A 111,509-nucleotide genomic window follows, 5' to 3' on the forward strand; every position below is an offset into this window, starting at 1 on the left:
CGTGCTCCTCGGCGAAGGCGACGACCTCCTCCGCCCCGGAGACCGGGTCGGGGGTGCCGGCGACCAGAGGCGCACCGGCCCGCTGGGCGATGTGCCTCGCTGCGACCTTGTCGCCGAGGTCGCGGATGGCCTGCGGGGGCGGGCCGATCCAGGTCAGACCGGCATCGAGGACGGCCTGGGCGAACTCGGCGTTCTCGGAGAGGAAGCCGTAGCCGGGGTGGACCGCGTCCGCTCCGGACTCGGCCGCCGCGGCGAGGACCTTGGCCATGTCCAGATAGCTGGTGGCGGGGGTCTCACCACCCAGCGCGTACGCCTCGTCGGCCGCCCGGACATGCAACGCGTCACGATCCGGATCGGCATAGACCGCCACACTGGCGATCCCCGCGTCCCGGCACGCACGAGCGACACGGACAGCGATTTCGCCACGATTGGCGATAAGCACCTTGCGCACGATGGCTCCCTCCTTGAAACAAGGTGAGTTTAGGTACTGGCGACACTCTGTGCCGACCCGACTTCCGGGGTGACCTTGCCCACACGGAGCGTGAAGGGGGAGCCGTTCCCGGGCCGAAGTCCCCAGGTCCTCCACGGTACGCCGGGGATTCCCGCGCACCGGTCGCCTGATGTTGTGGTCAAGGTCTCGGCGCGCACCCGGGAGCGGCGGCGCCGATTCTTTGTGGAGTCCCTACGAACGGGTGACACAAAGTTTGCGTGCCGTCCCGGGCGGTGAGCCCCCGTTCCCACAGATTTACCCGCCGGTAGGGCGGCTGATGTCGAAGGCCCGCTGGAACTTCGCGGCCTCCGCGGCCACCTGGCGGAGCGCCTCGGTCACCTGTCGCCCCCGGCGGTGGAAGTCGGCGAGCGGCAGTGCCGCCGACACCGCCGTGGGTGGCCCCGGTGAGGGAACGGGCACCGCCACACAGGCGACTCCGGGCGCACACTCCTCTATCTCCACCGCCGCACCTTCCTTTCGGACCCGCCGCAGTTGAACATCCAGCCGTTCCGGCGAGGTGATCGTGTGCGGGGTGAGGGCGGGCATGCCGGTCGTCGCCAGCTGCCGCATCCGGGCCGCCCGGGGCAGGGCCGCCAGCAGCACCTTGCCGTGGGCGGTGGCGTGCGGCGTGGTGTCCTGGCCGACGGTGAAGCCGCCGGTGGCGGGGTGGCCGGCGGCGGCGCCCGCGAGCACCGCGACGCCGCCGTCGCGGTAGGTGCTGAAGTACGTGTCCACGCCCGCCGCGCGGCGCGCTTCGGCCAGGAGTTCCTGCACCTCGTCGGCCAGGCGCATCTGCCGCTGGAAGGCACGGTGCAGCGACGGCAGCCGGTAGCCGAGGACGTAGCCGGAGGACGTACGGACCAGGTGGCCGCGCGCGGTGAGGGTGCCCAGCAGTTCGTACACCGTGGACAGCCCGCAGCCCAGCCGGCGGGCGAGCGCCTTGGCGGGCACGGGCCCGTCGGAGGCGGCGACGGCGTCCAGGAGGTCCAGGGCGCGGTCCAGGGACTGCGGCATGGCGGGGCGGGCTCCTTCGGCTGTGTGGGCGGTGCGAGCAGTACGAGTGGTACGAGTGGCGTGAGAGGGGCGGGCGGCGCACGGGCGTACCGTTCGCGAACTATGCCTGCCGGGCCGGAAATTCCCCCGGGCGGCTCAGCGCGTCGTGACCGAAATACCCTGACATCGTTGATGAAGTCATGATCAAGCGCATCGCTGCCGCTGCCGCCCTGGCCGGCGCCGCTCTGTCCGTGTCCTCCGCGGCCCCCGCCGTCGCCGCGCCGACGCCGGTCTCGCCGCCCCCGTCCTCGAACGCGGGCCCCGTCCACGTCACCGCGCCGGCGAAGGGGGCGCCGGCCAAGGCGAACCCGGGGAAGCCCGGCAAGCGGGGCCCGGCCAGGCCCCAGACGCCGGCGGGCGTCCCGGAGGCGCCGGACGCCATGCCTTCGCAGGACCAGAGCCTGCACCCCGGGCTCATCAAGGGGCTCGGCAAGCTCGGCCAGCTGAGGCAGGTCGGCGCGGCCACGAAGGCGCTGCCGCTCTGAGCGGAGCGACGGCGTGGGGCCTGGATAGGGGCCTGGGTGGGGACTAGGCCCAGAGGTCGGTGATGCCAGTCCCGAGCTCGGCGAGCAGCTCGCGGAGCAGGGGGAGCGACAGGCCGATGACGTTGCCGGGATCGCCGTCGATGCCCCGGACGAACGGCGCGGACCGGCCGTCGAGGGTGAAGGCGCCCGCGACGTGCAGCGGTTCGCCGGAGGCCACGTAGGCGGCGATCTCGGCGTCGGTCGGCTCGCCGAAGCGGACCGTCGTGGAGGCGGTCGCCGAGGCCCGGCGGCCGGTGGCGGTGTCGATGACGCAGTGTCCGGTGCGCAGGACGCCGGAGCGGCCGCGCATGGACTTCCAGCGCGCCGTGGCCTCCTCGGCGTCGGCGGGCTTGCCGAGCGCCTGGCCGTCCAGCTCCAGCACCGAGTCGCAGCCCACGACCAGCGCCCCGGCCGCCGCCTCCTGGCCGGCCACGGCCGCGGCCTTCGCCTCGGCCAGCACCAGCGCGAGGGCGGCGGGGGTCGGGGCGTCGATGGCGTCCTCGTCCACGCCGCTGACGATCACTTCGGGTGCCAGCCCGGCCTGGCGCAGCAGGCCGAGGCGGGCGGGGGACTGGGAGGCCAGGACGAGGCGGCGGCGGGTGCTGTCGGTCATGCGGGCCAGCCTACGGGCGCCGCGGGCGCTCACCTGCCGAGGACCGCCCGCATCACCTTCTGGGCGATGGGGCCGGCCAGCTTGCCGCCGGAGATCTCGTCGTCCGGCACGCTGTCGTCGGGCTCGACCATGACCGCGACGGCGACGGGGGAGCCGTCGGAGGCCTTGGCGTAGGAGATGAACCAGGCCAGGTTCTTCTGGCCCTCGCCGCGTTCGGCGGTGCCGGTCTTGCCGCCGACGGTGACGCCGTCGATGAGGGCGGCCTTGCCGGTGCCCTTGGTGGCGGTGTCCTCCATCATCCGCTGGATCTTCCGCGCGACCTCGGGCGAGACCGCCTGGGACATCTGCTCCGGCTTGTGCTTCTCGATCGTCGACAGGTCCGGGCCGCGCAGCTCCTCGACCATGTAGGGCTTCATCAGCTTGCCGTCGTTGGCGATGGCGGCGGTCATCATGGCGACCTGCAGCGGGGTGGCGGTCAGGCTGCCCTGGCCGATGCCGGCCATGGCGGTCTGGGACTTGTTGATGTCCTTGGGGAACGTGCTCTTGCTGGCCCGGACGGGGACGAAGTACTCCTGGTCGAACCCGAACTTCTCGGCCGTCGCGCGCAGCTTGTCCTTGCCGAGGTCGGAGGCGGCCTTGCCGTAGACGGTGTTGCAGGAGTTCTGCATGGCGACGTTGAGCGAGGCGTTCTTGCAGGGGGCGTTGGGGTTCTGGTTGGGCAGTCGCGTCACGGTGCCCGGCATGACCCACGGGTCGGGTGAGTCGGTGGCGGCGTCGACGTCGGTGTAGAGGCCGTTCTCCAGGGCCGCGGCAGCCGTCACGATCTTGAACGTGGAGCCGGGCGGGTAGGTCTCCCGCAGCGCCCGGTTGTTCATGGGCTTGTCCGGGTCCTTCTGCAGCGCGTCCCAGGCGGCCTGGTCCTTCTTGCCGCTCCCCGAGAAGACGGACGGGTCGTACGAGGGGGTGGAGGCGAGGGCGAGGATCCTGCCGGTGCGCGGGTCGAGGGCGACGACCGCGCCCTTCCGGTCGCCGAGCCCCTCGTACGCGGCCTTCTGCGCCTTGGGGTCGATGGTCGTCACCACGTCGCCGCCGCGCCGCTGCTTGCCCGTGATCATGTCGGTGGTGCGCTGCAGGAAGAGGCGGTCGTCGGTGCCGCTGAGCAGCTTGTTGTTGACGCCCTCGAGGTAGGAGCTGCCGTAGCTCTGCGAGGAGTAGCCGGTGACGGGGGCGTACATCTTGCCGTCGGTGAAGGTGCGCCGGTACTTCAGGTCGCCGTCGGTCGCCGCCGAGCCGGTGACGGGCTTGCCGCCGACGATGATGTCGCCGCGCGGCTGGGAGAAGCTCGCGATGGCGACGCGGCGGTTCTTCTCGTGGTTCGAGAGCTCGTCGGCGCGGACGAACTGCACCCAGGTCGCCCGGACCAGTAGTGAGAGCACGAGCGCGCCGGTGAGGACCGCTATGTGGCGTACGGGCTTGTTCATGGTGTGACTGACTCCCCGGTTCGCGGCATATCACTGGGCATGACGCGAATCGGGCGAATGCGGTTGCGGTCGGGGCAAACCTATGTGACTGCTGTGACCTCAGCGCGTTCCCAGCAGGAAGAACAGCACCACGACCCCCACGGCCAGCACGACGCCCGCCCTGCGGAGCATGGCCTGCGCCTCGCGCAGTTCCTCGGGCGGTTCATCGGACGGGTCTGACCAGAGCATGACCTCCATGCTCCGGCCGGAAAGGCCGTGGCGCCTGAGTACGCGTACTCAGGCGCCACGGGTGCGGTACGGGGAGGGGCTCAGGCGGGCCAGTAGGTGGTGCGCCAGGCGCGCGGGCCCGGGTGCGGCGCGCGGTGCGCCGCCGCGAGCCGGGCCGGACTCGACCACTCCGAGCGTGCGGGGGCAGCGGGCGCGACGGCGGCACCGGCCGCCGCGCGCGCCTGAACCACCGCCAGTGCGGCGGCCAGCTCCTCCGGGGTCGGATTGCCCCGTACGACCTTGATCACGTCAGCGTCCCTTCGTCGGTGACCGTTGCCTCGGGCTCGGGGCCGGGCGGGTCCCCGCCGGCCCCGTGGATTCCAGCGTCCTACAGCGGGATGTTGCCGTGCTTCTTGGGCGGCAGCACCTCGCGCTTCTCGCGCAGGGCGCGCAGCCCCCGCACGATCTGGCGGCGGGTCTCCGACGGCATGATCACCGCGTCGACGTAGCCGCGCTCGGCCGCGGCGTACGGGTTGAGCAGCGCGTCCTCGTAGTCGGCGATCAGCTTCGCCCGCAGCTCCTCCTGCTCCTGCGGCGTCTCCGCCGCCGCGAGCGAACGGCGGTGCAGGATGTTGACCGCGCCCTGGGCGCCCATGACCGCGATCTGGGCGGTCGGCCAGGCGAGGTTGAGGTCGGCGCCCAGGTGCTTGGAGCCCATGACGTCGTACGCGCCGCCGAACGCCTTGCGGGTGATCACCGTGATCAGCGGGACCGTGGCCTCCGCGTAGGCGTAGATCAGCTTGGCGCCGCGCCGGATGATGCCGTTGTACTCCTGGTCGGTGCCCGGCAGGAAGCCGGGCACGTCGACGAAGGTGAGCACGGGGACGTTGAAGGCGTCGCAGGTGCGCACGAAGCGGGCGGCCTTCTCGCTGGCGTTGATGTCCAGGCAGCCGGCGAACTGCATCGGCTGGTTGGCGACGATGCCCACCGGGTGGCCCTCGACGCGGCCGAAGCCCGTGATGATGTTCGGCGCGAACAGCGCCTGCGTCTCCAGGAACTCGCCCTCGTCCAGCACGTGCTCGATCGCCGTGTGCATGTCGTAGGGCTGGTTCGCCGAGTCCGGGATGAGCGTGTCCAGCTCGCGGTCGGTGTCCGAGACCTCCAGGTCGGCCTCCTCGGGGAAGGCCGGCGGCTCGGAGAGGTTGTTGGACGGCAGGTAGGACAGCAGCGCCTTGACGTAGTCGATGGCGTCCTTCTCGTCGCCCGCCATGTGGTGCGCCACGCCCGAGGTGGTGTTGTGCGTCCGGGCGCCGCCCAGCTCCTCGAAGCCGACGTCCTCGCCGGTGACCGTCTTGATGACGTCCGGGCCGGTGATGAACATGTGCGAGGTCTGGTCGACCATCACCGTGAAGTCGGTGATCGCCGGGGAGTAGACCGCACCGCCCGCGCAGGGGCCCACGATCAGGGAGATCTGGGGGATGACGCCGGAGCCGTGGACGTTTCGGCGGAAGATCTCGGCAAACAGGCCGAGGGCCACCACACCCTCCTGGATGCGGGCGCCGCCACCGTCGTTGATGCCGACGACCGGACAACCGGTCTTCAGGGCGAAGTCCATCACCTTGACGATCTTCTCGCCGTAGACCTCACCGAGCGAACCGCCGAAGATCGTGAAGTCCTGCGAGTAGACGCACACCGTGCGGCCGTCGACCGTGCCGTAACCGGTCACCACACCGTCCCCGTACGGACGGTTGGCGTCGATGCCGAAGTTGGTCGAGCGGTGCCGGGCGAACTCGTCGAGCTCGACGAACGAGCCCTCGTCCAGCAGCAGGTCGATCCGCTCGCGCGCCGTCAACTTGCCCTTGGCGTGCTGCTTCTCCACCGCCCGAGCGGAACCGGCGTGCGTCGCCTCCTCGATCCGGCGCTGCAGATCCGCGAGCTTGCCCGCGGTGGTGTGGATGTCGAATCCGTTGGCTTCTGGCTCGGACACGGGATGCGGCTCCTGCTCGTCCAGAGGGGTGGGACAGGCTGTGCTACCGGTTCGTAGGGTAGTCGCGCGGATGCGGTGCGGCAGTGCGTCGTTGGCCACATCGCGACCGTCCGGTTTCCACCCTCCCGGGCTCCTATGGTGGGCCTTATGACGCCCTCCGACGCCTCTGGCAACCGCTGGTCCGACCTCGACCGGCCCCCGCTGAACGCCGCCGCCCTGCGGCGCGGGCTCGTCCGCCCCGGCGGCCTGTGGACCTCCGTCGACGTGGTCCAGCGCACCGGGTCCACCAACACCGATCTCGTCGCCGCCGGCGGCGACGAGGGAGCGGTGCTCGTCGCCGAGGAACAGTCCGCGGGCCGCGGCCGGCTGGACCGCACCTGGAGCGCGCCCGCGCGCTCCGGGCTCTTCTTCTCCGTCCGCCTCACCCCCGGCCCCGGCGTGCCCGTCGAGCGCTGGGGCTGGCTGCCGCTGCTCGCCGGTGTCGCCACCGCCACCGCCCTCTCCCGGGCCGCCGACGTCGACACCGCCCTGAAGTGGCCCAACGACCTGCTGGTGACGGTCGAGGGCACCGAGCGCAAGACCGGCGGCATCCTCGCCGAGCGGGCCGGCGACAGCGTCGTCGTGGGCATCGGGCTGAACGTCTCGCTGCGCGCCGACGAGCTGCCGGTGCCCGCCGCCGGGTCGCTCGCGCTGGCCGGGGCCAAGGTGCTCGACCGGGATCCGCTGCTGCGGGCCGTGCTGCGCTCGCTGGAGCAGTGGTACGAGGGGTGGCGCGCGGCGGGCGGCGACCCGGTCGGCTGCCGCCTGCAGGAGGCGTACACCGCCGGCTGCGCCACCCTCGGCCGGTCCGTACGGGCCGAACTGCCCGGCGGCCGGGAGCTCGTCGGCGAGGCCGTGGCCGTCGACGGCGACGGGCGGCTGGTGCTGGCGACGGAGGACGGGGTGCAGGAGCCGGTGGGCGCGGGCGACATCGTTCATCTGCGGCCGGCCGGGGCGTAGACCAGGAGGTAGCCGGGAGGGGTGCGATCCGGACTGGTTCGGGGCATTTTGTGTGCCGGTCCGGACGTAAAGAGACGTAAAGGAGTGCCGTAGAGGTCGTAAAGAGTGAGCGCCGTGCCGTCGGGAGAGTGAGCTACGGCACACCTGACGTATCGTTGTGCGCGGAACCTAGGCGAGCAGCGATCGGCAGGGCAGTGCGCACGGATCGGACAGGGGGCGGGCGGTGACCGCCGACGAAGGGGGTACCTCCCGTGCCGGCAAGGCCATGGGAGAGGAGAGTGCCGCGCGCGAGGCCGCCGAGGAGGACTACGGCGACGACGGCGGCGAGGAGGCCGGCGACCCCCTCGCGCTCCGGCTGGAGTCGCTGATCCTGGGCGCCGAGCGGCGCTACACCCCCTTCCAGGCCGCCCGCGCGGCCGGCGTCTCCATGGACCTGGCCGCCCGCTTCTGGCGCGCCATGGGCTTCGCCGACATCGGCCAGGCCAGGGCGCTGACCGAGGCGGACGTCCTGGCGCTGCGGCGGCTGGCGGGCCTGGTGGAGGCGGGGCTGCTGAGCGAGCCCATGGCCGTGCAGGTCGCCCGGTCCACCGGGCAGACCACCGCCCGGCTCGCCGACTGGCAGATCGACTCCTTCCTGGAGGGCCTGACCGAGCCTCAGGAGGGCATGAGCCGCACCGAGATCACCTACCCGCTGGTCGAGCTGCTGCTGCCCGAGCTGGAGGAGTTCCTCATCTACGTCTGGCGGCGGCAGCTCGCCGCCGCCACCGGCCGCGTCGTCCAGGCGGCCGACGACGTCGAGATGGTCGACCGGCGGCTCGCCGTCGGCTTCGCGGACCTCGTCGGCTTCACCCGGCTCACGCGGCGCCTGGAGGAGGAGGAGCTCGGCGAACTGGTCGAGGCCTTCGAGACCACGGCCGCCGACCTGGTGGCCGCGCACGGCGGACGGCTGATCAAGACGCTGGGCGACGAGGTGCTGTTCGCCGCCGACGACGCCGGCACGGCCGCCGAGATCGGGCTGCGGCTGATCGAGACCCTCACGCACGACGAGACCATGCCGGAGCTGCGGGTCGGGATCGCCTTCGGCACGGTCACGACGCGGATGGGCGACGTCTTCGGCACCACCGTCAATCTCGCGAGCCGGCTGACGTCGATAGCGCCGAAGGACGCCGTGCTCGTCGACGGCGCCCTCGCGGAGGAGCTCGCGCGCAGCGGCGACGCCCCCAAGTCGGAGGCGGAGGTCGCGGCGGCCGAACAGGCCGGCGAGGAGCACGGTACGTACCGCTTCGCCCTGCAGCCGATGTGGCAGCGGCCGGTGCGCGGGCTGGGCGTCGTGGAGCCGTGGCTGCTGACGCGGCGGAGCGGCTGACGCGGAGCGGCTGGTGCCGAAGGCCTGCTGAGACCTTCCGGGCGGGGCGTGCGGCTGCGATGATCGCCTGCGGCAGTTCACGATCGTTCACTTTTCGCCGGAGGTCGTCGTATGAGCACGGGTGAGCAGCGGTTCGGGGAGTGGGTCGCCGTTCGTCGCCACGAGGACGGTCACGTGGCCGAGCTCGTGCTGGACCGGCCCAAGGCCATGAACGCCGTGTCCACCGAGATGGGCCGGTGCATCGCGGACGCCACCTCCGCGCTGGCGGCGGATCGCGAGGTGCGGGCCGTCGTCCTCACCTCCACCCACGAGCGCGCCTTCTGCGTGGGGGCCGATCTGAAGGAGCGCAACTCCTTCACCGACGCCGACCTCGGGCGGCAGCGCCCGTACACGCGCGCCGCCTACACCGGCGTCCTCGAACTGCCCGTGCCGGCCATCGCCGCCGTGCACGGCTTCGCCCTGGGCGGCGGATTCGAGCTGGCCCTGTCCTGTGATGTGATCGTCGCGGACGCGACGGCCGTGGTCGGACTGCCCGAGGTGTCGGTCGGTGTGATCCCCGGCGGCGGCGGCACCCAGCTGTTGCCGCGCCGGGTGGGCGCCGCGCGGGCGGCCGAGCTGATCTTCAGCGCGCGGCGGGTGGAGGCCGCCGAGGCCGGGGAGTTGGGGCTGGTTGACCTGGTCGTCGAGGCCGGGCGCGACCGCGAGGAAGCCCTAGCCCTCGCCGCGCGGATCGCCGCCAACTCGCCCGTCGGGCTGCGGGCGGCCAAGCGGGCGCTGCGGCTCGGGCACGGGCTGGACCTGCGGGCCGGGCTCGAGGTCGAGGACGCCGCCTGGCGGACCGTGGCCTTCTCCGGCGACCGGGCGGAGGGCGTGGCCGCCTTCAACGAGAAGCGGAAGCCGAACTGGCCCGGGGAGTGACGCGGGGGCCGGGCCCAGCCCGGCCCGGCCCCGGGTTCGGGCGCTGACAAAGCGGAATGAGCCCAACGTTCTTACGCTGGAGTGCAGGATCTGCGCACGGTGGCTGAATGTGAGGCTCGGGTGGTGGGTGACGGGGAGCGCGACGACCGCGACGCCCGCCTGCGGGCCGTGGTGGAGCTGGCGCAGGCCATGGCGTCGACGGTGGAGCTGACGGAGGCCGTGGAGGTCGCCGCGGAGTGCGCGCGGCATGCGCTGGGCGGGGCGTTCGCGGCGGTGTCGGTCTGGGAGCGCGAGCGGGGCCGCCTGCGCGTGCTGGTCAACGCCGGGGACCGGGTCGAGGGGGAGGAGCGCTTCCCCGCCGACGAGTCCTATCCGGTCAACGACTACCCCGAGATCACCGAGTTCCTGCACGGCATGGGGGCACCTCCCAGCGGTAGCTGGGGGAGGGTGTGCGGACAGCCCCAGGCCTGGGTGGAGACCGCCGACGGGGGTGGCGGGGAGGGGCCGGACGGGGCTGCCGGGGCCGCCGCCGGGGCCTTCGCCGGGAGTGCCGCCGGGACCTTTGCCGGGGCCGCCTACCGCCATCAGCGCGTCTCCGATCTGCGGCGGCGCGGGCGGGGGTGCTGCGTGGTCGCGCCGATCGTCCTGCACGGGCGCGCCTGGGGCGAGCTGTACGTGGCGCGCCGGGTCGGGGCGCCCGTGTTCGGGCGTACGGACGCGGACTTCGCGACCGTACTGGCGGCGGTGACGGCCTCCGGGATCGCGCAGACCGAGCGGCTGGAGGAGGTGCGCCGGCTCGCCTTCACCGACCCCCTGACCGGGCTGGCCAACCGCCGCGCCGTCGATGCCCGGCTGGACGAGGCCGTGGAGTCGCACCTGGCGGACGGCGTCGTCGTGAGCCTGGTCGTCTGCGACCTCAACGGGCTCAAGACCGTCAACGACACGCTGGGGCACGCCGTGGGCGACCGGCTGCTGGAACGTTTCGGGTCGGTGCTCTCGGTGTGCGGGGCGCAGCTACCGGGCGCCTTGGCGGCGCGGCTGGGCGGGGACGAGTTCTGCCTGCTGACGGTGGGTCCGGCGGCGGACGAGGTGGTGCGGGTGGCCGACGAACTGTGTCGCCGGGCGGGCGAGTTGGAGCTCGGCGAGGGGGTGGCGTGCGGGGTGGCCTCCACGGGGGATCCGATCGGCGACGTGCGGTCGGCGCGGCGGCTGTTCCGGCTGGCGGACGCCGCGCAGTACCGGGCGAAGGCGGCGCGGTCGGCGAAGCCGGTGGTGGCGGGGCGGGACGGGGGACTGGAGGACCCGGTGGTGCGGATGGCGGACCGGCCGCCGACGCCGGTTCCCGGGGGCGGGGTGGAGCGGCGGCGGTTCCGGGGGCGGCGGGGGTAGGGGGCCCGCGTGTGTCTGTCCGTGCGTCCGTCTGGCCTGGGTGCGGGGCCGGGGCGGGACGGACCGGGCCCTTCTGGGGCTGGATTATTTACGGCCCCCCTCTTGCGTCGCGGGAGCCCGGAACGTCGCCGCAAACAACCCTTACGCCCCTGCCAGGGCCCGGCCCGTCCCACCCCGGCCCCTCCTGTCCGGCTTGCGGGTGATGGCCGGCGGTGCGCTCTTGTTTCTCCGGGTAGGGCTTCGTGGCTCGTCGGCGTTGTGTTTGAAAGAGGGGTAGTGACAGTTCGCGATTCAGTCCCTAGGGTGCCTGAATATGGATATGCACACTGTGGTGGTGGGGACGCACGGAACGACCGCTGAGGACGTGATCTCCGTAGCGCGCGGAGCCGCGCGCGTGGTCGTCTCCGAGGAAGCGCTGGCCGCCGTCGCCGCCTCGCGGCAGGTGATCGACGACCTGGCCGCCAAGCCCGACCCGGTCTACGGCGTGTCGACGGGATTCGGCGCCCTCGCCGTCCGTCACATCAGCCCTGACCTGCGCGCTCAGCTGCAGCGCAACATCGTCCGCTCGCACGCCGCCGGCATGGGCCCGCGCGTCGAGCGCGAGGTGGTGCGGGCGCTGATGTTCCTGCGGCTGAAGACGCTGGCCTCCGGGCACACCGGCGTACGGCCGCTGGTCGTCGAGACCATGGCCGCCATCCTCAACGCGGGCATCACCCCCGTGGTGCACGAGTACGGGTCGCTGGGGTGTTCGGGCGACCTCGCACCGCTGTCGCACTGTGCGCTGACCCTCATGGGCGAGGGCGACGCCGAGGGCCCCGACGGTGTCGTGCGGCCCGCGGCCCAGCTGCTCGCCGAGCACCGCATCGAGCCCGTGGAGCTGCGGGAGAAGGAGGGGCTCGCCCTCCTCAACGGCACCGACGGCATGCTCGGCATGCTGGCCATGGCCTGCGCCGACCTGGCGCGCCTGATCACGTCCGCCGACATCACCGCCGCGCTCTCGCTCGAGGCGCTGCTGGGTTCCGAGAAGGTCCTCGCGCCGGAGCTGCACGCCATCCGCCCGCACCCCGGCCAGGGCGCCAGCGCCGCCAACATGCTCGCGGTCCTGAAGGGTTCGGGACTCACCGGACACCACCAGGACGACGCGCCGCGCGTGCAGGACGCGTACTCGATCCGCTGCGCACCGCAGGTCGCGGGCGCCGGGCGGGACACGCTCGCCCATGCCCGGCTGGTGGCGGACCGGGAGCTGGCCGCCGCGGTGGACAACCCCGTCGTGCTGCCCGACGGTCGCGTGGAGTCCAACGGCAACTTCCACGGCGCCCCGGTCGCCTACGTCCTCGACTTCCTGGCGATCGCCGCCGCCGACCTGGCGTCCATCGCCGAGCGGCGCACCGACCGGCTGCTCGACAAGAACCGTTCGCACGGCCTGCCGCCGTTCCTTGCCGGGGACGCGGGCGTGGACTCCGGGCTGATGATCGCCCAGTACACGCAGGCCGCGCTCGTCAGCGAGATGAAGCGGCTCGCCGTGCCCGCCTCGGTCGACTCGATCCCCTCCTCCGCCATGCAGGAGGACCACGTCTCCATGGGCTGGTCGGCGGCGCGCAAGCTGCGCACGGCCGTCCAGGCGCTGGGCAGCGTCGTCGCGGTGGAGCTCGTCGCGGCCACGCGGGCGATCGAGCTGCGGGAGGGCCTGGAGCCGGGTCCGGCGGCGAAGGCCGTCATCGCCGCCGTGCGTGCGGCCGGCGTGGAGGGCCCGGGCGGGGACCGCTTCCTCGCCCCGGACCTGGCGGCCGCCGAGGTCTTCGTCCGGGCCGGCGGCCTCGTCGAGGCCGCCGAGACCGTGACCGGGCCCCTGGCCTGAACCCCCGGCGGCTAACGGGCCCGGCGGCGTGTCCAACGGGCCCGTTGGCATGTCCAATGGGCCTGGTCGCCGTGTCCAACGGGCCTGGTGGGCGCGTCCAGCCGGTCCTTGGCCCGGCCTTTACGGGCCCCTGACCCCAGGTCGTGTCTAGCGAGCCGCTGTGCGTGATCTGCGCACAGCGGCCGTGACCATTGCGCCGCCGGCCGCGACGAACGCGATGCCACCGAAGAGGTACGGCGTGGTGTCCACGCTGCCGCTGTCCGCGAGGGCCAGCCCTGCCGTGTGCGGGGCGGCGCTCGCGGGCTGTCGCTGCGCCTGGCGGTGCTCGGGCGTCGCGTTGGCGCTCGGTACGAACCACATCGCGCTCAGCAGCGTGCCGGCGGCGATCGCGGTGAGCAGCGGGCGGCGGGTGGTCACGGGATGAATCCCCCTTGCGGCGATGGAGATTGGGGGTCGTGGAGCTTCGGTGAGTCCCGACTGACACGATGTTAGTGATACCGGCGGCCCAGGGGGAAGTCGCGGTGCGGGACGGTGCCCTGAGCGCACGTACGGCCTTTGTCAAGACCCCGGTTGCCGCTGTTGCTCCTGGAGGGGATTTACTGGGGTGGTCTTCCCCACAATCCCTCGCGGCGTGGAACGGACCGGGGGGCGCAGGCGTTCCCTAAGTAGTAGCCGGGATACGTGTAGCCCTACGAGCCCCACGGTCGGCTCGGGGGATTCCGGGGTCCAGGAGCAATGGAGAAGCGTGTGATGACGTACGGCAAGCGCCGCAAGGGCCTCGTGGCCGCGGCCGCTGTGCTCGGTGGTGTACTGACTCTGGCCGCCTGCGGTGGGGACGACGACGCCAAGAGCGGCGGCGGCAGCGACGGCAAGGGCAAGTCGCAGGGTCAGGTCGACGCCGCGGCCGCCAAGGATGCCTCCAAGGCGCACATCAAGATCACGCCCAAGGGTGGCACCACCAACGCCGGCATCACGTCGGACGCCGTCAACGTCACCGTCAGTGACGGTGAGCTCATCAGTGTCAAGATGACGACGGACAAGGGCACCCCCGTCGAGGGTTCAATATCTTCGGACAAGAAGACCTGGAAGCCGAACAAGCAGCTCGAGCGTTCGACGAAGTACAAGGTCGTCGCCGAGGCCAAGGACGACAAGGGCCGCAAGGCCGCGGAGAACTCCGCCTTCTCCACCGTCTCGCCCACCAACAGCTTCATCGGCTCCTTCACCCCGGAGGACGGCTCGACCGTCGGCGCCGGCATGCCGGTCTCGATCAACTTCGACAAGGCGATCAAGGACCGCAAGGCCGTCCAGTCGCACCTGGAGGTCACCTCCAGCAGCGGCCAGAAGGTCGTCGGTCACTGGTTCAACGACCAGCGCCTGGACTTCCGTCCGCAGGACTACTGGAAGTCCGGTTCCCAGGTCACGCTGAAGATGGACCTCGACGGCGTCGAGGGCGCCCCGGGCATCAAGGGCGTCCAGAAGAAGACCATCAACTTCAAGATCGGTCACTCCCAGGTCTCCACGGTCGACGCCAAGACCCACCAGATGACGGTGGTGCGGGACGGCAAGGTCATCAAGACCATCCCGATCTCGGCCGGCAGCCCGTCGAGCCCGACGTACAACGGCAAGATGGTGATCTCCGAGAAGTTCGTGGAGACCCGGATGGACGGCGCCACCGTCGGCTTCTCCAAGGCCGACGGCAAGGGCGAGTACGACATCAAGGACGTGCCGCACGCCATGCGCCTGTCCACGTCCGGCACGTTCATCCACGGCAACTACTGGGGCAGCGGCGTCTTCGGCGTCGCCAACACCAGCCACGGCTGCGTGGGCCTGGAGGACAAGCAGGGCGCCAACGACCCGAACACCTCGGGTGCCTGGTTCTACACCAACTCGCTCATCGGTGACGTGGTCGAGGTCAAGAACTCCGACGACAAGACCATCGCCCCGGACAACGGCCTCAACGGCTGGAACATGGACTGGGCGAAGTGGGTCGCCGGGAGCGCCACCGGTTCCTGACCCCCGCTGAGCGTCTCGTGCGTTCCTGAAGGGCCCGTCCCGCGGAATCCTCCGCGGGACGGGCCCTTCCTTTCCGGCGATCGCCGGCCCGGACACTCCAGGCCATCGCTTGCCCACGGGCGGTGGGGGTGTCTACGGTCGGGGTCCGGGCGCGACACGCCCACCGGAAGAACCCGGAGGGGCACGGCGGCATGAACGACACGGCAGTCGGCGGGGGAGGCGGTCAGCTCGGCCCCCCTGCGCCGCTTCGCCGGGCAGTGGGCGGTCTACGTCGCCATCGAACGGCACCCCGACCGGGCCGCCCGCCTGCGCGAGCTCGAGGCGAAGGCCGCCGGATCCCGCGACCTCGAGGACGTCCGGAGGTTCACCGCCGAGATCGGGCGCATCTACGACGCCGCGTGCCGGGAAGCGGGCATCGAGCGGCAGGACGACGACGTCCTGTGAGCGACGAGGACGTGTGGCGGTGGGAGTACGACCCTGACGCGGAGCACGTCGTCCGGGGACTGGCCCCGCACGTCGTGGCGGAAGTCGAGCGGCTGGCGGGCGAGCTCGTGACCCTTGCCGACGTCGGAGAGGGCGCGCGCCGGGGCGTGCCCGGCGGGGTGCGCCGCATCCCGCTGCTGGCCGACGGCTGGTTCTACGCCCTGCCGCTTCCCCGCGCCCGGCTGGTGGCCGTCCTGCGGGTCGTACCCCCTTTCGCGGAGATGTGACCTCGCCGCACCGTGATGGCGAGGCCCCCCTCCGGCAGGAGGAGGGCTCCGGGGCGTGCCGGAAGGCGTGCGGGAAAATGGAGTCTCCCGCTCCCCCGAAGGAAGAGAGCCCGCCGCCGTGCAGAGCAATGAGCCGCCCCTGGAGACCGTCTCCGCCGCCCTGCGCGGCCTGCGGGCGGTGCGCGGGGACGCGCTCGAGGACGCGGTGTACGCCGCCGCCTCCGTCGTCGCCGCCGCGCCGGCCGGGTGGGAGGCCGTCAGCGGGGCCGTGCTGCGGGTGGGCTCGGGGATCCTGCGGCGGTGCTGGGAGTACGGATGGCAGCCGGCCGACGTCGTCCGGCTCGTACGCCGCGAACTGGACGGCCACGGGACGCGGTTCGCCGTCGACGTCATCGCCGCCGAGGCGCGCCGCTACGCGCCGGAGACGCTCGGCGCGCGGTGGGCCGCCCAGCTGCGGGACCTCGAGGCGCGCGAGTGGTGGCAGGGGGACGACGCGTTCCTCGAGGGGTTCGCGCGGCGCGAGCGGCTGAGCCGGTTCGAGACGGCGGCGTGCGCGCTCGGCACGCTGCGGCTGATCGACGCCCTGCCGAGGATCGGCGCGGTGGGCTCGCTGCCGGGCACCGCGCACATACGCCCCGGGACGGCGGCCGCCGCGCCCCGGATGCTCGGGCGCATCCGCGCGCTGCTGGCCAAGGCGGAGTCGACGCAGTTCCCCGAGGAGGCGGAGGCCCTCTCCGCCAAGGCGCAGGAGCTCATGGCGCGGCACTCGATCGACGAGGCGCTGCTGGCCGTCGAGGGCGGCGCCCCCGCCGAGGGGCCCGGGGCCTGCCGGATCGGGATCGAGGGGCCGTACGAGTCCGCCAAGGCGCTGCTGCTGGACGCCGTGGCGGCCGCCAACCACTGCCAGGCCGTGTGGTCGTCCGAGTACGGCTTCTCCACGGTCGTCGGCTTCGACGCGGACCTGGAGCTGGTGGAGCTGCTCTACACCTCGCTGCTGGTCCAGGCCACCACGGCCATGCGGCGCGCCGCCGACGACCACCACGCCCGCGGCCGCTCCCGCCGCACGCGCGACTTCCGCGAGTCCTTCCTGATCGCCTACGCGGGCCGCGTGGGCGACCGGCTCTCGGCGGCCGTGCGGGAGGTCGCCGCCGAGGAGGCGCGCCCCCAGGTGCTGCCCGTGCTGGCCGCGCGGGACGTGGCGGTGGGGGAGACGGCCGGGCGGCTGTTCCCCGAGACCACCTCGCACCGGCTCAAGGGCCGGGACGCGGAGGGCTGGGAGCAGGGCCGCCGGGCCGCGGACGAGGCACGGATCTCACGCCGCAAGGGCGCCTGACGCCGTCCCGGCGGCTCGCCGGGGAGGCCCGGCCGGGGGCCTCCCCGGGGGCCTCAGAGGCCGAGCACGTCCATGTCGGCCGCAAGGGCCCGGAAGTGCTCGGCCGGGTCGCTCACCAGCCGGCGCGTCTGCAGGTCCAGCAGCCCGCCCACGCTGGTGACGTCGGCGGCCGGCGTCCCGTCGGCCTTCGTCAGCCGCTGCTCCACCCGGAACGTCTTCCCGCCCTCCCAGGAGAACGCGCAGCTCACCCGCACCTCGTCGCCCGCCCGCAGCTCCCGGTGGAACCGCATGTTCGTCTCCAGGTTCACCGGCCCCACCCCCTTCTCCAGCAGCGTGCTCTGCCGGACCCCGGCCGCTTCCAGGAACGCCCAGCGGGCGTGTTCGGCGTACTGCATGTAGACGCTGGTGTTCAGGTGGCCCTGGGAGTCGGTCTCGTAGCCACGGACGGTGACGCTGACGCTGAAGGGATCGCTCATGGCCCCTCCAACCACGGCGGGAGGGTGGCGCATTCCCGCTGGTGGGACGGGGTGCGTTCCCGTGTGGGTCAGGAGCGGCCGCCTTCGGCCGCCTCCAGGCGGGTGGCCGTCTCGTGGGGGCCGCCGGGCCATCCGCCCGGGTACTTGGGGTTGTCGCGGCCGAAGCGGGTGTCGCGGAAGGACGCGAGCACGTCGGCGGCGTCGTGCGGGGTGTGTTCCGCGCGGCCGAGGAGTTCGCGTACGGCCACGAGCGCCTCCACGACGGGCACGCTCCGGCAGGCGAACCACTCCTCCACGGCCTTCATGCCGCCCGCCTCGTGTTCGTCGCGCAGCGTCCGCGTCAGGTCCGCGAAGGCGGCGGCCAGCTGTGCGTACGGCCTGTGTTCGGCGGGGGCGAAGGTGGGGGCGATGGCGATGGCCAGGCGGGTCAGGTAGCCGGTGGCGGTGTCGTCGAGCGGGGGGCGGTCCTTGCGGTACTCGTCCCAGTCGGCCTCGGTGGCCTGGGAGAGGATCCAGCCGAGGTCGCAGGGCTCGCCCTCGGCCAGGAGCACCCGGTTCAGCAGCTCGTACGACAGCCGCGTGCCCGGGTCCTCGGCGAGGAGCACCGCGTCGTAGAGGTCCTTGGCCTCGGGGTGATGGTCCGTCACCAGCCAGAGGACCTTCCACGCGAGCGACAGCTCGGGGCTCGCCGTCATCAGGGCCGTGCCCTCGCCCGGCACGGCGGGGGCGGGCAGGGTCTCGTTGAAGACGAAGTCCAGCTGGACCGTGCCCGCCGGTATGCCCTCGGCCTCCGCCGACCAGGGCAGCACGAGGCGGCGGCCCGGCACCCGGTCGTACGTCCAGATCTCGTCGCTCACCGCGCCGGCCGCGTCGATGCGCACCGGCCCGCCCGCGGTCGCCGCCTCGGCGGCGCGGGCGATGTCGTCGAGCATCGCGTCGGTGCGCTCGTCGTCGAGCTCCCAGGAGTCGGGCACGACCACGAAGTCCAGGTCGCCGGGCTCGCGGGCCGCGTCCCCGTACCAGGCCCTGAGCAGCATGCTGCCGCGCAGCACCAGGTGCCCGGCCCACCCGGACCCGGCCACCGCCGCCAGCACGTGGTCCAGGGCCCGGCGCCGGGCCGCGTACCAGGCCTCGCCCCTGCCCTCGTCCGCGAACTGCGGCTCGCTCAGCCGCATGCCCATCCTGCGGTGGTTGACCGCCGGGTCGTACGCCGCGCGCTGCAGCACGCCGTCGCCGGCCACCGGGCGCAGCGTCCGCGGCAGGTCCCGCCTCGCGCGCGTCTCCTCGTCCGGCGGCGTCTGCGGCACGACCGCGTCGTCGTCCCACGGCCCGTAGTCGAACCGCTCCCACGGTGTCGCCGTCATCTCCCCGTACCCTCCTCGTCGATCCACCCCGCGTCGAGCGACTCGTCGCTGTCGTGCACGACGAACTCCCGCTCGACGGACACGATCTCATCGCCGCGCGCTTGCAGCGCCGCCACCAGCCCCTCCAGCCGCGCCCGCGCCGTACGGTCGCCGACCAGCCGGCACCGCTGGGTGACGAACCGTTCGGCACGGCCGTCCGCGCGGACGCGGCGGGCGTTGCGCGAGAGGTGCGCGGCGTGGCGGGAGACGACGTCCGCGAGCGCGACGGTGTCCGCGCCGGGCGCGAGGAGCAGCTTGAGGTGGTGCTCGAAGTAGTAGCGCCCCCCGAGCACCACGGCCTCCTCGTCGGTGCCCGGCACCCCCTCGGCCCACGGGGTCGACTCGATCTTCGTCCGTACGACGCCGAACCCGGCCTCCCGCAGGCCGTGAGCGGCCTCCTCGACCGTCCCCCGCATCCCGTCCAGCCCCCCGCGCCCGCGCAGGGTCAGCATCGGCTGGCTCGGCGTCCGCCCCCGCTCGAGCACGATGTGCGTGAACTTCACGCCGCGCGCCGCCGCGTACGCCTCGAGGGCGGCCACGCCGGCGGGGTCGTCGGCACGGACGGTCAGGTGCGCCTCGAAGTCGCCACTGAAAGAGGTGGGGGAGGTGGAGGAGGGGATGGTCGGTATCACCGGCAGATGATCTCAGGCCGCCGGCACGCCTCCGTCGGCACGTCTCCGCCGGCCGGCGCCGGGGCGCGGGCGAGTGCGTCAGGCGCCGCTGCCACGCGCCTGTGGGGGCGCTGCCGGCCGGTGGCACCATCGGAAGGGCGGCCTCACGGAAGGGCAGCCTCTCGGAAGGGGATGACGACGGATGGTGCTCCTCGACCTGCAGGCCATGAAGCCTGAGGAGAACGACGACGCCCGGCAGGCCTTCGGCCACAGCGTGGACAACAGCGGCGTCAGCATCCTGCTCTGCCACGACGACGACTGACGACGCCATGGGGGCACCCGTGCGGTGCCCCGCTGCGCCCCTCACCGCATCGCGTCGGGCTCCAGCAACGCCTTGAGACCCTGCGCTATCTCCTCCACGTCACGCATCCGCCCTGTCGTCACGGCGAGGACCAAGCGTTCCGCGGCGTCGATCTCCGGGCGCAGCTGGACCCCGTGCATCGCGAGAAACGTGACGCACGACAGCCAGGCCGTGCGCTTGTTGCCGTCGATCAGCGGGTGGTTGATCGACAGGGCCTGGAGCAGCGCGGCTCCCTTGCCGGTCAGGTCCGGGTACACCTCGTGCCCGTACATCTCGGCAGCCGGCCGGTGCACAGCGGACTCCAGCTGTCCCGTGTCGCGGAGCACGACAGGCGTGTCATCGGCGCAGGCATACCCGGCGACAGTCAGGGCGTCCTCGGGGGTCAGGTAGGCGGGCATCACTTGAGCCGGTCCATGAGCTCGCGCCACTTCTCCGCCTGCTCCTGCGCCGTCTGACGCACCATCGCCCGGTGGGCCGCGCCGAGGTACTCGTCGACAGCGAGCAGCACGACGTCGTGCACCTCGAGCCCCTCCCGCTTCGCACAACGCCGGAGCGCGTCCACCTGATCGCCCCGAAGGCTCACATTCATGCTCATGCCGGAACCTTACGGAGCGAAGCGCTGCTCCAGTACTGCTTATTCCGCGAGCACCTGGCAGGGCGCATCGTTCGGCCCCGCTTACGCAGGTGCCGCCCACTCGTAGACGTAGCGGTTGGCGGGGCGGTCGAAGGTGACCGGGACCGCGTGGGGCGGCAGGTCGAATTCCTGTTCCGTCCATTGGAGAAGGGCCGCTGCCAGGCCCTCCGGTTGGTAGTCCGTCTCCGGGAGCTGGACGCGGTGGATCGTGATGAGGGTGTGCGGGCCCGGTGAGGCGGCGGTGAGGGCTGGGGTGGCCAGGGTCAGGCCGTGGTGGAGCCAGGTCGCTTCGGCGGGGGTCAGGCGCTTGCCTTCGCGGTCCGTGGGGGGATGGGTCAGGACGGGGCCGGCGTCGAGCCAGACCCCGTCCGTGACCTGCTCACCGCGAGCCGGCGGCCCGGGCGTCGCCGTCGCCGAGGCCGTCAGCTCGATCCAGATGCCCCACGGGCCCCGAAGCAGCCGGTAGCGGGTCGTACGCGGCCCCTCAGGCATCCGGAGACGGCGCCTGGGCCACGCCGATCGGGCAGCTCACGCCCGTTCCGCCGATGCCGCAGTAGCCGGCGGGGTTCTTCGCCAAGTACTGCTGGTGGTACGGCTCGGCATGGAAAAGGGGGCCCGCCGGGAGGATTTCCGTGGTGATGGGGCCGTAGCCGTTGGCGTCCAGGACCGGCTGGTAGGCGTCGCGGGAGGATTCGGCGGTCTTCTGCTGGGCGGGGGAGTGGGTGTAGACCGCCGAGCGGTACTGGGTGCCGTGGTCGTTGCCCTGGCGGTGGCCCTGGGTGGGGTCGTGGGACTCCCAGAAGAGCTTGAGCAGGGACGCGTAGGAGATCACCGAGGGGTCGAAGACGACGCGGACGACCTCCGTGTGGCCGGTGCGGCCGCTGCAGACCTCTTCGTAGGAGGGGTGGGGGGTGTGGCCGCCCTGGTAGCCGACGAGGGTGGTCCAGACGCCCTCGGCCTGCCAGAAGATCCGCTCGGCGCCCCAGAAGCAGCCCAGGCCGAAGTCCGCGACGTCCAGGCCCTCGGGGTAGGGGGCTGCCAGCGGCGTGCCCAGGACGGTGTGGCGGTCCTGGAGCGGGAACTGCGGGGCCGGGCGGCCCGGCAGGGCTTCGTCGGGGGTGGGGAGGCGGGTCTCGCGGCGGCCGAACAGCATGGTGGTCTCCAACGTCGGTCCAACGGGGCGGGCGGCGGGCGTCACCGGCTACAACGGCGCCCGCTCACGCGGAATTCCGGCCGGACTCCCAGCCGGCGACGGCCACCGCGCGGTACGAGGCGTACGCCGCGACGGGATCCGGCTCGTACGTCCACGGGATCGCGCCGATGTGGCCGTCGATCTTGCGGAACTGCTCGAGGGCCTCGCCGTAGCGTTCGGCGCGCACCAGGAACCAGGCCAGCAGGTGGCGGACGTGCGGCAGCACCGGGTGGTCGTCGGGGGCGTGCGTGACGGCGTACTGCGCGGCCTCGATGGCGTCGCGGATCACCGCGCTCCGGAACAGGCTCCGCACCAGCTGCACGTCGGGCAGGTGGTCGTGGACGGCGAACAGCGGCAGCGCGGGCAGCAGGCTGCCCTGCGGCGCGCTCGCCGCGGCCCGCCGGGCGAAGGCCTCGGCCTTCTCCTGGGAGCCGTGCCACTTGGAGCTCCAGTAGCGCAGGGCCGCCAGGTGCGCCCCCATGTGCTGCGGGGCGCGGGCCGCGACGGCCTCCCAGGCGGACTGGAACTCCGCCTCGCTCGCGCCGAGCCCGCGTGCCACGCCCAGGCCGATGATCGCGGGCACCACGTCGCCGGGCGCCAGCCGCTCCGCCTCGGCGCAGACCGTACGGGCCTCCTCGAGGATCATCCGGAAGTCCTGGGAGGAGGGGTCGCGCAGCGCCTGCTGGACCAGGAACTCGGCCTGCACCATCGCGCCGCCCGCGTCCTCGGGCGCCACCACGCGCCAGTGGCGCAGCCACATCCCGCCCGTGCCGGGGGTCGCGGCAAGCTCGTGGACCGCCGCCCCGGCCAGGGTCTGCACCCGCTGCCAGCGCAGCTCGGCCGCGGTCGTGGCGTCGGTGCGGCGCAGGAGGTCGGCGGCGGGCTTCCAGTCCTGGGTGCGGCGGGCCTCGTCCACGGCGGCCAGCAGGTCCGGGTCGGGGCCGGGCAGGCGCAGGTCCAGCTGCCCGGGCGGTACGAAGCCGTGCGCGCCGAGCGGGTCCACGGCCGGCCCGGCGCCCGCCGCGGCCGCCTGTCCGGCGCGCCGGCGGCGCAGCGCGGGCATCACCACGAGGCCGCACAGCAGCGTGACGGCGAGCAGGATGAAGAGGAACTCCATGATTGTCCTGAATGCTGGGAACGAAGGCCGACGAGGGTACAACGCGACAAACCGGCGGATCGTTCATCCGCACGTTACAAGTGAACAGGAGCGTTCTGGGCTACGGGCACTACTCTCGGATGGATGAGCGACCAGCACAGCTTCGAGACCCTCGCCATTCACGCCGGGCAGGAGGCGGACCCGCTGACCGGGGCCGTCGTGCCGCCCATCTACCAAGTCTCCACCTACAAGCAGGACGGTGTCGGCGGGCTGCGCGGCGGCTACGAGTACAGCCGCAGTGGCAATCCCACGCGCACCGCCCTGGAAGAGAACCTGGCGGCCCTCGAGGGCGGCGTCCGGGGCCTGGCCTTCGCGTCGGGTCTGGCGGCCGAGGACTGCCTGCTGCGCACGCTGCTCGCGCCCGGTGACCACGTGGTGATCCCGAACGACGCCTACGGCGGTACGTTCCGTCTCTTCGCCAAGGTCGTCGGCCGCTGGGGCGTGGAGTGGTCGGTGGCCGACACCTCCGACCCGGCCGCCGTGCGCGCCGCGATCCGTCCGCAGACCAAGGCGGTCTGGGTCGAGACCCCGTCGAACCCGCTGCTCGGCATCACCGACATCGCCGCCGTCGCGGGCGTGGCCCACGAGGCCGGCGCCAAGCTGGTCGTGGACAACACCTTCGCCAGCCCCTACCTCCAGCAGCCGCTGGCGCTGGGCGCGGACGTCGTCGTGCACTCCACCACCAAGTACATGGGCGGTCACTCGGACGTCGTCGGCGGCGCGCTGATCACCTCCGACGCCGGCCTCGGCGAGGAACTGGCCTACCACCAGAACGCGATGGGTGCCGTCGCCGGCCCCTTCGACTCCTGGCTGACGCTGCGCGGCATCAAGACCCTGGCCGTGCGCATGGACCGGCACACCGCCAACGCCGAGCGCGTGGTGGAGCTGCTGGTCGCGCACCCGAAGGTGACGCAGGTGTACTACCCGGGCCTGCCCGAGCACCCGCTGCACGAGGTGGCCGCCAAGCAGATGCGCGCCTTCGGCGGCATGGTGTCCTTCCGCGTCGCGGGCGGCGAGGAGGCGGCGGTCGAGGTCTGCAACCGCGCCAAGCTGTTCACGCTGGGTGAGTCCCTGGGCGGCGTCGAGTCGCTCATCGAGCACCCGGGCCGCATGACGCACGCCTCGGTGGCCGGCTCCCAGCTGGAGGTCCCGGCGGACCTGGTGCGCGCCTCGGTGGGCATCGAGTCGGCGGACGACCTGCTGGCCGACCTCACGCAGGCGCTGGGCTAGCCGTAACGCGCACGGGGAGCCCGGCTCCCCGGCGCCGCTGCGGGAGTCCTCATCCGTCCCGCGGCGGCGGGGCCTGCCACGCCGGCCGGGCCGACCACGGCTCGGCGGTCGCGGCCCAGACGCCGAAGGCCACCGCCGCCGCCAGGAGCAGCGCCCACCCCGCCGCCCGCAGCGCCCTGCGGCGCCGCAGCAGCCGCCGCCCGCGTTCGGCGGCCCGTACGGCGAGGTCCGTGGGGACCTGTGCGCGCGGGCCGTCCAGCAGGTGGCGGAGCCGGGTCTCCCGGCGGTCCTGGCCGCTCATGGCGGCGCGGCGCCGGTCGTGGCGGCGGGGCCGGGGCGCACCACGCGGTCGCGGCCGGTCATGGCAGCGCGGCCGCGGCCCGGGCGCAGACGGCTCGTACGCGCCGTACGGACAGTCCCAGCCGGGCCGCGATCTGTTCTTCGGGCACGTCCTCGTACAGCCGCAGTACGAGCACGAGGCGTTCGCGGGGCGGGAAGGCGCCGAGCGGTCCGCCGGGGGCGGGGCGGCGGCGCCAGGCCGTGCGGGCGTAGCGGTGCGCGAGCTCCTGGCGGGCGCGGTCGTACGGGTCCTCGCCGCGGAGGGTGTCCCAGGCGGCGTACGTACGGGCCAGGGCGGCGGTCAGGAGGTGCTCGGCGGCCGCCCGCTCGCCGGTCAGCAGCCGCGCGGCGTGCAGCAGCCTGCCGCCCGCACCCGCGACGAACGCCTCGAACTCCCGGGCCCGGCGGCGTTCCCGGGCGGACTGCCGCTCACGCACCCCTCCAGGACAGGGCAGGCCGTGCGGCCGGGTCAAGAGGCCGGCGGCACCTGGGGGGCCTGGGTGAAGTGGATCTCGGAGAGCGCGGCGTTGAAGCGGGTCAGCAGGTTGCAGAAGATCTCGCGCTCGTCCTCCGCCCAGCCCTCCGTCACCAGCGCCATCAGCTCGCGCCGCGAGGCGCGCACCTCCTCCAGGCGGGCCTTGCCGCGCGGCGAGAGCTGCAGGACGACGGCGCGGCCGTCCTCGGGGTGCGAGGTGCGCTTGACCAGGCCGGTGTCCACCAGCGGCGCGACCTGGCGGGTGACGGTCGAGGAGTCGATCCCCATGCCGGCCGCGAGCGCCTTGACGCCCATCGGGCCTTCCTGGTCGAGCCGGTTGAGCAGCAGGTAGGCGGCGCGGTCCATGGAGTTGTGGACCCGGCCGACGCCGCCGAGCCGGGTCTGCTCGGCACGGCGGGCGAAGACGGCAACCTGGTGCTGGAGGGCGTCGAGGACGCCGGGGGCGAGGTCGGTCGTCATGTCCTGAGGGGTGGGCATGGCTGGGACTCACTTCGTACGACGGCAGGGAATGGGCGGGGAACTGCTGAGAATGGGGGACAGAGTACGCGGCCCGGCGCCCGTTCGTACCAGTGCTCGGCAAACCGGTCGGTATGCCGGTATCCGGCGCCGGCGGTCCGCCGTACCCGTGCGACGCCCCGTGCGACGCCGCCGAGGTGTCGCCGCGGTGCCGTCGCGTGGCCCACGCGGGCTCGCGGGCGCGGCGGGATACTGACGTCATGGCCGCACGAGCGGTGTCCCTGGACGACGTCCGGCGGGCGCAGCGGACGCTGGCGGGGGTGGCCCAGCGCACCGCGCTGGAGCCCAGCCGCCACCTGTCCCGGCTGGTGGGCGCGCCGGTCCGGCTCAAGTGCGAGAACCTGCAGCGCACCGGCTCGTTCAAGGTGCGCGGCGCCTACGTGCGGATCGCCGGCCTGAGTGCCGGGGAACGGGCGGCCGGGGTCGTCGCCGCGAGCGCCGGCAACCACGGGCAGGGGGTGGCGCTGGCCGCCTCCCTGCTGGACGTGCGGGCCACGGTGTTCATGCCGGAGGGCGCCCAGCTGCCCAAGCTGGCCGCCACCCGCGACTACGGCGCCCGGGTGCGGGTGTGCGGGCAGGACCTGGCCGAGGCGCTGGCCGCCGCGCGGGAGTACGCGCGGGCGACGGGCGCGGTCTTCATCCACCCCTTCGACCACCCCGACGTCATCGCGGGCCAGGGCACGGTGGGGCTGGAGATCCTCGAGCAGTGCCCGCGGGCGGGCACGGTCGTGGTGGGCGTCGGCGGGGGCGGGCTGGTGGCCGGCATCGCGGTGGCGGTCAAGGCGCTGTCGCCGGACGCGCGGATCGTGGGGGTGCAGGCGGCGGGCGCGGCCGCGTACCCGCCGTCGCTGGCCGCCGGGCACCCGGTGACGCTGGAGGCGCCGGTGACGATGGCCGACGGGATCCGGGTGGGGCGCCCGGGAGACCTGCCGTTCCGGATCGTGAAGGAACTGGTCGACGAGGTGCGCACGGTGTCCGAGGACGAGCTGGCGAGCGCGCTGCTGCTGTGCCTGGAGCGGGCGAAGCTGGTGGTGGAGCCGGCCGGCGCGAGCCCGGTGGCGGCGCTGCTGTCCGACCCGGCGGCGTTCCGGGCCTCGGAAGGAGGCGCCGGGGAGGGGGCGGAGGAGGAGGGACGGCCGGTGGTGGCCGTTCTGTCGGGCGGGAACGTCGACGCGCTGGTGCTGCAGCGGGTGTTGCGGCACGGCATGGCGGCGGCCGGACGGTACCTGTCGCTGCGGCTGCTGCTGACGGACCGGCCGGGCGCGCTGGCCGCGCTGCTGGAGGTGCTGTCGGCGGCCGACGCCAACGTCGTGGACGTCTCCCACGTACGGACCGACCCGCGGCTGGGGATCGCCGAGGCGGAGGTCGAGGTGCACCTGGAGACGACGGGGCCCGGGCACTGCGCGGAGGTACGGGCCGCGCTGCGGGCGGCCGGCTATCCGGTGATGTCCTGATATCGCGCCCGTGGCGGACGACCGGAATGACATGCGGACAGCGGTCACGGATTTCCGGTGAACATCCGGTGGGAATCATTCACGGGGCGGGACGGAGCCCGCGAACGTAAAATCGTGTATTACGTCACCTCAACGGGGAGAACCTCCATGCCAGGCGCTATATACGCCGAAGGCCTGGTCAAGACCTTCGGCGACGTCACGGCTCTGGACGGCGTCGATCTCGACGTTCCGGAAGGAACCGTTCTAGGACTGCTCGGCCCCAATGGCGCCGGCAAGACCACCGCAGTGCGGGTGCTCACCACCCTCATCAGGCCCGATCGCGGCAAGGCCGTCGTGGCGGGCATCGACGTACTGAAGAAGCCCAACGAAGTCCGCCACGCCATCGGCCTGTCCGGGCAGTTCGCCGCCGTCGACGAATATCTGACGGGGCGTGAGAACCTCAGCATGGTCGGCCGGTTGTACCAGATGAGCTCGCGCGACGCGAAGTCGCGGGCGGGCGAGCTGCTGGAGCGCTTCAACCTCGCCGACGCCGCCGACCGCCCCGCCAAGACGTACTCCGGCGGCATGCGCCGCCGCCTCGACCTCGCCGCCGCCCTGGTCGTCAGCCCGCCCGTGATGTTCATGGACGAGCCCACCACGGGCCTGGACCCGCGCAACCGGCAGGCGCTGTGGGAGGTCATCCAGGAACTGGTCGCCGGCGGCACGACCCTGCTGCTCACCACGCAGTACCTGGAGGAGGCCGACCACCTCGCGCACGACATCTGCGTGATCGACCACGGCAAGGTCATCGCCCGCGGCACCTCCGACCAGCTCAAGGCGCGCACCGGCGGCGAGCGCGTCGAGCTCGTCGTCCACGAACGCGAGCACATACCGCTCGCCGTCGAGGTCATGCGGCCCTTCGGCAAGGGCGGATTCACCGTCGAGGAGCACACCCGCAAGGTCATCGTTCCGGTCTCCGGCGGCGCCAGGCTGCTCGCCGAGGTCATCCGGGAGCTGGACACCCGGGGCATCGAGATCGACGACATCGGGCTGCGCCGCCCCACCCTCGACGACGTCTTCATCTCGCTCACCGGGCACGTCGCCGAGGCCGGCGAGGAGACCCGCGAACAGGAAGGGGCCGCCACATGACCGCGGCCGGTGACACCCTCTCCCGGCGGCCGGTGCCCAGGGCACGCGGCGGCGCCGTCCAGTCCGTACGCGACTCCCTCGTCGTCGCCCAGCGCAATCTGATCCGCATGATGCGCATCCCCGAAGTGGTCATCTTCGGGCTGATCCAGCCGATCATGTTCGTGGTGCTGTTCAGCTACGTCTTCGGCGGCTCCATCGCCGTGGGCGGCAGCACGGACCCCGACACCTACCGCCAGTTCCTGATGGCGGGCATCTTCGCGCAGACCGTCACCTTCGCCACGGCCGGCGCGGGGGCCGGCATCGCGGACGACATGCACAAGGGCCTCATCGACCGCTTCCGCTCGCTGCCCATGGCGCGCGGGGCCGTGCTCACCGGCCGTACGCTCGCGGACCTGGTGCAGACCGCCCTCACGCTCGTGGTGCTGGCGATCGTCGCCGTGATCGTCGGCTGGCGGATCCACGAGGGGCTGCTCAAGGCCCTGGCCGGCTTCGCCCTGCTGCTCCTGCTCGGCTACGCCTTCTCCTGGATCGGCGCGCTCATCGGATTGTCCGTGCGCACCCCGGAGGCCGCCACGTCGGGCGGGCTGATCTGGCTCTTCCCGCTGACCTTCATCTCCAACGCGTTCGTCCCCGCCGACAACATGCCCACCGTCCTGCGCACGATCGCGGAGTGGAACCCCTTCAGCGCCACCGTCCAGGCGGCGCGCGAGCTCTTCGGCAACCTGCCGCCCGGCTATCCGGTGCCGTCGGCGTGGCCGATGCAGCACCCGGTGTGGGCGTCGCTGATCTGGTCCGTGGTGATCATCACCGTCTTCCGGGCCCTGTCGGTGCGCAAATACCGCTCGGCGACGGCGTAGGAGGCGGCGTAGGGGACGGCCGGGCACGCGGAAGGCCCCGGCCCCCGGAGATCCGGGGGCCGGGGCCTTCTCGTCCGGCGTCCGCGAGGGCGTCAGCCCGAGTAGGGCTTGGCCTCGAGGATGCGGACCATGGCCTTCTTGCCGTTGGGGAGCTCGTACTGAGCGTCCTCGCCGATCTTCTTGCCGAGGACGCCCGAGCCCAGCGGGGACTGGGGGGAGTACGTCTCGATGTCCGAGCTGGCGTACTCGCGCGAGGCCAGCAGGAAGTCGAGGGTGTCGTCCGGGTCGCCGTCGAAGGCGATGGTGACGACCATGCCGGGGGCCACCACGCCGTCGGCGGCCGGGGCCTCGCCGACCTTCGCGGACTCGAGCAGCTGGGTCAGCTGACGGACGCGGAGCTCCTGCTTGCCCTGCTCCTCCTTGGCCGCGTGGTAACCGCCGTTCTCTCGCAGGTCACCTTCCTCGCGGGCCGCCGCGATCTTCGCCGCGATCTCGGTGCGAGCGGGACCAGACAGGTACTCCAGCTCGGCCTTGAGCTGGTCGTACGCCTCCTGAGTCAGCCAGGTGACGTTGTCGCTGGTCTGGGTCACAGGTGCTCCTCGTCGGTACTGGGGAATGCTGGGGGATGCATCTCGATACAAATGAACGCCCTACTCAGAAGGGTGCACCTTCAAAGGTGGGCGAAACCACGAGCCTAACAATTACGTCCGGAAAGGGGGAAGAAGTAACGGGGAGAAACTGCGCAAGAATCGCGTCAACGCAGGTCAGGGGCCTGACGCCGGCCTGATGCCGACCTGGGCCCCCGGCCTGTCAGCCCCGCTTCTCCATCCGGCAGCCCTCGAGCTCGGTGGCCGCGGCGTGGGCCGTCGTACGCAGCGTGACCAGCTCGGTGAAGTGCGTCTCGGCCCGGTCGAAGCGGAAGTCCTTGCGGGCCACCTCGCCACCCTCCGCGCCGAGGGAGCGCAGGGTGCACACGGCGACGGCGTCCCGGTCCTTGCGGATCTCCAGGACCGCCTGCACGGTGTCGTCGCTGACCGTCTTGGAACGGATCAGCTGGGTGCCGCCGTCCGACTTCGTGATGTAGTGCACAGCCGCCCAGCCGATGAAGGCGAGCAGCACGGCGCCCAGCACGGCCCCGACGATCTTCAGCTTGCGGTCGGCGCGCTCGTCCGCCGAGCGGCCGTAGCGGCCCTCGGGCGGGGCTCCGCGGTCCGCAGCCATGATCGTTCCTCCTGGTAGGGCCGGTTCCGGGCGCATCCCTCACCGGCGGGGGCCTTTGTCCCGCGAACTCGGAATGAAAACACGCCCGCTTCGGTCACTATAGGAGGCGGCCCCGGACACCGATGGAGGGGCCCAAGACCTGTGACTGAGGATCGAGCCTTGACTGAGCAGTTGCGAATGATGGCCGTTCACGCCCACCCCGACGACGAGTCGAGCAAGGGCGCGGCCACGATGGCCAAGTACGTGTCCGAGGGGGTGGACGTGCTGGTCGCCACCTGCACGGGTGGGGAGCGTGGCTCCATTCTCAACCCCAAGCTCCAGGGCGACCCCTACATCGAAGAGCACATCCACGAGGTCCGGGCCAAGGAGATGGACGAGGCCCGCGACATCCTGGGCGTCAAGCAGGAGTGGCTGGGATTCGTCGACTCCGGCCTGCCCGAGGGCGACCCGCTGCCCCCGCTGCCGGACGGCTGCTTCGCCCTCCAGGACGTCGACGAGGCCGCCGGCGCGCTGGTGAAGCTGATCCGCGAGTTCCGTCCGCACGTGGTCACCACGTACGACGAGAACGGCGGCTACCCCCACCCCGACCACATCATGACCCACAAGATCACGATGGTGGCCTTCGACGCGGCGGGCGACCCCGAGCGCTACCCCGAGGCCGGCGAGCCCTGGCAGCCGCTGAAGCTCTACTACAACCAGGGCTTCAACCGCCCGCGCACCCAGGCGCTGCACGACGCCCTGATCGAGCGCGGCCTGGACTCCCCCTACGGCGAGTGGCTCAAGCGCTGGGACGACATGGGCCGCGAGCGCACGCTGACCACCTTCGTGCCGTGCGCGGACTTCTTCGAGATCCGCGACAAGGCCCTGATCGCCCACGCCACCCAGATCGACCCCGACGGCGGCTGGTTCAAGGTCCCCATGGACATCCAGCGCGAGGTGTGGCCGACCGAGGAGTACGAGCTCGCGAGGTCCCTCGTCGACACTTCCCTCCCCGAGGACGACCTCTTCGCGGGCATCCGCAACAATTGACCCCATGATGAGCGCGACTGCAACCCTCGCCGCCACCCACCTCGTGCCCTTCGCCGCCGAGGAACTGGACAAGAACAAGGTCACGCCCGGTGTGCTCGGCTTCCTCGTCTTCGCCGTCATCGGCGGAGCCGTGTGGATGCTGATGAAGAGCATGAACAAGCACATGAAGCGGGTCGACTTCGAGGAGGCTCCCGAGCCCTCCGGCGAGGGCGGCAAGGTCGAGCGGACGGCCTGAGGGCCCGGCGGACGGCCTGAGGGCCGAACGTCCTGAGGACTGCGCGGACGGCCTGAGGACCCGGCGGACGGCCCGGGGCGGGCCGCCGCGGCCGGGTCCGGCGCACCGGTACGGCTCGTGGGTGCCGTAGCGCCGCCCCGGCCTGCCCGGATCACCCCCACCGCGGAATCCGACTGGATTTCGCCTCGGCAATGCCGCCAGCCATGCGTTCCGCAGCGTCCTCGAGGTCGCATGCGTCCACCGGCGCACACTCGCCACCCGCACCGAGGCCCGGTCGGCGATCGCGACTGGATCACCAGCTTCCGCGAAATCCAACGGCTGCCCCACACCAGAGCCCGGTCAACTACGAATGAGGTCGCGGGGCCGACCCCGCTGGGGAATTCGCCATTCCGCCGGCCCTCGCTTCATGACGGGGTGTCGGCGGCTTTGGGTAAACGTCGATTTTTGGCAAAGAGTGCTGGTCAACCGATTGCGCCACCGTGTAGCCTGAAGTTAGTTTCAGCATGCGTCAAGGGGGGCTCCTGCGCCTGGCCATGAAGCGCTGCTTCGTGGTCGCGCACCGATTCTTCACGGTGTTGCCATTTTCGCCCGCGAATATTTTGGTGCGCTAGCACGGGGGAGGCTGCACTGACGTCCTACTTATGCGTACTTTCCATGGATTCGCTGGGCTCCTGTATTCACGGTGATGCTCCCCATCCGGGAGCCATTGGTCCAGCAGTGAAAGTCGATCCACCCGGCGGGTTACGGCTTGGTCAATGCCAGGGCATGGCTTGACCGGGGGAGGCCGGAAGAGAGGCCGCCACCTTGGCCGATGCCCCCCGTGGCGAGTGGCGAAAAATCGTCGTGGACGCCACCCTCCAGGACTTCCGCCTCCTTGCCCGGTTCCAAGGCAGCCTCCGCCTCTCCCCGCCCCTTCTGACGCCCTGCCGGCCTGGACGGCAGGGACCGGGCGAGACGTTGGGCCGCCTGCCGTGACCGCCGCCTGTCGGGTGATCTGCCGGCGCTCACCGCTCAGCGCCGGGGGTGCCGCGTGACTGAAGCCCTTGGGTGTTTTTCTCATGCTCTTTGAGAGGGAAAGAGGAGACAGGACATGGAAGAAGCGCTGGCCGAAAAACTCACCTACCGGGAGTTAGATGTGCTCGGCCTGCTGGCCGGGGGGTTGAGCAACCGGCTCATCGCTCGGAGGCTGGACATCTCGGAGAAGACCGTGAAAAACCACCTCAGCAGCATTTACTTGAAGATCGGTGCCACCGACCGCACTCAGGCCGCGCTCTACGCCCAACACGTCGGCCTGACCGACCCCGGCAAAGCGGCTCCGTCCGCCCCGGCGTCTGCTCCGGCCTCCGATCCCGTCCCCAGGGAGGGTTCGCCACCGACGGGCCACGCCCTCACCGCGCGCGAGCGGGGCGTACTCCATCTACTGGCCCGGGGGCTGAGTAATCGGGTCATCGCTCGGAGGCTGGGCATCTCGGAGAAGACCGTGAAAAACCACCTCAGCAGCATTTACTTGAAGATCGGAGCCGCCCACCGCACTCAGGCCGCGCTCTACGCCCAATACGTCGACCTCGCTTCCTGAGCGGCCCGCGGCCGGACCTCTTCTCCGAGGGGATCTCCGCTGTCGCTCGGTGCGCTCGCTCTCCCGCGGTCGCGTTCCGTCGCCCGCGAGCATCCCTCCTCGACGAGGAACCTCCGCACCAGCTTGCCCGCCTCGTCCCGGCACTCCTCGAAGTAGGCGTGCCGGGCGCCCGGGAAGAGGTGTGCGCGGGCACCGGGGATGCGGGAGGCGAGCAGCCGGAGGTTGTCCGGCGGGGTGAGCCGGTCCTGGTCGCCGTGGAGGATCAGGGTGGGGGCCGCAATGCCCGGCAGTTCGCTCCATGCGTCGTGCTCGTTGCTGGCGATGAGGTGGCCGCGGCGCGCATGGGCCGGCATCCGCGGGTCGCCGAGGGTGCGGTAGGGGCCAGGGTGCGCGGCCCGCCAGGCGGGGGAGTACATCAGGTCGGCCAGCACTCGGCGTACGGCCTCCGGATCCGGCTGTGCGAGGGACCGTCGTACCGACGCGTCGCGTTCCACGGCGTGCGGACCGCCAGGGGAGGTGCAGCCCAGGACCAGCCGGCGGACCCGCTCCGGGTGGCGGATCGCGAGCCACTGCGCGACCCGGCCGCCCATCGAGGTGCCGTACACGTCGGCGCGCTCGATACCGATCGCGTCCAGGACCGCGACGACGTCGTCCGCGAACTGAGCGACGGAGTACGGCCCTTCGGGCTTGTCGCTGTCGCCCGTGCCGCGCAGGTCCAGGGTCACGGTGGAGCGCACGGTGTGGAAGTCCTCGCGCACGCCGTCCCACCAGTGGTGGTCGTTCGCCTGCCCGGCGAGCAGCACCAGCGGCGGCCCCTCCCCGCGGTGCTGATACGCCAAGGCCGTGCCGTCCTGGGCGCGAGCGAAGGTCGGGGCCGGCCGGTCGTGTTCGGTCATCGACGTCCTTCGAACGGGCACACGGGGCATGTGGGCGGCGCGCGGTGTCATGAGGCTTCCTCATGCTAGCCCGAACAGGCGCACGGAATGGGCACTATTGATGTTCTGCCGAGCGAGGGCTGCCGCGCGGGATCCGCGGCGGGGGCCTCACATCCGCCAGTCGCCCGCGATCTTCAGCAGGCGGTCGTTCTGCTCGGGAGTGCCGATGGTGATCCGCACCCCCTCGTCGCCGAAGGGGCGCACCATGACTCCCGCCGCCTCGCACGCGTCGGCGAACGCCTGCGTGCGCGAACCGAGGCGCAGCCAGACGAAGTTGGCCTGACTTTCGGGAACGCTCCAGCCCGCGGCCCGCAGGGCATCGGTGACCCGAGCGCGCTCGGCCACCAGGGTCCGCACCCGCTCCAGCAGTTCGGGTTCCGCTTTCAGCGAGGCCCGCGCGGCGGCCTGGGCGAGTCCGCTGACGCCGAACGGCAGGCTGCAGGCGCGCAGCGCGGCCGCGACCGGCGGATGCGCGACCGCGTAGCCGACGCGCAGTCGTGCCAGCCCGTACGCCTTGGAGAAGGTGCGCAGAACGGCGACGTTGGGACGGTCGCGGTAGAGCTCGATGCCGTCGGGTACGTCGGTGTCGTCGACGAACTCGCGGTAGGCCTCGTCGAGCACCACCAGCACGTCGTCCGGCACCCGGTCGAGGAAGCGCTCGAGCTCACCGCGGTGCACGGCCGTGCTGGTCGGGTTGTTGGGGTTGCACACGATGACCATGCGAGTGCGGTCCGTCACCGCATCGGCCATGGCCTCCAGGTCATGCCGCTCGTCACGCAGCGGAATCTGCACGGGGGTGGCCCCAGTGGCCCAGACGAGCATCGGGTACGCCTCGAACGAGCGCCAGGCGAAGAGCACTTCGTCCCCTTCGCCGACCGCGGCGCACAACAAGTCCTTGATGACGCCGAGCGATCCGGTGCCGGGCACGAGGTGCTCCGGGGGCACCGCGAGGGAGGCGGACAGCTCCGCGATCAGCTCACTGCTCTTCGAATCGGGGTAGCGGTTGACGCGTCCCAGTTCCTCGCGCATCGAGGCGACGACCGACGGCAGCGGGGGGTAGGGGTTCTCGTTCGACGACAGCTTGTCCACCAGGTCGCTGGGCGCGGCCCGGCCCGGGACGTAGCGAGGCAACCCGGAGACGTCGGCGCGCAGCCGGGGGGCAGGTGCAGAGGGCATTGGGGGAACTTCCTGAACGGGGGAAGCGGACGGTCGTGCGGGTGCGTCGCTCGCCTGCCGGGCCCGGCGGTACGCGCTGCTGAGGCAGGGCGGACCGCCGGGATTGCCGCGGACAGGGTCAGGCGACGGCCCCGGCGGGCGCGTCCTCCTCCTCGACAGCGGTGGTCCGCGCCCCTGCCTTGGTGAACTCCTCCATGAAGCTGGGGAAGGACAGCTTGACGTCCTCGAAGCCCGAGAACTTGTTGGCGGACTGCATCCGCAGGCCGGCCACGAACAGCGACATGAAGATGCGGTGGTCACCCCAGCTGGACAGCGTCACTCCGCCGGGGTACGTCTTCGCGCCGCGGACCAGGAAGCCGTCGCAGACCCCGTCGGCGTACAGGACCTCGATGTCCACGCCCGCGCGGGTCAGTTCGGCGGCCATGGCCTCGATGCGTGACGCCTTGTGGAACCGGGTGAGGCGTCCGCCGGTCACCTTCAGGCTGCCCTGCACGTACGCCCCGAGGGCGGCGAGCGTGGGCACGATGTTGGGGCAGTCCATCACGTCCACCTCGAAGTCGCCGCACAGGCTGCCCTCCGGGTTGTCGACGATCATCGACAGGGTTTCCTCGTCGAAGGTGACGCTCACCCCGAGCTTTTCCAGGATCGGGACGATCGCGAACTCACCCTGCAGGCTGTCGCCGTACACGTTGGTCAGGACGGTCCGGCCCGGGAAGAGCGCGGCGGCGGCCAGCAGGTACGAGGCAGAGGTGTAGTCCTCGTGGATGGTGACGTCCTGGGTCTGGTAGTGGGAGGGCTCCACGTGGAAGTGGCGCATGTCCTCCGACGCAGCCAGCTTGATGCCCGCGTCGGTCAGGCTCGCCAGCGTCTGCCGGATGTACGACTGGGAGTAGACCTCGCCCGTCACCTCGATCTCCACCGGGCCCTCGGCCAGCGGCGCGGCGAACAGGATGGCGGTGATGAACTGCGAGCTGATGTCGCCCGGCAGCCGGCAGGTGCCGCCCTTCAGGCCGCCTCCCCAGTTGACGACCGGGGCCTTGCCCTCGTCGGCGATCGATTCGATGTCCGCGCCGAGTTCGCGCAGCGCGTCCAGCAGGGGTGCCATCACGCGCCTGCGCAGGGTCGCGTCGCCCGTCACCACGGTCGGCGACGGCAGGGCGGAGGCCAGCGCCGTCACGATGCGGAACACCAGACCCGAGCCGCGGGACTGGACGACGCGCCGGATGTCCGGGAGGGTCCCTCCGATGCCCTTGATCTCCAGGAAACCCTCGTGCTCGGTTATCTCGGCGCCCAGGGCACGGCAGGCGGCCTTCATCGTCTCCGTCTCGTCGCAACGGAGGTCGTTGTAGACGCGTGACGTTCCCTCGGCCAGCGTGCCTACCAGAATGGCCCGTTGCGTCTCCGGCTTCGAGGAAGGGACGCGGAAAGTTCCGGAGAAGGAATCGATCGGATCAACCTTCAGCAGCATCCTGATGTCTCCCGTTTCGCATCGTTCGCCGCCTGATGTCTTGCAGGCGATGTCGCTTTGAGGTCTGGGCCGGCGATATTCGCGGAGCGGGAACATGTCGTCCCGCCGCTTGGCGCTTCGATGTCGGGGCGGGAGTTCGGAAAACTCTCCTGGCGCGCATGGCAACCCTCCGCCGGCCTGGAGGGCGCGATGGGAATTCTGCGTCCCGTGGGGCGGGAGCGGCAATAGGTCCATCTGCCCATGGCGTTTCCGGCGCAAGGTGGTCCGGAGCCTCCTTTGCCGAGGTGTGGCGCTGTCGTCGGCGCTCAGCGGCATCACCGGGGCCGGGAGGGGGGGACCTAGGTCCTATTCTGGCCGGCCCGGTCCCGTGCGAGGCTGTGGCAGCGCGATCAACGCATTGAGGGCTGTCCCCGGGGTTCGGGTTCATCCTTCGGTTCCGAAAGGCCTGCCTTTCACCGCCGTCAACGGTCCCCGCGGCCGGGCACATCCATGTTTCCTGTGAACCGTGAGGCGACATCCATGTCCAGCGCAATCCTGTTCTTGAACCGCTGGTCCTTGTACGAGGACGAGCGGCGCTGGGAGAACCGCCTCGCCGCCCCCGAGCTGGTCTTCGACCCGGAGACCGACCGCGTCACGTACCTCTGCGACGAGGGCGGCCGCAGCGGAGTGCCCTCCGATGCCGAACGGGTCCACGTCGTACCGGACTTCGGTGACGTGGACGGTGTGCTGGAGCTCGTCGACGCCATCGTCCGCGACGAGGGCCCGTTCGACCACGTCATCGGCTTCTCCGAGATGTTGCTCGACCTCGCGGCGACCCTGCGCGAGCGGTACGGCATCCCGGGCCCCGGTGTCGAGGAGACCTCCCGGTTCCGCGACAAGAGCGTCATGAAGGAGCGGGTGTCGCGGGCCGGCCTCCGAGTGCCGCGCTGGGCGACCTGCCACACCGAGGAGCAGACCCTCGCGGCCGCCGAGGAGTTCGGCTACCCCGTGATCGTCAAGCCGGTGCGAGGGGCGTCCAGCCAGGGGGTGCGCGAGATCGCCTCGGCCGAGGAGCTGCGGGCCCTGTGCGCCGAACGGAGCCTGGACGACCTCGAGATCGAGGAGTTCGTGCAGGGCGATATCCTGCACGTCGACGGCGTCCTGGACGCCGAGGGCAAACCGCTGTTCCTGTGCACCTCGCGCTACATCTCCACCTGTCTGGACTACGAGGCCCTGGGCACGCCGCTCGGCTCGGTCTTCCAGACGGACCCCGAGGTGCGCGACCGCTGCGAGGACTTCGCCGTGCGCTGCCTGACCGCGCTCGGTCTGCGCGGCTCCGCCTTCCATCTCGAACTCTTCGACACCGGCGACGAGTTGGTGTTCCTGGAGGTCGGGGCCCGGGTGCCGGGCGCGGACGTGTCCTATGTCATCAACGACGTCCACGGCGTGAACCTTTGGCGGCTGTGGGTCGACGTGCTGCTCGGCCGCTCGGTGTACCTTCCGGTCCCCGATCCGTCGCTGAGCGGCGGCTGGCTGATCATCCAAGGTCCCAAGCCGCTGCCCCGGAAGGTCACCGCCGCGACCCCGCTCCTGGGTCACATTCCGTATGTGTACCGCGAGCTGGTGCCGAGGCCGGGTGAGGTCCTGGAATCCAGGCCCGGCTCGTACGCCACGCTCCAGGGCGGCCGCTTCCTGTTCCGGGGCGGCACCCAGAAGCAGATCGAGGAGGCCGTGAGCCAGGCGAGTGCGCAGTACCGCCTGACGACCGAGCCCCTCCCGTAGACCGCCCGAACCATTGCGTGCCATAGGCCAGAGAACCATCGAGTCCGTGGAGGAAGACGTGGCCCAGTTGAGCCATGCGGAGCTGGTTGAGAAGAAGTTCGTGCTGTTCGCCGATGAATGCTTCGGACTCTTCACGAGCAAGATTGCCGCCTCACTGGTCCGCTACAACGGGGACCGCTGCGTCGCCGTGATCGACAGCCTTCAGGCCGGCCGGACCGTCCAGGACGTCCTCGGCTACGGCGGCCCGATCCCGATCGTCAGCCGCGTCGAGGACGCTCTGCACCTGTCCCCCGAGGTCCTGATCATCGGCAAGGGGCTGCACTCCGCCGACCTGCCCGAGTCCTGGAAGCCGCACATCCTCTCCGCCGTCCAGAACGGCCTGCACCTGATCAACTCGATCCACTACCGCCTCGCCGGCGACCCGGACATCGCCCGTGCCATCCGGGACAAGGGCGTCACCGTCTGGGAGACCAAGGACACCCCGCCGGTGCAGCTCAACAAGGCCCGTGTCCTGGACCTGGACACCTGGGTCATCCACACCTGCGGCAGCGACTCCAACATCGGCAAGAAGACGGCCGCTCTGCAGATCTGGCAAGAGGCCAACCGCATCGGCATCAGCACCGGCTTCGCCGCCACCGGCCAGAGCGGCATGCTGATCTCCGGCCATGGCATCGCGGTCGACGGCGTGCCCGGCGACTTCATGGCCGGCGCCGTCGAGCAGGTCGTCATGGATGCCGCGGCCGGCAAGGAATGGGTCGTCGTCGAGGGCCAGGGTTCGCTCAACCACATCGGGTTCAGCAGCGTCGCCCTCGCCATCCTCCACGGTGCCCTGCCGCACGCCCTGGTCTTCTGCCACCGCCTCGGTGCCGAGCGCACCAAGGTCTGGGAGACGCCCATCATCCCCATCCCCGAGCTCATCCGCCTGAACGAGGAGCTCTCCGTCTTCGAGCGGCCCGCCAAGGTCGCCGCCATCAGCGTCAACAGCTTCGGCTACTCCGAGGAGGACTACCGCCGCGAGGCCGAGAAGCTGGAGGTCGACACCGGACTGCCCGTCGTCGACCCGGTCCGTGAGGGCGGCGCCCGGCTCGTGGAGATCCTGCGCGCCCACCAGCGCGAGACCCTCGACCGGCTGTCCGACCTCCGGCGCTGAGGGCGACCCGGGAACTTCGAGGAGATGCACCGATGAAGCGAGCGATCCTGCTCCTCATGCACCAGGGCAAGTCGTACACCGAGGAGATCGCCGCGGCCGCCGCCGGGCTCGATCTGGCCCTGGTCGCCCTCAGCTCCCGGCCGGAGACGCCGGGGGTGCTGGAGGCGAGCCGCCGGCACCTGGCGGACTGCGTGGTCACCGAGGAACCCGAACTGGGCTCCGGCGACCTCGACAAGGCCGTTCTCGAACTCGCCGACCGGGGCTACCGGGTCGAGGCCGCCCTCGCCACCTTCGAGGGCTACCGGCTGCTGATGGCGGAGCTCAACGACCGGCTCGGCGTGGACGACTCCGCAGAGGCCGTGCTGCGCCTCTGCCTCGACAAGTACGAACTGCGCCGCCACCTCTTCGCCGAGGGGCTGAGCGAGGTCCGGCTCCACCGGCTCACCCCCGGTGTGACCCCCGAACTCGATCCCTCCGCGCAGTGGTTCGTCAAGCCGGTACGCGGTGCCTCGTCCTTCGCGACCTTCGTCCTGAACGACGTCGACGACCTGGCCGACCTGCCCGCGCTTCAGGAGCAGATGCGCGCCGACCAGCGCATGAAGGCAATCTTCATGGACCGGTACGACTTCCTCGTCGAGGAGTACGTCGAGGGCCCGGAGTTCAGCTTCGAGACCTTCGTCCTCGACGGCCGGGTCCACCACCTGTGCGTCCACGAGAAGGCCCGCGTGGAACGCCTGGAGCGGACCGTCCTGGAGGGGATGTCGGTCAGCCCGCCCGTGAGCCTCGACCGTGAACTCGTCCTGGAAGGAGCCGACCACGTCACCCGCTGCCTCGCCGCGCTGGCGGAGCACGGGATGGTCGCCGGCGTCTTCCACATCGAGGTCAAGTACTGGGAGTCGAAGAAGCGCTGGGAGATCATCGAGATCAACCCCCGGATGGGCGGCAGCCTGATCGACGCCAGTGTCCAGACCGTCACCGGGCACTCCCTCCTGGACCTGTGGACCGAGTCCCTGCTGCTGCCCGATGGCGAGCGGGACGCCTTCCACGACCGGCTCACCGGCGCCTCCCAGCTGGAGGCCCTGCGCACCGGCGCACCCACCCGGGCGACCGTGTTCCTCAGCAAGTACGGAGAGAAGGGGCGGACCGTCGACGCGATCCGCTTCGAGCCGCCCACCCGCCCGCCCCGGATCCTGCGAGTCCACGTGGCGGAGGGAACCGAACTCGACGCGTCCGACCGGGGCATCTGCCTGATGGACGCCCTGTGGGACGCGGCGGCCGACGACCTCGAGGCCGAGACCGACTTCCTCGACCGACACGCGACGGAGCATTTCCACGTCAGCTACCGCTGACCACGGCACCACACTCCGCCCCTTTATTGAACATCCCTTGCGAACCCTCTTGTGAAGGAGAACGCGATGAACCGCGTGCAGAACTCCGGGATCACCCACCCGAAGCCGTTCTACAACGAGGAGCAGAGCCGTCTGAAGAAGGCCGAGCTCGACCGCTACATGGACAAGAAGATGGCGGAGTGGAAGGCCACCGTCCCCTTCGCGTCCCACCTGACCGACCCCGAGCTCCACCAGGCTTACTACCGCCGCACCCTCATCGAGCACGTGTGGCGCATCCGCCTCTCCCGGGTCAGCCAGTCCAAGGCCATCTACAAGATCGCCCAGGTCGCGCCCAGGGCCGCCCGCGACTACGCGCAGTACCAGGCCGATGAGATGCTCCACGACAAGCTGTACATCGCCGACGCCGCGGCCGCCGGCATCACCGAGGAAGAGATCCTCGCCACCGAGCCCTACCTCTCCACCCGTCTTCTGGAGGGCTTCTTCTACTACACCCTGGAGCACGAGTCGGCCCTCGCCCCGGTCGTCTCGAACTACCTGGTGGAATACACCCAGATGAAGCTCCAGCCGGCCATCGTCGAGAACCTCCAGGAGCGCCTCGGCAAGGAGAACGTCAAGGGGCAGGCCGCCCACCTTCACGTCGACACCACCGAAGACCACTCCCAGGAGATGTGGGACATCCTCCACCAGCTGCTCTTCAGCGAGGAGGACTTCCAGAAGGTGCTCAAGTACATCGACGACGTCCAGGAGATCCTCGCGCTGTTCTTCCGGGAGATCTACGAGGACACCGTCGCCAAGCACGCGCAGACCGCCGAGTGATCCGTACGTCCCGGACCCCGCGCCGACGACAGAACCGGCACGCGGGGACGTCGGGCGCCTGAGGGGTGAACCGGTCGAGGGATTCACGGGGACCTTCCGTGTCCCCGTTTCGGACCGGAGACACAACGGGCGGCCGCGAGCGCCCCGGCCGAGGGACGCTCGCGGCCGCCCTCCCCGACCCGTACGAGCCCCGTCCCACCCTCACCGCGCCCCCGCAACGCAGCAGAGAGGAACCCCGCCATGTCCGCAGCCGACACAGCCACGTTCGCCAAGGAGTACCGCGAGAACGGCTTCGCGGTCGTCGAACGTCTCTTTGATTCGAGCGAGGTCGCCGAGCTCAACACCGCCATCACGGAGATCCTCGACGTCTCCGACGTCAGCTCCGTCGCCGAAGTGGAGCCGGGCGACAAGGGCATGGCGCGCCGGATCTGGTCGCCCACCAAGCAGCACTCCGCGTTCGAGCGGGCCGCCGCCCACCCCGGACTGCTCGACCACGTCGAGGCGCTCATCGGCCCCGACATCCTGTTCCACTACAGCAAGCTCCACCTCAAGGCCCCGCAGGTGGGCAGTGTCGTGGACTGGCACCAGGACTTCGCCTACTACCCCCACACCAACACCGACCTGGTGACGGCCCTCGTCTACCTCGACGACACCACCACCGAGAACTCCGCCCTCCAGGCCGTCCCCGGCTCCCACCTCCGCGGCCTCGCCGACCACTACGTCGACGGCCACTTCCGCGGCAAGGTGGTGGGCGCCGACGCTCCCGACCCGGAGCTCGCCGTGGCCATCGAGGCGCCCGCGGGCAGCGTGGTCTTCATCCACCCCCTGCTCCTGCACTACTCCTCCCCGAACCGCTCCGACCGGTACCGTCGCGCCTTCCTGCCGGCCTACCGGGCGGCCGACGCCTACCCGATCCACTTCGGCCCGCACGCCGGTCACAACGAGGCCGGAGTGAGGCTGCTGCGCGGCCAGGTGTCGGACACGGCACGTGTGGAGGCCGGGGCGTGGCGTCTCCCGCTCGCGGAGCGCCCCTTCGGCTCGCTCTTCCAGCTCCAGGAGGGCGCCAACCAGACCGCGGACGCGGCGACCACCGGGTACGCCACGGTGGACAAGGCGAAGTGACAACCCCATGAGCACGCCGAACGTGACGGTCGTCCGCGCCTGCCTGCGGGGCGGCGAGGGCGGCAGCCCCACAGCCGTCGTCCTGGAGGACGACGCGGACGGCGCGCCGCTGGGCGACGACGAGCGGCGCCGGATCCCGGTCGCACACGGTGTCTCGCACGCCGTGTACGTACGTCACGTCGGCGACACGACCGAGCTGCGCTTCTTCACCGCGGAGGAGGAACTGCCCGCCTGCGGGCACGGCACGGTCGCCGCCCTCGCCCTCCTCTCGGCACGGCACGGCGGAGGCGGGCCCTACCGGCCCACCCTCCGTGCCGGGGGGCGCGTCTTCGCCGGGCGGGCCGAGCGCGTCGGCGAGCTGATCACCGCTGCCTTCGACCCCGGCCCCGTCGATCAGCGCGAACCGACCGCGGAGGAACGCGCCCTCGTTCTTCCGGCCCTCGGTCTCGCGCCGCACGAGGCCGGGCCGGACGTCCGGATCGCCGGCGTGGGCCGCGAACGCATTCTGGTGCCGGTCACCACCCGGGCCGCGCTCGCCGCGCTGCGTCCGGACCTCGACCGCCTCAGGGCGGTCTGCGACCGGTTCGGCCTGCTCGGCGCGTACGTCCACTCGGAACCTTCGCCCGAGGGCGCGCTCGCGGCACGGATGTTCGCCCCTTCGATCGGCGTTCCGGAGGACCTCGCCAACGCCAACAGCACGGCCTGTCTCGCCGCACACCTGGCCGGCCGGGGCACCCACCGGATCGCCGTCGACATGGGCGATTCCCTCGGCAGCCCGGCCACCGTCACCGCCACGGCGGGACCGGACTTGAGAGTCGAAGTCGGGGGCACGGCGCGGGTCGTGACGGGGTGACCGGCCCAGCGGCTCTCTTGAGTACGACCGAGGGCGGCGCCCGCCACAGAGCCGCCTGACGCGCGGACCGTGCTCACCACCCGGCCCATCAGGCGTGGAGGGCTCGACGCATGAGGGCGTCCGGGCACAGCCATCACGGAGTTGGAGGGACAGCCAGTTGGGCGTCACCATTCAGCGCAAGCCCAGCGAACAGATCGAGCCGACGGCCGGGAAGGGCCTCGAACGAGGGCTACTGGCCTGGCTGGTGGCCCGCGGCCTGGTACCCGAGACGAGCCCCAAGCGCGCCTTCGCCGTCGCGACCTTCATCAGCCTGATCGGCAAGGGTCTCTTCATGTCCGGGGCCGCGTTGTTCTTCACCCGCTCCGTGGGCCTCCCGGTCGCCCAGGTCGGACTCGCCCTGGGCGCCGCCGCCCTGATCGGACTCGCCGCCGGCGTCCCCGTGGGCCACCTGGCCGACCGGTACGGCCCGCGCGAGGTCTTCCGGCTCACGCTCTTCGTGCAGGCCCTCGCCGTGGCGGGACTGGTGCTCGTGCGCTCCTTCCCGTCGCTGGTCGCGTGCCTGTGCGTGGCCGAGCTCGCCGTCTCGGCCGGCACGGCCGCCCGCGGCCCGCTGAACCGCGCCCTGGGCGCCCCGAACCCCACCCGCTACCGCTCCTACCTGCGTGCCCTCAACAACATCGCCATCGGCTGCGGAGCCCTCGCGGCCGGCGTCGTCGTGCAGCTGGACACCAGGACCGCATACGTGTGCCTCATGCTCGGCACCGCCGTCCTGTTCCTCGCCTCCGCGGTCGCCTGCTCCCGCGTTCCGTCCGTGCCACCGGTGGAGGTCCCGGTGGGAGGCAGCCGCTGGCCGGCCCTGAAGGACAAGCCGTACGTGGCGCTCACGGTCCTGGACGGCATCATGTCCATCCAGAACCAGATGCTGAGCTTCGCCCTGCCGCTGTGGATCATCGGGCACACCGATGCACCACGGTGGTTCGTCGGTGCGAGCGTGGCCGTCAACACCGCCATCGTGGTCTGCCTGCAGGTGCGGGTCAGCCGCGGCGTCGTCGACAACATGTCGGCCGGCCGCACCATGCGCCGCGCGGGGGCTGCGCTCCTCCTCTCCACCGCCCTCATCGCGTTGGCGGGCGGCGCGCCCGGGTGGGTCGCCATGGTCGTCGTCCTGCTCGGTGTGATCTCCTTCACCGTGGGCGAACTGTGGTACGCGGCCGCCTCGTTCGAGCTGTCCTTCGGCCTCGCTCCCGAGCACGCACAGGGCCAGTACTCGGGTCTGTTCGCCATCGGCCAGGGCCTGTCCAACGCGATCGGCCCGCCGGTGCTCGGCCTGCTCTGCCTCGGCTGGGGCGAGCCGGGCTGGCTCGCCGTGGGAGTGCTCTTCCTCGTCGCCGGCCAGTTCGTACCGCTCGTCGTGAGGTGGTCCGAACGCACGCGCACACACAGCCCGGGCTAGGACGCCGGTCGATCGATGCCGGGCGGCCGGGCCGCCGCGGCCGGGTCCGGCGCACCGGCACGGCTCGTGGGTGCCGTAGCGCCGCCCCGGCCTGCCCGTGGGTAAGGATGGGGTCATGCCGAACCGCCTGGCGCACGAGACGTCCCCGTACCTCCTCCAGCACGCCGACAACCCGGTCGACTGGTGGCCCTGGTCGCCCGAGGCCTTCGCCGAGGCCCGGCGCCGGGGTGTGCCGGTGCTGCTCAGCGTGGGGTATTCCAGCTGTCACTGGTGCCATGTGATGGCCCACGAGTCGTTCGAGGACGAGGCCGTCGCCGGCTACCTCAACGAGCACTTCGTCTCCGTCAAGGTCGACCGCGAGGAGCGGCCCGACATCGACGCGGTCTACATGGAGGCCGTCCAGGCCGCCACCGGCCAGGGCGGCTGGCCCATGACCGTCTTCCTCACCCCCGACGCCGAGCCCTTCTATTTCGGCACCTACTTCCCGCCCGCCCCCCGGCACGGCATGCCCGGCTTCGGGCAGGTGCTCGAGGGCGTGCGGGCCGCCTGGAGCGACCGCCGGGACGAGGTCGGGCAGGTGGCCCGGCGGATCGTACGGGACCTGTCCGAACGGGCCCTGGCGGTCGACACCTCCACCCCGCCCGGCCCCGAGGAGCTGCACGCCGCGCTGCTGGGGCTGACCCGCGAGTTCGACGCCACGCGCGGCGGCTTCGGCGGGGCGCCCAAGTTCCCGCCGTCCATGACGCTGGAGTTCCTGCTGCGCCACCACGTGCGCACGGGCTCCGAGGCGGCGCTGCAGATGGCGGCCGCCACCTGCGAGGCGATGGCCCGGGGCGGCATCTACGACCAGCTCGGCGGCGGCTTCGCGCGGTACTCCGTGGACGCCTCCTGGACCGTGCCGCACTTCGAGAAGATGCTCTACGACAACGCCCTGCTGTGCCGGGCGTACGCCCACCTGTGGCGGGCCACGGGCTCGGCCCTCGCCCGGCGCGTCGCGCTGGAGACGGCGGACTTCATGGTCCGCGAACTGCGGACGCTCCAGGGCGGCTTCGCCTCCGCGCTCGACGCGGACAGCGACGACGGCACGGGCCGGCACGTCGAGGGCGCGTACTACGTGTGGACGCCCCGGCAGCTGCGGGAGGTGCTGGGCGAGGAGGACGCGACGCTCGCCGCCGCGTACTTCGGCGTCACCGAGGAGGGCACCTTCGAGGAGGGCGCCTCCGTGCTGCAGCTCCCCGACACCGATCTGCTCGTGGACGCCTCGAAGATCGCCTCCGTGCGGGAGCGGCTGCTGGCGGCCCGCGAGCGGCGGTCCCGCCCGGGCCGCGACGACAAGATCGTGGCCGCCTGGAACGGCCTGGCGATCGCCGCGCTCGCCGAGACCGGCGCCTACTTCGACCGGCCGGACCTCGTCCAGGCCGCCACGGACGCCGCCGACCTGCTCGTACGCACCCACATGGACTGGCACGCGCGGCTGTTCCGCACCTCCCTCGACGGCGCGGCGGGCGGCCACGCGGGCGTCCTGGAGGACTACGCCGACGTGGCCGAGGGCTTCCTGGCGCTCGCCGCGGTCACCGGCGAGGGCGTGTGGGTCGACTTCGCCGGGCTGCTGCTGGACACCGTGCTGGTCCACTTCACGGACGTGAAGGGCGCGCTCTTCGACACGGCCGACGACGCCGAGATCCTCATCCGCCGCCCGCAGGACCCCACCGACAGCGCCACGCCCTCGGGCTGGACGGCGGCGGCCGGCGCCCTCCTGACGTACGCCGCCTACACCGGCAGCGCCAGGCACCGCGAGGCCGCCGAGAAGGCGCTGGGCGTCGTGCGCACCCTGGGGCCGAAGGCGCCGCGCTTCATCAGCTGGGGTCTGGCGGTCGCCGAGGCCCTGCTGGACGGCCCCCGCGAGGTCGCCGTCGTGGGGCCCGTCGACCACCCGGTGACCCGTCAGCTGCACCACACCGCGCTGCTGTCGACCGCGCCCGGCCTGGCCGTGGCGCTCGGCGAGCCGGGCTCGGAGGAGGTGCCGCTGCTGAAGGACCGCCCGCTGCTCGAGGGCCGTCCGGCGGCCTACGTCTGCCGCCGCTTCACGTGTGCCGCGCCGACGGCCGACCCGAAGAGCCTCGCGGCGCAGCTGGGCGGGTGAGGGAGGGGGCGGGGGCCCTCAGAGCGTGAGGCCGCCGGCCAGCGTGCGCAGGGCGCGGTCCAGCGCGGGCACCAGCAGTTCCCTGGGCTGGCCCTGGTCGACCCAGTGCATGATCGCCTCGTTGATCACCGCAAGGACGGCCGCGGCCGCGACGCGCAGCTCCAGCTCGTCGGGGGAGCGGCCGGTGCGCTCGGCCAGGGCGCCGGCGAACAGGCGGCAGGTCTCGACCCCGCTCTCCGCCGCGCGGCCGCGCAGCGCGGGCACGTCGCGGATGAGCCGGGAGCACTGCTGCAGTTCGCTGATGTCGCCCTCGACGGCCTGGCGCATGGCCCCCACGATGCCCTGCCGGACGGCCTCCATGGGCGGCTCCTCCGCCGGGCGGCCCAGGACCGCGGCGGCCAGCAGAGGGTCGTACTCGCGTCTGAGCACGATGTCCTCCTTGGTGGGGAAGTACCGGAAGACGGTGCTGGGCGAGACGTCGGCGGCCTCGGCGATCCGGTCGACAGGCGTGGCGTCGTACCCGTACTCCTCGAACAGCCGGTAGGCGGCGCGGCGGATCGCCTGGCGGGTCTGGATCTTCTTCCGTTCGCGCAGCCCGAGCCGGGGGCCTGGCTGCGGGCCGGAGGAGGTCTGTACTGAGGCCATGAACAGCATTCTCCGGCATCGATCTTGCGGCCCCGGCGGGCATTCCCGGCGTTCCGGGCGCGGAGGCTGACGAGTCCCTGATTGTCAGTGGGGTGTGTGACCCTGTGTGCGGGGCAGGGAACCGGTTGTAAGGACCGGAAAGGGGAGGGGCATGACGATTGCCGCTGTGCTGACCGCGGTGCTGTGCGTCGGCGGGTATGTGCTGCTGGGTGAGATCGCCGTGGTCGCGGTGGTGCTGGCGGGTGTGGGCGGCCTGACATGGCGGGTGGCCGTGGCCTCCAGGCCACGGCCACCGCGCATGGGGCGTGCGCCGCGTGCGGGCGCGCCGCTCTCAGGCGTGCGAATAGGCCACCAGGGAGATGCCCACGTAGTGCGCGACGAAGGCCGCCAGGGTGAATGAGTGGAACACCTCGTGGAAGCCGAACCACCGGGGTGAGGGGTTGGGGCGCTTGAGCCCGTAGATCACGCCGCCCGCGGAGTAGAGGAGGCCGCCGACGATCACCAGGACGAGGACCGCGATGCCGCCCTTGCGCAGGAAGTCCGGCAGGAAGAAGACGGCGGCCCACCCCATCGCGATGTAGCAGGGGGTGTAGAGCCAGCGTGGGGCGCCGACCCAGAAGACGCGGAAGACGATGCCGGCCGCGGCCGCCGCCCAGACGGCCCACAGCAGCAGCTGGCCGCGGCCGCCGGGGACCAGCAGCATGGTCAGCGGGGTGTAGGTGCCCGCGATGATCAGGAAGATGTTCGCGTGGTCGAGGCGGCGCAGCAGGGCGGTGGTGCGCGGGCTCCAGTCGCCGCGGTGGTACAGCGCGCTGATGCCGAACAGCAGGCAGGCGCTGAGCACGTACACCGCACAGGCGACGCGGCCGCGCGTGCTGTCGGCCAGGGCCGTGAGGAAGACGCCGGCGATCAGCACGGCCGGGAACATCCCGGCGTGCAGCCAGCCGCGCAGCCGGGGTTTGGCCGGGACGTCCGGCACGGTGGGCGTGAGGGGCGCGGAGGGCGCGGAGAGCGCGGGTTGCGCTGCGTCGGGCGCGGGAGTCATGTCGGTCATGCTACCTACGGGACCGTAGGTTACGTACAGGTACCACGTGGTGATGCTCACGAAGGTGCCCCCTGGACAGATCGGATGAGTAGTCGGATGATCAAATGAGTGCGGGCGGCACCGGATGAGCGGTCACGAAGCGTCTGGGTCGCAGCCCCCAAGGGGCATACATGTGCAGAGACGGACCTTGCGGACGCCGTAGGGCCCGTACCACCCTCAACCATCTGACGCCGGGCAAGCGGGTCCCGGCGGAACGGAGCGATCGTGGCGCGCACCAGTGCGGCTCCCACCACCCCCACCAACCACCAGGAGCTGATCTCCTGGGTCGACGAGATTGCCGCCCTCACCCAGCCGGACCGCGTGGTCTGGTGCGACGGATCCGAGGCCGAGTACGAGCGCCTGTGCGAGGAGCTCGTGGCCAAGGGCACGTTCCGCAAGCTCGACCCGGTCAAGCGCCCCAACTCCTACTACGCCGCCTCCGACCCCAGCGACGTGGCGCGCGTCGAGGACCGTACGTTCATCTGCTCCGAGAAGGAGGAGGACGCGGGCCCGACCAACCACTGGAAGGCCCCCGCCGAGATGCGGGAGGTCTTCGCGGGCAAGGACGGCGACGGCGGCATCTTCCGCGGCTCCATGCGCGGCCGCACCATGTACGTCGTGCCCTTCTGCATGGGCCCGCTCGGCTCGTCGCTCTCCGCCATCGGCGTCGAGATCACCGACTCCGCCTACGTCGCCGTCTCGATGCGCACCATGACCCGCATGGGCCAGGCCGTCCTCGACGAGCTCGGCACCGACGGCTTCTTCGTCAAGGCGGTCCACACCCTCGGCGCTCCGCTCGCCGAGGGCGAGGCCGACGTGCCCTGGCCGTGCAACTCCACCAAGTACATCTCGCACTTCCCCGAGGACCGCGAGATCTGGTCCTACGGCTCCGGCTACGGCGGCAACGCCCTGCTGGGCAAGAAGTGCTACGCCCTGCGCATCGCCTCGGTGATGGCGCGCGACGAGGGCTGGCTGGCCGAGCACATGCTCATCCTCAAGCTGACCCCGCCGCAGGGCGAGGCGAAGTACGTGGCCGCCGCCTTCCCCTCCGCCTGCGGCAAGACCAACCTCGCCATGCTGGAGCCCACGATCTCCGGCTGGACCGTGGAGACCATCGGCGACGACATCGCCTGGATGCGCTTCGGCGAGGACGGCCGCCTCTACGCCATCAACCCCGAGGCCGGCTTCTTCGGCGTCGCCCCCGGGACCGGCGAGAACACCAACGCCAACGCCATGAAGACCCTCTGGGGCAACTCCGTCTTCACCAACGTCGCCCTCACCGACGACAACGACGTCTGGTGGGAGGGCATGACCGAGGACAAGCCCGCCCACCTGACCGACTGGCGCGGCAACGACTGGACGCCGGGCAGCGACACCCCCGCCGCCCACCCCAACGCCCGCTTCACGGTGCCCGCCTCGCAGTGTCCGATCATCGCGCCCGAGTGGGAGGACCCCAAGGGCGTGCCGATCTCGGCCATCCTCTTCGGCGGCCGCCGCGCCACGGCCGTGCCGCTGGTGACCGAGTCCTTCTCCTGGCAGCACGGCGTCTTCCTCGGCGCCAACGTCGCCTCCGAGAAGACCGCCGCCGCCGAGGGCAAGGTCGGCGAGCTGCGCCGCGACCCGTTCGCCATGCTGCCGTTCTGCGGCTACAACATGGGCGACTACATGGGCCACTGGGTGAAGGTCGGCCAGGGCCGCGACGAGGCCGAGCTGCCGAAGATCTACTACGTCAACTGGTTCCGCAAGGACGCCGACGGCCGCTTCGTCTGGCCCGGCTTCGGCGAGAACAGCCGCGTGCTGAAGTGGATCGTCGAGCGCCTGAACGGCCAGGCCGAGGGCGTCGAGACCCCCATCGGCATCCTGCCGACCAAGGAGGCCCTCGACACGGACGGCCTGCGACTGGCCGACGCCGACCTCGACCTGCTGCTGACGGTCGACAAGGAGGTCTGGCGCGAGGAGGCGGCGCTGGTGCCCGAGCACCTCGACACCTTCGGTGACCACACCCCCAAGGAGCTGTGGGACGAGTACCGCGCGCTGGTCGAGCGCCTGGGCTGACGGTCCGAACGAGCGCCGGGCGGGCCGAGGACGACCTCGGCCCGCCCGGCGCTCGTCGTGCCGCGCCTGCCGGGCCGCACTCGTCAGGCCGCGCCTGTCACGCCGCGTCCGGGATGCCCAGTGCGGCAGCGTGGGCGTGCATCCGCTCGGCCGCGAGGGCGGCCCCGGCCGCGTCGCCGCGCTGGGTGGCGACCACCAGGGCCTGGCCGGCCAGCGTGTGCGCCCGCTGGTGCAGGGCGGCGATCCGGGCCGGGGTCGCGGAGCTCGTCGTCGGCGCCGCGCGCAGCGGCGTGCCGCCGCCCAGGCGCTCCACCCGCAGGCTGAGGCCGCGCGCGGCCTCGTCCAGCGCGGCGGACGGCTGCAGCGCCCGGAGCTCGTCCGTCACCGTGAGCAGTGCCGTCAGGTGTCCGGCGAGCCGGATCTCCAGCTCCTCCTCGCGGGAGCGGTGGGGCCCGTGTGCGCGGACCGACTTGGTGTGGATCGGCTCGTACATGGGATGGCCTCCTGAGTTACCTCTGAAGGCCATCCTAACTTAGACAGTGTCTAAACTTGGCTGTAGCCCTCGAGGAAGTTGCCGATCCGGGTCACCGCTTCCGCCAGGTCCTTGGTGTTCGGCAGCGTCACCAGGCGGAAGTGGTCGGGCTCCGGCCAGTTGAAGCCCGTGCCGTGGACGACCATGATCTTCTCGGCCCGGAGCAGGTCGAGCACCATCTGCCGGTCGTCCTTGATCTTGTAGACCTTCGGGTCGAGGCGCGGGAAGGCGTACAGCGCCCCCTTGGGCTTCACGCACGTCACGCCCGGGATCTGGGTCAGCAGCTCGTGCGCGACGTCGCGCTGCTCCAGCAGCCGGCCGCCCGGCAGGACCAGGTCGTTGATCGACTGCCGGCCGCCGAGGGCGGTGGCGACGGCGTACTGCGCGGGCATGTTGGCGCACAGCCGCATGTTCGCCAGGATCGTCAGGCCCTCGATGTAGCTGTCGGCGTGGGCCTTGGGACCGCAGACCGCCATCCAGCCGCTGCGGTAGCCGGCCACGCGGTAGGACTTGGACAGGCCGTTGAAGGTGAGCGTCAGCAGGTCCGGGGCGATGGCGGCGGTCGGGGTGTGGGTCACGCCGTCGTAGAGGATCTTGTCGTAGATCTCGTCGGAGCAGACGATCAGGTTGTGGCGGCGGGCGATCTCGGTCAGGCCGCGCAGCATCTCGTCGTCGTAGACCGCACCCGTGGGGTTGTTGGGGTTGATGATGACGATGGCCTTGGTGCGGTCGGTGACCTTGCGCTCGATGTCGGCCAGGTCCGGCATCCAGTCCGCCTGCTCGTCGCAGCGGTAGTGCACGGCGGTGCCGCCCGCCAGCGAGACGGACGCCGTCCACAGCGGGTAGTCGGGGGCCGGGACGAGGACCTCGTCGCCGTCGTCGAGCAGCGCCTGCATCGACATCTGGATCAGCTCGGAGACGCCGTTGCCGAGGTAGACGTCCTCGACGGACAGCTCGATGCCCTTGGTCTCGTAGTGCTGCACCACCGCGCGCCGGGCCGCGAGCAGCCCCTTGGCGTCGCCGTAGCCGTGGGCGTCGCCGACGTTGCGCAGCATGTCCTCGAGGATCTCCGGCGGGCATTCGAACCCGAAGATCGCGGGGTTGCCGGTGTTCAGCTTGAGGATGCGCTCACCTGCCGCTTCCAGCCGCATGGCCTCCTCGAGCACCGGGCCACGGATTTCGTAGCAGACGTTGGCGAGCTTCGTTGACTGGATCACCTGCATGACGGCCACCCTACGGGGACGTCACGCGCCCCGCGCGTCCTTTGTTGCCCGCTTGACGCCGCCCGCGTGGCGCCGGTCAGGACGAGCCGGCGCGCCGGATCGTGCGCCCCGCCAGGACGTCCGTCCGGCGTCCGTCTTCCATCGCAAAGCGTCCGGCAATCAGGACATAAGGAATGCCGGTCGGAAGCGCGCGAGGGGCTTCGAAAGTGGAGCCGGCGGCTACGGAGTCCGGATCGAAGAGCACGAGGTCGGCGACGTTCCCCGGCCTGATCAGACCCCGGTCGGGCAGCCTCAGCCGCCTCGCGGGCCGCGACGTGAGATGCGCCACGCACTCCTCCAGCGACAGCACGCCCAGCTCACGCGCATACCGGCCGAGGTAGTGCGGAAAGGTGCCATAGGCGCGCGGATGAGGCTTCGCGCCGTGCAGGATTCCGTCGCTTCCACCGGTGTGCGCGGCGTGGCGCATGATCGCGACGACGTTCTCCTCGTGGCCGACGTGCTGCAGGATCGTCGTCCCCAGCCGGTCCTCGACCAGCAGCCGCCGGGCGGTGGCCCACGGCCGCTCGCCGCGCTCGCGGGCCGCGGCCGCCACCGTCCGGCCGACGTAGGAGGCGAGGGCGGGCTCGCCCACCCCCGAGACCTCGATCGCGTCCCAGTCGATCGGCACGCCGTGACAGCCGTCCGCGCCCTCCTCCTCCACGGCGTGCCGGACGCGTTCGGCCGTCGCGTCGTCGCGCAGCCGGGCCAGCACGGCCGCCGGTCCGCCCTCGCTCGCCCAGCCGGGCAGCATGGCGGCGAGCGTGGTGCAGCCGGGGGTGTAGGGATAGGAGTCCAGGGTGATGTCGGCGCCGGCCGCCAGGGCGGAGTCGAGGAGCGCGAGCAGCTCGGGCGCGCGCCCCTCGTTCACCGGGAAGTTCATGACGGCGTGGGCCAGGTGCAGCGCGCAGCCCGCCCCGCGCGCCACGGCGATCATCTCCTCGTACGCGGCCAGGGCCCCCGCCCCGTACGAGCGGTGGTGCGGGCAGTGGTAGCCGCCGTACGCCGCGACCACCCGGCACAGCTCGGTCAGCTCCGCGTCGTCGGCGTACATGCCGGGGGCGTAGGTGAGCCCGGACGACATTCCCACCGCGCCCTGCTCCAGCCCCTCGGCGACCAGCCGCTTCATGCGGGCGAGCTCGTCGGCCCCCGCGGGCCGCCGCTCCCAGCCGACGGCCAGCATCCGGACCGTGCCCTGCGGCACGAGGTAGGCGGCGTTGACGGCGATGCCCTGCCGGTCGAGCCGGTCCAGGTAGCCGCCGACCGTGCGCCAGTCGACGCCGACGTCCGCGGCGTCGCCGTTCCAGCCGCCGATCGCCGTGCCCACCTCGGCCAGCGTGCGCGCGTCGACGGGCGCGTACGACAGGCCGTCCTGGCCGAGGACCTCCAGCGTCACGCCCTGCGCGACCTTCGCCTCGTGCGCGGGGTCGCGCAGGAGGGCCAGGTCGCTGTGGGCGTGCATGTCGATGAAGCCGGGGCTCAGGGCGAGCCCGTGGGCGTCGAGGACGCGGCGGCCCGACGGCCTCGGGCCCTCGCCCTCGCGCCGGACCTCGGCTATCCGGCCGCCCGCCAGGCCGACGTCGGCCCGGTAGGAGGGACCACCGCTCCCGTCGACGACGCGCGCTTCCCGGATGACGAGGTCCATGGGGCCACCGGCCTCTAGAAGAACGTCCGGACGTAGTCCGTGACCGTCCCGTCGGCCGACGCCAGCGGAATCATCGGCCACTTCTCGAAGACCGTGCACGGGTGCGAGACGCCCAGGCCCACCCAGTCGCCGACCTCCAGCTCCGCGTCCGGCCCCAGCTCGACGAACGCGTGCTGGTCGGCCAGCCCGATCACCCTCATGCCCTGCGCCGGGCGCAGCGAGCCGTCCCGCGCGGACCGCACGACCTGGGGCTCCGGCAGGCCCGCGTCGTAGGAGACGTCCCGCTTGCCCGCGTTGAGGTAGGCGCGGCCGGGCTCCGGGCGGGAGACGACCTGGGTCCACAGCCGGAAGGCGGGCCGCAGCCCGTCGTCCCCGGGCCGGCGGTTGAAGGGCGTCTTGCCGCGGTACAGCCCGTCGTCGTGGGTGACGTACGCGCCGCTGCGCAGCAGCTTGAGCACCGGCGCCGACAGCGGCGGCAGCTCCGCGAAGACCTCGGCGACCGCGTCGAACCAGGCGCTGCCGCCCGCGCTCACGACGATCTCCTCGACCCCGGCGAAGCGGCCCGCCGCGTCGAAGGCGACCGCGAGCCCGGTCATCCGGCGCAGCCAGGCCCGTACGAGCTCGCCGTCGGCGTCCGGGATCTCCGCCTCGTAGCCGGCGAAGCCCACCAGGCGCAGGGTGGCGGTGCCCGCGACGGCGTCGGCGATGCGCGTGCACTCGGCGTCGTCGCGCACGCCCGTGCGCCCGCCGGTGGCGCCGAGTTCGATGACGACCTCGAGCGGGCGGGGCGAGCCGGCCTCGCGCAGGGCGGCGTCCATCAGCTCCACGCCGCGCACGGAGTCGACGTAGGTGATGATCCGCAGCTCCGGGTCGGCGGCGAGCTCGCCCGCGAGCCAGCGCAGCGCGGCGGCGTCGACGACCTCGTTGGCGAGGAAGATCCGTCTTACGCCGAACGCGCGGTAGACGCGGACCTGGGCGGGGACGGCGGCGGTGATGCCCCAGGCGCCGCGCTCGAGCTGGCGCCGGAAGAGCTGCGGGGCCATGGAGGTCTTGCCGTGCGGGGCGAAGGCCAGGCCCTGACCGGAGGAGTACCGCTCCATGACGTCGAGGTTGTGCTCGAGCGCCTCGGCGGAGAGGGCCAGTACGGGCGTGGTGAACCCGCCGGTGAACAGGGACCGGCGCTCGGCGGCCAGCTCGGCCACGGTGGTGCCCTCCGCGTCCGGCGGCAGGCCCTTGAAACGGTGGTCCACCCGCTCCTGGGCGAGGTGGTCCACGGCGTCGTGGGCTATGTCGGCTGTGGCGGCCATGGGGCCTCCCGTCGGATCGTGCTGTACCCGTCCGCCCCCTTCATCCCGGGGGCGACCGCTGCTGTCTAACATCCCCGCAGGTAAAGGGTCAACGGCACATCACGCGCACAACGGGCCGGGGGCCGGGTGCCGGGGCGCCGCCCCGACGCCCGGCCCCCGGCCACGGCGTGGATCAGACGGACCAGCGCTCGCGCATGGTCTTGACCTCGTCGCCCTTGGCGTTGAGCGTGATCTCGTAGACGTTGCCGTGGCAGGAGAAGGGCTCCTTGACGACGTTGTAGTCGTTGCGCAGGCAGCCGTCGATGTGCTTCGACAGCTCGTCGCGGTTCACCTGCTTGTGCTTGCCGGGGCCCATGGCCAGCTCGCCCTTGACGTTCGCGGGGAGCTTGTAGGCCTTGGGCGTCTGGCTCTCGTCGCCGTGGTAGATCCAGTCGTTGGGCGTGCACTTGGGCTTGGCCTCGAAGGTCTCGATGACGCTCGCGTCGCGGTGCAGGCCCACCTGGATCATCTTGATGCCCGCGGGCAGCGTCGGCGGCTTGCCGCAGTCGAGCTCGCCCTCCTGGTCGTCGTGCTTGCCGTCGCCCTTGGCTCCCTTGTCCCCCTTGCCCGCCTGCGACGGCTTCGCCGTCGCGGAGGCGCCGGCCGAGGTGTCCGCCGCCTTGTCCTCCTCGGGCCCGCAGGCGGTGAGGCCGCTGCCGAGCGCGGTGACGACCGCGAGCGTTCCGATGACATGCCGAATGGAGCGCATGTGATTTCCCCCGTAGAAGCAAAAACTTGTCGTGATCATGCTTGATCGACGATGTGTTCTACACCAGGGGGTGGTTGAAGATCCAATCGTCTGAGGGGTGTCATTGTCCGGGAAGGCCGCTGGCGGGCCGGACGGGGATCCCGCCGGCCCGCCCCCGGTCCGTGCGTCGCTCATGTGCAGTACTGCTGCTCCTTGCCGATCGACCGGTACATGCAGTCCGCGTTCTCCAGCAGCTGCAGCACCGCGTCCCGGTTGCGCGCCGTCTCCCGGTCGATGACCTCGTCCGGTGGGTAGAAGCCGCCGGCGCCGGCGGATGACGGATACATCTCGAACGTGTAGGCGAAGATCTTCTGGTTGCCCCACAGCCAGTCGTCGATCGTGCCGTCCGTGATGTAGAGATCGCTGGACTGTTCCGGCGTGTAGCCGTTGCTGCGGGCCATCGACGTGCCGACCTTCGCGAAGGCGTCGCGCTCGTCCTGGGTCATGCCGGGCGCGGTGTCGTCGTACGTCCAGCCGAACGGCCACAGCACGAGCTCGCTGTAGGTGTGGAAGTCGATGGCGGCCTTGATCTGCTGCTTTCCGTTCACGACCCGGCTGCGGACGAAGTCGGAGACGACCTTCACCTCGGGCGCCGACTCCGGGCCCGAGCCGCGGTAGGTCTCGGAGCCGGTGCTGCCGGAGGAGCCGCCGCAGCAGCCCCACTTGTAGTCCCAGTTGCGGTTGAGGTCGGTGCCCCGGGAGGACGAGCCGTTGTTGGGCTGGCGGTTCTTGCGCCAGCTGCGGTAGCTGCCGGAGGCGATGTCGTACTCGCCGCCGTCGGGGTTGAGGTCGGGCACGACCCAGATCACGCGGCTGTCCACCATCTTGGTGACGCGCGCGTCCTTGCCGTACTGCGAGCCGAACTCCTTGAGCAGGTAGAGCGCCATCTCCACGGTCAGGTGCTCGCGGGCGTGCTGGTGGGCGGTGAACAGCACCTCGGGCTTGGCGGCGGCCTTCTCGCCGTCGGCCTCCCGCGCTGCGCCCGGCTGCGCCGCGCCGGCCGCCTTCGCGCTGCCGGTGATCTTCACGGCGATGATGTCCCGGCCCTCGTAGGACTTGCCGATGACCTGCTTGCTCATCAGGGACGGGTACGCGGCGATGTCCGCGTCGATCTCCGCCATGGCCTCCTTGTAGTTGTGGTACTTCGCGTCCGCGGGCGGGAAGTCGAACGGCGTGGGCTTCCGGCCGTCGCCGCGGTCCGGCGGGCCGGGCAGCACGCGCAGCAGGTAGCCCATCCGGCGGACGCGCTCGGCCTGCCCGGCGTCCGCGGTGATCACGATCGAGTCCCGGCGCACGGCGTCGACGGATGCTCCGGTCGCGGCGACGGCGGTGCGCTGGGCGGCGGTGCGGGGCCCGGTGACCTCGTACTCGTGGACGCGCTCCCGGGCGTCCGGGCCGGGCGTGCTGTTCGAGGACGCGGGCGTGGCCACCGCGAGGGCGAGCAGGCCGGCGATGGCGGCAGTCGTCACTCTGCCGTTCGGCCTGCGGAAGCGGGGGGTGGGGGGTCGCATGAGACCTCCTGAGGGGTCCGTTCGTGCGACGAATGAGGGGGGTGAGCCTCACCAGTGTTCGAGCGATGACATGCACCGGTCAATAGCTGCCGGATGGGTGAATCAGGCCAACTTCTCCATGACTTCAGACCGGTTGATTGCCCCGCGGCCCCACCAGAATCAACAATGCACACGTCAAAACCGATGGGCATTTGATCTGAGAGGACCACCCCCCATGAGACGACCTCTCGTCGGTGCGCTCACGACGCTGCTGCTCGCCGGTGCCGGCGTCGCGGGCGCCGGAACCACCTCCGCCACCGCCGCCCCGCAGGGCGAATCCACGACCGCGCCCGCCCAGGCCGCCACCGCCAAGGGTCAGGCCGCCTCCGCGAAGGCCAAGGCCGTCGACTTCGCCGGCACCGTCGCGCTCAGCAATTGTTCCGGTTCGCTGATCCGGCTGCCCGGCTCGGGCGACAACGACCCGGCGCTGGTGCTGAGCAACGGCCACTGCCTCGAGACCGGCATGCCCGGCGCCGGCGAGGTCATCACCGACCAGCCCTCCAGCCGTACGTTCAGCCTGCTCAACTCGACCGCGGGCAAGGTCGCCACGCTGCGCGCGACCAAGGTCTCGTACGCCACGATGACCGACACCGACATCTCGCTGTACGAGCTGAACACCACGTACGCGAAGATCAAGCAGCAGTACGGCATCAACGCGCTCAGCCTGTCGGCCGACCACCCGACGGCCGGGACGGCCATCAAGGTCGTCTCCGGCTACTGGAAGCGGATCTACTCCTGCAACGCCGACGGCTTCGTGCACGAGCTCCGCGAGGGCGACTGGACCTGGAAGGACTCGCTCCGCTACACCCCGTCGTGCAACACCATAGGGGGCACCTCCGGTTCGCCCGTCGTGGACGCGAACACCGGAAAGGTCGTCGCCGTCAACAACACGGGCAACGAGAGCGGCGGGCGCTGCACGGTCAACAACCCGTGCGAGGTCGACGAGAACGGCCAGGTCACGGTCCGAAAGGGCATCAACTACGCCCAGCAGACGTACGGCATCGCCAAGTGCTTCGCCGCCGGCAACAAGCTCGACCTGGACCTGCCGGGCTGCGAGCTGCCGCGGCCGACGGAAGAGGACCCGCTGAGCTGAACCGACCGCTCCCGGACGCCGGGCGGGCCCGAAGCGGTCCGCCCGGCGACGTCGCGGTCGGTGGACCGGATCGCGGACCAGGTCGCGGGCCAGGTCACGGCGCCCCGGATGGCCGGATACGTTCTGGCGGGCTTGAACGATCGGCGGTTCGTGCCCTCGGCCGCCCAACTGGGGTGATGCGAGGCCGGTTTGATGCGCACCGCGCACCTGGACGCCAAGGGTGCGGCGGGCCGGACCCCGTCCATCCGTCAAGGCCCGCCGGCACCGCCACCGGCTCGTGGGGCAAAGACCGAAGAACGGTTCTCAGCCGCTCCATTCGTGGATAAAGTGCGGAGGCACCAGCACAGGGCAGTATCGATCTGCGACCGCCGGAGCCCCCCGCGGCCGGAGTGAACGGGGAAGCCGACGTGCCGATTGCGATAGCGGTCACCAGCTCCGACCTGGTGCTGCCGCCGCCCGGCGGGCCCGTTCCCACCGCCGCCGTGCTCCAGCCGCCAGAAGCCCAGCCGCTGGAGGACGCCGTCGCCCAGGCGGCCGCCCTGCTCGAGCGGTGCGGCCATCTCGTGGTGCTCTACCCCGACTCGCTCCCGGTCGCGTACGTCCACCGCCTGCACGCCGTGCGCTCGGTCCTGGAGAGTGACCGCGTCGCCCTCCTGCCCGTGGCCCTGCCGCCGCTTGCGGTGGGCGTACTGGCCCGCCAGTTACGCCAGTTGTCCGTCTCCGACCTCACCCCCGGCGTGCTCGCCTGCGCCGCGCGGCTGCTCGCCCACTACATCCACGCCGGCGCCCAGCTGGCGTCCGTCGCCCGGCTCGAGAGGGTCGACGTGGGGCTCGGCGCGCACATCGCCTCGCTCCTGCCCGGCGCCCACTTCGGCGTCGTGGTCAACCCGGCGCCGCAGGTCGTCCGGGTCGGCGCCGGCGAGCTGCCCGCCGGGCCCGCCTTCGCCACCCGCATGACCGTCGCCCGCTCCAGACCCCGCAAGGGAGAGGACTGGGTCACCGACGCCGTGGCCCCGCACTGGCGGGTCCAGGGCGTCCAGGAGATCCTCCCGCTGCCCGCCGAGTCCAGACGCTGGTGGGGCACCCAGCGGGCCGTCGAGTTCGCCGCCGCCATCCCCGACCCCTCCGTGCTCTACCAGCTCGTCGCCTCCGTGCGCCGGGAGGAGTGCCACTGGTGCGGCCTCGAGCTCATCGGCGACCGCTGCGGGTTCTGCGCCGCGCCCGTGCCGCGCGGCGAGGGCGACCGCGCCATCGGCCCGCCCGGCACCCGCGAGCGGGCACCGGCCGGCCGCTGAGCCGCCTGCCGTACGCGTCGTGGACCCCCGCATGCCGAACATCCGCCATATCCCCCGAACGAGGCCCCGAACGAGGTTCGTCGTCCCATGAATTCACGTCAGCGCCGTGGGATCGTCCTGCTGCTCCTGTCGGTCCTCTGCGCCCTCGGCGCGTTCGCCGGAGTGTTCTCGGTCGTCGAGGACGCCGAGGCGAAGGTCGGCCCCGAGGTCACCGCCTACCGGCTGAAGGCCGACATCCCCGCCTACCGGGACCTGGAGACCGACGAGTTCGAGAGGATCTCCATGCCCAGGCGCTGGCTCCCCTCCACCGCCGTCACCGACCTCGCCGCCGTGCGCGGCAAGATCGCCGTCACGCCGCTGCGCAAGGGATCCCTGCTGCAGAAGGACATGATCGTCGCCCGGCCGGCGCTCGCCCCGGGCGAGCAGGAGATCGCCATCATGATCGACGCGGCGACCGGGGTCGCCGGCAAGGTCCTGCCGGGTTCGAAGGTCAACATCTACGCCACCTTCGACGCCAAGGAGCAGGGCACCAAGCCGGTCTCCAAGGTGATCGTCAGCGGCGCCCGGGTCATCGACGTCGGCAAGCTCACCCCCCTCAAGCGGGACGGCGACGGCCGCGGCTCCGGCGCCACCACCCGGCAGGCCGGCGAGGCCGTGCCGATCACCTTCGCGCTGGGCACCAAGGACGCCCAGCGCGTGGCGTACGCCGAGTCGTTCGCCTCCCGCGTCCGGCTCGCCCTCATCGCCCCCGGCGGCGGGGAGGGCGTGGCCGGGGGCGACCGCACGTACACGCTCGACGGCGACAAATAGCCGGCATGCGGCCGGCACGCCCGCGGCAGCGGATCCCGGCGGATGTCAGTGGATCCCGGCAGGTCCCAGCAGATCCCAAAGGATCCCAACGGAACAAGGTCCAACGGTTGTTGTGGATGGAGGCAGGCCCACGGTGACGATCAGAATCCTCCCGGCCGTCGGCGACCCGGACGCCGCCCGCGCCGTCGGCGGGCTGCTCGGCAGGCTCCCCGGTGCCGAGCCCCTGCGGGCCGTCGGCGACTCGACCCGTCTGCTGGACACGCTCGCCGTGCTGGCGGCCGCCTCGGTCGAGGAACTGCCCGAGGTCGTCCTCGTCCACGAGCGCATCGGGCCCGTACCCGCCCTCGAACTCGTCCGCGACATCGCCCTGCGCTTCCCCGCCACCGGCGTCATCCTGCTCAGCGCCGAGGCCGGCCCCGCGCTGTACGCCGCCGCCATGGACTGCGGCGCGCGCGGCCTGGCCGCGCTGCCGCCCTCGTACGAGGAACTCGCCGCCCGCGTCCAGGCCGCCGCCCAGTGGGCCACGGGCGTCCGCCGGCACCTGGGCGCCGTGGACGACGCCCCGGCGGCCGGCGGCGGGGCGGGCGGCCGGCTCGTCGCGGTCGTCGGCGCCAAGGGCGGGGTCGGTACGACCGTGACCGCCGTGCAGCTCGCCCTCGCGGCGTGCGCCGCCGGGCGCAGCGTCGCCCTGGCCGACCTGGACCTGCAGTCCGGTGACGTCGCCTCCTATCTGGACGTGCAGTTCCGGCGGTCGGTGGCCGACCTGGCGGGCATCAGCGACATCTCGCCGCGGGTGCTGCGGGACGCCGTCTTCCCGCACCCCACCGGCCTCGGGCTGCTGCTGGCCCCGGCGGAGGGCGAGCGCGGCGAGGAGGTCGGCGACCTCGCCTCCCGGCAGATCGCCGCCGCCCTGCGCGGCCGCTACGAAGTCGTGGTCGTCGACTGCGGAACGCAGATCACGGCCGCGGGCGCCGCCGTGATCGAAACGGCGGACGTGGCGTTATTGGTCACGACGCCGGACGTGGTGTCCGTACGGGCGGCCAAGCGCATGGTCCGGATGTGGGAGCGGCTGCAGATCCGCAAGGCCGAGGAGACGACGACCGTGGTCAACCGCCACACCCGCAACGCCGAGATCCAGCCGGCGCTGGTCGCCCGCACCACGGGCACCCGGGCCGCCCGGACCACGGTCCCGGCCGGCTACAAGGAACTGCAGAGCGCGGTCGACTCCGGCCGGATGCAGGACCTGGACGCCCGCTCCGGCGTCCGGCAGGCGCTGTGGGCGCTGGCCGGCGAGCTGGGCCTGGCCGCGCCGGCGGGCGGCGGCCGGGCCCTGCGCGGCGGCTCGCCCGGCGCCCACGCGGGGCGGCGCCGGGCCATAGGAGGTGGCGGCGGCGGTGGTGGCACGGGCCCGGACCAGCTGGCGCCCGTGCCGAGCGGCTCGCTCCTGCCGATGAGCCGCTTCCGCAGGCGCGGGGGCGGCGACCGCGGCCAGATGGCGGTGGAGTTCGCGGGCGTCCTGCCGCTGATCCTGGTGGCGCTGGCGGTCGTCTGGCAGTGCGTCCTGGTCGGCTACTCCTTCTCGCTGGCCGGCCACGCCGCCGACAAGGCCGCGCGGGCGGGCGCGGTGGGCCGAGACTGCGCGGCGGCGGCCCGCTCGGACCTGCCGGGCGCCTGGCGCGGCGAGCCGCGCTGCGGGCCGGACGGGGCCGTGTACCGGGCGAGCGTGCGCCTGCGGGTGCCGGTGCTCTTCCCCGGCTCGGTCAACTGGCCGTGGCCGGTGGAAAGTACGGCCGGTGTGGCGCGGGAGGACTGAGGCGTGGTGACGGCGGCGACGCGTTCCGGGCGGCCCGGCGGGCGCGTGACGGCCCGGCGGGGGCCGCTCGGCCGGGCGGCCGCGGGCCGGGGGTGCCGCGTCCGGGGGCCGGGCTCCGCACACGGCGACGTACGAAGTGGCGGGCGCGGTCACGGGAGACGGCGGACCGCGGACGGCGGCTCGGCCTCGGTCGAGTTCCTCGGGTTCCTGCCGCTCCTGCTCCTCGTCGGCCTCGCGGCGGTCCACCTGGGCCTCGCCGCGTTCGCTGTGCAGCAGGCGGGTACGGGCGCCCGCGCGGCGGCCCGTACCGCCACGCTCGATGCGCCCGGAGCGACCCCCGCCGGCGCCGGCGGGGCCGCCATGACCGGCTGGGTGGCCTCCCGCGCGGCCGTCGACGCGCCCCGGTGCGCCGCCGGCGCGGGCGAGGTCACCGCCACCGTGACCGTGGACGTACCCCCGCTGCTTCCCGGCACCGGCTTCACGGTGACCCGGCGCGCCACGATGCCCTGCCCGGCGGAGCCGGCGGTGGCCCGATGAGCCTGCGCGACCGCATCGTCGCCCCCGAGGCGCGGCCCGACGGCCGCGAGCCCGGCCACCTCGTGCCGGTCTACCGGGCGAAGCTGCTGGAGGAGATCGACCTCGCCGAGATGTCGGCCCTGGCCGCCGGCGAGCGCCGCGGCCGCCTCGAGCGGGTGCTCGGCCACATCATCAGCCGCGAGGGGCCGGTGCTCTCGACCGCCGAGCGCGACAGCCTCATCCGCCGGGTGGTCGACGAGGCACTGGGCCTGGGGGTGCTGGAGCCGCTCCTCGAGGACCCCTCCGTCACCGAGATCATGGTCAACGGCCCGGACCAGATCTTCGTCGAGCGGGCCGGCCGGGTGGAGCCGGTGCCGGTGCGCTTCGCCTCGCACGAGCAGCTGATGCAGACCATCGAGCGCATCGTCTCCACCGTCAACCGCCGCGTGGACGAGTCGAATCCGATGGTGGACGCCCGCCTGCCGAGCGGCGAACGCGTCAACGTGATCATTCCGCCCCTCGCCCTGAACGGCGCGACGCTGACGATCCGGCGCTTCCCCCGCGCGTACACCCTGCGCGAGCTGATCAGCATGGGGACGCTGGACGAGCACATGCTGATGCTGCTCGGGGCGCTGGTGCGGGCGAAGTTCAACGTGGTGGTCTCGGGGCCGACGGGCGCGGGCAAGACGACGCTGCTCAACGCCCTGTCCGGGCTGATCCCCGACGGCGAGCGCATCATCACCGTGGAGGACGCGGCCGAGCTGCAGCTGCAGCAGTCGCACGTCATCCGCCTCGAGTCGCGGCCCCCCAACGTCGAGGGCAAGGGCCGCATCACCATTCGCGACCTGGTCCGCAACTCCCTGCGCATGCGCCCCGACCGCATCATCGTCGGCGAGGTGCGCGGCGGCGAGACCCTGGACATGCTGCAGGCCATGTCCACGGGCCACGACGGCTCGCTGGCGACCGTGCACGCCAACAGCGCCGAGGACGCGCTGCTGCGGCTGCGGACGCTGGCGTCGATGTCGGAGGTCCGCATCCCCTACGAGGCGCTGCGCGACCAGATCGACAGCGCCGTCGACTGCCTGGTCCAGCTCGCCCGGCACGCGGACGGCACGCGGCGCGTCGCGGAGATCGCCCTGCTCTCCCCGGACCCGTACGGCGAGGGCCGGGGCGAGGGGTACGAGCTCGCCACCGTCTCCCGCTTCGACGCCGAGCCGATGGGCGCCGACCGCGTCGTGAGCGGCGCCTTCACGCACTTCCCGCTCCCCGCACGCGCCGCCGAGCGGCTGCGTCTGGCCAACGAATCCGTGCCGGCCGCCTACGGCGTCGCGGCGCTCCCCGGCGAACTCCACACCCGCCACACCGGACAGAGGTAGCCGCACATGGATCACCTGGCACTGCTGACCGTCGGCGCCACCCTGCTGTGCGGGGCGCTGGCCGTCGCGGGCGTACGGACGTACGCCACCGGGCGCGACCGCCACCAGGCGCTGGTCGACCGCCTCTCCGACGCCCCGCCCCTGCCGGCCGCCGGGCGGACGCGCTACTTCGCGCGGACCGACCGCTGGCTGCGCGCCACGCCGGCCGGCAGGCGGCTGGAGCTGCGGATCGCGTCGACGGGCCTGGACGTCACGGTGGGCGAGTTCGCGGTGTGCACGGCGGGCGCGGCGGCGGGGCTGTGGCTGGTGGCGGCATCGGCGCTGGCGCCGTTCTTCGGGCCGCTGGCGGGCCTGGTGGCCGTGTGGTCGGCGTACTCCTTCCTGGCCTGGCAGCGGCGCAAGCGGATCGAGAAGTTCATCAACCAGCTGCCGGAGCTCTCGCGCATCCTGGCCAACGCCACCCAGGCCGGGCTGGCCCTGCGCACGGCCCTGGGCATGGCGGCCGAGGAGATGGAGGCCCCGGCGGGCGAGGAGCTGGCCAAGGTCGCCGACCAGCTGGCGGTGGGCCACTCCATCGACGAGGCCCTGGGCGAGCTGGGCCGCCGGCTGCCCTCGCGCGAACTGGTCGTGCTGGTCACCACGCTGGTGCTCTCCCACCGGGCCGGCGGCACCGTCGTCAGCTCGCTGCGCAACCTGACCTCGACCCTGGAGGAACGCAAGGAGACCCGGCGCGAGGTGCGCACTCAGCTGTCGCAGGTGACGGTGACGGCCTATGTCGTGCCGTTGATGGGCATCGGGACGTTGCTGTTGATGGACCGCATCGCGCCCGGGTCGATCGAGCGGATGACGGCCGGCTGGCCGGGACAGCTGGCGGTGGTGGCGGCCTTCGGGCTGTACGCGCTGGGGTTCTTCCTGATCCGCCGGATGTCGAAGATCGACGTGTGACACCTGTGGGGTGGGTGACACCTGTTAGGCGGGTGCCACCTGTTGAGCGGGTGGGAACTGCGAGACGTGCGGGACGTGCCGGCGGGACGTGTGAGAGGTGGGGAACGTGGGCTTCGTACTGGCACTGCTGGCCGGGGCGTCGGCGGTGGGCATCTGCTACGGCGTCCTGCTGTGCCGCGGCGAGGCCAGGCTTCCGCCGGACCTCGCGGTGGCCCTGGAGGTCGGCTCGACGCGGACGACGGCCGTCGGCTCGGCCGTGGACCGGCTCGGCATGCGCTACGCGCCGCTGGTGCTGCGGATGATGGGCGAGAAGCGGGTGGCGAAGGTCCGGCGCAGGATCGACCGGGCCGGCAATCCGGGCGGCCTGACCGTCGACCGGTACGCCGCCCGGCGCGCGGTCTACGGCCTGCTCGGCTTCGGCGGGGCGCTGGTGATGCTCCTGAAGGGGCAGGGCGTGCTCGCGCTGCTGCTCGTCGGCTTCGGGCTGTTCTGGATCGAGGTCGGCATCTGGGCCGCGGTGCGCGAGCGGCGGGACGCCATCGAGCGGACGCTGCCGGACTTCCTCGACGTGCTCGCGGTGGTCGTGAGCGCCGGCCTGGGCTTCCGGCAGGCGCTCGACCGGGTCTCCGAGCGGTACGAGGGCCCGTGGGCGGACGAACTGCGCATCACGCTGCGCCGGATGGACATGGGCGTCAGCCGCCGCCAGGCCTTCGACGAACTGCGCAAGCGCAACGACTCGGAGCAGGTCGCCCAGTTCGTCACGGCGCTGCAGCAGGGCGAGGAGCTGGGCACCCCGATCGTCGACACGCTCATCGAGATCGCCACCGACATGCGCCGCACCGACGCCCAGCTGGCCCGCCGCCGGGCGGCCCGGGCGGTGCCGAAGGCCACGATGGTCATCACGACGTTCATGGTGCCGGGAACGATGATCCTGCTGATCGCCGGATTCTTCCTGGGGTCGGGCATGGACTTCGGCTCGATCACCGGGGAGTGAACCCGGGTGCCAGGGGAGCGACCTCTTCGGCGGCCGGGGGTGAGATGCGCGAAGTACGTGAAGACGCTTCGCGGGTGCAATGGGCTGTGGGACAGTTTTCGGGGAACTGGGGGTGAGGCGTGTGGTGTCCCAACTGCCCTGTGAGGGAAGGGAAAAGGGTCGGCAGCACACCACCCATGGAGGGGAACACAATGCGAAAGCGCTTTCGGGGACGTCGAGTGTCCCGGGAACTCCGCGCGGACGACCGGGGACAGACCTCGGTCGAATACCTCGGCATCATCGCGGTAGTCGTGGCGATCATTCTCGTCCTGACCACGACGGACTTCGGCACGATGATCGCCACCGCCATCACCAATCAGATCCAGCGGATCACCGGTTGAGCCGGGACGCCGGACAGGCGTTCCCCCTCTACATCACCGCCGTGGCGGCACTGCTCTTCCTCGCCCTGGCCTTCTTCGTCGTCGGCCGGGCCGGGGCGGCCAAGAACGCGACCCAGACCGCCGCCGACGCCGCCGCCCTGGCGGCCGCCCAGGACTACCGGGACCAGCTGCGCACGGGCTTCCTGGCGGCGGCCTCGGGCACCGGCGGCGACTGGGTCGGCTGGCTCGCGGGACGCGGCGCCGACCGGGACCGGGCCTGCCGCGCGGCGGCCGCGTACGCCGAGGCGAACGGCGCCCGGCCGGCGATCACCTGCGAGGAGGGCGACGCCCCCGGCTCGTTCCACGTGAGCGTCACCTCCGCGCGGACGGTGGGCGCCTCGGTGGTGCCCGGCACCGAGGACCGGCACGCCACGGCGACGGCCGAGGCCGTCGTCGCACCGCGCTGCGCGCCCCGCGCCGCCGACGGCCGCACCCTGGCCTGCGACGGGGGGACCGTGGTCGTCGACCCGAAGCGGCCGGATGCCGTCGTGACGGCGGCGGACCTGTTCACCGTACGACTGACCGAGTGACCGACCGGCCCGCCGGCCCACCCTCTGGTCCAGCGGCTGACCGGCCGACTGGCTTTCCACCGAATCCCGGACGGACGAACGAACGGACGGACAACGCACCCATGACCTCTCGGATGGCAGGAACGGCGCTCGCGGTCGTCACGGCCCTCGCCCTGACGGGCTGCGGGGGCGGGGAAGACGACGGGGAGAAGAGACCCGACGTGAATTCCGCGAGAAATTCCGCCGCTTCCCGTGGCACCGCCACGGACAAGCCCGGCCCGCGGCCGACGGCGACGATCGGCGAGATCAGGGGCCCGGACGGAATAGTGGTCGTCCTCCATTCCGCCGTGCGCGAGAAAGGCGGCTTCGTCACCGTCAACGGAACGGTGGCGAACCGGGGCACCAAGCCCTACACGTCACTGACGTGGCGGTCGAAGGAGACGGAAATGAAGTCCCAGTCCTCGGTGTCCGGAGCCTCCCTCATCGACCAGGCGGGCAAGAAGCGCTACCTCGTCCTGCGCGACACCGACGGGGAGTGCCTGTGCACCACGGGCCTGGTCAACATCCGGCCCAGCGAGAGCCGGGCCGTCTTCGCCCAGTTCCCCGCCCCGCCCGACGACGTCAGGACGGTGGACTTCCAACTGCCGACCATGCCGTCCGTCCGCATCCCGATCTCCGGGTGAGCGCGTCATGTGGCCGACCCACCGCTCCCTGTGCGGCACGGTTCTCGCCGCCGCGGCGGCCCTCACGGCCGTCGTCCCCGCGTACGCCGACGGCGGCCCCGGCAGCGGTCCCGCCGGATCCGCCCGGACGACGCCCCCGGTGAAGATCGACGCGACCGCGCCGGGCCTGAGGCTGCGCCCGGGCGCGAAGCTCGCGCCCGGACGCGTCCTGGACATCAAGTCCGTCGTCGAGACGGGCGACGGCGAGGAGCGCCGCGCGGACACCAACGCCGACGTCACCTTCGCCCTGCAGGCCGAGGTCCTCTTCGACAAGGACAGCGCCCGGCTCGGCGACACGGCCAACGCGCGCATCCGCGCCATCGCCGACGAGGTCAGGAAGCAGCGCGCCACCGCCCTGCGGATCTTCGGCTTCACCGACGACCTCGGCTCGGCCGACCACGGCACCGCCCTGTCCAAGGAGCGCGCCAACGCCGTCCAGCGACAGCTCGCCGAGAACCTCGGCTCGTCCTCGATGCGCTACGAGATCCGCGGCTACGGCGAGCAGTACCCCATCGCCGACAACGCCACGGAGGACGGCCGCCGCAAGAACCGCCGCGTCGAGGTGAGCTTCCCCCGCGGCGGCTAGCCACCCCCCCGGCGACCGCACACTTGCGGCCGTCCTGTCGCGAACTCGCCCCCGGTCACGGCAGGATGGGCCCCGCCGGGAGCGGCGGGGAGTGCTGAGGGAGGCGGGAGATGAGGGGCGGGCGGTTCGTCGGGGCGGCGGTCGCACTCAGTGCGCTGGCGACCGGGACGGCCGAGGCGGCCGACGGGCCGGCGGCGTACCGGATGGCCTCCGGAGCGACGGCTGTGACGGGGTCGGGCAGCAGCGGCGACGGGCCCCTGCTGAAGGCCGGGGCGAGCACGTACACGGACAGCATCAGGCCCGGCGAGAAGAAGTACTACAGCGTGGAGCTGGACGGACAGTCCAGCGCGTTCGTGTCCGCCGTCGCCGTCCCGAGGCCCGGCGGTTCGATGGGGCTGCGGGACGGGATCGAGGTGGCACTGCAGGCGCCGGACGGCACCCCGTGCGGGAGCGGCCGGAACAGATCGTTCCTGTCGGCGGGCGGGGCCTACCCCGTGGCCGACTACGCGGAACGCGTCGTACGGGCGGGCGGCCCGTGCGCGAGCGCCGGTACGTACCGCTTCGTCGTCCAGCGCGGGGACGCCACCGGCGGCGACGACGCGGCCGTACCGGTCGAGCTGAAGTACGTGGCGGAGGCGCCGCGGAAGAACGAGACCGACGCCCCGCCCGCCCCCGGCGGCTGGAGTTCGCGGGCGCCGTCCGGCCCGCCGCTGGGGGAGGGGGAGGGCGTCACGGGCGGAACGGGCTTCAACGACGCCGCCGAGCTGCGGTCTGGCGTATGGAAGGACGAGCTCCGGCCGGGTGAGACGCGCTTCTACCGGGTGTCGGTGGACGCGGGCGAACAGCTCTTCGCGGACGCGGAGTTCGGGCCGACGCCGGACGCGGGGCCGTATGTGGTGCGCGGGGTGCGGCTGGGACTCAGCAATTCCGCCCGCGGCTACGTGATGAACCGCACCGGCGGCTACCAGGGCAAGCCCGCCACCGTCTCGCTGGCCACGCCCCCGGCCGCGTACGGCGACGCCGGCGCCGGCGGCGAGGCCGCCCGGGGCATGCACTTCGCGGGCTGGTACTACCTGCAGGTCAGCCTCAGCCCGAAGGTCCGCCGGGACGCACGGGACGCACGGGGCCGTGGCGTACCCGTCACGCTCAAGGTCGAGGTGGCGGGCGCCCGGAAGGCCGGTCACGAGGAGGACATCGGGCGCGGCGGCGCCGTCGGCGGCGAGCTCGTGGCCGCGGCGGGCGGCGGCCCCCGGAACGGACGGCTGCGGATCATCGGCTACGCCGGCATCGGCACCGGATCGGCCCTGCTGCTGGGCCTCGGCGCCTGGACCCTGGCGGCCCGCCGCCGCGACGGCTAGGGGGCGCACACCGTACGGGCGCGTGGGAGCCCCGCGTCCCCGGCCGGTGGGGGCCGGGGACGCGGGGCGGGTGCGATCACGCCGAGAGCGTGAGCGTGAAGTTGCAGAAACTGTTCACGTCGAGCTCGCGGAATCCGACGATATAGCCGCCGGAGTCACACCTGTTGAGACACCACTGGAACGCCGGGTCCTGCACGCAGAACTCGAACGGCCCGGCCCACACCGCGCCGTCGGTCGCCTCCGAGTGGAAGTACCAGAAGCGGTTCACCGCCGACGCACAGCCGGTGTAGATGTCCCGGCATTCGCCCGGCTGAAGGTTGTACCAGCCGAACTTCAGCCATCCCTCGGGGCAGCGCGGGTCCCGCATGATGAATGCGGTGGAGGTGAGGGAGGAATAGTTGTTGCACAGTCGCAGCATCGCTTTTCCCGCCCTTTCAGCCCGCGTTCGGTTCGAGTCGGTCGCCGGGGCCGGAGTGCAGCCGGCGCTCGCCGGATGCCGCCACCCGCCCGGGCCGGTGCCGGGCGCCGCCGGCCTCGTCGGTCTCGATCACGGCGTCGGCGGGCACGACCGCCGGCTCGGTCCTGGGGGCGTCGCGCACTGCCGGATCGCGGGCCGCGAGGCCCTCCGCGGCAATACTGCCGTTGGTGTTTTCGCTCATCGTCCTTCTCCCGTAGGGGTGGAGAATTCAGAGGCTCAGCGCTGGGCCTGTGCAGCACAGATTAAGTCCGTTGTCGATTTACCGATACTGGACCAATCTCCAAACTTGGAAAACATTTGATAATCTCACCGTATTTTCGCGGCGAGAAAATGCCTTCCCGTCATCTTTCTCCGCGCGGAAGGATTTCCACGCGTACGCCGGAGTGCACACCCCATTGCGCCATCGCTCCGGCGGCCGATTCCAGGACGTGCCGCGCCCTGGGGCGGGGTGCACCGAGGCGGCTGGGACGCATGGTGCGTACGGACAGCACGGTCAAGTCCCGGTCCAGGTAGGCCACGTCGATGGGGAAGCGCATGCGCCAGGTGTGGACGCCGCTCGCGGGGGTGAGGAGCAGCGCGCCCTCGATCGCGTCGCGGCCGAGGAGGCCGCGGGAGCGGGCGCGGAAGGAGGCGGCGATCTCCAGCGGGACGGTCAGGCCGCTTGCGGTGACGCGGAGTTGGCCGGGTCCGTCCTGCCGGAGGGTCATGCGGACAGGTTATCCACAGGCCCGGCGGGAGTGCGGTGATCGTGCGTAACCTCGGGGCATGTACTCGCTGTTGATCGCCGCTGCGGCCGTGTACGGCGCCCTGGCCGGGGCTCTGGTGCCCCGCGCGCGGTTCCGGCTGGCCGTGGAGCCGGAGGAGGAGTGGCGCTCGGCCGGGGCGTGCGGCCATTCCGTTGCCGGGTGGGCGGGCCGGGCGCGGTGCGGAGTGTGCGGGGGGAGGTATGGCCCCGGGGCGACGTGGCCGGCGGGGGTGACGGCCCTGGTGTGCGCGGCGCTCGCGGCGGCCGTCGGGGTGCGGCCGGAGCTGGCGGTGTGGCTGCTCGCGACGCCGGTGGCCGTGGTGCTGGCCGGCGTGGACTGGTCGGTGCGACGGCTCCCGGACGTGCTGACCGTGCCGCTGGCCCTCGGCACGGCCGCACTGCTCGGCGTCGCCGCGCTGATACCCGGCGCGGCGGGGTCCTGGCCGCGGGCCCTGCTGGGCGGGCTGGCGCTGGCGGCCGGCTACTTCACCCTGTTCCTGCTGCACCCGGGCGGCATGGGCTTCGGCGACGTCAAGCTCGCCGCCGGGCTGGGATGCGCCCTGGGCTGGTACGGATGGGGGGTGCTGTTCCTGGGGGCCTTCGCCGGACTGCTGCTGGGCTCGCTCTACGGCACGGGCCTGATGCTGGCCCGCCGCGCGCGGCGCGGCGACGCGCTCGCCCTGGGGCCGTTCATGATCGTGGGAGCGTGGGCGGGGCTGCTGGCGGGGGCCCGCTGCGGCGGCTGAGGCATTGGGCCGAGGTATTGGACGGGGTATTGGACTGAGTGATCCAAAAACTGGTACCGTCGCGTCATGGCCAGGCCGAGGAAGTTCGACGAGGAGCGGGCGGTCGACGCCGCGATGGAGGCGTTCTGGACCACCGGGTACGAGGCGACGTCGACCCAGGACCTGTGCGAGGCCACCGGCCTGGGCCGGAGCAGCATCTACAACACCTTCCACAGCAAGCATGAGCTCTTCCGTCGCGCCCTCGCCCGCTACATGGCACGTCGTACGGACGAGCTGACCGGGCTGCTCGAGGAGGACCGGCCCGCCCGGGAGCGGGTCGAGGCCCTGCTGAGCCGCATCGTGGCCGAGGAGACCGCGCGGGACGGCGACGGCCGGGGTTGCCTGTACGTCAACACCGCCGTGGAGCTCGCGGCGCGCGACGCGGAGGTGGCGCGGGAGCTGGAGCGCGACTATGCGCGCAGGCTCGACGCCCTGACCGCCGTCTTCGCGTCCGGGCAGCGGGACGGCGACATCGCCGCCGACCGGGACGCCCGGGCGCTCGCACACTTCGTCATCGCGACCGTCAGCGGAATCCGGGTCGCGGCCCGCGCCGGGGCCGACGCGATGGCGCTGCGCGCCATCGCCCGTACGGCGCTCGACGCGATCTGATCCCGCCCGTCCGCCCCACTCCTTACCCCCCTTACCCCCTTACTCCTTCACCTCTCACTCCTCTCCCCTTACTCCTGACTCCTCTCTCCTTACTCCTTCGCGGCCCCACCGCAGTCGCCCGGCCCTCGCATGGCCAGATTTTGTACTGATCAATCCAAAACGGAGGACCCTCCATGCCGCGCGCTGTATACGTGCTGGCCCTCGGCATCTTCGCCATGGTGACCAGCGAGTTCGTCGTCGCCGGGCTGATGCCGCAGATGGCCGGCGGGCTCGGTGTCACCGTTCCGCAGATCGGCTATCTGATCACCGCCTTCGCCATGGCCATGGCGTTCGGCGGGCCCTTCCTGACCGTGGCGGTGCTCCGGCTGCGCCCCAAGCCGGCCCTGATGGCGCTCTTCCTGATCTTCCTCGTGGGCAATGTGCTGGCCGCCACCGCGACCGGCTACGCGCTCATGCTGGTGGCGCGGGTCGTGACCGGCGTCGCCTCGCAGGCCTTCTTCGGCGTCGCCATCTCCCTGTGCGCCCAGCTGACCCGTCCCGAGGTGCGCGGGCGCGCGATGGCCGTCGTCCTGAACGGGCTGATGCTCGGCACCCTGCTCGGGCTCCCGCTCTCCACGCTGATCGGGGCGGCCTTCGGCTGGCGGGCCGCGTTCTGGGCCATCGCCGCCCTGACCGTCGTCGCCGCACTGTGCACGGCGGCCGGGGTGCCGGCGGTGGGACACGCCGACGGGGGCGGGAGCCTGCGCGAGGAGATGCAGGTGTTCCGGAACCGCCGTCTGTGGCTCGCGCTGACCACCAGCACGTTCATCATCGGCGCGACGTTCTGCGCGTTCAGCTACTTCAACCCGATCCTCACCGAGGTCACCGGCTTCGGCACCGGCGCCGTGCCCGTCCTGCTCATCGCCTACGGAGCGGCCACCGTGGCCGGCAACCACGTCGTCGGCCGGCTCGCCGACCGGTACGCCGTGCCCGTACTGCTGTGCGGCCTGCTGCTCAATGCGCTGTTCCTGACCGGGTTCGCCCTGCTGGCCCACCTGAAGGCCCCGGCGGTGGTGTGCATGATGGGCATAGGCCTGGTCGGCGTCACCATGAATCCGGCCATGGCCACCCGCGTGCAGCGGGCCGCCAACGCCCGGCCGCTGGTCAACACCGTCCACGCCTCCTTCATCACGTTCGGCGTCGTCATCGGCTCCTGGGCCGGCGGGGTGGCCATCGGGGCCTTCGGGCTCCGGGCGCCGCTGTGGCTCGGGGCCGTCCTGGCCGCCGCCGGGGCGCTGACCCTGGTCCCCGACCTCGCCCGGCGTACGCGCCGGGCCCCGGCGGATGTCACGATTCGTGCACGAAATCGGCCGCGCTCGCACGTGTGACGTCAATGACGTCGGGAATGCCGTCAAGCCGATGATGACTTTGCACGACCTTTCGGCGAGGTGATCCGACCCCCGCACAGGCCGTGCGCCGCATGGCCGGTTCTCTCCCTCGGGCCCGGGATTGCGGGGATCCGCGAACCCCGAAGGGGCCCTGCGCGCCGCCGCGTTCAAGATCAAAAAGAAGGTCACAAGTCAGCACGCCACGCACTGTCACCCCCGTCGGTGCGTGAATCACGGCCGCCGACCGGTTATGGTGGAAACCCCCCCTCGGGCCGGTCCGTATCCCCCCCACGGACCGGCCCGTTTTTCGTTCCCGGTCGTCACTGTCCGTGTCGGAGCGTGTGAGGCGCGGGAGTTGATCTTGAACCGGCGTCCGCCCCCCACCGGTCCGGGCGCCGCCGGCCGGTCGTGAACCGGCCTAGGAATCCCCGCGCCGCGCCCAGATGTTGACGCCCTCCGTGCTCACCGCCAGGGCATCGATTTCGGCCAGCTCCTCCTTGGTGAGCGGGTCCGAGCCGAGCGCGCCGACGTTCGCCTCGAGCTGCGCCACGCTGGAGGCTCCGATCAGCGCCGAGGTCATCCGCTCGTCCCGCAGCACCCAGGACAGCGCGAGCTGCGCCAGCGACTGGCCACGGTTGGCGGCGATCTCGTTCAGCCCGCGCAGCCGGCCCACGACCTCCTCGCTCAGCAGCGCCGGGTCCAGCGACTTGCCCTGCGCCGCCCGCGAGCCCTCGGGGATGCCCTGCAGGTATTTGTCCGTGAGCAGTCCCTGGGCGAGCGGCGCGAAGGCGATGCAGCCCATGCCCTCGTCCTCCAGGGTGTCCAGCAGCGCGTCGTCCTCCGTCCAGCGGTTGATCATGGAGTACGAGGGCTGGTGGATCAGCGCGGGCACGCCCATCTCGCGCAGCAGCCGGGCGGCCTCCCGCGTCTGCTGCGCGTTGTAGGACGAGACGCCCGCGTACAGCGCCTTGCCCTGCCGGACCGCGGACGCGAGGGCGCCCATCGTCTCCTCGAGCGGCGTGTGCGGGTCGAAACGGTGCGAATAGAAGATGTCGACGTAATCGACACCCATGCGGCGCAGCGAGGCGTCGAGCGAGGACAGCAGGTACTTGCGCGAGCCCCACTCGCCGTACGGGCCGGGGTGCATCAGATAGCCGGCCTTGGTGGAGACGATGATTTCGTCCCGGTAGGGCCGGAAATCCTGCGCGAAGAGCTTGCCGAAGTTCTCCTCGGCGGACCCTGGCGGCGGACCGTAGTTGTTGGCCAGATCGAAGTGGGTGACGCCGAGGTCGAAGGCCCGGCGCAGGATGGCCCGCTGCGAGTCGAGGGTGCGGTCGTCGCCGAAGTTGTGCCACAGTCCCAGGGAGATGGCGGGCAGCTTGAGCCCGCTGCGGCCCGTACGCCGGTACTCCATGGAGTCGTAGCGCGTCTCGGCCGCGCGGTAGAGCGAGGGATCGGTCATGTGCATCTGACTATCACGGTCCTGTGACAGGCCGAGTTGGGTTCTCGCGACACGCTGGCAGTAGTGTGGCGCCTTCGGGGGCGACCGCCGTGGCATGGAGGGGCAGGAAGAGTGAAGTTGCGCGACCTGGTGTACAGGCTTTACGCACGCCGGGTGGAAGGCCGCCTCGACCACGCCCAGGTGCCCAAGCACATCGGCGTCATCCTCGACGGCAACCGCCGCTGGGCCCGGGCCGACGGCCGGACGCTGGAGCAGGGCCACCAGGCGGGGGCCGACAAGATCTCCGAGCTGCTCGGCTGGTGCGCCGAGACCGACGTCGAGGTCGTCACCCTCTGGATGCTGTCGACGGACAACCTCGACCGGCCGGCCGACCAGCTGGGCCCGCTGCTGAACATCATCGAGAACACGGTGCGCGGCCTGGCCGCCGACGGCCGCTGGCGCGTCCACCACGTGGGCACCCTCGACCTGCTGCCGTCCCGGACCCAGACGGTCCTGAAGGAAGCCGAGCAGGACACGCTGGACGTCGACGGCATACTCGTCAACGTCGCCGTCGGCTACGGCGGCCGCCAGGAGATCGTCGACGCCGTCCGCTCCCTGGTGCTGGAGGCGGCGGACCACGGCGACTCCTTCGAGGAGCTGGCCGAGAAGGTCGACATCGACCACATCACCAAGCACCTCTACACGCGCGGCCAGCCCGACCCGGACCTCATCATCCGCACCAGCGGCGAGCAGCGGCTGTCCGGCTTCATGCTCTGGCAGAGCGCGCACTCCGAGTACTACTTCTGCGAGGTCTTCTGGCCCGCGTTCCGCAAGGTCGACTTCCTGCGCGCGCTGCGGGACTACGCGGCGCGTCACCGGCGCTACGGGAACTGACGGGCCGCGGGGCGTGGCCACCCCTCGGGCGGTGGCCACGCATCGGGTGGTAGCCCGGCATCAGGCGGTGGCCCCCCAGCGGGCTGAACGCCAGTACGAGTGACGACGGATCAATCGTTCACCTGCTCGTCGCATATGCCGTTGCATGGTCAAGCGGTCCAGCGGGAATATCCCCTCCAGGCCGACGGTCGGTACTGGGACCGTCGCTCTGCCAGCGGGCGGCATGGGGCCGTCCGCCCGGGAGGCCCTTTGCACCAGGACGACGACCGTGCGCACCGAGCGGCCCCGACAGGCCGCACGGCAGGCACGGCGGGCCGGACGACCGGCAACCCTGGTGGGGCACGGACCCGGCCCATTCCCCGCGACTTCGTCGCGCCCTTACCTCTGCACGAGGGGGTTCGTCCACCCGTGGTGACCAGCAAGAAGCGCCGTGATGGCGACCGGCGCACCTATGTTCTCGACACCAGCGTCCTGCTGGCCGACCCAGGAGCCATGTCCCGCTTCGACGAGCACGAGGTCGTGCTCCCCGTCGTGGTGGTCACGGAGTTGGAGGCCAAGAGGCACCATCCGGAGCTCGGCTACTTCGCCCGCAAGGCCCTGCGCCTGCTGGACGACTACCGGATGCGGCACGGCCGGCTGGATTCGCCGATCCCCATCGGCGAGCTCGGCGGCACGCTCAGGGTCGAGCTCAACCACACGGATCCGGGCATACTGCCCGCCGGCTACCGCCTCGGCGACAACGACTCGCGCATCCTCGCGGTCGCCCGCAACCTCCAGGCCGAGGGGTACGACGTCACCGTCGTCTCCAAGGACCTGCCGCTGCGCATCAAGGCGTCGTCCGTGGGGCTGCTGGCCGAGGAGTACCGCGCCGAGCTGGCGATCACCGACTCCGGCTGGACGGGGATGGCGGAGCTGACCGTCACCGCCGAGCAGGTCGACGAACTCTTCGCCGACGAGCGCGCGTACGTGCCCGAGGCCGCCGAACTGCCGGTGCACACCGGCCTGGTGCTGCTGTCCGAGCGCGGCAAGGCGCTGGGCAGGGTGACGGCCGACGGCTCGGTGCGGCTGGTGCGCGGCGACCGGGAGGCGTTCGGCATCCACGGGCGCAGCGCGGAGCAGCGCGTGGCGCTGGACCTGCTGCTCGACCCGGAGATCGGGATCGTCTCGATGGGCGGCCGGGCGGGTACGGGCAAGTCGGCGCTGGCGCTGTGCGCCGGGCTGGAGGCCGTGCTGGAGCGGCGGCAGCACCGCAAGGTGATGGTCTTCCGCCCGCTGTACGCGGTCGGCGGGCAGGAGTTGGGCTATCTGCCGGGCAGCGAGGCGGAGAAGATGAGCCCGTGGGCCCAGGCGGTCTTCGACACGCTGTCGGCCGTGACGACCTCCGAGGTCATCGAGGAGGTGGTGGGGCGCGGGATGCTGGAGGTGCTGCCGCTCACCCACATCCGGGGCCGTTCGCTGCACGACGCGTTCGTGATCGTGGACGAGGCGCAGTCGCTGGAACGCAACGTCCTGCTCACCGTGCTCTCCCGGATCGGCGCCAACTCGCGTGTGGTGCTCACCCATGACGTGGCACAGCGGGACAATCTGCGCGTCGGGCGGTACGACGGTGTGGTGGCGGTGGTGGAGAAGCTGAAGGGGCACCCCCTCTTCTCACATGTCACGCTCACGCGTTCCGAACGTTCGCCGATCGCGGCGCTGGTGACCGAAATGCTGGAGGACGGCCGGATCTGAGGGGATGTGCAACCCGGGGGCGCGCGGCGGGCGGAGGAGCCTAGCCGCGCGCTGTCGTGTCGCGCCGCAGTTTCCGCGAAACCGCAGGAGTAAACGGCGTGTGAGCTTTCACACGTAACCAAGAATTGCCTCGGAGCGTGCCGTTCAGGCAGAGTCTGGGTCCTGTCAGGCCCCGCGTACGGCACTTGGGCCCCTCCGGGGGCGATGCGGAACCGATAACTGAACAGCGTCGCCGTACGCCGCCCGAGCACTTTGCGGACCTCCTCATGCGGGAGGGCCCACCGGGTCAGTGCCTCCAGTGACCAGACGGTCCCGATTCCGGCGGCCGTCCTAGCGGAGGTCAGCGCCAGGGGCACGATTGCGTCCGCAAGGTCACCTATGCGGGCGATGCTGGAAGGAAATCGTGTGAGCCGGATTTCGGTCCGGGGATTCGCCGTGGCTTCTGCCACCGCGGTCACCACCGTTGGCGCCGTTGTCGGCGTCGCCGCAGGCCATGAGCAGGGCACGACCGACCGGGTCGAGGCCACCGCGGCCGACGCGACGATCCTCGCGGACATCCCCGCCGGACATAACGTCCGGGTGCAGACTGCATCCCTCACGCAGCAGGCGGACACGCAGGCCGACGCCGCGGACACCGCGGCGAAGAAGGACGCCGAGGAGTCCGCGCGCAAGCAGGCCGCCGAGGACGCCACCGCGAAGAAGGAAGCCGCGGAGGAAGAGGCCAAGAAGAAGGAGGCCGAGGAGAAGGCCAAGGAGCGCGAGAAGGACGACGACGTCAGCAGTCGTTCCGCCACGCGCGACGCCTCGGACTTCGCGGTCAAGGGCTCGTACTCCGTCTCCGAGGTCCAGGCCATGGCCCGGCAGATGGTCCCCTCGGACCAGTTCCAGTGCTTCAGCAACATCGTGAACAACGAGAGCACCTGGGACTACACGGCGACGAACCCCTCGTCCGGCGCGTACGGCCTCGTCCAGGCGCTGCCCGGCACCAAGATGTCGTCCGCCGGTGCCGACTGGCGCACCAACCCGGCCACCCAGATCAAGTGGGGCCTGAGCTACATGAACGAGCGGTACGGCAGCCCCTGTGGCGCCTGGTCGTTCTGGCAGGCCAACCAGTGGTACTAGGCACCACTGCCTGACCGGCACTTTTCTCCCCGAAGCCCCCGGCCCGCAGCGGCCGGGGGCTTCGGCGTGCCGGGGGAGAGGTAACGTCAGCACGGATGGCCACGGGGGAGTGGGGGTAGAGGAAGAGAAATGTCCAGATTGCCACGATGGGTGGGTGGCCTGGGGGCAGGGCTCACACGGCTCGCGGAGCGGCTCGAGAGCCACAAGGCCGCCGTCGGGCCCGCACCCGCGCCCACGCCCGAGCCCGTACCCACGCCGTCCTCCGTCCATGCGTCCGATCCGGCCGCCCAGCCGGCGGCGGAGCCCGAGCACGTCCCGCCGCCGCCCGCCTACGCGCCCGCCGTGGCGGCACGTCAGGACCCGGTCGCCGCCGTCCCGTGGGGCGTGCGGGTCGCGGCCGAGGTGAGCTGGCGGCTGCTGGTGCTGGCCGGAACGCTGTGGGTGCTGATGCGCGTCATCAGCGCCGTGCGGCTGGTCGTGCTGGCCTTCGTCGCCGGCCTGCTGATCACCGCGCTGCTGCAGCCGACCGTGGCCCTGCTCAGGCGGCGCGGCGTGCCGCGCGGGCTGGCCACCGCCATGACCTTCATCTCCGGCTTCGTCGTCATGGGGCTGGTCGGGTGGTTCGTGGTCTGGCAGGTGACCGAGAACCTCGACGACCTGTCCCGGCAGGTGCAGCACGGCATCTCCGAGCTCAAGCGCTGGCTGCTCACCAGCCCCTTCCACGTCACCGAGAGCCAGATCAACAACATCGCCGACAAGCTCAGCGAGGCGATCGGCACCAACACCAAGGACATCACCACAGCCGGCATAGAGGGCGTCCAGGTCATCATCGAGGTGCTGACGGGCATCCTGCTCGCGATGTTCTCGACGCTCTTCCTGCTCTACGACGGCCCCCGGATCTGGCAGTGGCTGCTGAAGCTGGTGCCGTCCGGGGCCCGCGAGGGCGTGGCGGGCGCGGGCCCGCGCGCGTGGGCGACGCTGACGGCCTATGTGCGCGGCACGGTGATAGTGGCCCTCATCGACGCGATCTTCATCGGCATAGGGCTGTTCTTCCTCGAAGTGCCGATGTATGTGCCGCTGGCCGTGTTCATCTTCCTCTTCGCCTTCATCCCGCTGGTGGGTGCGGTCGTCTCCGGCGCCCTGGCGGTCGTCGTGGCGCTGGTCACCCGTGACGTCTTCACGGCGATGATGGTGCTGCTGGTGGTGCTGGCGGTGCAGCAGATCGAGGGCCATGTCCTCCAGCCCTTCATCCTCGGCCGCGCCGTGCGGGTCCACCCGCTGGCCGTCGTCCTCTCCGTCGCCGCCGGCTCGATGATCGCCGGCATCGGCGGCGCGGTGGTCGCGGTCCCGCTGGTGGCGGTGACCAACACGGTGGTCGGCTACCTCCGCGCGTACGCCAAGGAGCAGGCGGCCCGGGCGGTGCTCGAGGTCTCGCCCGGGGAGACGGCGGCCGTGAAGGCGCCGCCGCCGTCCCCTCCGGCATGACGCGCGGCGCATGACGAAAAGGGCCCCGACCTCCAAGGAGGTCGGGGCCCGTTTCGTCGTACGAGGCGGATCAGCCGTTCAGCACGGCCTCGGCGTCCAGGGTGGCGCCGACGGCCTGCAGGACGGAGGCGATCTTGAACGCCTCCTGGATCGTCTCGCGGTCCACACCGGCCTTGCGGAGCACCTGCTCGTGCGAGTCGAGGCACATCCCGCAGCCGTTGATGGCCGAGACGGCCAGCGACCACAGCTCGAAGTCGACCTTCTCCACGCCCGGGTTGCCGATGACGTTCATCCGCAGGCCCGCGCGCAGGTTGCCGTACTCCGGGTCCGACAGCAGGTGCCGGGTGCGGTAGTAGACGTTGTTCATCGCCATGATGGCGGCGGCGGCCTTGGCGGCCGTGTACGCCTCGGGCGACAGGTTGGCCTTGGCCTCCGGCTCCAGCTCGCGCAGGACGATCGCCGAACGGCTCGCGATCGCGCAGGCCAGGACGGTGCCCCACAGCTGCTGCTGCGGCAGGTTGGAGTTGCCGATGACCGAGCCGAGGTTCAGCTTCAGGTCCTTGGCGTAGTCCGGTATGGCGGACTTCAGCTCATCGAGGGCCATGGGGAATCAGCTCACTCGCCCGCGAGGAGCTTGACCGCGTCGAGGGTCTCCTCGCCCTTGGTCCAGTTGCAGGGGCACAGCTCGTCCGTCTGCAGGGCGTCGAGGACCCGCAGGACCTCCTTGGGGTTACGGCCGACGGAGCCGGCGGTCACCATGGCGAACTGGATCTCGTTGTTCGGGTCCACGATGAAGACGGCGCGCTGGGCGTAGCCGTCCTCGCCCTCGACGCCGCAGGCCTGCATCAGCTCGTGCTTGGCGTCGGCCAGCATCGGGAAGGGCAGGTCGCGCAGGTCCTTGTGGTCCTTGCGCCAGGCGTGGTGGACGAACTCGGAGTCGCCGGAGACACCGAGGATCTGGGCGTCACGGTCGGCGAACTCGTCGTTCAGCTGACCGAACGCGGCGATCTCGGTCGGGCAGACGAAGGTGAAGTCCTTGGGCCAGAAGAAGACGACGCGCCACTTGCCCTCGTAGGACTTGTGGTCGATCTGCTTGAAGGCCTTGTCCGCGTCGAGGTCCACACAGGCGGTCAGGTCGTACTGGGGGAACTGGTCACCGACAGTGAGCACGCGCTCTCCTTGCAACTGAGGAAACCCCTGTTCACAAGGTTTCCTGCGGGTTGGACGTCCACCACAGTGCCACAGGAGGCATTGATAGCGGAAATAGCTAGACTGGGTGGTGTTGATCGGAGGTGGTTATCAGTGACGTCGTCCATAGCCCAGGGGCAGCCGGAACCGGGACCGGAGCGGGCCGCAGTGGCCCGGCCCGGGGCGGGAAGGGTCCCGTCGGCACGGCCCCGCCAGCCCAGCCTCGCCCAGCTGCGCGCCTTCGTCGCCGTGGCGGAGCACCTGCACTTCCGCGACGCGGCCACGGCCATCGGGATGAGCCAGCCCGCGCTCTCCAGCGCCGTCGCGGCGCTCGAGGAGTCCCTCGGCATCCAGCTCCTCGAGCGTACGACGAGAAAGGTGCTGCTCTCGCCCGCGGGGGAGCGGCTCGCCGCGCGCGCCTGCACCGTCCTGGACGCCGTCTCGGACTTCATGGAGGAGGCCGAGGCGGCCCGCGCGCCCTTCACCGGCGTGCTGCGGCTCGGCGTCATCCCCACGGTGGCGCCCTACCTGCTGCCCATTGTCCTGCGCCTGGTCCACGACGCCTACCCGGCCCTCGACCTGCAGGTCCACGAGGAACAGACCTCCTCGCTGCTGGACGGCCTCACCCACGGCCGCCTCGACCTGCTGCTGCTCGCCGTGCCGCTGGGCGCCCCCGGCATCACCGAAATCCCGCTCTTCGACGAGGACTTCGTGCTCGTCACGCCCTGCGACCACTGGCTGGCCGGGCGCGGCGACATCCCGCGCGAGGCGCTGCGCGAGCTGGACCTGCTGCTCCTCGACGAGGGGCACTGCCTGCGCGACCAGGCGCTCGACATCTGCCGGGAGGCCGGGCGCGCCGAGGGCGCGGCGATGACGACGAGCGCCGCCGGGCTCTCCACGCTGGTGCAGCTCGTCGGCGGCGGGCTGGGCGTCACCCTGCTGCCGCGCACCGCCCTGCGCGTCGAGACCGGCCGCAGCGACCGGCTCGCCACCGGCGACTTCGCCGAGCCGGCCCCCTCGCGGCGCATCGCGCTGGCGATGCGCAGCGGAGCGGCGCGCCAGGGCGAGTTCGAGGAGTTCGCGGCCGCGCTGCGCGGTGAGCTGGCGCGGCTGCCGGTGCGGATCGTGGAGAAGTGACGTACGGCTACTCCGCCCGCAGCCCGTCCGGGCGGGTCAGCCGCCACAGCGCCGGCAGCGCGGCCGCCGTGATCAGTGCGACGACGCCCAGGCCCCAGCCCACGACGGGCAGGAAGGCGAACCAGTCGCGCACCGGCCTCGAGACCACCCGCAGCATCGCCCAGCCCAGGGCGAGGCCTCCCGTGACGGCGAGCGTCATGCCCAGCAGCACCGGGATCGCCGTCTGCCAGACCACCGACCACGCCACGGTGGAGGTGCGCGTGCCGAAGGCGGACAGCGTGGCCAGCACTCGTTTGCGTTCGCGCAGTTGCTCGTACGTGGCCAGCGTCAGGCTCGCGGCGATCAGGGCGAGCGTCAGGGCGGCGCCCGCCGGCAGGGCGCGCAGCAGCGGCCAGTAGTCGGTGGTCTCCTCCGGCGGGCGTTGGCCCGTGTCGACGACGTCGACCCTGGGGCCGGTCCGCGCCGCGGCGTTGCGGAGGTACTCGAGCGCTTCCGGGGTGGTGGGGTCGAGGCGGAGCGTCACGACGGCCGAGGCGGCCCGCAGTCGGTGGGTGTCGAGGGCGCCGGGGGTGGCCAGCACGCCGTCGACGCCGGTCCTGCGGAAGGCGTCATCCCGTACGGGTTCCGGAGCGGCGGGCGCCGAGTCCGGCACCTTCCAGGGAAGCCACTTCTCATCGACCCCTTGCAACTGCAACTCCATGCCGGGGCGGGCGAACCGGCCGACGAAGACGTCCCCGTCCCGGCAGGGGCCGATGCCGGCGAGGTCGCGCAGCGAGGCGCAGTCGGCGACGGAGACCGGCACGATGCCGCCCCTGCCGCCCCTGCCGTCGCGGAAGGCGTCGAAGGTGACGCGTCCGGCCGCCTTGCGGACCCCCGCGGTGCCGGCCAGCCGCTCGGTGAGGGACCCGGCGTCGCCGCCCCGGGGGAGCGGCACCGTCGCGGTCACCACCTTTCCGCGGCCGTCCTCCTCGACGAGGGGGAAGGAGACGTTCGTTCCGGCCAGCAGCAGCTGCAGGGAGATCGCCCCCGCCACGGCGACGATGATCCCGCTGACCGCCCGCGACGCCGGGCCGCCGTCCAACTGCAGGCGGCGCACGGCCAGTTGCCAGGACGGCGGGCCGCCGCGCAGGCGCGCGACGAACGCGCCCACCAGCCAGGGCAGCAGGGCCGTGACACCGGCCAGCATCAGGGCCGAGCCGATCGCGACCTGGTAGCCGAAGAGCCAGCCGCCGTAGAGCCCGGGAGCCTTGCCGTCCACCGGGATCAGCAGGGCCAGGCCCACCGCCGGGAGCAGCAGCCGCCACCACAGCCTGCGCGGCCGGCGCGCCGTTTCACGGACCACGCCCAGGGGCTCGATCGCGACGTCGCGCAGTGCGAACAGCGACACCAGCACGGCCGCGACCGGCACCGCGAGCGCGATGCCCACGGCCGCGGTGACGCCCGGCGCGACGTCGGAGGGGAAGACGCCGACGCGATGGTCCCTGACCCACGGCGCGAACCCCCGGACGGCGAAGAACAGCCCCGTCCCCACGACCAGCCCCAGCAGCGAGCCGCTCAGGGCCTCACCGGCCGCCACCCGCCGCGTCATGCGGCTGTCCGCCCCCACCAGCCGGAGCGCGGCCAGCCTCAGGTCCCGGCGCTCGCCGCCGAACCGCACGGCCGTGGCGATCAGGACGGCGACCGACATCAGCACGACGGCGCAGGCCATGGCGGCCAGCAGCCGCAGCTCGGTCCGCATGGGGTGCGGCTCGTGGACGCGGGCGAAGTCGTCGACGCGCACCGCCCCCTGCCTGGACCGGGAGTCGGGGTCGCCGGGGACGAGATGGCCGGCGCCCGCGTAGTAGACGAGCTCGTCGGGGCCCAGGAGGCCCGCGCGGCCGATGGTTCCCGTGATGCGGTACGGGAGCCGCTCGCGCAGCAGCTCGCCCTCGCCGGAGCGCAGCAGGGCGGCCAGGGCGGGGGAGACCGTCATCTCGCCGGGACGGGGGAACTCCGCCACGCCGGGCGGCTTGGGGGCCCGGGGCCCCTCGGGCAGCAGCAGGCTGCCCGTGATGTCCCGGCCGCGGTACTCGGTGCCGGCGTCCTGGACCAGCAGGGTCGCCGGCCCCGGCCGCGTGAGCTGACCGTCGAGGGAGACGTCCCGTGCCGCGGCGCGCCTCTCCCGGGCCTCGAGGGCCTGTGGCACCGACGCCATGACCAGCAATAACGCCACCCCGATGCCGACGCCCGCCGCCGTCAGCGCCGTGCGCAGCCAGCCCTCGCGGCCGCCGGTGACGGCGCAGCGGGCGCCCATGGCCAGGTCGCGCGCCCACGCACGGGGGCCGCTCATATCGCTCCCGCCATGTCGTTCGCGCGGCCGTCGCGCATGACGACCTCGCGGTCGGAGTAGGCGGCGACGCGCACGTCGTGGGTGACCAGGACGACGGCCGCGTGGGCCTTGCGCGCGGCGTCCGACAGCAGGTCCATCACGAGCTCGCCGTTGAGCGAGTCGAGCGCGCCCGTCGGCTCGTCGGCGAAGATCACCCGGGGGTTGGTCACCAGCGCCCGCGCGACCGCGACGCGCTGCTGCTGGCCGCCGGAGAGCTCCCCGGGACGCCGGGTGCGTACGTCCTCCACCTTCAGCCGCTCCAGCCACTCCAGGGCGCGGGCCTCGGCCGCCCGGCGCCGGACGCCGGACAGCCGCAGCGGCAGTGCGACGTTCTCGAGGCAGGTCAGCTCCGGTACGAGCCGGCCGAACTGGAACACGAAGCCGAAGTCGGTGCGGCGCAGCGCGCTGCGCTCGGCGTCCGACATGCCGGTCAGGTCCTGCCCGTCGTAGCCGACGAAGCCCGCGTCGGGGCGCACGATGCCGGCCAGGCAGTGCAGCAGCGTCGACTTCCCGGAGCCGGACGGGCCCATGAGGGCCACCACCTCGCCGGGGTGGACGGAGAACTCGGCGCCGTCCAGGGCGGTGGTCGGCCCGTAGGCCTTGCGCAGGCCGGTGCCCGCGAGGAGTGAGCCCGCGGGCGTCACGACCCCACCGACTTCGCCAGCTGACCCAGCCGGGCGGCGGCCAGTTCCAGCCACCGCAGGTCGGCCTCCAGGTGGAAGAGCGCGTGGTCGCAGATGAGCTGGTCGGCGAGGTCGCCGCCGCGCTTGCGCTCGGTGAGCCCGCGCATCAGCCGCAGGTGGGCGGCGCGCTGCCCGTCCAGCAGCCGGGCCGCGTCACGGCCGGTCAGCAGGGCGAGGACGACCTTGGTGTAGAGCGTGGACTGCAGGTACGGCTCGGGCTTCTCGGGCTGCGCCAGCCAGCGCTCGACGTCCGTGACGCCGGCGTCGGTGATGGCGTACCGCTTGCGGTCGGGGCCGCCGCCCTGCTCGATGCCCTCGACCTCGACCAGCCCATTCTTCAGCAGCCGCGACATCGTCGAGTAGACCTGCCCGTAGTGCAGGGGGCGGTCCTGGCCGAACCGTTCGTCGAACGCGCGCTTGAGGTCGTAGCCGTGCCGCGGACCGGCCTCGAGGAGGCCGAGCAGCGTGTGTCCGATTGACATGAGCAGGACTGTACACCGCGTCTATACACAGGATGTATAGACGCGGTGTACAGCCGACTGGCTCTATGAGGTTCCCGGCTCGGCTTCCGCCTCCTGTACGGCATCCCGCCCGGCTTCCTGCTCGGCCTTCGACGGCCGGCCCCGCCGGCGCATGGCCGCCGCCTGACGGGGCATCCGCCCGGCGTCGGTCAGGGCCTTGCGCAGCAGGAACTCGATCTGCGCGTTGGCGCTGCGCAGCTCGTCGTTCGCCCAGCGGGTCAGTGCGTCGTGGACGAGCGGGTCGAGCCGCAGCAGTACCTGTTTGCGCTGCTGCGGCCGTCCACCGCGGGGGGCGTCGTCCGTCACTGGTAGAGGGAGCCGGTGTTCAGGACGGGCTGGGCGGCCCGGTCACCGCACAGCACCACCATCAGATTGCTCACCATGGCCGCCTTCCGCTCCTCGTCCAGTTCGACGATGCCCTGCTCGTTGATGCGCTCCAGGGCCTGCTCGACCATGCCCACCGCGCCCTCGACGATCAGTTTGCGCGCGGCGACCACCGCTCCGGCCTGCTGGCGCTGCAGCATGGCCGAGGCGATCTCGGGGGCGTAGGCCAGGTGGGTGAAGCGCGACTCGATGATGCGCACGCCGGCGGTCTCGACCCGGGCGTGGAGCTCGACGGCGAGCTTCTCGGTGATCTCCTCGGCGTTGCCGCGCAGTGAGAGGGCGTCCTCGTCGTGCGCGTCATAGGGGTACTCGATGGCGATGTGCCGCACGGCCGCCTCGGTCTGGGTGGCGACGAACTCCTGGAAGTCCTCCACCGCGAACATCGCCTGCGCGGTGTCCTCGACCTCCCACACCACGACGGCGGCCAGCTCGATGGGGTTGCCGTAGGCGTCGTTGACCTTCAGTACGGCCGTCTCGTGGTTGCGGACCCGGGTCGAGATCTCCTCGCGGCTGGTGAAGGGGTTCACCCAGCGCAGGCCCTCGGTGCGGATCGTGCCGCGGTAGCGCCCGAAGAGCTGGACGACCTTGGCCTGGCCGGGGGCGACCGTGTTCAGCCCGCTCATGGCGGTGATCGCGGCGAGGGCGACGAGGATTCCGGCGGCGACGAGCGCGGCCGTCACCCCGCCCGCGACGTGCGAGCTGGTGACGACTCCCGCCGCCACCAGGCCCGCCCCGGCGACCAGGCCCACCAGGCCCATCAGCAGGGCGAGGCCGCCGCCGATGTCGTTGGCGGGCAGTTCCCGCACGCGTGGCTTGGGCGTGGTCGGCGGGTTCTCGGTGGTGGTCGTGGACATGGTGGGCCCCCGTTTCGCTCGACGCGCGGCGGTCCTCCGCACGTTCTCGGCTGTCTATCAAAGTGATAGCACATTATCGCCCTGTACGGTTTCCCCGCACTACGCCGCACCCGGTTCCCGCCAACCGGGGTGCTGTATGTCACGTCCGTTATTGCCGTGATCGATGGGCGTTTGATGGCAGTTGCGGTGTTAGCTTCGTGAGCTGGGTTGGGGGCGGACGGACTGGAGCTACGGGAGAGATGGGCCGAGCGCAAGCGCGACAGGCGCAGAACGAGGGCAGTCGCCCCGCAAAGGGTGGCAACAAGCCCAAGAAGAAGGGCATACGCCGGTTCTTCACCTGGAAGAAGCTGCTGGCCTACTTCATAGCCGTGATCGCCCTCGGGGTGGGCGCGTTCTACGCGCTGTACCTCTCCGTGGACGTGCCGAAGGGGAACTCTGCGGCCAAGCTGCAGAGCAACGTCTACAAGTCGAGCGACGGCAAGACCATCGCCCGCATCGGCGAGGTCAACCGCGAGGAAGTGCCGCTGGCGAAGGTGCCGGAGGTCGTCCAGCACGCGGTGGTCGCCGCCGAGAACAAGAACTTCTACACCGACCCGGGCGTCGACCTGAAGGGCACCGCCCGCGGCATCTTCAACACGGTCATAGGCCGTGGCAAGCAGGGTGGTTCGACCATCACCCAGCAGTACGTCAAGAACTATTACCTGGACCAGAGTCAGACCGTCACCCGCAAGGTGAAGGAGCTGATCATCTCGTTGAAGGTCCAGGACGAGAAGGACAAGAACGAGATCCTCGAGGGCTACCTCAACACGAGCTACTACGGCCGGGGCGCCTACGGCATCCAGGCCGCGGCGCGGGCGTACTACAACAAGGACGTCGACAAGCTCAGCCTCGAGGAGGGCGCCTACCTGGCCGCCCTGCTGCAGGCCCCGAGCCAGTACGAGTTCGGCCCCTCGTCCACCGAGGCGGGCAAGGCCAACGCCAAGGCCCGCTGGGGCTACGTCCTCGACAAGATGGTCGAGCAGAACTGGCTCAAGGCCGACGAGCGCCGGGGCATGACGTTCAAGGAGCCGGGCAAGCCCAAGGCCTCCGCCGGACTGAAGGGCCAGAACGGCTACCTCGTCGAGGCCGCCAAGAAGGAGATCATCCGGGACCTGATGAAGGAGGGCGACGGCCGCAGCGCCAAGGACGCCGAGCAGGCCTTCGCGGCCGGCGGCTGGACCATCACGCTGAGCATCGACTCCAAGAAGCAGCAGGCCATGGAGAAGGCGATCAAGACCAGGCTGCTCGACGACCTCCAGCCCAGCGCCCGTGAGGTCGACAAGCACGTGCAGGCCGGCGCGGTCTCGGTGGACCCGAAGACCGGCAAGATCGTGGCCCTGTACGGCGGCTCGGACTTCGCCACGCACCAGATCAGCAACGCGACCCGCGCGGACTACCAGCCCGCGTCGACGTTCAAGCCGCTGATCCTGGCCTCGGCGCTGGAGAACGACTCCAAGACCCAGGACCGGCAGCCGATCAACCCCTCCACGACCTACGACGGCACCACCCGCCGTCCGGTCCAGGGCAGCACCATCCCCTACGCCCCGCCGAACGAGGACGACGTCAGCTACGGCCCGGTGTCGGTCCAGAAGGCGATGAACGACTCGATCAACTCGGTCTTCGCGCAGATGGTCGTCGACGTCGGCATGGGCAAGGTCAAGAAGACCGCCGTCGACCTGGGCATGAAGAGCGACTTCGACGAGACCCCGGCCATGGCGCTGGGCTCCATGGGCGCCAGCCCGCTGGAGATGGCCGGCGTCTACGCCACGCTGGACAACCACGGCAAGAAGGTCACCCCGAGCATCATCAAGTCGGCGACCCTGCGCGGCCAGGAGTTCAAGCTCCCGGCCGCCATCGGCGACCGCGTCGTCGAGCGCAACACCGCCGACGGCCTGACCTCCGTCATGACCGGCGTGGTCGACGACGGTACGGCCAGCGTCGTGGCCAACCCCGCGTACCAGGTGGCCGGCAAGACCGGTACCTCCGATGACAACAAGTCGGCCTGGTTCGCCGGTTACACCCCGGGCCTGGTCACCACCGTGGCCATGTTCGGTGAGGGCCAGGGCGGCACGCAGGTCACCCTGCAGGGCACCGGCGGCGGCGGCCGCGTCAACGGTGGCTCGTACCCGGCCCGGATCTGGGCCGAGTACACCTCGTCCGTCTACGGCGACGGCGACGACGACAAGACCAAGTTCGACCTCGAGACCGACAGCGGCTTCACCGCGGTGCAGGGCCCGGCGCCCACCGCCTCGGGCAAGCCGTCCGCCCCGGCCTCGCCGTCCCCCTCGGCCACGCCGTCGAAGAGCACGCAGTCGCCCTCGTCGACCCCCTCGAGGTCCGCCTCGGACAAGCCCTCGGGCAAGCCGTCGGGCAGGCCGACGAACAAGCCCACGCCGCCGGTCCCGACCACTCCCACGGTCCCCACGGGCGGCTCGAGCGACGGTGCCCGGCCCAACGGCGGCCGGGAGACCCAGGTCCCGCCGCAGTAGCCCCGTGCGACGCCGAACCGGCCGCCGTCCCCCGCGAGGGGACGGCGGCCGGTCCGCGTTCCGGGGCCGCTCAGCCGCCGTTGACCTTGGCGGCGATCCGGTCGCCCAGCGCCTTGTCGATGGCACGCCAGTACTGCAGCGCCCGCTCCAGGACCGGCTCGCTCACGCCCGCCGACAGGTGGCCGGCCACGTTGGAGGCCAGCCGCTCGCGCGCGGCGTCGTCGAGGACCTGGCGGACCATCGTGCCGGCCTGGCCCCAGTCGTCGTCCTCGCGGTGGAGCCGGTAGGCCTCGCGGACCATCTCGCCCGACGCCGCCCAGCCCGCGATCTCGCCGAAGCGGTGGGTGTCGGCGGCGGGCCCGCCGTAGGAGTTGGGCGCGTACGGCCGGGCCACGCGGGCGGGCTCGTGGCGCATGGGGCCGTCCTTGGCGTACGAGGCCACCGGGGAGTGCGGCCGGTTGGGCGGGAGCTGCTGGTAGTTGGGGCCGATGCGGTAGCGGTGGGTGTCGGGGTAGGAGAAGAGCCGCCCCAGCAGCATCTTGTCCGGGGAGGGGCCGATGCCGGGCACCATGCTGGAGGGCTCGAAGGCCGCCTGCTCGATGTGGACGAAGTGGTCCTCGGGGTTGCGGTCGAGCGTCATCCGCCCGACCTCGATCAGCGGATGGTCGGCGTGCGGCCACACCTTGGTGAGGTCGAAGGGGTTGAAGCGGTAGTCCGCCGCCTCGTCGAAGGGCATGACCTGGACGTACATCGTCCAGGAGGGGGCGTCGCCGCCCTCGATCGCCTCGTACAGGTCGCGGCGGTGCCGGTCCGCGTCGTGCCCGGCCAGCTCGTCCGCCTCGGCCTGGGTGAGGAACTCGATGCCCTGGTCGGTCGTGAAGTGGTACTTGATCCAGAACTTCTCGCCGGCCTCGTTGACCCACATGAAGGTGTGCGAGCCGTAGCCGTTCATGTGCCGCCACGTCTTCGGTATGCCCCGGTCGCCCATCAGCCAGGTGACCATGTGCGCGGACTCCGGGGAGAGCGTCCAGAAGTCCCACTGCATGTCGTTGTTGCGCAGCCCGGTGCGCGGGTGGCGCTTCTGCGAGCGGATGAAGTCCTGGAACTTCTGCGGGTCGCGCACGAAGAAGACGGGGGTGTTGTTCCCGACCAGGTCGTAATTCCCGTGCCGCGTGTAGAACTTGAGGGCGAAGCCGCGCGGGTCCCGCCAGGTGTCCGGCGATCCCAGCTCGCCGGCGACCGTCGAGAAGCGGGCCAGCATCTCCGTGCGCCGGCCGGGCTGGAAGAGGTCGGCCTTGGTGTAGCGGCTGACGTCGTTCGTGACCTCGAAGTACCCGTAGGCGCCACCGCCCTTGGCGTGGACCACGCGCTCGGGAACCCGTTCGCGGTTGAACTGGGCCATCTTCTCGATCAGGTAGTGGTCCTGGAGCAGGATGGGCCCGGTGTCGCCGATGGTGAGCGAGTGCTCGTCGCTCTCCACCGGGATGCCGGCGTTGTTCGTGGTGTACGGAACGCTCTGCGCCGAATCGGTCATGGGACGCCTCCCGGAACGATGACGGTGGGACGGGCGGGTGCCTGCCCGCCCGCGGCGCAGTCAGTCTTCCGTTGCCGACAGGACGTCGGCAACGGAAGACCGGACTCTGTCCGGAACTCGGTCTCAGCGCCCCTGCGAGGGCAGCGGCAGCTCGAACCAGACCACCTTGCCGGTGCTCAGCCGGGTCGCCCCCCACCGCCGCGCGAGCTTGTTGACCAGGTACAGCCCCCGGCCGCCCTCGTCGGACGGCCGCGCCTGGCGCAGCCGGGGCAGCTGCGGGACGTCGTCGCCGACCTCGCAGCGCAGCACGTCCGTCCGCAGCAGGCGCAGGGTGATCGGCCGCTCCGCGTACCGCACCGCATTGGTGATCACCTCGCTGACCAGCAGCTCCACCGAGTCCGTCAGCTCCTCCAGGCCCCAGCGCGTCAGCGCCCGGCGGGCCAGCCGGCGGGCCTGGCGGGCCGTCTGCGGGCGCGGGTCGAGGAACCAGTAGGCGACGTCGCTCGGCGCGATCCCCTCGAAGCGGGCCGCCAGCAGCGCGATGTCGTCGTCCCGGTCGCCCGGGCCCAGCATGCCCAGCACCTCGTCGCACAGCGGCTCCAGCGGCGGCGGGTTGGGGCCGGTCAGCCGGGCGGTGTCGATCAGCCGCTCGCGCAGCTGCTCTATGCCGGTCCACACGTCGCGTATCCGCGACTCGACCAGACCGTCGGTGTAGAGCAGCAGCGTCGCCCCGGCGGGCGCGTCCAGCTCCACGGCCTCGAAGTCCACCCCGCCCACGCCGATCGGCGCGCCCGGCGGCACCCGCAGCACCTCCGCCCGGCCGCCGCGGTGCAGCAGGACGGGCGGGGGATGGCCGGCGTTGGCGATCACGATGCGGTGGGCGACCGGGTCGTACACCGCGTACAGGCAGGTGGCCATGCGGTCGCTGCCCAGGCGCTGCGCCTGCTCGTCGAGGTGGTGCAGCACCTCCTGCGGGGGCAGGTCCAGGCCCGCCAGGGTCTGCGCGGTGGTGCGCAGCTGGCCCATGATCGCGGCGGAGGTCATGGAGTGGCCCATGACGTCGCCGACCACCAGCGCCACCCGGTTGCCGGGCAGCGGGATCGCGTCGTACCAGTCGCCGCCCACCCGGGCGGTCTCGGCCGCGGGGAGGTAGCGGCTGGCCAGCCGGACGCCGGTCGGCTGGGGGAGGGAGTCGGGCAGCATGGTGCGCTGCAGCTCGTCGGCGATGTAGACCTCGCGGCCGTAGAGCACGGCCTTGTCCACGCCCAGCGCGGTGTGGGTCGCCAGCTGCGCCGCGACCAGCAGGTCGTCGCCCTCGAAGGCGGGCCGGTCCATGCGGCGGATGAAGACCGCCGCGCCGATCACCCGCCGGCGGCCGCGCAGCGGCGCCAGGATCGTGCGCTGGCACAGCGGTATGTGCCGGCCCTCGCCCAGCAGTTCGGGGAGCGCCGCCCGCGCGGCCGAGGAGTCCCCGAACACGGGCCTGACCCCCCGCAGCACCTCCGCGAGCGGCCCGCCTATGCGCACCTCGCAGCGCTCGGCCGCCGCCTCCGCCAGCTCCGGGCCGGGGTCGGGCAGCCGCTCCGGCGGGGCGTCCGCGTCCTCACGGTCCTCGCGCACGTACTCCGGCAGCCGGTCGGTGCGGCGCAGCCGCAGCACCACCGGGCCCACGGGCCGCTCGTCGCCGACGGGCAGCGGGTCGCGCAGGTAGACCAGGATCGCGTCGGCGAACGTCGGCACCGTGGCCCGGCACAGGCCCAGCACGATCTCGTCCAGGTCGATCCCGCGCGCGATGCGCCGCGTGGCCGCGCCCACGAACCGCAGCCGCTCCCCGCCGCCGGGGCCGCCTGCGGGCGCGCGGGCGACGTCGGCGGGGCCGGTGCCGCCGCTGCCGCCGTCCGGCGGCCCGGCGGGTGGCGGCACGTCGCCGGGACGGCATGCGCGGTCCTCGCCGGAGGCGGGCCCGGTGGCGTCCGGGTGCCCGGCGGAGGCGTGCGCCTCGGCGCTCGCGCGCACCCGCCGCTCCGGCTCGCGGTGGCCGTCCCGGCTGCCCTCGGTGCCGGTGCCGGTGCCGGCGGGGGCGTGGGCTTCGCCGTCGGCGTGCCGGGCGGCGGGGGCGGCGACGGCCTCGCGGCGCCGGTCGGCGGCCGCGGCGTCACCGGGCTCACGGTGTCCCTGGCCCGGCAGGGGCAAGGGGTGTCTTCCGTGGGAGTTGGAGTGCTCCGTCACGCGTGGGGTTCCATCCGTCGGGGCCGTGTGCCCGCCCGGGGGCGGGACACACGTGGGTCAGACGCGGCGCAGGTTGAGAAAGAGCTGGATCTCGGGTGGTACGTCCGTACTCGCCGGGGCGTACGCCGGCGAGCTCTCCCCGGCGATGTCGAATCCCGCGTCGCGCACGACCTGGCGCAGTTCTTCCCGCAGGTATCCCGATACCCGGATCGTGTTGCCCAGGAACGGGATCGCGTAGTCGTCGACATCCGCCTCGACCATCGAGAGCGCCATCAGGCCCCCGGGTCTGAGCAGGTCGTGCAGCATGCGCAGGGCGTACGGGATCTCCGGGCGCGGCAGCATCAGCAGCGCGAAGAACGCGGCGATGCCGTCGAACGTGCCCAGGTGCCCGTCGCGCAGATCGGCGAGGTCGCCCCGGTGGAAGGTGGCGTCCGGCACGTTGACGCGGGCGAGGTCGAGCATGCCGGGGGAGAGGTCGACGCCGGTCACCTCGTGGCCCGCGGCGACGAGCTGACGGGCCGTCGGCAGGCCCGTGCCGCAGCCGACGTCGAGGATGCGGGAGCCCGGCGGCAGGGCGGCGGCCAGCCAGGCGCCGGCCGCGAGCTGGCCCTCCTTGTGGGGGAAGGCTTCGTCGTAGCGGTCGCCGATGGCGTCGAACGCCTCGGCCTGTCCATTGCGGTCCAGCCCTAACCGGGCGTAGCCGTCGTAGTCCCGCCGGTCCTCACCGCTCACGGCTCCGCCCCTTCTGTGACCGTGACTTTCCTTCATCGTGCCGTGCCGTGCCGTCTCGCGAGTATCGCGGAGGCCGATCCTACGGTTGCCTCGCGGGGAGTCGGCAAGCGTTTACCGCTTCGATTCACGCCCCGATGCGCGTGGGAGTGCGGTCCCAGTCGCCGGGCAGCTCGGGAACCGTCCATCCCGGGTCCGGCCGCCACCCCTCCCAGCCCGCGGTGAACGGCGCGTCCCAGGCCTCGATCAGCTCGACCGCCGCGCGCCCCGCGGCCCGTACCCGCTCGGCCCGGTCGGCGGTCATCAGGCCGGCGCGCTGCGCCTGCGCGAACTCGTCCTCGTCCTTCCACTCCCAACTGCGGTCGGGGTAGACGGCGATGTCCAGGAAGTGGTCCTCGGAGTCGACGCCGCCGGCCCAGCGCGCGAGCGGTTCCTCGAGATTCACGTACCAGTTCCTGAAGCGCCAGTCGAGGTCCCAGAACAGCCAGACCGACCAGGGGTCGCCGGGCCGGGCGAGCTTGAGCACCCCGGGCCCGAACCAGCGGGTGACGGACGTGGTGCGCGGCTTGGTGTAGCGGGTGGCCAGCGGCTCGTGGTGGACGGGGGTGCCGTCGGCGAGCACGGGCTTGACGCAGTCGGTGCCGGGGGCCATCCAGACGGCGAGCAGCTCGTCGGTGTCCTCGACGACGGTGACGGGGCGGCAGATGTGGATGCGGCCCTCGGCGCCGGGTCTGGTGTTGCCGCGGTAGCGCCAGAGGATGTGCTCCCCCGGCGACCAGTGGGCGTCGCCCGCCGTGCCCGTCGTCCCCGTCGTGTCCGCTGTCATGCGGAGATCTTAGGTGCCCGGGGCACCGATGCGCGGTGAAGTCCGCCGTGATGTGTGCCGCAAAGGTACGGGCCAAAGGCCCGTACCGGGCGGCCGGCGGCTCAGGGGCGGGTCATGCGCAGCACGTCGAGGGCCTCGTCGAGCTGCTCCAGGGTGAGCAGGCCGCGGTCCACGTAGCCGGACTCCAGGACGACCTCGCGGATGGTCCTGCGCTCGGCGAGGGACTTCTTGGCCACCTTCGCGGCCTCCTCGTAGCCGATGTAGCGGTTGAGCGGCGTGACGACCGAGGGCGAGGACTCGGCGTACTCGCGGGCCCGCTCGACGTTGGCGGTGATGCCGTCGACCGTGCGGTCGGCCAGCAGGCGGGAGGCGCTCGCGAGCAGCCGGACGGACTCCAGGAGGTTCTTCGCCATGACCGGGAGCATCACGTTGAGCTCGAAGTTCCCGGCGGCGCCGGCCGTGGCGACGGTGGCGTCGTTGCCGGTGACCTGGGCGGCCACCATCAGGACGGCCTCGCAGACGACCGGGTTGACCTTGCCCGGCATGATCGACGAGCCGGGCTGGAGGTCGGGGAGATTGATCTCGGCGAGGCCGGTGCGCGGGCCGGAGGCCATCCAGCGCAGATCGTTGGCGATCTTGGTGAGCCCGACGGCGATCGTGCGCAGCTGGCCGCTGGTCTCCACCAGGCCGTCGCGTGCGCCCTGCGCCTCGAAGTGGTCGCGGGCCTCGGTCAGCGGCAGGCCCGTGGTGCGGGCGACCTCGGCGATGACCGCGCCGGAGAAGCCCGGCGGGGTGTTGATGCCGGTGCCCACGGCCGTTCCGCCCAGCGGGAGTTCGGCGAGCCGGGGCAGGGAGGCCCGCAGCCGCTCGACGCCGTACCGGACCTGGGCGGCGTACCCGCCGAACTCCTGACCGAGCGTCACCGGCGTCGCGTCCATCAGATGCGTCCGGCCGGACTTGACGACCTCGGCGAATTCCTCCGCCTTGCGCTCCAGCGAGGCCGCCAGGTGCTCGAGCGCCGGGACGAGGTCGGCGGTCACGGCGGCCGTGGCGGCGATGTGGATGGACGACGGGAAGACGTCGTTGGACGACTGGCTGGCGTTGACGTGGTCGTTGGGGTGGACCGGCCTGCCCAGCCGCTCGCCGGCGAGGGTGGCGATGACCTCGTTCGCGTTCATGTTCGAGGACGTGCCGGAGCCGGTCTGGAAGACGTCGACCGGGAAGTGCTCGTCCCAGCGGCCCTCGACGACCTCGGCCGCCGCGTCCGCGATGGCCCCGGCGACGTCCTTGTCGAGCACCCCCAGCTCGGCGTTCACCTTCGCCGCCGCCGCCTTGATCCGGCCCAGCGCGGCGATGTGCGCCCGCTCCAGGCGCTGCCCGCTGACGGGGAAGTTCTCGACGGCCCGCTGGGTCTGCGCCCGCCACTTGGCATGTGCGGGGACGCGGACCTCGCCCATCGAGTCGTGCTCGAGCCGGTACTGCTCGCTGTCGGTCATGGTCACTTACCTCCTGACAAACACAGCGTTTGTCTCGTCCGTCCTGTTCCCAAAGCCACAACCGACTAGTAAATACCGCTGGTAACAACAGAACTCGGGGAGGCTTCATGACACGCAGACCCACCCTGCGATGTTCCCTCGCCGCGCTGGCGGCCCTCGCCGCCGCGTTCGGCGGACTGACCGTCACCGCCCCCGGCGCGGCCGCGCAGTCCCGGCCCGCCGCCGCCACCGCTTCCACCCCCCTGCCGCCCGAACTGGAGAGCATCCGCGCCGCCGAGGCCGTGCGGCTCTACGGCGACGCCGCCGAGCGCCCCCTGCAGGCCCGCAAGAGCTCCCTCGTCTCCCTGGGCGACAGCGAGATATCCGGCGAAGGCGTCGGCACGTACGAGCCGGGCACGAACGGCCCCACCAACTGGTGCCACCGCTCGCCCGACGCCGCCGTCCACCGCACCGCCATCGGCGCCGACGTCACCTACAACGTCGCCTGCTCCGGGGCCTCCACCGCCAACATCCGCATCGGCGGCAGCAAGCAGTACGCCGACGAGCTCGTGCAGAGCGACGCCCTCGCCGTCAAGGCCCGCAACACCCGCGTGAAGATGGTGCTGCTCGTCGCGGGCGCCAACGACGACCTGCAGTTCGGTCCCGTCATGACCGACTGCGTCACCCGCTACCTCACCCTCCAGGGCCCCTGCGAGCCGAAGTACGCCCCCGGCTGGCAGGCGCGCGTCGACGGCCTGGTGCCGAAGGTCGAGCAGACCGTACGGGACCTGCGCAAGGTGATGACGGACGCCGGCTACGCGAGCGGCGACTACAAGCTCGTCGTCATGGGCTACCCCAGCCCCATCGGCCCCGACTTCGGGGACAACCCCGGCTTCCGCGGCAAGCTCCTCGACGGCTGCGTCGGCCACACCTCCGACTCCGCCTGGGGCCGCAACCACGCCGTCCCCGCCTTCGAGCGCGGAATGCGCAAGGCCGCCCGTGACACGGGCGCGGTCTACCTCGACAACTCCCGGCTCTTCCACGGCCACGAGGTCTGCATGGAGGACACCTGGGCGCGCGGCCTCTACGTCGACGTCACCAACCCCATCCCGCCGAACGAGAACTCCGTGCGGCAGTCCTTCCACCCCAACTTCCGCGGCCACGGCGCCTTCGCATCCTGCCTGACGCAGATCTACCAGTCCGGCTACCGGGAGGCGGGCTGCGCCGACCCGGCGAGCACCGGGAAGCCCGTGCTGTACAAGGGCGCCTGGGACGACGCGTACAAGCCGATGAAGAGCGCGGCGACGGGCACGTGCGTGGACGCGTACGGGGCGGCCTCCGCCAACGGCACGCAGGTCGGGGGCTGGCCGTGTTCCGGGAGCCGGAACCAGCAGTGGTGGTACGACGCGGGGCAGAAGTCACTGCACTCCGCGCTGACGCACGACCGGTGCGTGGACGTGCCGGGCGGCGCGTATCGCGCCGGGGCGGCGGTGGCGTTGTGGAACTGCCACGGGGGCGCGAACCAGCAGTTCACGCAGGCCGGTGCCGCGTTCCGGCCGGTGGCGGCGCAGGACCTCTGCCTGACGCTGGCGTCGGCGAAGGACCCGCTGCGGCTGCAGAAGTGTGACGGCTCGGCGAGCCAGCGCTTCGCGTCGTAGCGCCGCCCCGCCCCGCCTCGCTTTGCCCCAACGCCGGACGGGCTGCCTTCAGCCCGTCCGGCGTTCGAGGATTCCTACTGGCCGGGCCGCACCGGAATGGACGTGAACGTCGGCGCCGGGGACGGGTCGACGAAGAAGTCGTTGCCCTTGTCGTCGACGACGATGAACGCCGGGAAGTCCTCGACCTCGATCTTCCAGACGGCCTCCATGCCGAGCTCCTCGTACTCGAGCACCTCGACCTTCTTGATGCAGTCCTGGGCCAGGCGCGCGGCCGGGCCGCCGATCGAGCCGAGGTAGAAGCCGCCGTGCGTGCCGCAGGCGTCGGTGACCTGCTTGCTGCGGTTGCCCTTGGCGAGCATGACCTTGGAGCCGCCCGCGGCCTGGAACTGCTCGACGTAGGAGTCCATGCGGCCGGCCGTCGTCGGGCCGAAGGAGCCGGAGGCGTAGCCCTCGGGGGTCTTGGCGGGGCCGGCGTAGTAGACCGGGTGGTCCTTGAGGTACTGCGGCATCTCCTCGCCCGCGTCCAGCCGCTCCTTGATCTTCGCGTGGGCGATGTCGCGGGCGACGACCAGCGGGCCGGTGAGCGAGAGCCGGGTCTTGACCGGGTACTTGGTCAGCTCGGCGAGGACGTCGTCCATGGGACGGTTGAGGTCGATGCGGACGACGTCGCCCTCCGACTCCAGGTGCTCGTCGGTGGTCTCCGGCAGGAAGCGCGCCGGGTCGGTCTCGAGCTGCTCCAGGAAGACGCCCTCGGCGGTGATCTTCGCGACGGCCTGGCGGTCGGCGGAGCAGGAGACGGCGATGGCCACCGGGCAGGACGCGCCGTGGCGCGGGAGGCGGACGACGCGGACGTCGTGGCAGAAGTACTTGCCGCCGAACTGGGCGCCGATGCCGATCTTCTGCGTCAGCTCGAAGACCTTCTCCTCCAGCTCCTTGTCGCGGAAGCCGTGGCCGAGCGGCGAGCCCTCCTCGGGCAGCTCGTCCAGGTAGTGCGCGGAGGCGTACTTGGCCGTCTTCAGCGCGTACTCGGCGGAGGTGCCGCCCACCACGATCGCCAGGTGGTACGGCGGGCACGCGGCGGTGCCCAGAGAGCGGATCTTCTCCTCCAGGAACTTCATCATGGAGGCCTCGTTGAGGACCGCCTTGGTCTCCTGGTAGAGGAACGACTTGTTGGCCGAGCCGCCGCCCTTGGCCATGAAGAGGAACTTGTAGGCGCCGCCGTCGGTCGCGTAGACCTCGATCTGCGCGGGCAGGTTGGAGCCGGTGTTCTTCTCGTCCCACATGGTCAGCGGGGCCATCTGCGAGTACCGCAGGTTGAGCTGGGTGTAGGCGTCGAAGATGCCGCGCGAGAGGGCCTTCTCGTCCTCGCCCTCGGTGAGCACGTTCTGCCCGCGCTTGCCCATGACGATCGCCGTGCCGGTGTCCTGGCACATCGGCAGCACGCCGGCGGCCGCGATGTTGGCGTTCTTCAGCAGGTCGAGGGCGACGAAGCGGTCGTTCGGGGAGGCCTCGGGGTCGTCGAGGATCTTGCGCAGCTGGGCGAGGTGGGCCGGGCGCAGGTAGTGGGAGATGTCGTGCATCGCCTCGGCGGCCAGCTTGCGCAGCGCCTCCGGCTCGACCTTGAGGAAGGTACGGCCGTCGGCCTCGAAGGTGGAGACACCCTCGGAGGTGATCAGGCGGTACTCGGTGTTGTCCTCACCCACGGGGAGCAGGTCGGTGTAGGCGAACTCAGGGCTAGCGGACATTGAGGCCATTCCTCACTCGGCAGACGGCTGTGTGCCGGCATCTTCGACAGCACTGAAACAGCGTAGAACCCTGACGAGGGGCGCAGGAGGTGAGGTAAGACTCACTCGGCACCCGCCTCTCTACGGGCTATCGCGATCTATCGCGTTTCGCTACGCTGCCCCGGTGGACGACTCATCACTGCGCGCCTCCGACGCCGACCGCGACCGGACCGCCGGGATCCTGCGCGAGGCCCTCGCCGAGGGACGGCTCACCGCCGAGGAGCACGCCGAGCGGATCGACGCGGTGTACGGGGCCAGGACGCTCGGCGATCTCGCGCCACTGGTGCGCGATCTCCCCGGCGGGCAGGGCTCTGCCGACCGGACCGCCGCCGCAACCGCCTCCGGAACCGCCTCCGTGCGCCCGCACGGTGCTTCCGTGCGCCCCGCCTGGGGCGCGAGCGAGAACCTCGTCGCCGTGTTCGGCGGCGCCACGCGCCGGGGCCGTTGGCGGCCCGCGCCGCGCACGAACGCGTTGGCCCTGTTCGGCGGCATCGAGATCGACCTGACCGAGGCGTTCTTCGAGCAGCGGGAGATCGTCCTCAACGTCTGGGCCGTCTTCGGCGGCGTCGAGATCAAGGTGCCGGAGAACATCTCCGTCCGTTGCGCCGGATCCGGCGTCTTCGGGGGCTTCGACGTGAAGACCGGCGAGGCCCCGGACCCGGACGCCCCGGTCGTCGTGGTCACGGGCTTTGCCGTTTTCGGCGGTGTAGAGGCGAAGCCCCGCCGGGGCAAGCGGCTGAAGAACCTCCGGGCGGTCAACTGACCGTCGCCGCGCGGTAACCGAGGGCATTCCGGTCATGGCAACGGTGTGAATAAGCTCGCGCACAGCGGGTAAAGCTTGGTGCATCGTCTCTCGTACGGCTGCGGGTGCGAATGGCCGTGCGCGCCGAGGCGGGCAAAGGTGACTCAAATCGGCCCAGCAAAGCCGTCGTCAGGAGTAGACCGTGCTGCTACCGCATCAGCCCCTGCAGGAAGCCGCCGTACCGTCCCAGCGGATTTCCGCTCGGGAACAGGCCGGCCCCTGGCATTCGGAGGCGGTGTGCCGCCGGGATGAAGCCGGGCTGTTCTTCGCACCATCAAAGGAGCCAACCGCCGCGCGTCTTTCCCGGGAAGAGGCGGCCAAGCGCGTCTGCGCCCGTTGCCCCGTCATGGTCGAGTGCCGCGAGCACGCCCTGCTCCAGCCGGAGCCGTACGGCGTGTGGGGCGGGCTCACGGCCGCCGAGCGACGGGTCGTGCTCGCCCGCCGCCGGCGGCGCGAGGCCGAGCTGCAGCGCGCCACGCGCGTCGCGGCCGCGGGCTGAGACCCGCGGCCTCGCGTCGTGCGGGCCCGCCTCTCGCGGGCCGATTGTCGACCACGCGTGCGTACGGGCCGGGCCCTGCCGTCGATCACGGCAGGGCCCGGCCCGTACGTTCGCTGTGGAGCCTCAGCAGCTGCGGAGCGTCAGTGGCTGTGGAGCCTCAGGAGGAAACGCTTCAGCTGGGGCGCTCGAAGTCGACCGAGCTGTAGGCGCGCAGCTTCGACAGCCGGTGCTCGGAGTCGATCAGGCGGATCGTGCCCGACTTGGAGCGCATGACGAGCGACTGCGTCGTCGCCGTCTCGGCGCGGTAGCGCACGCCGCGCAGCAGCTCGCCGTCGGTGATGCCGGTGGCGACGAAGAAGACGTTCTCGCCGCTGACCAGGTCCTCGGTGTGCAGGACGCGGTCCAGGTCGTGACCGGCGGCGAGGGCGCGCTCGCGCTCCTCGTCGTCCTTCGGCCACAGCTTGGCCTGGATGGTGCCGCCCAGGCACTTCATCGCGCAGGCCGCGATGATGCCCTCGGGCGTGCCGCCGACGCCCAGCAGCAGGTCCACGCCGGTGCCCTCGCGGGCCGCCATGATCGCGCCGGCCACGTCGCCGTCGGAGATGAACTTGATGCGGGCACCCGCCTCGCGGATGTCCTTCACCAGGCCGTCGTGGCGGGGGCGGTCCAGGACGACGACCGTGACGTCCTCGACGGAGGAACGCTTCGCCTTGGCGATGCGGCGGATGTTGACCGCGACCGGGGCGTCGATGTCGACGAAGTCGGCGGCCTCGGGGCCGGTCACCAGCTTGTCCATGTAGAAGACCGCGGACGGGTCGAACATGGTGCCGCGCTCGGCCACGGCCATCACGGAGACGGCGTTGGCCATGCCCTTGGCGGTCAGCGTCGTGCCGTCCACCGGGTCCACGGCGACGTCGCACTCCGCGCCGGTCCCGTCGCCCACGCGCTCGCCGTTGTAGAGCATCGGGGCGTTGTCCTTCTCGCCCTCGCCGATCACGACGACACCGTTCATCGACACGGTGTGGATCAGCGCGCGCATGGCCCGCACGGCCGCGCCGTCCGCGCCGTTCTTGTCGCCACGGCCCACCCAGCGGCCCGACGCCATCGCGCCCGCCTCGGTGACCCGGACGAGCTCCAGCGCCAGGTTGCGGTCGGGCGCCTCCGGGCTGACTACGAGCTGGGACGGCAAGTGATGATCGCTCATCGGGGCGCACCTTTCTGTACGGCAACGGCCGTGGGGCCCCTCCTTCCCCGGTTGGGCCAGGAGGGTGAGGGTGCTGCTGACTTTATCGGTTCATTGCGAGAGTGAGCAGGGCGCCCCACGCATGAGCGGCGTAAAGGTCGCTGTCAAGATCAAGAACGGCATGGGGGACCATAGGGGGCGTGGCAGGTAGGAACCCGAAGGCTCAGACGATCCGGAACATGCTGCTCGCGATGGTGGTGGTGATCCCCGTCGCGGGCATCAGCTATCTCTTCATCCCGCACGACCAGAGCGGCGACCCCGTCCGCACGGTCGGCTACCGGGTGGAGCTCGACACGGCCCGGCGCGCCGCGCCGTACGCCGTGGCCGCCCCGGAGGGCCTGGGCGACGACTGGCGCGCGACGTCGGTGTCGTACAAGCCGAAGGGCGAGATGGGCTCGGTCTGGCACCTGGGCTTCCTCGACCCGCAGACCGAGTACGTCGCCGTCGAGCAGAGCGACGGCCCGGCCCGCGCCTTCATCGACAGCGTGAGCCAGCGGGCGGAGAAGACGGGGAAGACCCAGCGCGTCGGCGACGCCACGTGGCAGCGCTACGAGGGGCCGAAGTACAACGCGCTGGTGCGCGAGGAGCGGGGCGTCACCACGGTCGTGACCGGGACCGCTTCGTACGAGCGGCTGGGGGAGATGGCCGGGGCGCTCAAGGCGACCAAGGCTGCCGAGGGGGCCCAGGGCCGCTGAGGGGGCCCAGGGGTGGGTTGACCTTCGGACATGAATGACGAGAGCCCGGGCCGTGGCCCGGGCTCCTGTGTTTGTTCCGCTTGTTCCGCCGTCGTCAGACGGTCGTCACGGCCTGCTCGTAGGACAGGCGCGGCGAGCGCGGGCGGAAGGCGTCCTCGCCCGGCTTGCCGACGTTTATGATCATGAGCGGGGTGTGGTCGTCGTCCAGGAACTCCTTCTGGACGGCCGCGAAGTCGAAGCCGGTCATCGGGCCGGCGGCCAGGCCGGCGGCGCGGACGCCGAGGATGAAGTAGCCGGCCTGCAGGGCGGCGTTGGCGGCGGCGGACTGCTCGCGGACCGGGCGCTCGCTGAAGAAGAGGTCCTTGGCCTGCGGGAAGTGCGGCATCAGCGCCGGCAGGTCCTCGTGGAACTCGTTGTCCGCGGCGAGGATCGCGACCAGCGGGGCGGCGGCGGTCTTGGCCCGGTTGCCCTCGGACATCAGCGGGACCAGGCGCTCGCGGGCCTCGGCGGAGCGGACCAGGACGATGCGCAGCGGCGACTGGTTGAAGGCGGTCGGCGCGAGCTTGATCAGGTCGTAGATCGCCTGGACCTGCTCGTCGGTGACGGGCTCGTCGGAGAAGGCGTTGGCGGTGTGGGCCTCGCGGAAGAGGAGGTCCTGGGCGGCGGAGTCAAGGGCGAGAGTCATGACGCCACTGTAGAGAAGCGGTATGTGAAATTTCAACTAAATGGAGGGTCGGAGAGACACAGGTCACAGATGGTGATTGTTTAGTGCCTGATCACTCGCCGGTTCACTCCCCCGTCGTGGCGGCGCCGGACTCCGCGCCTTCCTCCTGATCCTCCTGCGCCAGCGCCGCGTCCAGCCGGGCCCGGGCGCCGTCCAGCCAGCGGCGGCACACCCTCGCCAGCTCCTCGCCGCGCTCCCACAGGGCCAGCGACTCCTCGAGCGTCGTGCCGCCGGCCTCCAGCCGGCGCACCACGTCGATCAGCTCGTCCCGCGCCTGTTCGTAGCCCAGCGCGTCGCCGGTGGCCGTGGCCGGGGCTGTTTCGTTCCGGTCCGATGTCGTCGCCATGCCGGACAGCCTATGCGGGGGGTGCGACAACGGGCCGTACCGCGAACTCGCCCTCCGCGACCCGCGCCCGCAGCTCCTCGTCCCGCCCCACCTCGTCGGCCGCGCGGACCACCCGCCCGTCCGCGTGCTGCAGGACCGCGTAGCCGCGCCGCAGCGTCGCCGCCGGGGACAGGGCGACCACGCGCGCGTGGGTGTGCGTCAGCTCCGAGTGCGCCCGGTCCAGCAGGTGGCCCAGCGTGCGACGGGCCCGGTCGGTGAGGGCGTCGATCTGCTCCGCGCGCTCGTCCACCATCCGCTGCGGCCGCTCCATGCACGGACGCGCCCGCGCGGCCGCCAGGCCGCGCTCCTCGCGGTCCAGGTGGGCGGTGACGCAGCGCAGGGCGCGCTCGCGGAGGTGGCGTACGCGGGTCAGCTCCTCGCCCACGTCCGGCACGACCCGCTTCGCCGCGTCGGTGGGCGTGGACGCGCGCAGGTCGGCCACCAGGTCGAGGAGCGGGGTGTCCGGCTCGTGGCCGATCGCCGACACGACGGGCGTACGGCAGGCGGCCACCGTCCGTACGAGCTGTTCGTCCGAGAACGGCAGCAGGTCCTCCACGCTGCCGCCGCCGCGCGCCACGATGATCACGTCGACGCCGGGGTGGGCCTCGAGCTCCTGGACGGCTTCGATGACGCTCGGGACCGCGTGCACGCCCTGCACGGGGACGTTGCGCACCTCGAAGCGGACGGCGGGCCAGCGGTGGCGGGCGTTCTCCAGGACGTCGCGCTCGGCGGCGGAGGCGCGGCCGCAGACCAGGCCGATGAGCTGGGGGAGGAACGGCAGCGCGCGCTTGCGGTCGGCGGCGAACAGGCCCTCGGCGGCCAGGGACTTCTTCAGCTGCTCCAGGCGCGCCAGGAGCTCGCCGACGCCGACCGGGCGGATCTCGGCGGCGCGGAGCGAGAGCTGGCCGCGCGGCGCGTACCACTCGGGGCGGGCGTGCACGACGACGCGGGCGCCCTCGGAGACGACGTCGGCCACGCGGTCGAAGACGGCGCGGTAGCAGGTGACCGACAGGGAGACGTCGTGGGAGGGGTCGCGCAGCGTCAGGAACACGACACCGGCGCCGGGGCGGCGGGAGAGCTGGGTGATCTGGCCCTCGACCCAGACGGCGCCGAGGCGGTCGATCCATCCGCCGATGAGGCGGGAGACCTGGCCTACGGGGAGGGGGGCGTCGGGGGAGGTGGTGACGGCCATGCGGTTGAGCGTAGCGGGGCGGGGTGACATGTGGGGTGGGGTGCGGGCGCGGGTGCGTTGTGGGGCGGGGCCGGGGCGGGATGGGGCGGGCCCTTCCGGGGCTGGATTATTTACGGCCCGGAGCCGTCAGATGGGAATGGTGCCCCGCACTTGGGCCGCAAATAACCCCTACGCCCCTTCCAGGGCCCGCCCCATCCCACCCCGGCCCCTCCCGCGGTCAGCCGACCGCAGGCCGGTGGGTGGGCAGTCGCCCCGCCGACCTGTTTGTGGGCAGTCGTTCCGCTGGGCTGGGGGTACCTCCCAGCGGTAGCTGGGGGAGGGTGGGCACAAACCCGGCCCACCGGGCCGCATCACCCCTTACGGTGCCCCCGGTGCCGTCGCGCGCTGGATGGCCAGCACCCCAGCCCGGCGGTCAGCCACACCGCACCCACCCCCTACGGCGTCCCCGGTGCCGTCCCCCGCTGGACGGCCAGTACCCCCAGCCCGGCAGCCAGCCAGATCGCCCCCACCAGCTGGGCCGTCGCGGCCGCCTCCACGATTACCGCCACCACCACCGCCAACCCCAGCAGTGGAATCACCACATGCCGGACGATGCCCACCCGATCCCCCCGCCCCCGCACCCCGAACCAGCCGATCACTGACGCGTGCAGCAGGCCGAAGGCCACCAGTGCGCCGATGTCGACGACCGACACCAGCCGGTCCAGGCCGTCGTCGCGGCGGGCCGCCCAGATCGCGGCGGTCAGGGTCACCAGGGCCGCGCCAAGGAGGGCGGGGCGGGGGACGCCCGAGCCGCGGTCCACCTTGGCCAGGGGGGCCGGGAGCCGCCGGTCGCGGGCCATCGCGAAGAGCAGGCGGCCCGCCGCCGCCTGGCCCGCCAGCGCGGCGAAGGCCGCGCCGATGGCCTTGCTGGCGGCCACCAGGTCGTGCAGCCACCTGCCGGTCGCCGCGTCCACCGTGTCGTAGAACGCGGCCCCCTGCTCGGCCGGGCGCGCCGCCAGCTCGGCCGGGGACATCGGGGCCAGCAGCGCCGCGAGGTAGGTCTGCACGGCGAAGAGCACGCCCGCCACCGCCAGGCAGGTGATGACCGCGCGCGCCACCTTCTCGGAGCCGCCCGCCGACTCCTCGGCGAAGGACGCGATCGCGTCGAAGCCCAGGTACGACAGGACCGCCACCGACACCGCCCCCAGCACCGCCCCCGTGTCGAAGCCCCCTTCCCCCGTCAGCGGGGACAGCCAGCCGCGTCGGGGGCCGTCCTGGGCCAGCGCGACGGCCGCCGAGGCCACGAAGACGGCCAGCACCGCGAGCTCCAGGGCCAGCACCAGGAAGCCCGCCAGCGCGGCGGCCCGTACGCCCGTGAGGTTCAGGCCCGTCGTCACGACCACCGCGATCGCCGTCCACACCCACTGCGGCACGGCCGGCACCAGTGCGTGCAGGGCGATGCCGGAGAAGAGGTACGCGACCGCCGGGATCAGGAGGTAGTCCAGCATCGCCATCCAGCCGGCGATGAAGCCCGGTCCCTCGCCGAGGCCCACGCGCGCGTACGTGTAGACCGAGCCCGCCCGGGGGGCCACGCGCACCATCTGCGCGTAGGAGTACGCCGTGAAGGCCATCGCCGCCGTCGCCACGAGGTAGACCAGCGCGATCGCCCCGTGCGCCTTCGCGGAGAGGGTGCCGAAGACGCCCACCGGCGCCATGGGGGCGATGAACAGCAGGCCGTAGACGACCAGGTCGCGGAAGGAGAGCGTGCGGCGGAGCGTGCCGCCGCCGGCTGCGGGGGAGGGTGCGGCCATGGGGTCAGTATTCGGGCGCTCCGGCCCGGCGGCGGCCGGGCCACGCCGGGCCGCGCGGGCCCTTACGATGGACCGCATGACTGCTACCCCCGCCCGCAAGGTTCTGCTCGCCGCCCCCCGTGGCTACTGCGCGGGTGTGGACCGTGCCGTGATCGCCGTGGAGAAGGCGCTGGAGCAGTACGGCGCCCCCGTCTACGTACGGCACGAGATCGTGCACAACAAGTACGTGGTCAAGACGCTGGAGCAGAAGGGCGCGATCTTCGTCGACAGGACGGAGGAGGTGCCCGAGGGCAACATCGTCATGTTCTCCGCCCACGGTGTCGCACCGGTGGTGCACGAGGAGGCCAAGCGCGGCAAGCTGGCGACGATCGACGCCACGTGCCCCCTGGTGACCAAGGTGCACAAGGAAGCCGTCCGCTACGCCAAGGACGACTACGACATCCTCCTCATCGGCCACGAGGGCCACGAGGAGGTCATCGGCACCAGCGGTGAGGCGCCCGACCACATCACCATCGTCGACGGCCCGGAAGACGTGGCCAAGGTCGAGGTCCGCGACGAGAACAAGGTGGTGTGGCTGTCGCAGACCACGCTGTCGGTGGACGAGACCATGGAGACGGTCGACGCCCTCAAGGGCCGCTTCCCCAACCTCCTGTCGCCGCCCAGCGACGACATCTGCTACGCCACCCAGAACCGACAGACCGCCGTGAAGCAGATGGGCGCCGAGGCCGACCTGGTCATCGTGGTGGGCTCGAAGAACTCCTCCAACTCGGTGCGCCTGGTCGAGGTGGCGCTGGGCGCCGGCGCCCGTGACGCGCACCTGGTGGACTACGCCGAGGAGATCGACGAGACCTGGCTCGAGGGCGTCTCCACGGTCGGTGTGACCTCGGGCGCCTCGGTGCCGGAGATCCTCGTCGAGGGCGTGCTCGAGTGGCTCGCGCAGCGGGGTTACGAGGACGTCGAGCTCGTCCGCGCGGCGGAGGAGCACATCACGTTCTCGCTGCCCAAGGAGCTGCGCCGCGACCTGCGCGCCGAGGCCAGGGCCGCCACCGAAGGGTGATCAGGCCCCTCCGCGCCTAGGCTGCTGGGCATGGACGTATTCGGCGTGGACATCGGCGGATCGGGCATCAAGGGCGCTCCGGTGGACCTGGAGCGCGGCGAGGTCGTGGAGGAGCGCTTCAAGGTGCTCACTCCCCGTCCGGCCACTCCGGACGCGGTCGCCGACTGCGTGCGGCAGGTGGTCAGGCACTTCGGCCGGCCCGTCGGGCCGGTCGGCGTGACGTTCCCCGGCGTGGTGATCGGCGGTACCACCCGTACGGCCGCCAACGTCGACAAGGGCTGGATCGGCAAGGACGCCGCCGGACTGCTCGGCGAGCAGCTCGGCACACCGGTGACCGTGCTGAACGACGCGGACGCGGCGGGGCTGGCCGAGATGACCCACGGCGCCGGGCGGGGACGCACCGGCACGGTCGTCGTGCTCACCTTCGGCACGGGCATCGGGAGCGCGGTCTTCATCGACGGGCGGCTGGTGCCCAACACCGAGCTCGGCCATCTGGAGCTGCGCGGGCACGACGCGGAGACCCGCGCGTCCACCCGGGCCAAGGACGACGAGGGCCTCAGCTGGGGCCGCTGGGCCAAGCGCGTGGGGCGCTACCTGGCGCACGTGGAGATGCTCTTCTCGCCCGAGCTGTTCGTGATCGGCGGCGGCGTGAGCCGCAAGGCGGACAAGTTCCTGCCGCTGATCGAGGGCGTCAGCGCCGAGGTCGTGCCCGCTCAGCTGGAGAACAACGCGGGGATCGTGGGGGCCGCGATGGCCGCTTCCGCTGCTCCTTCCGCGCCCTCCTCCGCAGCCTGATCAGCACCACCCGCCGGACGAGCGCGATCAGCGCGGCCAGCAGGGTGCCCGCGTAGAGCCAGCCGGCGCTCAGCGACAGCATGGTCACCAGGCTCATCAGGCGGCTGCCGAAGCCACCCGTGCCGTTGCTGACCGCCACCGCCCCGACCGCGTAGGCGATCGGCACGCTCACGGGGGCGGTCATCAGCTCGGCGGGGCGCACCCACAGCGCGCAGGCCGCGCTCGCGAACACGAAGAACACGCCGTAGACCCGGGGCGAGCCGCCCAGCACGGCCGCGTCCAGGGCGCCGACGGCCAGCATGGCCAGCGCCGTGAGCAGCCCGCTGCCCAGCCCGGTCAGGCGGGGCGACGGGAGGCGCCGGACCAGCGGGGAAGCCGGGCGTCGGGGCCGGGGCCGCTCGGCGGCGGCGCCCTGGCGCTGTCCTACGGGCACGGCGGGGCGGGGCACGGGGGACCCGCGCCGGACCTTGCGCTGGGGGATACGCGTGCTGGGTTGCTCCACCCGACCAAACTAGGTGGGGTCGGACCGGGAAACCGGCGTTGGACACGCCGGATGCACCGCCTTGGCCGTGTGTTCGGGGAATCCTCCGTGCGGGGACCGTGCGCGACGCGGACCCGTAGACTGGATGACCGGGCGCGTCACGGGGCGCGGAACCCTCGCTACTACGGGAACAACGGGAAGTCGCCACGTGTCGCTCACGATCGGAATCGTCGGTCTGCCGAATGTCGGCAAGTCGACCCTGTTCAACGCCCTGACCAAGAACGACGTCCTGGCGGCCAACTACCCGTTCGCCACCATCGAGCCCAACGTGGGCGTCGTCGGTGTCCCGGACGCCCGGCTGAACAAGCTCGCGGAGATCTTCGGCTCGCAGAAGATCCTGCCCGCCACGGTCGACTTCGTCGACATCGCCGGCATCGTGCGCGGCGCCTCCGAGGGTGAGGGCCTGGGCAACAAGTTCCTGGCGAACATCCGCGAGTCCGACGCGATCTGCCAGGTCATCCGCGCGTTCAAGGACGAGAACGTCGTCCACGTCGACGGCAAGGTCTCGCCCAAGGACGACATCGAGACCATCAACACCGAGCTGATCCTGGCCGACCTGCAGACCATCGAGAAGGTCCTGCCGCGCCTGGTCAAGGAGTCGCGGATCAAGAAGGACGTCGCCCCGAAGGTGGCGGCGGTCGAGGCGGCCAAGGCGCTCCTCGAGGAGGGCACCACCCTCTTCTCCGCCGGCATCGTCCAGGGCTCGGAGAAGGCGGAGCTCCTGCACGACCTCCACCTGCTCACCACCAAGCCCTTCCTCTACGTCTTCAACGTCGACGAGGACGAGCTGACCGACGACGCCTTCAAGGACGAGCAGCGCGCCCTGGTCGCCCCGGCCGAGGCCATCTTC

At 71.9% G+C, this 111,509-nt stretch carries 110 protein-coding genes (1 of these 110 running past the window's edge); 55 read left to right on the forward strand and 55 right to left on the reverse strand.

Annotation, left to right across the window (positions count from 1 at the left end):
- Together IE295_RS29340 and IE295_RS29345 are read right to left on the reverse strand one after the other, a co-directional pair.
- Positions 1-451 (reverse strand): biotin carboxylase N-terminal domain-containing protein (locus tag IE295_RS29340; RefSeq protein ID WP_308437411.1); only part of this gene is annotated, 451 nt, incomplete at its 3' end.
- A gap of 294 nt (positions 452-745) precedes the next feature.
- Complete coding sequence (locus tag IE295_RS29345) at positions 746-1,504, reverse strand: IclR family transcriptional regulator (protein ID WP_190066802.1); 759 nt, start codon at positions 1,502-1,504, stop codon at positions 746-748.
- Positions 1,505-1,683: 179 nt separating this feature from the next.
- On the opposite strand from IE295_RS29345, the gene IE295_RS29350 reads away from it, so the two are divergent.
- On the forward strand, positions 1,684-2,028 hold the full coding sequence (locus tag IE295_RS29350) for a hypothetical protein (protein WP_190066803.1): 345 nt from the start codon (positions 1,684-1,686) through the stop codon (positions 2,026-2,028).
- A 43-nt stretch (positions 2,029-2,071) separates the two neighbouring features.
- On the opposite strand, the gene IE295_RS29355 is transcribed toward IE295_RS29350, so the two are convergent.
- From IE295_RS29355 to IE295_RS29370, 5 genes are all read right to left on the reverse strand, one after another.
- Entirely contained in the window at positions 2,072-2,680 is a 609-nt protein-coding gene (locus IE295_RS29355) for a Maf family protein (RefSeq protein WP_190066804.1), read from the reverse strand.
- Between the two features lie 29 nt (positions 2,681-2,709).
- Positions 2,710-4,161 (reverse strand): peptidoglycan D,D-transpeptidase FtsI family protein, encoded by a 1,452-nt coding sequence (locus tag IE295_RS29360; RefSeq protein ID WP_190066805.1) that lies wholly within the window; start codon positions 4,159-4,161, stop codon positions 2,710-2,712.
- 99 nt (positions 4,162-4,260) lie between these two features.
- Positions 4,261-4,389, reverse strand: coding sequence for a morphogenic membrane protein MmpB (gene mmpB, locus IE295_RS34210; protein WP_268255733.1), 129 nt, complete (start codon positions 4,387-4,389; stop codon positions 4,261-4,263).
- Between the two features lie 80 nt (positions 4,390-4,469).
- Complete coding sequence (locus IE295_RS29365) at positions 4,470-4,676, reverse strand: acyl-CoA carboxylase epsilon subunit (protein WP_190066806.1); 207 nt, start codon at positions 4,674-4,676, stop codon at positions 4,470-4,472.
- 80 nt (positions 4,677-4,756) lie between these two features.
- Positions 4,757-6,355, reverse strand: a complete 1,599-nt coding sequence (locus tag IE295_RS29370; protein ID WP_190066807.1) for an acyl-CoA carboxylase subunit beta — start codon at positions 6,353-6,355, stop codon at positions 4,757-4,759.
- Between the two features lie 147 nt (positions 6,356-6,502).
- On the opposite strand from IE295_RS29370, the gene IE295_RS29375 reads away from it, so the two are divergent.
- The 5 genes from IE295_RS29375 to hutH all read left to right on the forward strand — a co-directional run bounded on the left by IE295_RS29375 (position 6,503) and on the right by hutH (position 12,885).
- The gene (locus IE295_RS29375) at positions 6,503-7,354 is read left to right on the forward strand and encodes a biotin--[acetyl-CoA-carboxylase] ligase (protein ID WP_190066808.1); all 852 of its coding nucleotides are present in this window, start codon (positions 6,503-6,505) and stop codon (positions 7,352-7,354) included.
- A gap of 223 nt (positions 7,355-7,577) precedes the next feature.
- Entirely contained in the window at positions 7,578-8,720 is a 1,143-nt protein-coding gene (locus tag IE295_RS29380) for an adenylate/guanylate cyclase domain-containing protein (RefSeq protein WP_190066809.1), read from the forward strand.
- A 111-nt stretch (positions 8,721-8,831) separates the two neighbouring features.
- Positions 8,832-9,638 carry an enoyl-CoA hydratase/isomerase family protein gene (locus IE295_RS29385; RefSeq protein ID WP_190066810.1) on the forward strand — a complete coding sequence of 269 codons (807 nt, stop codon included), beginning with the start codon at positions 8,832-8,834 and terminating at the stop codon, positions 9,636-9,638.
- A gap of 120 nt (positions 9,639-9,758) precedes the next feature.
- Complete coding sequence (locus IE295_RS29390) at positions 9,759-11,027, forward strand: GGDEF domain-containing protein (RefSeq protein WP_443732316.1); 1,269 nt, start codon at positions 9,759-9,761, stop codon at positions 11,025-11,027.
- Positions 11,028-11,346: 319 nt separating this feature from the next.
- Positions 11,347-12,885 (forward strand): histidine ammonia-lyase, encoded by a 1,539-nt coding sequence (hutH, locus tag IE295_RS29395; RefSeq protein WP_190066909.1) that lies wholly within the window; start codon positions 11,347-11,349, stop codon positions 12,883-12,885.
- A 147-nt stretch (positions 12,886-13,032) separates the two neighbouring features.
- Here hutH and IE295_RS29400 read toward each other — a convergent pair whose 3' ends face one another.
- A complete protein-coding gene (locus tag IE295_RS29400; protein ID WP_190066811.1) occupies positions 13,033-13,302 on the reverse strand; it encodes a hypothetical protein in 270 nt (89 codons plus the stop codon).
- A 318-nt stretch (positions 13,303-13,620) separates the two neighbouring features.
- On the opposite strand from IE295_RS29400, the gene IE295_RS29405 reads away from it, so the two are divergent.
- The 3 genes from IE295_RS29405 (at position 13,621) to IE295_RS29415 (ending at position 16,941) form a co-directional block, all read left to right on the forward strand.
- Complete coding sequence (locus tag IE295_RS29405; protein ID WP_190066812.1) at positions 13,621-14,898, forward strand: L,D-transpeptidase; 1,278 nt, start codon at positions 13,621-13,623, stop codon at positions 14,896-14,898.
- Between the two features lie 440 nt (positions 14,899-15,338).
- Positions 15,339-15,608, forward strand: coding sequence for a hypothetical protein (locus tag IE295_RS29410; protein ID WP_190066813.1), 270 nt, complete (start codon positions 15,339-15,341; stop codon positions 15,606-15,608).
- Positions 15,609-15,726: 118 nt separating this feature from the next.
- A complete protein-coding gene (locus tag IE295_RS29415; protein ID WP_372479519.1) occupies positions 15,727-16,941 on the forward strand; it encodes a DUF2786 domain-containing protein in 1,215 nt (404 codons plus the stop codon).
- A gap of 53 nt (positions 16,942-16,994) precedes the next feature.
- On the opposite strand, the gene IE295_RS29420 is transcribed toward IE295_RS29415, so the two are convergent.
- From IE295_RS29420 to IE295_RS29430, 3 genes are all read right to left on the reverse strand, one after another.
- A complete protein-coding gene (locus tag IE295_RS29420; RefSeq protein WP_190066814.1) occupies positions 16,995-17,417 on the reverse strand; it encodes an acyl-CoA thioesterase in 423 nt (140 codons plus the stop codon).
- A 68-nt stretch (positions 17,418-17,485) separates the two neighbouring features.
- A complete protein-coding gene (locus tag IE295_RS29425) occupies positions 17,486-18,781 on the reverse strand; it encodes a nucleotidyl transferase AbiEii/AbiGii toxin family protein (protein WP_224323476.1) in 1,296 nt (431 codons plus the stop codon).
- Positions 18,778-19,452, reverse strand: coding sequence for a hypothetical protein (locus tag IE295_RS29430; protein WP_224323475.1), 675 nt, complete (start codon positions 19,450-19,452; stop codon positions 18,778-18,780). The genes IE295_RS29425 and IE295_RS29430 overlap by 4 nt, the downstream gene beginning before the upstream one ends.
- A gap of 181 nt (positions 19,453-19,633) precedes the next feature.
- Here IE295_RS29430 and IE295_RS29435 point away from each other — a divergent pair, with 181 nt between their 5' ends.
- Positions 19,634-19,753, forward strand: a complete 120-nt coding sequence (locus tag IE295_RS29435; RefSeq protein WP_190066815.1) for a SapB/AmfS family lanthipeptide — start codon at positions 19,634-19,636, stop codon at positions 19,751-19,753.
- Between the two features lie 41 nt (positions 19,754-19,794).
- Here the strand turns inward: IE295_RS29435 and IE295_RS29440 are convergent, their stop codons facing one another.
- The 5 genes from IE295_RS29440 to IE295_RS29460 form a co-directional block, all read right to left on the reverse strand.
- Positions 19,795-20,190 carry a type II toxin-antitoxin system death-on-curing family toxin gene (locus IE295_RS29440; protein ID WP_263453969.1) on the reverse strand — a complete coding sequence of 132 codons (396 nt, stop codon included), beginning with the start codon at positions 20,188-20,190 and terminating at the stop codon, positions 19,795-19,797.
- The gene (locus tag IE295_RS29445; RefSeq protein ID WP_190066817.1) at positions 20,190-20,387 is read right to left on the reverse strand and encodes a CopG family transcriptional regulator; all 198 of its coding nucleotides are present in this window, start codon (positions 20,385-20,387) and stop codon (positions 20,190-20,192) included. The genes IE295_RS29440 and IE295_RS29445 overlap by 1 nt, the downstream gene beginning before the upstream one ends.
- 81 nt (positions 20,388-20,468) lie before the next feature.
- Entirely contained in the window at positions 20,469-20,918 is a 450-nt protein-coding gene (locus IE295_RS29450; protein ID WP_190066818.1) for a hypothetical protein, read from the reverse strand.
- On the reverse strand, positions 20,911-21,579 hold the full coding sequence (msrA, locus tag IE295_RS29455) for a peptide-methionine (S)-S-oxide reductase MsrA (RefSeq protein WP_190066819.1): 669 nt from the start codon (positions 21,577-21,579) through the stop codon (positions 20,911-20,913). The genes IE295_RS29450 and msrA overlap by 8 nt, the downstream gene beginning before the upstream one ends.
- 64 nt (positions 21,580-21,643) lie before the next feature.
- A complete protein-coding gene (locus IE295_RS29460; protein ID WP_190066820.1) occupies positions 21,644-22,735 on the reverse strand; it encodes a hypothetical protein in 1,092 nt (363 codons plus the stop codon).
- Positions 22,736-22,858: 123 nt separating this feature from the next.
- Here IE295_RS29460 and IE295_RS29465 point away from each other — a divergent pair, with 123 nt between their 5' ends.
- Entirely contained in the window at positions 22,859-24,004 is a 1,146-nt protein-coding gene (locus IE295_RS29465) for a cystathionine gamma-synthase (protein ID WP_190066821.1), read from the forward strand.
- 49 nt (positions 24,005-24,053) lie between these two features.
- Here IE295_RS29465 and IE295_RS29470 read toward each other — a convergent pair whose 3' ends face one another.
- The 3 genes from IE295_RS29470 to IE295_RS29480 are packed head-to-tail and all read right to left on the reverse strand — an operon-like array spanning position 24,054 to position 25,316.
- Positions 24,054-24,305: a hypothetical protein gene (locus tag IE295_RS29470; protein ID WP_190066822.1), complete on the reverse strand. Its 252-nt coding sequence runs from the start codon at positions 24,303-24,305 to the stop codon at positions 24,054-24,056.
- A gap of 58 nt (positions 24,306-24,363) precedes the next feature.
- A complete protein-coding gene (locus tag IE295_RS29475; protein WP_190066823.1) occupies positions 24,364-24,780 on the reverse strand; it encodes a sigma factor-like helix-turn-helix DNA-binding protein in 417 nt (138 codons plus the stop codon).
- Positions 24,781-24,812: 32 nt separating this feature from the next.
- Complete coding sequence (locus IE295_RS29480; protein ID WP_190066824.1) at positions 24,813-25,316, reverse strand: MarR family winged helix-turn-helix transcriptional regulator; 504 nt, start codon at positions 25,314-25,316, stop codon at positions 24,813-24,815.
- 239 nt (positions 25,317-25,555) lie between these two features.
- Between IE295_RS29480 and ilvA the strand changes: the two genes are divergently transcribed.
- The 3 genes from ilvA to IE295_RS29495 all read left to right on the forward strand — a co-directional run bounded on the left by ilvA (position 25,556) and on the right by IE295_RS29495 (position 28,794).
- A complete protein-coding gene (gene ilvA, locus IE295_RS29485) occupies positions 25,556-26,809 on the forward strand; it encodes a threonine ammonia-lyase (protein ID WP_190066825.1) in 1,254 nt (417 codons plus the stop codon).
- Positions 26,810-26,956: 147 nt separating this feature from the next.
- Positions 26,957-27,937, forward strand: coding sequence for an ATP-binding cassette domain-containing protein (locus IE295_RS29490; RefSeq protein WP_190066826.1), 981 nt, complete (start codon positions 26,957-26,959; stop codon positions 27,935-27,937).
- Positions 27,934-28,794 carry an ABC transporter permease gene (locus IE295_RS29495; protein ID WP_190066827.1) on the forward strand — a complete coding sequence of 287 codons (861 nt, stop codon included), beginning with the start codon at positions 27,934-27,936 and terminating at the stop codon, positions 28,792-28,794. The genes IE295_RS29490 and IE295_RS29495 overlap by 4 nt, the downstream gene beginning before the upstream one ends.
- A 92-nt stretch (positions 28,795-28,886) precedes the next feature.
- Here the strand turns inward: IE295_RS29495 and greA are convergent, their stop codons facing one another.
- On the reverse strand, positions 28,887-29,384 hold the full coding sequence (gene greA / locus IE295_RS29500) for a transcription elongation factor GreA (RefSeq protein WP_190066828.1): 498 nt from the start codon (positions 29,382-29,384) through the stop codon (positions 28,887-28,889).
- Positions 29,385-29,604: 220 nt separating this feature from the next.
- Entirely contained in the window at positions 29,605-30,015 is a 411-nt protein-coding gene (locus IE295_RS29505; RefSeq protein ID WP_190066829.1) for a DUF4307 domain-containing protein, read from the reverse strand.
- 159 nt (positions 30,016-30,174) lie between these two features.
- Between IE295_RS29505 and mca the strand changes: the two genes are divergently transcribed.
- The 3 genes from mca (at position 30,175) to IE295_RS34590 (ending at position 32,855) form a co-directional block, all read left to right on the forward strand.
- A complete protein-coding gene (gene mca, locus IE295_RS29510; protein ID WP_190066830.1) occupies positions 30,175-31,044 on the forward strand; it encodes a mycothiol conjugate amidase Mca in 870 nt (289 codons plus the stop codon).
- Positions 31,045-31,048: 4 nt separating this feature from the next.
- Positions 31,049-31,279, forward strand: a complete 231-nt coding sequence (locus IE295_RS29515) for an RAMP4 family protein (protein ID WP_190066831.1) — start codon at positions 31,049-31,051, stop codon at positions 31,277-31,279.
- A gap of 1,090 nt (positions 31,280-32,369) precedes the next feature.
- A complete protein-coding gene (locus tag IE295_RS34590; RefSeq protein ID WP_372479512.1) occupies positions 32,370-32,855 on the forward strand; it encodes a response regulator transcription factor in 486 nt (161 codons plus the stop codon).
- Here IE295_RS34590 and IE295_RS29525 read toward each other — a convergent pair.
- The 3 genes from IE295_RS29525 to aroA all read right to left on the reverse strand — a co-directional run bounded on the left by IE295_RS29525 (position 32,825) and on the right by aroA (position 36,434).
- The gene (locus IE295_RS29525) at positions 32,825-33,751 is read right to left on the reverse strand and encodes an alpha/beta fold hydrolase (RefSeq protein WP_190066832.1); all 927 of its coding nucleotides are present in this window, start codon (positions 33,749-33,751) and stop codon (positions 32,825-32,827) included. The genes IE295_RS34590 and IE295_RS29525 overlap by 31 nt on opposite strands.
- 147 nt (positions 33,752-33,898) lie before the next feature.
- Complete coding sequence (gene hisC, locus IE295_RS29530; protein ID WP_190066833.1) at positions 33,899-34,966, reverse strand: histidinol-phosphate transaminase; 1,068 nt, start codon at positions 34,964-34,966, stop codon at positions 33,899-33,901.
- Positions 34,967-35,084: 118 nt separating this feature from the next.
- Positions 35,085-36,434 (reverse strand): 3-phosphoshikimate 1-carboxyvinyltransferase, encoded by a 1,350-nt coding sequence (gene aroA / locus IE295_RS29535; protein ID WP_190066834.1) that lies wholly within the window; start codon positions 36,432-36,434, stop codon positions 35,085-35,087.
- Between the two features lie 519 nt (positions 36,435-36,953).
- Between aroA and IE295_RS29540 the strand changes: the two genes are divergently transcribed.
- The 8 genes from IE295_RS29540 (at position 36,954) to IE295_RS29575 (ending at position 47,081) form a co-directional block, all read left to right on the forward strand.
- Entirely contained in the window at positions 36,954-38,195 is a 1,242-nt protein-coding gene (locus IE295_RS29540; RefSeq protein ID WP_190066835.1) for an ATP-grasp domain-containing protein, read from the forward strand.
- Positions 38,196-38,241: 46 nt separating this feature from the next.
- Complete coding sequence (locus IE295_RS29545) at positions 38,242-39,345, forward strand: DUF1611 domain-containing protein (protein ID WP_224323474.1); 1,104 nt, start codon at positions 38,242-38,244, stop codon at positions 39,343-39,345.
- Between the two features lie 32 nt (positions 39,346-39,377).
- Positions 39,378-40,694 carry an ATP-grasp domain-containing protein gene (locus tag IE295_RS29550; protein WP_190066836.1) on the forward strand — a complete coding sequence of 439 codons (1,317 nt, stop codon included), beginning with the start codon at positions 39,378-39,380 and terminating at the stop codon, positions 40,692-40,694.
- Positions 40,695-40,760: 66 nt separating this feature from the next.
- Positions 40,761-41,510, forward strand: a complete 750-nt coding sequence (locus IE295_RS29555) for an iron-containing redox enzyme family protein (RefSeq protein ID WP_190066837.1) — start codon at positions 40,761-40,763, stop codon at positions 41,508-41,510.
- Positions 41,511-41,750: 240 nt separating this feature from the next.
- Positions 41,751-42,632, forward strand: coding sequence for a phytanoyl-CoA dioxygenase family protein (locus IE295_RS29560; RefSeq protein ID WP_190066838.1), 882 nt, complete (start codon positions 41,751-41,753; stop codon positions 42,630-42,632).
- Between the two features lie 7 nt (positions 42,633-42,639).
- Positions 42,640-43,485: a PhzF family phenazine biosynthesis protein gene (locus IE295_RS29565; RefSeq protein ID WP_190066839.1), complete on the forward strand. Its 846-nt coding sequence runs from the start codon at positions 42,640-42,642 to the stop codon at positions 43,483-43,485.
- Positions 43,486-43,642: 157 nt separating this feature from the next.
- Positions 43,643-44,938 carry an MFS transporter gene (locus IE295_RS29570; RefSeq protein WP_224323473.1) on the forward strand — a complete coding sequence of 432 codons (1,296 nt, stop codon included), beginning with the start codon at positions 43,643-43,645 and terminating at the stop codon, positions 44,936-44,938.
- Positions 44,939-45,053: 115 nt separating this feature from the next.
- The gene (locus tag IE295_RS29575) at positions 45,054-47,081 is read left to right on the forward strand and encodes a thioredoxin domain-containing protein (RefSeq protein ID WP_190066840.1); all 2,028 of its coding nucleotides are present in this window, start codon (positions 45,054-45,056) and stop codon (positions 47,079-47,081) included.
- 18 nt (positions 47,082-47,099) lie between these two features.
- On the opposite strand, the gene IE295_RS29580 is transcribed toward IE295_RS29575, so the two are convergent.
- Complete coding sequence (locus IE295_RS29580) at positions 47,100-47,735, reverse strand: TetR/AcrR family transcriptional regulator (RefSeq protein ID WP_190066841.1); 636 nt, start codon at positions 47,733-47,735, stop codon at positions 47,100-47,102.
- A 322-nt stretch (positions 47,736-48,057) separates the two neighbouring features.
- Positions 48,058-48,771, reverse strand: a complete 714-nt coding sequence (gene trhA / locus IE295_RS29585) for a PAQR family membrane homeostasis protein TrhA (protein ID WP_190066842.1) — start codon at positions 48,769-48,771, stop codon at positions 48,058-48,060.
- A gap of 264 nt (positions 48,772-49,035) precedes the next feature.
- Between trhA and IE295_RS29590 the strand changes: the two genes are divergently transcribed.
- A complete protein-coding gene (locus tag IE295_RS29590) occupies positions 49,036-50,865 on the forward strand; it encodes a phosphoenolpyruvate carboxykinase (GTP) (RefSeq protein WP_190066843.1) in 1,830 nt (609 codons plus the stop codon).
- A 97-nt stretch (positions 50,866-50,962) separates the two neighbouring features.
- Here the strand turns inward: IE295_RS29590 and IE295_RS29595 are convergent, their stop codons facing one another.
- The 6 genes from IE295_RS29595 to IE295_RS29620 all read right to left on the reverse strand — a co-directional run bounded on the left by IE295_RS29595 (position 50,963) and on the right by IE295_RS29620 (position 57,906).
- Positions 50,963-51,358: an SCO4983 family protein gene (locus IE295_RS29595; protein WP_190066844.1), complete on the reverse strand. Its 396-nt coding sequence runs from the start codon at positions 51,356-51,358 to the stop codon at positions 50,963-50,965.
- A 50-nt stretch (positions 51,359-51,408) separates the two neighbouring features.
- A complete protein-coding gene (locus IE295_RS29600; protein WP_190066845.1) occupies positions 51,409-52,620 on the reverse strand; it encodes a pyridoxal phosphate-dependent aminotransferase in 1,212 nt (403 codons plus the stop codon).
- A gap of 76 nt (positions 52,621-52,696) precedes the next feature.
- On the reverse strand, positions 52,697-54,301 hold the full coding sequence (locus IE295_RS29605; RefSeq protein ID WP_190066846.1) for an N-acyl-D-amino-acid deacylase family protein: 1,605 nt from the start codon (positions 54,299-54,301) through the stop codon (positions 52,697-52,699).
- A 14-nt stretch (positions 54,302-54,315) separates the two neighbouring features.
- Positions 54,316-55,608 (reverse strand): amino acid deaminase, encoded by a 1,293-nt coding sequence (locus IE295_RS29610; protein ID WP_190066847.1) that lies wholly within the window; start codon positions 55,606-55,608, stop codon positions 54,316-54,318.
- 172 nt (positions 55,609-55,780) lie between these two features.
- Positions 55,781-56,356 carry a hypothetical protein gene (locus IE295_RS29615; RefSeq protein ID WP_190066848.1) on the reverse strand — a complete coding sequence of 192 codons (576 nt, stop codon included), beginning with the start codon at positions 56,354-56,356 and terminating at the stop codon, positions 55,781-55,783.
- Between the two features lie 170 nt (positions 56,357-56,526).
- Complete coding sequence (locus IE295_RS29620; RefSeq protein ID WP_190066849.1) at positions 56,527-57,906, reverse strand: M14 family metallopeptidase; 1,380 nt, start codon at positions 57,904-57,906, stop codon at positions 56,527-56,529.
- Positions 57,907-58,120: 214 nt separating this feature from the next.
- On the opposite strand from IE295_RS29620, the gene IE295_RS29625 reads away from it, so the two are divergent.
- From IE295_RS29625 to IE295_RS29680, 13 genes are all read left to right on the forward strand, one after another.
- On the forward strand, positions 58,121-59,038 hold the full coding sequence (locus tag IE295_RS29625) for a trypsin-like serine peptidase (RefSeq protein ID WP_190066850.1): 918 nt from the start codon (positions 58,121-58,123) through the stop codon (positions 59,036-59,038).
- A gap of 407 nt (positions 59,039-59,445) precedes the next feature.
- Positions 59,446-60,333, forward strand: coding sequence for a hypothetical protein (locus IE295_RS29630; RefSeq protein WP_190066851.1), 888 nt, complete (start codon positions 59,446-59,448; stop codon positions 60,331-60,333).
- Positions 60,334-60,420: 87 nt separating this feature from the next.
- Positions 60,421-61,143, forward strand: a complete 723-nt coding sequence (gene cpaB / locus IE295_RS29635) for a Flp pilus assembly protein CpaB (RefSeq protein ID WP_190066852.1) — start codon at positions 60,421-60,423, stop codon at positions 61,141-61,143.
- Positions 61,144-61,276: 133 nt separating this feature from the next.
- Entirely contained in the window at positions 61,277-62,956 is a 1,680-nt protein-coding gene (locus IE295_RS29640) for a CpaE/TadZ family protein (RefSeq protein WP_190066853.1), read from the forward strand.
- Between the two features lie 3 nt (positions 62,957-62,959).
- A complete protein-coding gene (locus tag IE295_RS29645; protein WP_224323472.1) occupies positions 62,960-63,493 on the forward strand; it encodes a TadE/TadG family type IV pilus assembly protein in 534 nt (177 codons plus the stop codon).
- The gene (locus IE295_RS29650; RefSeq protein ID WP_190066854.1) at positions 63,490-64,848 is read left to right on the forward strand and encodes a TadA family conjugal transfer-associated ATPase; all 1,359 of its coding nucleotides are present in this window, start codon (positions 63,490-63,492) and stop codon (positions 64,846-64,848) included. The genes IE295_RS29645 and IE295_RS29650 overlap by 4 nt, the downstream gene beginning before the upstream one ends.
- Before the next feature lie 6 nt (positions 64,849-64,854).
- On the forward strand, positions 64,855-65,793 hold the full coding sequence (locus IE295_RS29655) for a type II secretion system F family protein (RefSeq protein WP_190066855.1): 939 nt from the start codon (positions 64,855-64,857) through the stop codon (positions 65,791-65,793).
- 106 nt (positions 65,794-65,899) lie between these two features.
- On the forward strand, positions 65,900-66,787 hold the full coding sequence (locus IE295_RS29660; RefSeq protein ID WP_190066856.1) for a DUF5936 domain-containing protein: 888 nt from the start codon (positions 65,900-65,902) through the stop codon (positions 66,785-66,787).
- Positions 66,788-66,978: 191 nt separating this feature from the next.
- Positions 66,979-67,167: a Flp family type IVb pilin gene (locus tag IE295_RS33960; RefSeq protein ID WP_224323471.1), complete on the forward strand. Its 189-nt coding sequence runs from the start codon at positions 66,979-66,981 to the stop codon at positions 67,165-67,167.
- Positions 67,164-67,736 (forward strand): pilus assembly protein TadG-related protein, encoded by a 573-nt coding sequence (locus IE295_RS29665; protein ID WP_224323470.1) that lies wholly within the window; start codon positions 67,164-67,166, stop codon positions 67,734-67,736. Before IE295_RS33960 ends, IE295_RS29665 begins: the two co-directional genes overlap by 4 nt.
- A 101-nt stretch (positions 67,737-67,837) precedes the next feature.
- Entirely contained in the window at positions 67,838-68,398 is a 561-nt protein-coding gene (locus IE295_RS29670; RefSeq protein ID WP_224323469.1) for a hypothetical protein, read from the forward strand.
- Positions 68,399-68,405: 7 nt separating this feature from the next.
- Complete coding sequence (locus IE295_RS29675; RefSeq protein WP_190066858.1) at positions 68,406-69,023, forward strand: OmpA family protein; 618 nt, start codon at positions 68,406-68,408, stop codon at positions 69,021-69,023.
- Between the two features lie 110 nt (positions 69,024-69,133).
- Positions 69,134-70,381 (forward strand): hypothetical protein, encoded by a 1,248-nt coding sequence (locus tag IE295_RS29680; protein ID WP_190066859.1) that lies wholly within the window; start codon positions 69,134-69,136, stop codon positions 70,379-70,381.
- A gap of 76 nt (positions 70,382-70,457) precedes the next feature.
- Here the strand turns inward: IE295_RS29680 and IE295_RS29685 are convergent, their stop codons facing one another.
- The 3 genes from IE295_RS29685 to IE295_RS29695 form a co-directional block, all read right to left on the reverse strand.
- Entirely contained in the window at positions 70,458-70,799 is a 342-nt protein-coding gene (locus IE295_RS29685; RefSeq protein ID WP_190066860.1) for a DUF1036 domain-containing protein, read from the reverse strand.
- A gap of 16 nt (positions 70,800-70,815) precedes the next feature.
- The gene (locus tag IE295_RS29690) at positions 70,816-71,040 is read right to left on the reverse strand and encodes a hypothetical protein (protein ID WP_190066861.1); all 225 of its coding nucleotides are present in this window, start codon (positions 71,038-71,040) and stop codon (positions 70,816-70,818) included.
- 160 nt (positions 71,041-71,200) lie between these two features.
- The gene (locus IE295_RS29695) at positions 71,201-71,566 is read right to left on the reverse strand and encodes a DUF192 domain-containing protein (RefSeq protein ID WP_190066862.1); all 366 of its coding nucleotides are present in this window, start codon (positions 71,564-71,566) and stop codon (positions 71,201-71,203) included.
- Between the two features lie 58 nt (positions 71,567-71,624).
- Between IE295_RS29695 and IE295_RS29700 the strand changes: the two genes are divergently transcribed.
- The 3 genes from IE295_RS29700 to IE295_RS29710 all read left to right on the forward strand — a co-directional run bounded on the left by IE295_RS29700 (position 71,625) and on the right by IE295_RS29710 (position 74,365).
- Positions 71,625-72,350 carry a prepilin peptidase gene (locus IE295_RS29700; protein WP_190066863.1) on the forward strand — a complete coding sequence of 242 codons (726 nt, stop codon included), beginning with the start codon at positions 71,625-71,627 and terminating at the stop codon, positions 72,348-72,350.
- A 66-nt stretch (positions 72,351-72,416) separates the two neighbouring features.
- Entirely contained in the window at positions 72,417-72,998 is a 582-nt protein-coding gene (locus IE295_RS29705; RefSeq protein ID WP_190066864.1) for a TetR/AcrR family transcriptional regulator, read from the forward strand.
- A 173-nt stretch (positions 72,999-73,171) separates the two neighbouring features.
- A complete protein-coding gene (locus IE295_RS29710) occupies positions 73,172-74,365 on the forward strand; it encodes an MFS transporter (RefSeq protein WP_190066865.1) in 1,194 nt (397 codons plus the stop codon).
- A gap of 418 nt (positions 74,366-74,783) precedes the next feature.
- Here IE295_RS29710 and mgrA read toward each other — a convergent pair whose 3' ends face one another.
- Positions 74,784-75,827: an L-glyceraldehyde 3-phosphate reductase gene (gene mgrA, locus IE295_RS29715; protein ID WP_190066866.1), complete on the reverse strand. Its 1,044-nt coding sequence runs from the start codon at positions 75,825-75,827 to the stop codon at positions 74,784-74,786.
- A gap of 111 nt (positions 75,828-75,938) precedes the next feature.
- Between mgrA and IE295_RS29720 the strand changes: the two genes are divergently transcribed.
- The 4 genes from IE295_RS29720 (at position 75,939) to IE295_RS29735 (ending at position 81,038) form a co-directional block, all read left to right on the forward strand.
- Positions 75,939-76,700 carry an isoprenyl transferase gene (locus IE295_RS29720; RefSeq protein ID WP_190066867.1) on the forward strand — a complete coding sequence of 254 codons (762 nt, stop codon included), beginning with the start codon at positions 75,939-75,941 and terminating at the stop codon, positions 76,698-76,700.
- 408 nt (positions 76,701-77,108) lie between these two features.
- Entirely contained in the window at positions 77,109-78,431 is a 1,323-nt protein-coding gene (phoH2, locus tag IE295_RS29725) for an RNA 5'-3' helicase PhoH2 (protein ID WP_190066868.1), read from the forward strand.
- A 405-nt stretch (positions 78,432-78,836) separates the two neighbouring features.
- On the forward strand, positions 78,837-79,553 hold the full coding sequence (locus tag IE295_RS29730; protein WP_505016471.1) for an aggregation-promoting factor C-terminal-like domain-containing protein: 717 nt from the start codon (positions 78,837-78,839) through the stop codon (positions 79,551-79,553).
- A 129-nt stretch (positions 79,554-79,682) separates the two neighbouring features.
- Positions 79,683-81,038 (forward strand): AI-2E family transporter, encoded by a 1,356-nt coding sequence (locus IE295_RS29735; RefSeq protein WP_190066870.1) that lies wholly within the window; start codon positions 79,683-79,685, stop codon positions 81,036-81,038.
- Between the two features lie 70 nt (positions 81,039-81,108).
- Here IE295_RS29735 and IE295_RS29740 read toward each other — a convergent pair whose 3' ends face one another.
- Positions 81,109-81,642 (reverse strand): alkyl hydroperoxide reductase, encoded by a 534-nt coding sequence (locus tag IE295_RS29740; protein ID WP_190066871.1) that lies wholly within the window; start codon positions 81,640-81,642, stop codon positions 81,109-81,111.
- Positions 81,643-81,653: 11 nt separating this feature from the next.
- The gene (locus IE295_RS29745; protein ID WP_190066872.1) at positions 81,654-82,208 is read right to left on the reverse strand and encodes a peroxiredoxin; all 555 of its coding nucleotides are present in this window, start codon (positions 82,206-82,208) and stop codon (positions 81,654-81,656) included.
- A gap of 186 nt (positions 82,209-82,394) precedes the next feature.
- Here IE295_RS29745 and IE295_RS29750 point away from each other — a divergent pair, with 186 nt between their 5' ends.
- A complete protein-coding gene (locus IE295_RS29750) occupies positions 82,395-83,363 on the forward strand; it encodes a LysR substrate-binding domain-containing protein (protein WP_190066917.1) in 969 nt (322 codons plus the stop codon).
- A gap of 7 nt (positions 83,364-83,370) precedes the next feature.
- Here IE295_RS29750 and IE295_RS29755 read toward each other — a convergent pair whose 3' ends face one another.
- The 5 genes from IE295_RS29755 to IE295_RS29775 form a co-directional block, all read right to left on the reverse strand.
- Positions 83,371-85,692: an FtsX-like permease family protein gene (locus IE295_RS29755; protein WP_190066873.1), complete on the reverse strand. Its 2,322-nt coding sequence runs from the start codon at positions 85,690-85,692 to the stop codon at positions 83,371-83,373.
- Positions 85,689-86,375 carry an ABC transporter ATP-binding protein gene (locus tag IE295_RS29760; protein WP_190066874.1) on the reverse strand — a complete coding sequence of 229 codons (687 nt, stop codon included), beginning with the start codon at positions 86,373-86,375 and terminating at the stop codon, positions 85,689-85,691. The genes IE295_RS29755 and IE295_RS29760 overlap by 4 nt, the downstream gene beginning before the upstream one ends.
- Positions 86,372-86,896, reverse strand: coding sequence for a PadR family transcriptional regulator (locus tag IE295_RS29765; protein WP_190066875.1), 525 nt, complete (start codon positions 86,894-86,896; stop codon positions 86,372-86,374). Before IE295_RS29765 ends, IE295_RS29760 begins: the two co-directional genes overlap by 4 nt.
- Before the next feature lie 63 nt (positions 86,897-86,959).
- Positions 86,960-87,241 (reverse strand): type II toxin-antitoxin system antitoxin, encoded by a 282-nt coding sequence (locus tag IE295_RS29770; protein ID WP_190066876.1) that lies wholly within the window; start codon positions 87,239-87,241, stop codon positions 86,960-86,962.
- The gene (locus tag IE295_RS29775; RefSeq protein WP_190066877.1) at positions 87,238-88,173 is read right to left on the reverse strand and encodes an SPFH domain-containing protein; all 936 of its coding nucleotides are present in this window, start codon (positions 88,171-88,173) and stop codon (positions 87,238-87,240) included. The genes IE295_RS29770 and IE295_RS29775 overlap by 4 nt, the downstream gene beginning before the upstream one ends.
- Before the next feature lie 239 nt (positions 88,174-88,412).
- Between IE295_RS29775 and IE295_RS29780 the strand changes: the two genes are divergently transcribed.
- Positions 88,413-90,701, forward strand: coding sequence for a transglycosylase domain-containing protein (locus IE295_RS29780; RefSeq protein WP_190066878.1), 2,289 nt, complete (start codon positions 88,413-88,415; stop codon positions 90,699-90,701).
- A 70-nt stretch (positions 90,702-90,771) separates the two neighbouring features.
- On the opposite strand, the gene IE295_RS29785 is transcribed toward IE295_RS29780, so the two are convergent.
- From IE295_RS29785 to IE295_RS29805, 5 genes are all read right to left on the reverse strand, one after another.
- Complete coding sequence (locus IE295_RS29785) at positions 90,772-92,235, reverse strand: catalase (RefSeq protein WP_190066879.1); 1,464 nt, start codon at positions 92,233-92,235, stop codon at positions 90,772-90,774.
- Between the two features lie 123 nt (positions 92,236-92,358).
- Positions 92,359-94,464 carry an ATP-binding SpoIIE family protein phosphatase gene (locus tag IE295_RS29790; RefSeq protein WP_190066880.1) on the reverse strand — a complete coding sequence of 702 codons (2,106 nt, stop codon included), beginning with the start codon at positions 94,462-94,464 and terminating at the stop codon, positions 92,359-92,361.
- Positions 94,465-94,521: 57 nt separating this feature from the next.
- Positions 94,522-95,232: a class I SAM-dependent DNA methyltransferase gene (locus IE295_RS29795; protein ID WP_190066881.1), complete on the reverse strand. Its 711-nt coding sequence runs from the start codon at positions 95,230-95,232 to the stop codon at positions 94,522-94,524.
- A gap of 88 nt (positions 95,233-95,320) precedes the next feature.
- On the reverse strand, positions 95,321-96,019 hold the full coding sequence (fomD, locus tag IE295_RS29800; RefSeq protein ID WP_190066882.1) for a cytidylyl-2-hydroxypropylphosphonate hydrolase: 699 nt from the start codon (positions 96,017-96,019) through the stop codon (positions 95,321-95,323).
- 101 nt (positions 96,020-96,120) lie between these two features.
- The gene (locus tag IE295_RS29805) at positions 96,121-97,515 is read right to left on the reverse strand and encodes a class II fumarate hydratase (protein ID WP_190066883.1); all 1,395 of its coding nucleotides are present in this window, start codon (positions 97,513-97,515) and stop codon (positions 96,121-96,123) included.
- 107 nt (positions 97,516-97,622) lie between these two features.
- On the opposite strand from IE295_RS29805, the gene IE295_RS29810 reads away from it, so the two are divergent.
- Complete coding sequence (locus tag IE295_RS29810) at positions 97,623-99,152, forward strand: ricin-type beta-trefoil lectin domain protein (protein WP_190066884.1); 1,530 nt, start codon at positions 97,623-97,625, stop codon at positions 99,150-99,152.
- A gap of 74 nt (positions 99,153-99,226) precedes the next feature.
- On the opposite strand, the gene IE295_RS29815 is transcribed toward IE295_RS29810, so the two are convergent.
- Positions 99,227-100,897: a fumarate hydratase gene (locus IE295_RS29815; protein ID WP_190066885.1), complete on the reverse strand. Its 1,671-nt coding sequence runs from the start codon at positions 100,895-100,897 to the stop codon at positions 99,227-99,229.
- A 139-nt stretch (positions 100,898-101,036) separates the two neighbouring features.
- Here IE295_RS29815 and IE295_RS29820 point away from each other — a divergent pair, with 139 nt between their 5' ends.
- Positions 101,037-101,699 carry a DUF1707 SHOCT-like domain-containing protein gene (locus IE295_RS29820; protein WP_190066918.1) on the forward strand — a complete coding sequence of 221 codons (663 nt, stop codon included), beginning with the start codon at positions 101,037-101,039 and terminating at the stop codon, positions 101,697-101,699.
- A 181-nt stretch (positions 101,700-101,880) separates the two neighbouring features.
- Complete coding sequence (locus IE295_RS29825) at positions 101,881-102,237, forward strand: WhiB family transcriptional regulator (protein WP_126915815.1); 357 nt, start codon at positions 101,881-101,883, stop codon at positions 102,235-102,237.
- Between the two features lie 172 nt (positions 102,238-102,409).
- Here the strand turns inward: IE295_RS29825 and glpX are convergent, their stop codons facing one another.
- Complete coding sequence (glpX, locus tag IE295_RS29830) at positions 102,410-103,441, reverse strand: class II fructose-bisphosphatase (RefSeq protein WP_086575296.1); 1,032 nt, start codon at positions 103,439-103,441, stop codon at positions 102,410-102,412.
- Between the two features lie 179 nt (positions 103,442-103,620).
- Here glpX and IE295_RS29835 point away from each other — a divergent pair, with 179 nt between their 5' ends.
- Entirely contained in the window at positions 103,621-104,175 is a 555-nt protein-coding gene (locus IE295_RS29835) for a DUF4245 domain-containing protein (protein ID WP_224323466.1), read from the forward strand.
- A gap of 94 nt (positions 104,176-104,269) precedes the next feature.
- Here the strand turns inward: IE295_RS29835 and IE295_RS29840 are convergent, their stop codons facing one another.
- The 4 genes from IE295_RS29840 to IE295_RS29855 form a co-directional block, all read right to left on the reverse strand.
- Positions 104,270-104,860, reverse strand: coding sequence for a malonic semialdehyde reductase (locus IE295_RS29840; protein WP_190066887.1), 591 nt, complete (start codon positions 104,858-104,860; stop codon positions 104,270-104,272).
- Positions 104,861-104,963: 103 nt separating this feature from the next.
- Positions 104,964-105,245: an exodeoxyribonuclease VII small subunit gene (locus IE295_RS29845; protein WP_190066888.1), complete on the reverse strand. Its 282-nt coding sequence runs from the start codon at positions 105,243-105,245 to the stop codon at positions 104,964-104,966.
- Positions 105,246-105,255: 10 nt separating this feature from the next.
- On the reverse strand, positions 105,256-106,476 hold the full coding sequence (gene xseA, locus IE295_RS29850) for an exodeoxyribonuclease VII large subunit (RefSeq protein WP_190066889.1): 1,221 nt from the start codon (positions 106,474-106,476) through the stop codon (positions 105,256-105,258).
- A gap of 434 nt (positions 106,477-106,910) precedes the next feature.
- On the reverse strand, positions 106,911-108,266 hold the full coding sequence (locus IE295_RS29855) for an APC family permease (protein WP_190066890.1): 1,356 nt from the start codon (positions 108,264-108,266) through the stop codon (positions 106,911-106,913).
- 67 nt (positions 108,267-108,333) lie between these two features.
- On the opposite strand from IE295_RS29855, the gene IE295_RS29860 reads away from it, so the two are divergent.
- Both IE295_RS29860 and ppgK read left to right on the forward strand, forming a co-directional pair.
- Positions 108,334-109,323 (forward strand): 4-hydroxy-3-methylbut-2-enyl diphosphate reductase, encoded by a 990-nt coding sequence (locus IE295_RS29860; protein ID WP_190066919.1) that lies wholly within the window; start codon positions 108,334-108,336, stop codon positions 109,321-109,323.
- 30 nt (positions 109,324-109,353) lie between these two features.
- Positions 109,354-110,118: a polyphosphate--glucose phosphotransferase gene (ppgK, locus tag IE295_RS29865; protein WP_190066891.1), complete on the forward strand. Its 765-nt coding sequence runs from the start codon at positions 109,354-109,356 to the stop codon at positions 110,116-110,118.
- Here the strand turns inward: ppgK and IE295_RS29870 are convergent.
- A complete protein-coding gene (locus IE295_RS29870; protein WP_190066892.1) occupies positions 110,015-110,620 on the reverse strand; it encodes a DUF6542 domain-containing protein in 606 nt (201 codons plus the stop codon). The genes ppgK and IE295_RS29870 overlap by 104 nt on opposite strands.
- Before the next feature lie 187 nt (positions 110,621-110,807).
- Here IE295_RS29870 and ychF point away from each other — a divergent pair, with 187 nt between their 5' ends.
- Positions 110,808-111,509, forward strand: the 5' portion of a protein-coding gene (ychF, locus tag IE295_RS29875) for a redox-regulated ATPase YchF (RefSeq protein WP_190066893.1). 387 nt of this gene lie beyond the right edge of the window; only the first 702 of its 1,089 coding nucleotides appear in the window; its start codon is at positions 110,808-110,810; the stop codon falls past the right edge of the window.

It is taken from the genome of Streptomyces griseocarneus (assembly GCF_014655595.1).
Lineage (GTDB): Bacteria > Actinomycetota > Actinomycetes > Streptomycetales > Streptomycetaceae > Streptomyces > Streptomyces griseocarneus.

Excerpts from the sequence above, each read along its gene's own strand:
- IE295_RS29345 (WP_190066802.1), bottom strand. The coding sequence starts at position 1,504 with ATGCCGCAGTCCCTGGACCGCGCCCTGGACCTCCTGGACGCCGTCGCC.
- IE295_RS29350 (WP_190066803.1), top strand. The coding sequence starts at position 1,684 with ATGATCAAGCGCATCGCTGCCGCTGCCGCCCTGGCCGGCGCCGCTCTG.
- IE295_RS29355 (WP_190066804.1), bottom strand. The coding sequence starts at position 2,680 with ATGACCGACAGCACCCGCCGCCGCCTCGTCCTGGCCTCCCAGTCCCCC.
- IE295_RS29360 (WP_190066805.1), bottom strand. The coding sequence starts at position 4,161 with ATGAACAAGCCCGTACGCCACATAGCGGTCCTCACCGGCGCGCTCGTG.
- mmpB (WP_268255733.1), bottom strand. The coding sequence starts at position 4,389 with ATGCTCTGGTCAGACCCGTCCGATGAACCGCCCGAGGAACTGCGCGAG.
- IE295_RS29375 (WP_190066808.1), top strand. The coding sequence starts at position 6,503 with ATGACGCCCTCCGACGCCTCTGGCAACCGCTGGTCCGACCTCGACCGG.
- IE295_RS29385 (WP_190066810.1), top strand. The coding sequence starts at position 8,832 with ATGAGCACGGGTGAGCAGCGGTTCGGGGAGTGGGTCGCCGTTCGTCGC.
- hutH (WP_190066909.1), top strand. The coding sequence starts at position 11,347 with ATGCACACTGTGGTGGTGGGGACGCACGGAACGACCGCTGAGGACGTG.
- IE295_RS29405 (WP_190066812.1), top strand. The coding sequence starts at position 13,621 with ATGGAGAAGCGTGTGATGACGTACGGCAAGCGCCGCAAGGGCCTCGTG.
- IE295_RS29420 (WP_190066814.1), bottom strand. The coding sequence starts at position 17,417 with ATGAGCGATCCCTTCAGCGTCAGCGTCACCGTCCGTGGCTACGAGACC.
- IE295_RS29425 (WP_224323476.1), bottom strand. The coding sequence starts at position 18,781 with ATGACGGCGACACCGTGGGAGCGGTTCGACTACGGGCCGTGGGACGAC.
- IE295_RS29435 (WP_190066815.1), top strand. The coding sequence starts at position 19,634 with ATGGTGCTCCTCGACCTGCAGGCCATGAAGCCTGAGGAGAACGACGAC.
- IE295_RS29440 (WP_263453969.1), bottom strand. The coding sequence starts at position 20,190 with ATGCCCGCCTACCTGACCCCCGAGGACGCCCTGACTGTCGCCGGGTAT.
- IE295_RS29445 (WP_190066817.1), bottom strand. The coding sequence starts at position 20,387 with ATGAGCATGAATGTGAGCCTTCGGGGCGATCAGGTGGACGCGCTCCGG.
- IE295_RS29450 (WP_190066818.1), bottom strand. The coding sequence starts at position 20,918 with ATGCCTGAGGGGCCGCGTACGACCCGCTACCGGCTGCTTCGGGGCCCG.
- msrA (WP_190066819.1), bottom strand. The coding sequence starts at position 21,579 with ATGCTGTTCGGCCGCCGCGAGACCCGCCTCCCCACCCCCGACGAAGCC.
- IE295_RS29460 (WP_190066820.1), bottom strand. The coding sequence starts at position 22,735 with ATGGAGTTCCTCTTCATCCTGCTCGCCGTCACGCTGCTGTGCGGCCTC.
- IE295_RS29465 (WP_190066821.1), top strand. The coding sequence starts at position 22,859 with ATGAGCGACCAGCACAGCTTCGAGACCCTCGCCATTCACGCCGGGCAG.
- IE295_RS29470 (WP_190066822.1), bottom strand. The coding sequence starts at position 24,305 with ATGAGCGGCCAGGACCGCCGGGAGACCCGGCTCCGCCACCTGCTGGAC.
- IE295_RS29480 (WP_190066824.1), bottom strand. The coding sequence starts at position 25,316 with ATGCCCACCCCTCAGGACATGACGACCGACCTCGCCCCCGGCGTCCTC.
- ilvA (WP_190066825.1), top strand. The coding sequence starts at position 25,556 with ATGGCCGCACGAGCGGTGTCCCTGGACGACGTCCGGCGGGCGCAGCGG.
- IE295_RS29490 (WP_190066826.1), top strand. The coding sequence starts at position 26,957 with ATGCCAGGCGCTATATACGCCGAAGGCCTGGTCAAGACCTTCGGCGAC.
- IE295_RS29495 (WP_190066827.1), top strand. The coding sequence starts at position 27,934 with ATGACCGCGGCCGGTGACACCCTCTCCCGGCGGCCGGTGCCCAGGGCA.
- IE295_RS29505 (WP_190066829.1), bottom strand. The coding sequence starts at position 30,015 with ATGGCTGCGGACCGCGGAGCCCCGCCCGAGGGCCGCTACGGCCGCTCG.
- IE295_RS29515 (WP_190066831.1), top strand. The coding sequence starts at position 31,049 with ATGATGAGCGCGACTGCAACCCTCGCCGCCACCCACCTCGTGCCCTTC.
- IE295_RS34590 (WP_372479512.1), top strand. The coding sequence starts at position 32,370 with ATGGAAGAAGCGCTGGCCGAAAAACTCACCTACCGGGAGTTAGATGTG.
- IE295_RS29525 (WP_190066832.1), bottom strand. The coding sequence starts at position 33,751 with ATGACCGAACACGACCGGCCGGCCCCGACCTTCGCTCGCGCCCAGGAC.
- hisC (WP_190066833.1), bottom strand. The coding sequence starts at position 34,966 with ATGCCCTCTGCACCTGCCCCCCGGCTGCGCGCCGACGTCTCCGGGTTG.
- aroA (WP_190066834.1), bottom strand. The coding sequence starts at position 36,434 with ATGCTGCTGAAGGTTGATCCGATCGATTCCTTCTCCGGAACTTTCCGC.
- IE295_RS29540 (WP_190066835.1), top strand. The coding sequence starts at position 36,954 with ATGTCCAGCGCAATCCTGTTCTTGAACCGCTGGTCCTTGTACGAGGAC.
- IE295_RS29550 (WP_190066836.1), top strand. The coding sequence starts at position 39,378 with ATGAAGCGAGCGATCCTGCTCCTCATGCACCAGGGCAAGTCGTACACC.
- IE295_RS29555 (WP_190066837.1), top strand. The coding sequence starts at position 40,761 with ATGAACCGCGTGCAGAACTCCGGGATCACCCACCCGAAGCCGTTCTAC.
- IE295_RS29560 (WP_190066838.1), top strand. The coding sequence starts at position 41,751 with ATGTCCGCAGCCGACACAGCCACGTTCGCCAAGGAGTACCGCGAGAAC.
- IE295_RS29565 (WP_190066839.1), top strand. The coding sequence starts at position 42,640 with ATGAGCACGCCGAACGTGACGGTCGTCCGCGCCTGCCTGCGGGGCGGC.
- IE295_RS29575 (WP_190066840.1), top strand. The coding sequence starts at position 45,054 with ATGCCGAACCGCCTGGCGCACGAGACGTCCCCGTACCTCCTCCAGCAC.
- IE295_RS29580 (WP_190066841.1), bottom strand. The coding sequence starts at position 47,735 with ATGCTGTTCATGGCCTCAGTACAGACCTCCTCCGGCCCGCAGCCAGGC.
- trhA (WP_190066842.1), bottom strand. The coding sequence starts at position 48,771 with ATGACTCCCGCGCCCGACGCAGCGCAACCCGCGCTCTCCGCGCCCTCC.
- IE295_RS29595 (WP_190066844.1), bottom strand. The coding sequence starts at position 51,358 with ATGTACGAGCCGATCCACACCAAGTCGGTCCGCGCACACGGGCCCCAC.
- IE295_RS29600 (WP_190066845.1), bottom strand. The coding sequence starts at position 52,620 with ATGCAGGTGATCCAGTCAACGAAGCTCGCCAACGTCTGCTACGAAATC.
- IE295_RS29605 (WP_190066846.1), bottom strand. The coding sequence starts at position 54,301 with ATGGACCTCGTCATCCGGGAAGCGCGCGTCGTCGACGGGAGCGGTGGT.
- IE295_RS29610 (WP_190066847.1), bottom strand. The coding sequence starts at position 55,608 with ATGGCCGCCACAGCCGACATAGCCCACGACGCCGTGGACCACCTCGCC.
- IE295_RS29615 (WP_190066848.1), bottom strand. The coding sequence starts at position 56,356 with ATGCGCTCCATTCGGCATGTCATCGGAACGCTCGCGGTCGTCACCGCG.
- IE295_RS29620 (WP_190066849.1), bottom strand. The coding sequence starts at position 57,906 with ATGCGACCCCCCACCCCCCGCTTCCGCAGGCCGAACGGCAGAGTGACG.
- IE295_RS29625 (WP_190066850.1), top strand. The coding sequence starts at position 58,121 with ATGAGACGACCTCTCGTCGGTGCGCTCACGACGCTGCTGCTCGCCGGT.
- cpaB (WP_190066852.1), top strand. The coding sequence starts at position 60,421 with ATGAATTCACGTCAGCGCCGTGGGATCGTCCTGCTGCTCCTGTCGGTC.
- IE295_RS29650 (WP_190066854.1), top strand. The coding sequence starts at position 63,490 with ATGAGCCTGCGCGACCGCATCGTCGCCCCCGAGGCGCGGCCCGACGGC.
- IE295_RS29655 (WP_190066855.1), top strand. The coding sequence starts at position 64,855 with ATGGATCACCTGGCACTGCTGACCGTCGGCGCCACCCTGCTGTGCGGG.
- IE295_RS33960 (WP_224323471.1), top strand. The coding sequence starts at position 66,979 with ATGCGAAAGCGCTTTCGGGGACGTCGAGTGTCCCGGGAACTCCGCGCG.
- IE295_RS29670 (WP_224323469.1), top strand. The coding sequence starts at position 67,838 with ATGACCTCTCGGATGGCAGGAACGGCGCTCGCGGTCGTCACGGCCCTC.
- IE295_RS29675 (WP_190066858.1), top strand. The coding sequence starts at position 68,406 with ATGTGGCCGACCCACCGCTCCCTGTGCGGCACGGTTCTCGCCGCCGCG.
- IE295_RS29680 (WP_190066859.1), top strand. The coding sequence starts at position 69,134 with ATGAGGGGCGGGCGGTTCGTCGGGGCGGCGGTCGCACTCAGTGCGCTG.
- IE295_RS29685 (WP_190066860.1), bottom strand. The coding sequence starts at position 70,799 with ATGCTGCGACTGTGCAACAACTATTCCTCCCTCACCTCCACCGCATTC.
- IE295_RS29690 (WP_190066861.1), bottom strand. The coding sequence starts at position 71,040 with ATGAGCGAAAACACCAACGGCAGTATTGCCGCGGAGGGCCTCGCGGCC.
- IE295_RS29695 (WP_190066862.1), bottom strand. The coding sequence starts at position 71,566 with ATGACCCTCCGGCAGGACGGACCCGGCCAACTCCGCGTCACCGCAAGC.
- IE295_RS29700 (WP_190066863.1), top strand. The coding sequence starts at position 71,625 with ATGTACTCGCTGTTGATCGCCGCTGCGGCCGTGTACGGCGCCCTGGCC.
- IE295_RS29705 (WP_190066864.1), top strand. The coding sequence starts at position 72,417 with ATGGCCAGGCCGAGGAAGTTCGACGAGGAGCGGGCGGTCGACGCCGCG.
- IE295_RS29710 (WP_190066865.1), top strand. The coding sequence starts at position 73,172 with ATGCCGCGCGCTGTATACGTGCTGGCCCTCGGCATCTTCGCCATGGTG.
- mgrA (WP_190066866.1), bottom strand. The coding sequence starts at position 75,827 with ATGACCGATCCCTCGCTCTACCGCGCGGCCGAGACGCGCTACGACTCC.
- IE295_RS29735 (WP_190066870.1), top strand. The coding sequence starts at position 79,683 with ATGTCCAGATTGCCACGATGGGTGGGTGGCCTGGGGGCAGGGCTCACA.
- IE295_RS29740 (WP_190066871.1), bottom strand. The coding sequence starts at position 81,642 with ATGGCCCTCGATGAGCTGAAGTCCGCCATACCGGACTACGCCAAGGAC.
- IE295_RS29755 (WP_190066873.1), bottom strand. The coding sequence starts at position 85,692 with ATGAGCGGCCCCCGTGCGTGGGCGCGCGACCTGGCCATGGGCGCCCGC.
- IE295_RS29765 (WP_190066875.1), bottom strand. The coding sequence starts at position 86,896 with ATGTCAATCGGACACACGCTGCTCGGCCTCCTCGAGGCCGGTCCGCGG.
- IE295_RS29775 (WP_190066877.1), bottom strand. The coding sequence starts at position 88,173 with ATGTCCACGACCACCACCGAGAACCCGCCGACCACGCCCAAGCCACGC.
- IE295_RS29780 (WP_190066878.1), top strand. The coding sequence starts at position 88,413 with ATGGGCCGAGCGCAAGCGCGACAGGCGCAGAACGAGGGCAGTCGCCCC.
- IE295_RS29785 (WP_190066879.1), bottom strand. The coding sequence starts at position 92,235 with ATGACCGATTCGGCGCAGAGCGTTCCGTACACCACGAACAACGCCGGC.
- IE295_RS29795 (WP_190066881.1), bottom strand. The coding sequence starts at position 95,232 with ATGAAGGAAAGTCACGGTCACAGAAGGGGCGGAGCCGTGAGCGGTGAG.
- fomD (WP_190066882.1), bottom strand. The coding sequence starts at position 96,019 with ATGACAGCGGACACGACGGGGACGACGGGCACGGCGGGCGACGCCCAC.
- IE295_RS29805 (WP_190066883.1), bottom strand. The coding sequence starts at position 97,515 with ATGACCGACAGCGAGCAGTACCGGCTCGAGCACGACTCGATGGGCGAG.
- IE295_RS29810 (WP_190066884.1), top strand. The coding sequence starts at position 97,623 with ATGACACGCAGACCCACCCTGCGATGTTCCCTCGCCGCGCTGGCGGCC.
- IE295_RS29815 (WP_190066885.1), bottom strand. The coding sequence starts at position 100,897 with ATGTCCGCTAGCCCTGAGTTCGCCTACACCGACCTGCTCCCCGTGGGT.
- glpX (WP_086575296.1), bottom strand. The coding sequence starts at position 103,441 with ATGAGCGATCATCACTTGCCGTCCCAGCTCGTAGTCAGCCCGGAGGCG.
- IE295_RS29840 (WP_190066887.1), bottom strand. The coding sequence starts at position 104,860 with ATGACTCTCGCCCTTGACTCCGCCGCCCAGGACCTCCTCTTCCGCGAG.
- IE295_RS29845 (WP_190066888.1), bottom strand. The coding sequence starts at position 105,245 with ATGGCGACGACATCGGACCGGAACGAAACAGCCCCGGCCACGGCCACC.
- xseA (WP_190066889.1), bottom strand. The coding sequence starts at position 106,476 with ATGGCCGTCACCACCTCCCCCGACGCCCCCCTCCCCGTAGGCCAGGTC.
- IE295_RS29855 (WP_190066890.1), bottom strand. The coding sequence starts at position 108,266 with ATGGCCGCACCCTCCCCCGCAGCCGGCGGCGGCACGCTCCGCCGCACG.
- IE295_RS29860 (WP_190066919.1), top strand. The coding sequence starts at position 108,334 with ATGGACCGCATGACTGCTACCCCCGCCCGCAAGGTTCTGCTCGCCGCC.
- ppgK (WP_190066891.1), top strand. The coding sequence starts at position 109,354 with ATGGACGTATTCGGCGTGGACATCGGCGGATCGGGCATCAAGGGCGCT.